We start from the raw sequence: 115,343 nt of genomic DNA on the forward strand, positions 1-115,343 counted from the left end.
TTTGTGGTTTTCAACAAGGTTTGTTTTGGATTGTAAATCCTGATGATTACGAAGCGGTGTTGGATGAGTGGTTGGAACAGACCGACATACCCGACAATGATATTTACCATGTATTTGCCAGAAATGCTTTTGGTGATTTATTTTTATGGGGGGAAGAAACGGGTGAAAGATATAAAATAACTGCAGCTTATGGTTGGATTATTCAATATGAGGGAAATACCAGAGAAGATGGAGATTTTTCAATTAAGTGTTTTTTTGGTGGGTCCAGTGTTAGGTCTCACGATCTAGAGGATGAGCATGGTAAGTTGATGTTTAACCGCTGTATCAAAAAATTTGGTGCGTTAGCGGATAATGAAATGTTCGGTTTTGAACCGAGTTTAATGCTGGGCGGAGAAAGCTTGTTGAGTAATATTAACAAAGTTAACATTCATGTACATTTGTCGATATTAGCACAATTGGGCCAGATTGAAGTTTTAGATGATGATGGATTAGTCGGTAAGGCATTTAGTTAGAGTCATTCAACCAAGAGAATATATACTCATTTTAAAATAGTCAATTAGGCCGCCAGACCATTTTTACCGATGCCAATTATTTCCAGTATGACAAACTGGGGCGGCTACGGAACGCCAACAATGCCCAACGCAAAATCCATGTTGATTATCATGCCAATGGCCAGCTCAGCGAGATTTGGCAAGATAACTGGCGGCTCCATGCTGGTCGGCGTATCGCAACCTGCCTGTCGGGCGACCATCAAGTTCATTATCGCTATAACAGCCAAGGTCTGCTGGTGGCCATTGACTGGGACGGGCAGACGGTTTGTGAACGTGATTTTGACAGTTGTGGGCGAGAAATTCACCGCCGACAGGGCAATGGCATTACTTGCCTACAACAGTTTGATGTACTGGGGCGTTTGCAACAGCAGCAACTGTAATCCCCCCATTTTTAGTAGCACCCTAAATTAGGGCCCTCGTTGTGTCTATTAAAGATACAACGAGGTATAACAGCAGATGGATTATGGTATTAATATACTCTTCTTAATTATTTATATCTTGTTGTGCATCTATGACTTTATTGCAAATATATTCCCCTATTGGAATGGCCGAAGTTGCTGCGGGGGAAGGTGCGTTACATACATGCAAGCTGCGGGGTGTCTCGGCAAACAGGAAGTCATGCACCAGCGTACCATCCTGCATTACCGCTTGTGCCCTTATTCCCGCAGGATAGGGAAGCAGATCTGCGGTTGTTAATTGTGGACAGTATTTATTGACCAAAGATAGGTACCCCGGCTTCCACCAAGCATTTTTAGTTTCTACTAGCCCTGTTTTGAAATGCTCGGCACAAACTTTCCAAAAACCGCTAAAACTGATCATTTCTAATGTGTCTCGAAGGTTGAAGTTGAGTCTTCCGTAGCCTTCGCGTTTCCAGCCTTGAACCGCATTGGGGCCTACAGTGACATAGCCATCGATCATCTTGGTGAGATGGACGCCGAGAAATGGCAAGTCAGGATCGGGAATAGGGTAAATAAGGTGATTGACGATGTGGTTATGCTTAGGCGCAAGGCGATAATACTCGCCGCGATAAGGGATAATTTTGAAGTTGGTGGCTAGCCCTTGCATATTGGCGAGTCGGTCGGCCATTAACCCGCCGCAACAGATAATGAATTGGCTTTGCAAAGAGAAAGTCTGCCCATCGCTTGTACAGCGTATGGTGACGATATCGTCACTTTCTTCAATGGCGGTAACTTCGGTTCGACGGCTTACTTGGCCACCCAGTTCGACAAATAGTTCGGCCATTTTATTGGTGACGCGTTGGTAATTAACAATACCGGTTGCCTTGACGAAAAGAGCACCAAGGCCTGTTATGTTAGGTTCTTGTTCTCGAAGTTGGGCCTGATCAAGTCGTTTGGTATCAATACCATTTTCCGTGCAGCGTTCATACAGAGCGTGCATGCGCTCCAATTCTTTATCTGTAGTTGCTACCAGTAGTTTTCCGCAGAGCTCGACGGGGATTTGGTGAGCTTGGCAAAAGGCTTTAGTGGCTTTCTCACCCTCTTTGCAAAATTTAGCTTTCAGGCTGCCGGGTGCATAGTAGACGCCAGCATGGATGACACCGCTGTTGTGTCCTGTTTGATGAGCTGCCAGCTGTTTTTCTTTCTCTACCACGATAATACTGGCATTGGGGAAGTGCTGTTGAAGTTGCCATGCCGTGGATATCCCAATAATCCCACCGCCTATAATGACATAGTCGTATATTTTCCCTTGCTTTATGCTGGTCATGTTTTTTTTGAAATTAGTCACAATGGATATTCAGCTCGTTAGCTGCCTTTAGTTTGTGAGGAGATAGTTATCCAGATATTAGATGCTACGTCGAATTGGCGATGAATTCTGAGATGTAGCGCATTGATTACACATTGAATCTATGTACAAAGGTGTCAAAAAAGAGAGTGAATATCAAAATACGGTACAGTGCATTATTCAAGCAGTGATTAATCACTATTTTGTTGTTAAATTCAGATTATGAATAGAGGACTCCCATTTTTACGAACAGCTTCTTATAATGATACATAGTAGTCTGGAGGTTGAGTAAGAATGATCGTCTGCTATGGATTTCCAATGTATATTACAGTCATGAGTTCGTTGGTTCGCTACCGCATAATTTCTTGTTTGAAAAAGATTGGAAACCTTTTTCAAAGGTTGATTGCCAACCATAAACGGTAGCCAAATTTAGAGGGAAGCTACCGGATAGATTGCTGAATATTGGCAAGAGTATGTTTTTTGTGGTTTTCAACAAGGTCTATGAAATTTGATTTGAGAGATACAGTTGTTTTTATTTAATAATAGGTAACACAATTGCATTTTTTAGCGTAAGTGTGCGTATGGAAATTTCATGTTAACAATGTTATTTAATGGTTAATATATGTCATTTAGAATTCCTGATGAAAAGTTGATTGAGTTAGCATCATTATTTTTAGAAACTAAAGATGTAAAAGATAATGATTGGACCGAATGTTGTTTTGTTTTTGAATTTGGAGAAGGGCATGTTTCTAATTCAGGCTATCTATATGATGGTGATGAAGTTACACCAGCGATAGCAAGCATAGAGTGTTATCCGGTTCTTTTGGGTTATAAGTTGCTGGAATTAAGAGAGTTGATTTATTCAGAATGTGGTCATAAATTCATTCAACTTTTATTCCAAATGGAAAATAAAACAAAGCGTTTCAAAATAGATTTTGAGTTTGATGATCCAAAACGTTGGGCTATTACACCGTGTAATATGTTTGAAATGCGTGAAAGGTTAAAGCCGGTCTTTGATAAAGAGTGAGTTTACAATATTGCTCAGCAGTGAAGATTATATTGAATTTGAAGTCATTGATAATTATATAATCAATTATATTAATTTTATGCAGTGAGTGAAAGAGCATTCACAAATCACTCCACTTTATTCAATTTGTTGTATTTTGTAATTGTGATCAATGTTCCGTTATTACATTTGGTTACATATTAGCGTATGGGGAGAGTTGTTTTATTTTTGCAGAGAATAATCAGTATCGAGGATGCGCTTATGCTGCTTACCAAAGAAAAGTCAAAAACATTTCAATTCCCAACGGCATTTACTATTTTGTTTATTATTACGTTGTTTGCGATTGGGTTGACTTGGATTGTTCCAGCGGGTTCATATTCAAAGCTCTCATATGATTCAGCGAGTAATATTTTGCTGGTATCCAGCCCTCACGGTGATGTTGTTTCTGTACCGGCAACACAGGATGAACTTAAGAAACTCAATATTAATATTGGGATAGATCAATTTGTTAATGGCACGATACGCAAGCCTATAGCGATTCCTGATACCTATGAAGAGCTTGAGCAATCACCGAAGGGATTGAGTGATATTGCTATTTCGATGGTTGAAGGTACGGTCGAAGGGGCTGATATTATAGTATTTATTTTGATTCTTGGTGGGATGATTGGTGTTATTAATAAGACCGGGGCTTTTAATGCGGGTTTGGTAACTCTTTCTGAGCGGACAAAGGGGCGAGAGTTTCTTTTCGTTGCATTGGTGTGCATTGTTATGGCGCTTGGTGGAACGTCTTGCGGTCTTGAAGAGGAAGCGGTTGCATTTTATCCGATTCTTGTTCCGATATTCCTGACACTCGGATTTGACTCCATTGTGTGTGTTGGTGCGATTTTTTTAGCGGCTTCTATCGGTACTGCATTTTCGACAATTAATCCATTTAGCGTCGTTATAGCTTCAAATGCGGCCGGTATTTCCTTCACGGAAGGCATAGGTGTTCGTACTTTCGGTTTGATTGTTGGTATGGTGACCGTCATCGGTTATTTGTATTGGTATAGCAAAAAGATTAAAGCCGATCCCACCTTTTCTTATACTTATGAAGATCGTGACGAATTTAGAGAGCGTTTTCTTAAAAATCAGGACCTCAATAATAAAGTCCCATTTACCCTTCGTCGAAAAATCATACTGGCATTATTTGCGATCGCATTTCCTATGATGATCTGGGGAGTCTCGACACAGGGATGGTGGTTCGGCCAAATGGCGGCCTCGTTTCTTGCCATCGCTTTCGTAATCATCTTTATTTCAGGCTTAAGAGAGAAGGAAGCTGTTGAAGCCTTTACCCAAGGGGCATCTGAATTAGTTGCGGTATCTTTGATTATCGGTATGGCTCGCGGTGTTAATATTATTCTTGAGCAGGGCATGGTGTCGGATACCATTTTGGCTTGGGCTTCCGAGCTTGTGACTGGTATGCATGGTAGCGTATTTGCTGTTTCTCAGATGTTCATTTTCTTCTTGCTAGGACTTGTGGTGCCGTCGTCATCGGGGCTGGCGGTATTGTCGATGCCGATTATGGCACCATTGGCAGATACTGTAGGTATACCGAGAGATATTGTTGTGTCTGCCTATAACTGGGGTCAGTATGCAATGCTCTTTTTGGCACCAACAGGATTGGTACTTGTAACGTTACAAATGCTTGATATCCCATTTAATAAGTGGGTGAAATTCGTGTTCCCAATAGTTCTCTTCTTGCTCGGTTTTGGCTCTTTATTGCTTGTTGCACAGGTTATGATGTTATAGAGCATTGATCGTAGTTTTTATCGATACTTTCAGAAATCTATTTTAGGTTGATTGTTGTCTTTTGCCTCTGGCTATTAACGGCTGGGGGCTTTTTTATGTGTGGAAAAATTACAATGCTGAATGCCTTTGTGTAATGTTTTTACTCCAGTATTACATGTGCATAGAGCTCGTAACGGTAGTGAATAAGTGTCACAAAGTGTGCGAAATGGTATCTATCGGCCCCTTATCTCATCCTGTTTACCGGTCTAGCACTACAATAGAATAGAAATAGATGTCATCTGGTCTGGGTATTGAAAGGAGTAGCAAAATGCTCAAGAAAGTCAGTGAGGTGGCGTTTTTTAAGTTTTTTATCGCCATAGCTTTTCATATGCTGGTGTTCTATGGTCTGTATTATGCTGTAGTGAATTACGATCGCCACCCGTGGTTGATTTATACGCTTGTAGTGTGTTCGGTCGTTGTGAGTGGCAGGCTTGTTTTCCGTTTATATAAAGCCCGCAAACGCCGATTGTCCACTAGATAGAAGGAGTCGGTTGATAGGCCTTGTCTCTCTGTGCAAACTGTGTGATCGTTCCTTGTTAAGACTTGGTATCACGTATTACGGTGCTGTAGTAGCGTGGTTTTAGATTCAGTGGTTGTGATACCGAAAGTATGTTTGCATTAAGGGTTGATATGAACAAGGTACATCCCAAATCACTTTATGGTAGTAAGTGGACCAAAGTGAACGCGGAGGGGCGTGAGCGGCACTTTATGATTATTGACGTAGAATATGATGATGATCAGAAAGTTACCCGATGTGTTATTCAGGCTGTGATTAATCATCGTATGTATGAGCTGAACTGGCGAGAGTTGAAAGACAGTTCGCAGTGGTCAATGGGATGGAAGTAGAAAAATCCCGCTCGGCTGAGCGGGATTTTTTTATTGAAGGTAGTTGCTAGGCGGATCGAAAACGCTTGGTGATAAAGTTAAAGCCAAAGACGTTGATAAGTGCCCCTGTGACTATCAGCCCGCCGCCAAGGTAGGTTTCCATTGCTGGATACTCTTGGAATACAACGATGCCAAGAATGACCGAGAAGATGATCTGGACGTAGGAATAAGCCGACGCCTTGCTCGCATCCTGGGTTTGCATCGCCTTGGTGAGGCCGAGTTGGCCAATTTGGGTGAATATGCCGACGAGGATCAGCAATCCGGTGAGATACAGGTTTGGTATGACGAAGTCATCACCAATAAGCAGGAGTGACGTCGGCAGGGCGATCAGCGGGAAGTAGAAGATGATCACTGAGCTGTCTTCTGTTGTGCTGAGTTTCTTGACGATGACATAGGCGACAGCACTCGCCATTGCTCCCATGATGGCAATCATCACGCTGAACATCGGGAGATCGGTCGTGTTGTTGACATTGAGGGTAGGTTCAACCATCACAAACAGCCCCAACATACACATGGCAATACAGATGAAAGTTGAGAATTGAATCCGCTCTTTTAAGAACAAAACAGCGAGTAGGGCTGTGAACACCGGATGGACATACTGCAAGATAGTGGCCTCGGCCAAGGGAAGGGTGGTCACGGCATAGTAGACGCACATTAATGCAGAGGTTCCCACCGCGCCGCGCAGGCACAGTAATTTGCGGTTGTTACCCCATACCGATAGCCGCTTGCGCTTTACATCCAAATAGCTAATCACCAAAGAGACAAACGCTCGGGCGGCAACAATTTCGAAAACTGGGATACCGTGGGTGCTGACCAGTTTTACGCAGGCTGTCATCAGTGCAAAGCCCAGTGCCGAAAGCACCATGAAGCGAACACCGATAGGAAAGTGTTGGTCTAAAGTCGTTATCATGACAGCAAAAAATTTATCCAGAAGGGAGGAAGAATGAACGACTGATTATCCTCTAGTTGCGACGGGATTCAAGTAATATACCCAAGCCACTCCGATAAAACTCATCCTTTGAAATTTGCGATATCGGAGTAACCTCGGTATATGTCTATTGGGTATGTTTTTGATGGGATGTCATGATCATCCACATGGTAACAATGCTAACTGCTTGTAAAATATCAGGGTTATTTGTTGATGAAATCGTAACTCACATCAGACGTATTACGCTTCCCGATGTATTTGTCTTCAAACTTAGGAGACCAAATAGCGGAGGCATTTTGGTTTTGGTTCCAATCGAATGCGGTCAGGCGGTAGGTCATTTTCCATTCACCGTTGCGTTTTTCAAAACGGTATTGGTGGCGCCCGCCAAGAATGCCTTCTTTATCGATCCCGTCTTCTTCATGAACGTGGTATGCCCAGACGTAGCTTTCAGCGGTGGCTTGGTCTCCATCAAGCTCAATCAATATGTTGCTGATGCGGTGTTGGGTGATTTTAAGCGCTTTGAAGCCTTCCATTGCTGGCTCAACGAAAGCATGGGCATTATCGTTGTAGAAGAATAAATCAGGGAAAATAGGATCTTGGTGGTCTTCAATGGCATCCTCCCAATAGGTTGACTTCATCAGTGCGCCATCCATCCGGTCTAGGGAGCGGGCATGGCGGTAGATCACCTCGGTAATTGCTTGTTTATCGAGTAAGTTTTGTAGTTGTTGCTGCATATCCATAATCTATACCTCGGTTTCGTGAATTTGTGGGCTCTAGCGGCTGTGGCTATTGGCTTGGTTGGTATTCTATTGCCTAACAAAATCGACTGAAACTGTGTTATCTTGACTAGTATCTATTCGATTTTGGAATGCATAGTTATGGATCAGCTAGGTGCCATGCGGGCGTTTGTCCGTGTAGTACAGACGGGAAGTTTTTCTGCGACCGGTCGCGAGATGAATACGACCCAAACGACAATTAGTAAAAAAGTTGCGGCACTTGAGAGTAAGCTTGGGGTTAAGTTGCTTACACGTACCAGCAGGGAGCTGGCTTTGACCCCGGTCGGGGCCGAGTACTATGAAAAATGCGTCATGATCCTCGGCGAGGTTGACGAGGCTGAGGCACAGGCGAGAACGGAAATAGCCACGCCACGCGGTGTGTTGCGCATTGCGGCTCCCGTTGCGTTGGGGCGCTTGGTTATCGCACCGTTGATGGCGGAATTTTTCTCGTTGTACCCAGAGATCAAAGTGAATTTGTCGCTCAACGACCGCCATGTCGATTTGATTGGCGAGGGAATGGATGTGGCGATTCGGGCCCGCAAACTAGAGGACTCGTCGCTGGTGGCACGTCATTTGATTGACAATCCTATGTATCTCCTAGCTTCGCCAGAGTATCTTGCCAAGTTCGGAGTGCCTCAATGCCCAGACGATTTACATAGCCATAATTGCCTCGTCTATTCGATGCTGAAATCCATCAATATTTGGCATTTCAGCCGTGATGGCCAAGAGTATAGCGTGCCCGTTAGCGGGAACTTCCAAAGTGACAACGGGGATGTTTTGCTCGAAGTGGCGTTGCGAGGGTTGGGGCTGGTGCAATTGCCGCTGTGGATGGTCGCGGATGATGTGTCTGCCGGTAGGCTAAAAATCGTATTGCCGGAGTACAGCGGGCAGACATTGCCGATTAATGCTATTTACCCGCAAAACCGTTATGTGCCGCTTAAAGTGCGTTGTTTTATCGATTTTCTTAAGCACAAGCTATCGACTAATCCTGTATACCAGTGATCGTCAAGTCGTTTGCGTTCAAACATATGGCGGAAGTAACGGGACGATTGTTATAACTCGCAGAGAGAATAAAAACGCTCAAGGTTGAGGCCCTGAGCGTTTTTATTTGGCAGGGCGCAATAGCGGCAAGGTGACTAAAGAATACTGACCGCATAATCTCGCCATCTATTTCAGATAACGCGACACCGGCAACAATTGAAGTATTTACAGGGATCATCTTTATATCCTATGTGATGGAAATATCCATATAGCTTGGTGATAAGTGGGGACCTACCGTTTAGGCTCTGGCAGTACAGCCGGGGTATTGTCCATATAGGTAAGGAAGTTTGCCCAGAGATCATGAGTACGTTGCTGAAGAGTTTCAATTTGGCAGGATATGCCCATTACACCCCTGATTGTTCCATCCCGCCATAGGGTATATACCGATTTACAGTGTGAATCCGCATATTGCTCCCAGTCTTGCTGGGCTTGTTTGATGGCCTCAATCAGCTCGGGATCGTGGGCGTTGTGTGCCAAACTGGCATTAAGATAACGTTCCATTTCCACTCGTGCAGCGTCGCGTTCAATGGCGGCACAACGGTTCATATCGATCGTGGTAAATGCATTCTCACAGTCAAGAGGATCTTCTGTAGCCGATGCCGACAGGGAGATAACGGTTAACATGATAGGAAGCAGCTTTTTCATTATTATCAATGCTTTATTTTTAAGTATTTGTTGTTGGACTATTTGAAAATATGAGATGTTTCTTTTGTTACGCTTGCCGCTAATGGCGGGGCAAGCCTGATTAACAAGCGGTTAATGAATGATGCTGATCCGCCCTGACAAAAACTAGAACTGCCGTCGAGGAGGAGTTCCCCTGCATTTTTGCCGAATTGGAGATCAAAGGTATAGCATTGGCCTGTTCCCCAAAGTTTACCGTGCTGACCGGTGATGTATAACTGGTCTAGTTGGTAGGAGGGCGCCCATTGGATGTTGCTATCCTTGTTGGTTCGGCTTAAGTCTTTGATGTATAAAACCTCTAAACGGGCGATCGAATTCATCCCCTCACTTTGGAATTTTCGTCCGTCACGGTCGTTTGCGACAACATTCTTGCTGTTTTCGACAAAACCCAGACATGCTGTTTCGAAGTAGATCTCATCCTGTTCGCGCCAACTTGTCGGTATGGCGTAAAGGTGTTCAAACCCTGTGATCGGGCAAGCCCTAGCTTTAGTGTAGTTTTCTGCCAGTGCCTGACGGCATTGCGATAGGTTGCTCTGGAGTGCTTTTTCAACTTTCTTGCTGTGTCTTGTGGGATCGCTCACTAACCAGGTGTTATAAACATCGTCACCCAGTGCAAGGCAATCCAACGGATTGCTGTTTTTTTGGCGGTAAAACATCAAGTCACTGATCAGCCATAAGCCGCGTTGGAATACGGGATCGGATTGGTTGGCCATATCGTAAAAGCCACAGTGTGAATAGTACTGGCTCAGTTGTTGCTCCGCCTCTGAGGACCGATTGCTCTGGTAGGCCGACAACGCATTGGAGCGTGCGGCATCAATACCGGAAAGCGAACAATTTGCCCAACTCGGAGAGGCGAGCAGGACACTGCTCATGAGCAAAGAGGTGAGGAGCGGGAGATGTCTCATAGGAAGCGCCAGTGAAGTTGTACAACGTAGGGGTAGCGTAGCGAGCTATTACCCAACAGAAAAAGTGTTTGGTCAGTATCCACGGCCCTGAAAGTAAAAGCAATATATTGATTTAAATTAGAATTTAATACCTTTTGGATTGAGGTGTTAAATTCCGTTCGTATGATTCCCGCCAGACTATTCTCTGCGTATTTTCTATGGCACTTCGGTTACATCTGCACCGAAAGGATTTTATTGGCTTGGTCGAAAATTAACCGGTTGTGGGCTATACCTTTAAATTCAACCGTATATTTACCATTCGATAAAAACAACCGACAGGGGTTTATATGGCAGGGAAATACCGTGTTGTACGGCTGGCAGCAATGGCACTAACCATTGGCTTTGCAACAGTTGGAAATTTTGCCGCAGCAGAGGAAGAAGGTAAGCCTAATATATTAGTTATCTGGGGAGATGATATTGGGCAGTCAAACCTGAGTGCCTACACCTTTGGTTTGATGGGTTACAAGACCCCTAATATAGACAGCATTGCCAAAGAAGGCATGATGTTCACCGATTATTACGGCGAGCAATCTTGTACGGCCGGTCGTTCAACGTTTATCACCGGGCAAAGTGTGTTGCGTACCGGTTTGAGTAAGGTCGGACTGCCGGGAGCCGATTTGGGCCTTCAGCCTGAGGATGTGACGATTGCCGAGTTGCTCAAACCACTGGGTTATGTGACAGGGCAGTTCGGTAAGAACCATTTGGGCGACAAAGATGAACATCTTCCGACCAACCACGGCTTCGATGAGTTCTTCGGCAACCTCTATCACCTTAATGCAGAGGAAGAGCCTGAGAATGTCGATTATCCGAAAGATCCGAAGTTTCGTAAGAAGTTTGGCCCTCGTGGCGTTATCCACTCTTATGCCGACGGCAAGATAGAAGATACCGGGCCGCTGACCCGCAAGCGGATGGAGACTATCGATGACGAAACCGTCGATGCGGCAATGGCCTTCATGGAAAAAGCAGTTAAATCCGACAAGCCTTTCTTTATCTGGTGGAATGCTACCCGAATGCATTTCCGTACCCATGTTAAACCTGAACTGCAAGGCAAGACGGGGATCAGCACCTATGCCGATGGCATGGTTGAGCATGATACCCATGTCGGTTTGCTGTTGAAAAAAGTGGATGATCTGGGGATTAAAGACAACACCATTGTTTTCTATTCTACCGATAACGGTCCACATATGAATACTTGGCCGGATGCGGGGTTGACACCGTTCCGTGGTGAGAAAAACACCAACTGGGAAGGAGCCTACCGTGTGCCAGCGATGGTACGTTGGCCGGGCAAAATCGAACCGGGAACGGTCTCGAATGAGATCATGCACCATATGGATTGGATGCCGACATTTTTGGCTGCAACCGGTGATGACAGCATCAAAGAGGCGCTGAAGAAAGGGACCAAGGTAGGGGATACGGAATACAAGGTTTACTTAGATGGCTATAACTTCTTGCCGTATCTCACCGGCAAAGAGGAGAAAGCACCACGTAAAGAGATCTTCTACTTCACTGATGATGGTGATCTCTCTGCACTTCGTTACAACAAGTGGAAAATCGTATTTTTGGAGCAGCGCGCCAAAGGAACGCTACGTATCTGGGCGGAACCATTTACGCCACTGCGCGTACCAAAAATCTTCAACTTGAGGATGGACCCTTACGAGGTCGCAGATATCACCTCTAATACTTATTACGACTGGATGTTGGATCGAGCCTATATGCTAGTGCCGGCCCAGGCTTATGTGGCGCAGTATTTGGAAACCTTCAAGGAATTTCCGCCTCGCCAAAAAGCTGCCAGCTTCAGTTTGGATCAGGTGATGGAGAAGCTGAAGGAGCCGCAGAATAAGTAAGAGGGATGATGGGAAGCGGAACCCGTATGGGGCCGCTTCTTTTTTATCTGCTGTCGTTACCAGAAAAGCGAATAATAACAAAGGTAGGAAACGTGCCAAGGAATGCGCAAAGTGGAGCAAGAAGGAAAGTAGACAGTAGCTGGCTTTTAGGACTTGATGGCTGGCTGCGATGGCGGTTTATCATGGCGTTTATACTTCTAGGCGTGGGAATAACGGCTAACGCGGAGCCCAATTATGTCGGAAGTCAAACTTGTGCAGGGTGTCATCAGGAGCAGATGGCGGCATGGCAAGGATCGCACCATGATAAGGCGATGCAGCACGCGACCGTAGATAGCGTGTTGGGCAATTTCAATAATCAGGCATTGCGATTTAACGGCAGCGAAAACCGTTTTTTTCGTAAAGGTGAAGAATATTGGGTGCATATTGCCGACAGTGATGGGCACTATCGTGACTATCAAATTAGCTATACCTTTGGTTACTACCCACTTCAACAATACATGGTGGCATTCCCCGATGGTCGTATTCAGCTGATCCCGTTTGCTTGGGATACCCGGCCTGAGTCCGAAGGCGGGCAGCGTTGGTTCAATTTGTATCCGGATCAAACCGTTACCGATCGTTTTTATTGGACCAATACCGGACAGAATTGGAACCACATGTGCGCCGATTGCCATTCAACCAATGTCCAAAAAAATTACGATGCAAAGGGCAATCGCTACGCGACATCCTTTTCGGAAATCAATGTTGGTTGCGAAGCCTGCCACGGACCTGCGAGCTTGCATATAGACTGGGCCAAGCAAGTTGCCGACATGCCTCGCGACACACCCACTATTCAACAATCGGAATCGGGGAAAGGTTTGGCGAATCGTTCGCCCGATGGCGCTTTTCAGAACGAAGGGCTACACGATGGGCGAGATAGAGAGGATGCATATCAAGCCATGCAGATTGGGCTAACTCGAGATCTGAAACAAGCCGTGAGTCAATGGGTGCATCAAGAGGGGAATAAGACACTCCAGCCAAAGGCGATCGGTCAAACTGATCAGATAATGGCGTGTGCCCAGTGCCATAGTCGCCGCACCCAACTGAATGAATCGCCTCATCGCTTACGGCAACCGTTTTCAGACTCATCCAAATCACCCGCAGACATACAGAATGGCGGCTCTTTGGCGGCGAGAGAGCAGGGAGCCAATGCGTTTTTGAACAAGTACCGCATGAGTTTGATTACTGAGGAATTGTATTATCCTGATGGTCAAATTTACGATGAGAACTACGTATATGGCTCTTTTTTGCAGTCGAAGATGGCCAAAAAAGGCGTGACATGTACCAACTGCCATGATCCCCATACAGCCAAGTTAACAATGCCAGAGCCTGCGTTGTGCCAGCAATGCCATAACGCCAGTGCGTACTCACCCCAGAATCATACTTTTCACCCTCCCGGATCTGAAGCGTCGAAATGTACCTCTTGCCATATGACCGAAACGGTATATATGTCCGTTGATCCTAGACGTGATCACAGCTGGCAAATACCGCGGCCTGATCTGAGCCAGCATACGGGTGCGCCCAATGCCTGCACTCAGTGTCATCAGGATCGTGATGATAAGTGGGCGGCACAGCAACTTGCCAAGTGGTTTCCTCATTCAAAATATCAGGATGCTCGGCACTTTTCGGTGGCTTTCTATGCCGAATCGATAGGCCATAGAGATGCTATCGATGCGCTGGCCTACATCGCTCAGGATGCCAGCGAAAGTGAGATTATTCGGGCATCGGCGCTGGAGCGGTTAGCCGGTCATGCCGGAGATCCCCGTTCACTGAGTGCCCGCCAGCAAAATAGGGTGGTGGCACTGGGGCGGGCAGTAAAGCATGACAGCGCGATGATCCGGCTAGGGGCAATTACCGGTTCGCAGGGTTTTGGTCTGGTAGAGCGTTGGCAGATATTGAGCCCGCTGCTGGTTGATCCGGTTCTGTCGGTACGAACAGAAGCCGCTGGTGCGTTGGTGGAGGGATGGTCGACGCTGTCACCGGCGCAGCAGCAACAGCTAATCCCCCCTCTTGCCGAGTATATGGAGATTCAGCAGTACAACGCCGATAGGGGATTTGGCCGCACCAATATGGGGAATGTCTATCGGGCTCAGGGCGAGATAGACAAAGCGATCGCCGCCTATCAGGGAGCTATTGCCATTGAGCCTTATTTTGATAATAGCTACGTAAACCTTGCTGATTTGTACCGAGAGCAGGGTAACGAGCAGTTGGCATTACAGACGCTTATCTCGGGGATGAAGGCCCAGCCGAAATCGGCGGCATTGCCATTTAGTACTGGGTTGGCATTGCTACGTAGAGGAGATAAAACCGGGGCTGTCGAGTATCTCAAGCTGGCGGCTGAACTGGCGGCATCCAATTCTCGTTATTGGTATGTATATGGTTTGGCTCTGGAGCAGCAGGATGTGATAGCGGCCAGCCAATCGCTGGAAAAGGCGTTTGCCTTGAGCGGCAACCCGCAGCACTTGTATGCCCAGTGTGAGGTTCTGGCGAGGAATCCTCAGGACGCTGCGGTTGCGATGGCGCTGAGCCGTTGTCTGAAGCAGTTGAGCCAATATGTTCCGCCCGAAGCGATTAACAGCTTGAAAGCGCAGTCACAGCATAATCGATAGTTATTAATACAAGGGCATGGCATTGAAAAACATGACTGGGGGCATCCATGAATCAAAATCAAACCGAAATTAATGAACTTATTGCGCTGACTGAGCGAAGTGTCATTGGACAAAGCCATGTGGTGCGGGCATTGGTGATCGGTTTGCTGACCAATGGCCATGTGTTGCTGGAGGGCTTGCCGGGCACGGCGAAAACACGGTCGGTGAAATCCTTGGCCAATTTGCTTGATACCCGATTTGGCCGTATTCAGTTTACTCCGGATTTATTGCCGTCTGACGTAACGGGTACCGAGGTCTATCAAGAGGTTAACGGCAAACCCCTGCTGCACTTTCAGCCTGGCCCGATTTTCAACAATATCGTCTTGGCTGATGAGGTAAACCGCGCGCCGGCCAAGGTTCAGGCGGCATTGTTGGAAGCGATGGCGGAGGGGACGATCACCGTGGGTAACGAAACCCATGAGCTGCCACCGTTGTTTATGGTACTTGCTACTCAAAATCCGGTGGAGCAGGAGGGAACCTATCCGTTGCCAGAAGCGCAGATGGATCGCTTCATCATGAAAGTGACGGTGGATTACCCGGATGACAGTGCCGAGCGGGATATCGTGCGGCTTGTTCGCAATGAAGAACGCATTGAAGAGCACCATGACGAATGCAATGGCGAGCGCGAAGAAAAGGCCATACAGAGTGAGGATCAAAGCGCGGGAGAAAGTGATATAGCGCAGCGTGATGAAAGCCGTTATATCGATCCCGAAGTGGTATTTGCTGCCCGCCGTGCGCTGCCGGACATTGCGGTGTCTGATTTGGTCGAAAATTACATTGTGGCCTTGGTGATGGCGACTCGCCATCCGGATCGTTATCCCGAGACTGATTTGTCCCGCTGGATTGAAATAGGCGCAAGCCCTCGTGCCTCGATTGCGCTGGATAAATGTGCCCGTGCCTATGCATGGCTGCAAGGGCGGGACCATGTTCTGCCGGATGATGTGCGTGCTATGGCATCCATGGTGCTCGGTCACCGCATCAGTCTCTCTTATGACGCTTTGGCTGAAGGTATCACCCATCAGATGGTAGTGAATGCGCTGCTTGACCATGTGCAGATAGGCTAGGGGTAGATATGGCCAGACCGACGATTGTTCCGCGCTCTCAAGATCTCGACCCGCGCCTGTATTGTGATTATGCCCAGTTGGTGCGTCTGCAATCACAGGCGATGTCGTTCAGTTTGCTGCCTCATCTTAAAGCTGGCAGCGTCTTGTCTGGGCGCCATCACTCATTGTTTCGCGGTCGTGGTTTGAACTTTGAAGAGTTACGGCACTACCAGCGAGGGGATGATATTCGCAATTTGGACTGGAAAGTGACCCTGCGTACCGGCAAACCCCATGTACGTACCTATACCGAGGAAAAGGATCGTAACGTGATGCTTTGCGTTGATCAGCGTAGCTCCATGTTCTTTTCCTCAACTTCGGTGATGAAATCTGTGGTGGCTGCGGAAATTGCGGCGATGTGTGCCTGGCGGATCCTAAAAGACGGTGATCGAGTGGGCTTTTTGATTGCCGATAGCCAGCATCTTCATATCAGCAAGTCCCAGCGTTCCCAGCATGGGGTGTTACGCCAGCTGCGCCTGCTTAGTCAGGTAAATCAATCGCTGAGCGTGGCATCGCAAGATGGCGATCAAGTGGGGTTTTCCCGTTGGTTGTATCAGCTAGGCCGGATGCGCCTGAAACAGTCGACTCTGGTGATCATCAGTGACTGGCATGATTGCGACGAATCCATGCTGGAGCAGCTCAAACAGTGGCAGCAGCATAACGATGTACTGGCCGTTCAAGTGAGTGATCCGTTCGAGCAAGCTCTGCCCCCTGAACTTGCCGGGGCCAATTGGGTAATAGGTGATGGAACCTATCAGATGAATCTTGATTCGCACGTCAAGATCGAGCAGGCAAGCCGTTATTTGCATGCCCAATCTGGCCGTCAGCGTGATGCTTTGAGGCGTTTGATGGCAATCAAACGGTTGCCACATATCGAACTGGATACAAGGGGCGGGCATCTGGGCTGTTTCCGGCAAGCAGTAGGAGAGCGAGGATGACTGCCACTGAAAAGATGGTATCACAGGGCGTAGCGGAACATGCCCCGCCGAGCAGTTATATGTTGCGTAATCTGCATGATGTTCCGGTGCCGGATGGGGTCAGTTGGTGGCCGCAGACATTGGGATGGACAATTCTCGGTGCGGCTTTGGTGCTGTTACTGATGTACTGGGTTTACCGGCAGGTGTGGGAATGGTGGCAAAACCGCTACCGTACAGAAGCCCTTGCCGCGATCGACAGGATCAACAAGGATCCTGCTATGAGTGCGATCCAGCGCGGGCAGGCGCTATTTCAGGTACTCAAAGTGGTGATGGTGTATTTGGATAGTCGTCATTCCGCGCTATTTGGCCAGCCATTTTTGCAGCAGCTTGATCGCTATTGCTCTGCTGATCTGTCAGGGCTTGCTTCGGAACGTGGTTTCGATAATGCATTGGGTGCGCGCTGGATGCAGTCATTGGTCAATCCTCATATTGGGTTAGCAGTGTCAGATTGGCAGGTATTGCATGCCAATAGTTGTGAATGGCTGAAAACGCATTCGCCCCGGCGTGGTCGGTCTGATTTGCAATCAGCCGAAGGTGCAGGGGAATAAGGATGAACGTTTGGTTGTCGTTGGCGTCGCTTCAGTTCGAGTTTGCTCATCCGTGGTGGTTTGTGATTCTGCCGTTGCCGCTGGTTGTTTATTTTCTTGTGCCGGCTTACCGCACTAGGCAGTTGGCCACCAAAGTACCGTTTTTTCGCCAACTATCAGAAGCGTTGGATGCCAAGCCCACACGGGGGGCCAGCCAGCTCTCTCCTCGCTGGTGGCAGAGGGCGACCTTGGTTTTGTCTTGGATCTTAGTGGTCGTTGCTTTGGCCAAGCCGATGGTGCTGGGAGAGCCGCAGACAAGAGAGCGGATGGGAAGGGATCTGATGGTGGTGGTGGATTTGTCCGGCTCAATGGCTGAGCAGGATTTCAGCTCGGATAACGGAGCCCAGATCTCTCGCTTGGAGGCCGCCAAGCAAGTGCTTTCCGATTTTTCCAAAACGCGAAAAGGAGATCGTTTAGGGCTTATTTTGTTTGGGGATGCCGCGTTTGTCCAAACGCCTTTTACGGCGGATCAGGCGGTTTGGCTGGCATTGCTGCAGCAGACGGACGTCGCGATGGCAGGGCAAAGTACCCATTTGGGTGATGCAATGGGCTTGGCTATCAAGGTGTTTGAACAAAGTGCGCAATCTCGCTTGGCGGCTGGGGAGAGTGGATCCCGAGAGCAAGTGGCCATTGTGCTAACAGACGGTAACGATACCGGCAGTTTTGTTGAGCCGGTTGAAGCAGCCAAGGTTGCTGCCGCCAAATCAGTGCGTATTTATATGATTGCGATGGGAGACCCGCGTACGGTGGGCGAGAGTGCGTTGGATATGGATACCATCAATCAGGTTGCGAGGTTGTCAGGGGGAAAGGCGTTCTCGGCCTTGAACCGTGACGAATTGGAGCAGGCCTATGCACAGGTGGGTAAATTGGAGCCCCAGCTCTATGAGAGCATGACCTATCGGCCCAAGCAGAGTGTGCATCATTATCTGATCGCCTTGGTTATCGTGATGTACTTGGTTGCATTTGGTATTGCGAGTTTTCAGCGTTATGTTGGAAAGCAGGCTCGCGAGAATAAACAAAGGGCCAAGCAGCAAGGAGCCCGGCATGTTCGATAGTCAGGGCATACAGGCTTTTATCAGCCAGTTTCATTTTATTCGACCGTATTGGTTATTGGCGCTGTTGCCGATGTACGCGGTGTTTTATTGGCGTTGGCGCGAAGAAAGTCAGCCGAGTTGGCAGGATGTGTTGCCGGCCCATTTGCGCAGGGCCTTGACCTTGGGAGAGCAAGGTTGGCGTAAGCAATTACCATTGAAAGTGTTGGCGTTGATCATGACATTGGCGATTGTGCTCTGCGCCGGGCCGACATGGCAACGAGAAGCCTCGCCATTTGGAGAGGACAAAGCCGCTATGTTGGTAGTGCTGGATAACAGCGAAAGTATGCTCCAGACCGATTTGGCTCCCAGTCGACTTGAAAGGAGCAAACAGAAAATCCGCGATTTATTGGCGTTGCGTGATGGCGGGAAAGCAGGTCTGGTGGTTTATGCAGGGACGGCCCATATGGCGATGCCTGTAACGCAGGACAGCCGGGTATTTGCTCCGTTTCTGGCCGCGATTACACCGGAGATAATGCCGGTAGAAGGCAAATCGGCAGAGCAGGCATTGCCGCTTGTTGCGGAACAATTGCAGGGGACGCCGGGCTCAACAGTGCTATTGGTGAGTGATGGTGCTAATCAAAGCACAATTGATGCTTATCGAGAATATTTTGCGAATAATCCCTACCAGTTGTTGACTTTGGCAGCGGGCAACCCCGATGTTACCAGTTCAGATCCTATCAATATGAAGGCGCTTGGCGATCTTGCCAGTGCCAGTGATGGCCGATTGGTGACAATGACTGTGGATGGCTCGGATGTCGAGGCGTTGAATCGCTATATTGAGCGAAATATGCAACTTAATGGAGAATCTGCTATGCCGTGGAGGGACATGGGATATAGCCTGTTGATTCCTATTGCGGTGATTTTGCTGTTGTGGTTTCGCAGAGGGTGGCTAGTGCAGTGGAGTTGGGTGGCGATGGTGTCACTGTCGTTGCTGTTGTCTGCCATGTTTAGTGCATCGATCTTGTATGCCCCCGCAGTGAATGCCCAACCGGTAGAGATGAAAGCCAAACAAACCGACCCTGTTGAGACGCTGACAGCGTTAGATAAAGCGACGCAGTGGTGGTGGGACTTATGGCTCACGCCGGATCAGCAAGGACAGTGGTTGTTTAATAAAAGCGAGTATTTGGCGGCAGGGCAGCATTTTGATGATCCGCTTCGTAAAGGTATCGCCTATTATTACGCGGGGGAATTTAAACTGGCACACACCGCTTTTATTCAGGCCGATTCGGATCGAGGCCAATATTACGCCGCCAGTGCTTTGGCTCGTCAGCGTGAATATTTGGCGGCGCGTGATTTGCTCAAATCTATGCTGGATAAACCAGGATTGGCTCCGGAATTAAAAAGAGATGTCGCCCATAACTACCGGGTGCTCAGCGGTATTGTGGATGACATCAATCAATTCAGCGAAAGTCAGGCGGGCTCGAGTGATGGCCCAGAGCAGTCGTTTGAATTGGGAGATGAGCCTCGTACGGCAGATGGCGCTGACGAGAAGACCTCTGCCGAGTTGATGGTGAAAGAGCACTTGAGTGCCAGTGAATTGCTGGGCAGTGATGACTTGGCGGATAAATGGCTCAAACGGGTAGAGGCGGATCCCAAGTATTTCCTTAAAGCGAAATTCCAGTTACAGCTCCGCGATAGACACCAGCAAGACAATCAAAGTACGGATGCAGATCATTCCGACAACGAGGGAGATCTGCAATGACGCAATATCGTGTGGTGCACAATAGGAAGATGAAAAGAAGTGACGCGGTTGCTTGGCGTTGGGTGATGTGGGTGTTTGCGATCGTGTTAATGAGCACAAGTGCTCTGGCTACACCAGATATCGAAAAAGAGACCGAAATAAGAGCCGATAAAACCGGTGTGCGGGTGAAGGCTTGGGTGGGCGACGAAGGAGGAAAACCGGTTTTTAGTGTGAACGAGCAGGTGATCCTCTCCATTGATGTTTCCACATCGCGCTGGTTTACGGGGGGGACTCGAATTGGTCGGGTTGATATTCCCAATGTGATCGCCAAACAACGCAATCAATTAGCCACCAATTACACGACACGAGAGCAAGGCCAGACATGGTCACATCAACGGTGGGAAATTACCCTGTACCCGCAGCAGTCTGGCCGGTTTACCATCCCGCCTATTTCGGTGAATGTGCAGGTATCAGGAGAGGATGGCCAGAATGTGCGAGGCACGGTGCAAACATCCCCCGTGCGTTTTGAAGCCCGGTTACCGTCAGGTTTGCTCACCCAAGAGAGCGTTTGGTTTACCGCTAGTAAGGCGGATGTCCGTCAGGTATGGCAGTCGTCGACGGATACACTCCATGTCGGGGACGCCGTAACCCGTACCATCACGATTACGGCACAAGATAGCTTGTCGGTGTTATTGCCAGATTTGATGGCGACAGAGACCAGTGGCGCGAACGCGGCATCATCTCTGCGTGGTTATCAGGCGTATGCCCAGCCGCACCAACTAAGCGATACCCAGTCGCGGGGGGATTATCAGTCCAGTCGTACCGAGCAGACGGTGTATATCCTGCAAATGGGCGGGGATATTCAGTTTCCGGACTATACCTTTTTCTGGTGGGATACTCAGCGTCAAATTTTGCAGACGGTGACGGTTGCCGGTAAGTCATTCCATATCGCACACACGTGGCGTTCGTGGCTGGCCTATTACTGGCCCATTTTGGCAAGCGTGATCATCAGCCTGTTGGTGCTAATGGGGGGATTGTGGGCGCTTCGCCGATATTTTCAGACTCATCCTAAGCCGGAGCGGTGGCAATTATGGCAATTGCTACGAAAAGGCCAATGGGCGCAGGCACGGGTATTGATTTACCGTCGTTTGCGATTAAACGGGGGGGAGCTGGAGATCTCTCAGGCCAGAGTGGGTCGACATTTCCCTTCTTGGGGCCATGACAGTGTGTCCTTCCAGCAAGAAGAGTCTGCCAGCCTTGCTCTGTATCACCGACTCTGGCGGCAGGTCGCAAAACGTGTTGGTCATCACCGAAGGCTGTGGCTATTGCCGAAAGCGTTGCCCACACTTGAAAATTTACCACAGCCGCTATCAAACAAAGGACGTGCGAAGTAGCGCGTCATAGAGTGCAAGGGCGGCCGGCCCGGTGTTAGCACCTTTGGGCAAGGTAAGGTGGAGGGGAACCTGATAGCAACTCGCATGTTCGACATTGATGATGGCAATGCCTGTGCTTTTCCCGCTATGTATCAAGTGTTCGGGTAATCGGCAATAACCACAGCCTTGCTCGACAGCCTGCATGGCATGGTCAAAATTGTCCACGGTGATCCGCTGCGAGGATTTCAGCCATCCCACATCCTGTGTTTTTCTCCCATCATTGTCAGATTGATTAGCCGTGTTTGCACCTCCCAAGTCTCGTACGACAATCTGGCAGATCGCCGATAGTTCTGTAAGAGAAATGCTGCTGGCTGTCGCGAGCGGATGATGACAGCTAATGACTGGGAGCATTTTTGTCATGCCGAAGGCTTGTGCCGGAAAATTGGTGACGGGCAAATTGATGATGGCAACATCGGCTTTAGCTTGTTTGACCATCTCTTGGGTTTTGCTCAATGACGTTTCGATAACTTGTACCGACGTGGTGCTGTTATCGGCCGCAAAATGTGCTATCGCCTGATAAAGAAGTCGGGGATCGCATAGGTGGTCAACGGCCACGGTAATCTCCGATTCTATTCCACGGCTAAGCTGGTGGCTGATTATTTCCAGTTCGTGTGCTTGCTCTAACATTGCACTAGCGCGGCGTAGCAATAATTGTCCAGTTGCATTTAGAACGCTTTTTCTTCCTTGAATATTCAGCAGTGTGACTCCCAGTTGTTCCTCCAGTTTTTTGACACTGTATATCAAGGTGGTATGGCTTTTGTTCAGCAAAGTAGCAGCGGCCTGAATGCTACCCGCACGGTGGATAGCGTCTAGTGTTTGCCATTGGTCGAGGGTGGTCTTGAGTTTCATTGGTCTAATTTATCTACCATTAGTGGCAATATTATGAACTTTAATGTCAATTTATTATAGATAAAAATGGCGGTATAGATTACGGCACAGTGCTCGTAGCAAGACAACAATAGAGGCAATACCATGAAATTACTGCAGGTGGATTTTCCGTTTAATGGCCCGTTTGGTGAAGAGATGGCGGCAGTATTGACGGGGTTGGCTGAATCAATCAACCAAGAGCCGGGGTTCGTGTGGAAAATTTGGACGGAAAGTGAACAGAACAAACTGGGGGGTGGCATTTATCTGTTTGTTGACCAAGCCAGCGCCGAGCGTTATTTGGCAATGCACACCGCTCGCCTGCAACAGATGGGTATTGATGGTATCCGAGGCCGGATTTTCGATGTTAATCCAACGCTTACTACGGTGAATCATGGCCCCGTGGCGTAATGGCTTAATCGTGTTTAGAGAGCAAGATATGAATAACAAAACTTTCTTTACCCTTCACGGTGTTATTTATAGTGTTTTTGCAGTGGCGTTGTTTGCTTTACCTGCTCAAATGTGGCCAATGTACGGTGTGCAGATTAACGATCAGTATGCGCTGTTTCTTTCTCAGCACACCAGTATTTTCCTTGGTGGTATTGCTGCTATCAGTTTGTTGCTGCGTGATATCGAATCAGGTCGGGTAGCGACCAAGTTGCTGGTGGCGTTGGTGATCACCAATGGCTTGGGTGTGCTGATAACCGGTTATGCTGCCGTTATGGGGATTTTTACCGGTCTTGGCTGGAGTGATCCGCTATTCTTTTTGTTGCTTGTGATATTGGGCCTGTGGCAGGTTAGAAAGCAATAGCAAATAAAACTGTATAAGAACAAAGCCACCTCGAAGGTGGCTTTGTTGCTTATACTTTCTGTACGCTATCAACCTCAATTTTGGATGAAGACCATTCGGAATCAATCTCTCCTCGGATTGTCACTTTATCTTTTGGCGTGACGTCTTGCCCCATCCAGTCTTCAAAATCAATGTCGACTTTTATTTCACCGGTATTGTCTTTGAATAGGTAAATCTCATTGCCTAGAGACTGCACGATATGGCCAGTTAATACGACATGAGTATCATCGGGAGCATTTTTTATTTCCGAAATGGTATTGATAATAGGTTGTATTTGAGAGCCATTAAATGCTGCAAGGACAGAGTTTGATGCCAATAGGAGTAGTGAGGTGGCTACGATCTTTTTCATTGTAATTTTAGTCTGTACTTATAGGAGGTTTAAATTATTCAGAATATGCAAAGAGTATGCATTGATGTAGGTGAAGAGATCGTGAAGAAAAATGCATTCTTCCTAAAAAATGTTCATAACAGAGAGCGTGTCTTGACGGTTTATTGATATGTTATTCAATACTTAACGTTGAGTGTTAATCCTGAAACGGTCTGCACTATCAATGGTTTCTTGCAATTTTGATATGGGCGTGCACATCAGGTTTTGTCGGTATTCAGCCTTTAAAATTTTATTGGCGGTTTTGGTTAACCAGATACTCTGTGGGCTTACACTGACCAGTCGGTGCATATAAGAGACAAAATCACCAATAGGCAGTAAATATTTTTCATGTACAGATTTTGAAATCTTTCGGTTATAGCGATAGTCAATAGGATCATAAATCTGTCGCAATGCATCATATTGTGGTTGGAAGGTTTCATTTTTCCAGAGGGCAAAGTCTTTGTCGCTGGCTGATCCCTGCCATAGCTCAATGGCTTTTGTAAAAAGCGGAGACGTGTCTTTTATCATTTGTTCAGCCAGTTTACAGTCACTCAGTTCACGGTATCTCTGTTCTCCGCCATTGAGGTCTATCTCCAGCCATGATTTCAAGGTGTGGAGTTTTTCTTTGGGAATAATAAGTGCATTGATCCTTAGCGTGACATAATCATCCTTCCCCGTAGGTTGGGCCGCAGGACTGACTAACTTACCATCAATGCTCAGGGTCATTTGCTCAAGGGTGATGTCACGGGTATTGAGTATGATGCGGGTATCGTGATTAGAGAGTCGATATTGTTTCGCGGCTAGTTCCGCCGAAAATTCTATAGCGGGATTGTCATTATTTAGTCGTTTAAGGGGCTGCATATTCATTAAATCTAAAAATGAAGAGCGGTTCAACGTAATAAAATAACACTGTGATGGTGTTTGTTGTGCGCATAGGCTGATCGTTACCGCGATTTCCTGTTGATGAATAAAGCCCCCATAAATCTCAGTAACATGGTAAGTCGGTTCTTCAGGTGAGATGGGTTGTGCGTTAACTAGATGTATTTTCGAGATGAACAGAATAGCCACGATCTTCAGGATGGTTATCATTTTCATTATTCTTTCAATAATCAGTAGTGAAGAGTGTTGATAAGATGGTTATTGGCTATTTTTATATAAAAAATAAAAGCCTTCGTTGAAAACGAAGGCTGGTAGGGATCACCACATTAGGTCATCTGGTACGACAAAGTCGGCGTACGGATCGTCTTCGGCAATGACGTCAGATTCAGGTTCTTTCTGCTCGATAATCACTTGAGCGTCGCGTTGGGCAATTTTATTGGCCACGCTGCTCGGAATGACAACGTAGGAGTCTTCGTAGCGGGCGATAGCCAGAATACCTTTGATAAGCTGATCACGAACAAGGGATTCAACATACAACGATTTCACGATGGTGCCATCGGTAAAGTTGTACTTGATATCGCTATCTTTTAAATTAAGTTTGTTCATTTCGATGAGTTGCTTAATTTGATGTTGAATCTCTTGAGTTAGGCGCTGCTCCTGCTGCTGCTCGCTCAGTGCTTTGTCACGCTCTTGCTGTAGTCGCTTGTTCTCTTCAACGGCCGCTTTAACTTCTCTTGCCTGTACACGGTTCTTTTTTGAGCCTTTCTTTGCTTTTTTAAGCTTCTTTTCATTGACCAAGCCAGCTTTAAGCATTTGCTCTTGAAGTGTTAGTTTCGCCATGTTGTTCTCGGTTAGTTCGTTGTTTGGGATATTTTACTGAGTCCCTAAACGCAAATAAAGGTTAGTTGTTACTGAATGGCAAGGTTACGTTCTTAAATTGAGTCTGGCCGTAATGGGTTTTCAATGAAACATTTTTTTATAGCTATAAAAAACCGCAGTTTGGGCTGCGGTTTGAGGGTGATAATAGCAGTAATTAGCGAAACAGGTAGCTAGGAGAGCAAGTTTTTAACGCTGTCTCGTTCGACCAAGGTGGGTTCTAGTTGAATCACCGTGTGGCCTTCGCGCTGATGGTTGATTTTTTCAAGCAATACATCAACCGCCTGCTGGCCCAAACGGTGCTTGGGTTGGTGAATTGTTGTGAGCGACGGTGTGACATACTTGGCCAGCTTGATGTCATCATAGCCGACGATGGAGAGATCGTCTGGCACCTTAATACCTCGTTTGCTAGCGGTATTAATGACTCCCATCGCCATCATGTCATTACAGATGAAAAAGGCTGTAGGCAGTTTGCCGTGTGCGTATACCTCATTGAATGCGATCTCGCCGCCTTCGCACTCGAAATTGCCAGAGGCGATCCACTGCTTGTTGATGCCAAGCCCTGCTTCTTCCATTGCCTGAATATAGCCCGATAAACGTTGTTGAGCGGTGAGCTTATCCAGTGGTCCGGTCAGGCAACCAATAGCGGTGTGGCCTTGTTCAATCAAGTGGCGGGTCGCTAAATAACCGCCATGATGCGAGTTATCCTGAATTTTGTCACTCGGGAAGTCGATTGGGCCCCAGTCCATCACCACCGTGGGGACGGGTTGGTGACGGGCGAACAGATCGAATGCTTGCCCGTCGACTTCGCTGCACATCAGCAGCAAGCCGTCGACGCGTTTTTGCAATAGGGTGTCGAGGTTGGCTCGCATACGTTCGAGATCCCCTTCGGTATTGCATAGAATGAGGTTATAGCCCTGCTCGTAGCAGCGCCGTTCGACACCTTTGACGACTTCGCCGAAAAAAGGGTTGGTTGAGGTGGTGACCAGCATCCCGAAGGTGCGGGTATGGTTGACTTTGAGGCTGCGTGCGAGTGCAGAAGGAGCGTAGTTGAGCGTTTCGACGGCTGCTATTACACGCACGGAGATGTCTTCACTGACAAAGCGGGTTTTGTTGAGTACGTGGCTGACCGTCGACGTTGATACGCCAGCATGTTTTGCCACATCTTTTATTGTCGCCATGGTTTCTCCCTAAGCCGCGCCCGAATGGGTGGGCGCGGCAAATCATAAAATCAATGTTCCATCAGGAAGCGCTCGACCTCACGTAGGTGCGGGATAGAGGTTTGCGCCCCGATTCGGGTCACTGAAATGGCTGCTGCTGCATGGGCAAAGCGGATGGCCTCTTCCATTGAACGACCGTCCTGAAGCCCGGTGAGCAGCGCACCGTTGAAGGTATCACCAGCTGCAGTGGTGTCTTTGGCGTCTACACGGAAGCCCGGTACCTGTTCACCTTTGCCGTTCTCACTGACCCAAACCCCTTGGCTGCCAAGTGTGATCAGAACCTGTGAAATGCCTTTGGCGTGCAGTACGTCTGCTGCTTGTTGTGCCGTCGCCATATCAACCACTTTCACGCCGGTAAGCAGTTCTGCTTCTGTTTCGTTTGGCGTAATCATATCAATATGTTGCAATAAGTCATCCGATAACGGCTGGGCTGGAGCCGGATTCAGCACCACTTGGGTTCTGGCCTGTTTGGCGATGCGAGCTGCGGCCTCGATGGTGGCCATTGGTGTTTCTAGCTGCATCAGCAGGGTATCGGCACTTTTGATCAGGTTGTGGTGCGGTTCGAGGCGCTCGGGAGTCAGGCAGCCATTGGCTTCGGCCGAAATAGCAATGCTGTTCTCGCCGGTGGCGGCAACTTGAATCATTGCAATACCGGTTGGCATGCCTGCTTCAATCATAACGGCGTCGTTGTTCATGCCGTCTTTGGCAAACTCCTCACGGATCTGGTGACCGAAGGCATCATCGCCGACACAGGCAATGAAAGCGATATCCGCACCCAGGCGGGCGGCGGCAACGGCTTGGTTGGCACCTTTGCCACCTGGGATCACATTGTAGCTATGGCCGTGCAGTGTCTCGCCCGGACGAGGGAAAGAGGCAACTTGAAGGACATGGTCGGCGTTCACACTGCCAAGAACGACTAATTTATTCATATCGGGACCTTTTTGATTCTATCTGGCCAAAATGTATGGGTTAGCAGCAGAAGGAGACACGGCTGCTAAACGATAGGTTTTGGCGACAGGGCCGAGGTTACCCCGGCCCTGTATAATCGAGTGGCAGATTACTCAGAAATGACTTTCAGTGGAACTGGAATATTGGCTTCCACTTTTTCGCCCTTCAGCATCTTGTCGGCGGTTTCGATACCTAGCGCACCGATAAGGTCAGGCTGCTGAGCAATGGTTGCACCTAGCTTGCCGCGCTTAACGGCGGCGATGCCGTCTTCAGTGCCATCGAAACCAACGATAAGCACGTCTTTGCCTGAGGCTTGTACTGCACGCAGGGCACCCAGTGCCATTTCATCGTTCTGGGCAAATACCGCTTGTACATCAGGGTTTGCAGCCAGCATGTTTTCCATAACATTCAGGCCCTTAGTACGGTCAAAGTCTGCTGGCTGGCTAGCCAGAAGCTCCATCTCGCTGCCGTCAACCGCTTGCATGAAGCCTTGGCCGCGCTCTCGGGCTGCCGATGTACCTGCAATGCCTTCTAGCTGGATCACACGCGCTTTCTCGCCCACTTTTTCCATGATGAACTTACCGGCCATTTCACCACCGGCTACGTTGTCCGACGCGATATGGCTGACAACTTCGCCACGGCTTGCGCCACGGTCAAGGGTCAGTACTGGGATCTTGGAGCGGTTGGCCATGCGGATGGCATTGGAGACGGCATCGGAATCGGTTGGGTTGATCAGAATAGCTTTCACACCGCGAACCGTTAGGTCTTCGATGTTCGACAGCTCCTTGCTTGGGTCATTTTGCGAATCAAGAACAATCAGGTTATAGCCCAGCTCTTTGGCTTTGGCTTCTGCGCCATCTTTCATGGTGACGAAGAATGGGTTGTTCAGGGTGGAAACCACCATGGCCAAGGTCTCTTGTGCAGCCGCAGTAGTGCTGAAAGAGGCAGAAATTACAGCGGCCGAGATCAGGGTTGCTAACTTTTTCATTCCGTTTTCCTTTCTACGATATGTCGGGTGTGTGGAGGCGGGCAGGGGGGATAACTGCCCGCACCATCGTTCAGAGGTTGTTGTTACTTGTTTTTGTTATCGACCAGTACTGCCAGCAGAATGACCACTGCTTTGGCAATCATCTGGTAGTACGAGGAGACATCCAGCAGGTTCAGGGCGTTGTTCAGGAAGCCGATGATCAAGGCACCGATTAGGGTTCCCATGATACGGCCCTTGCCGCCTGCCAGGCTGGTGCCGCCCAGTACAACTGCCGCAATCGCATCCAGCTCGTATCCCATACCTGCAGTAGGCTGAGCCGATGAAAGACGAGAGGTTACGATTAAGCCTGCTAGTGCTGCCAATAGGCCGCAGATTGCGTAGACGCCAATCTTGACGCGATCTACGTTGATACCAGACAGGCGTGCTGCAGATTCGTTGCCGCCCATCGCGTAGATGTAACGACCAAAGCGAGTGTGGTTAAGCATGTACCAGACCGCGGCGAACACAATCACCATCAGCCAGATTGGCACAGGGATGCCCATTGCATAGCCTGTACCGAACCAAGCAAAGCTGTCGGCTACGTCGGTAAAGCCGGTAGAAATTGGGCGGCCTTCGGTATAGACCATGGTGACACCGCGCAAGAGGGTCATGGTGACCAGAGTGGCAATGAAGGCCTGCACTTTGCCCTTGGCGATAATCACGCCGCTGATGGCGCCGAGAGCGGCACCGGCTAACAGGGCGGTAGGCACGGCCACCATGACCGGTACTTCCATTGCGATCAGCGAGGCAGCAAAGGCACCGCACAAGGCCAATACCGAACCTACGCTCAGGTCGATACCGGCAGTCAGGATGACCAAAGTCATACCTACGGCGATGATGGCATTAACCGAGGTCTGGCGCAGAATGTTGAGAATATTGTCGACAGTAAAAAAGTTCGGGTTAAGGAACGAGACCACCATAATCAAGAAAATCAGGGCGATCAGCGATTTTTGCTCAATCAGCCACTCTTTGCTAAATAGCTTGTTGCTACCTGCGGTTTGTTGTTTGGTCATAGCGTTGGTGCTCATGCTGCTACCTCGTTGATGTGTTTACCTACTGCGCAGGCAAGTAGTTTTTCTTGGTTGGCTTCGTTGGCCATGAATTCCCCGCTGATTTTGCCTTCGTGCATCACCAGGATACGGTCGCTCATGCCCAGTACTTCCGGCATTTCAGATGACACCAAGATGATGCTCATGCCTTCAGCTTTGAATTGGTTGATAAGCTGGTAGATTTCTTTTTTTGCACCCACATCGACACCGCGGGTTGGTTCGTCGAGGATCAGCACCTTAGGTCGAGTCATCAGCCCTTTGGCGATGGCAACTTTTTGTTGGTTGCCGCCGGAGAGGTTACCGATGATTTGGTCACGACTTGGTGTTTTGATATTGAATAGGCGGATAAAGTCTTCAACGGCGGTGACTTCTTCGTAATGGTTGAGCTGGATGCCTTTGGAAAGCTGCGCCAGTGAGCAGATAGACATATTTTCTTTAACAGAAAGCCCTAGGATCAGGCCGTCACCTTTACGGTCTTCTGAAATATACGCGATACCGTTGGCAAGGCCATCTTGTGGGTTGATTGGGTTGATCACTTTGCCGTCAAGAATGATATCACCGGATTCTCGAGTCTGTGCGCCGTAGATGACTTTCATCAACTCGGTACGCCCCGCGCCCATTAGACCCGAAATACCGAGAATTTCGCCACGGTCAAGGGTAAAGCTGACATTGTTCACCCCGGCTCCGCAGAGGTTTTTGACTTCGAGGCAGGTGGTGCCGTGCTTAACGTCAATACGAGGGTATTGCTCATCAAGGCGACGGCCAACCATCATTTCGATCATGCCGTCTTCATCGATGTCGGCGACCCGGCGCTGGCCGATGAACTTACCGTCGCGTAGAACAGTGATATCGTCGCAGATCTCGAAAATTTCCTTGAGGCGGTGCGAGATATAAACAATCCCGGTACCTTCTTCGCGAAGTTCGTTGATGACCTTGAACAGGGATTCTGTTTCTGTATCTGTCAGTGCGTCTGTCGGCTCATCCATAATAATGACCTGAGATTTGAACGACAGGGCCTTGGCGATTTCGACCATCTGCTGCTCACCCAGACTCAAGGCACCCAGCAGGGTTTTAGAGCTGTGCTTGACGTTCAGGCGTTGGAGTAGGGCATCGGCCTCGCGGTACATCTCGTTCCATTTGATACCGCCAAAAGCATTGGTACGCTCGCGGCCGAGGAAGATGTTTTCGGCAATGGTGAGCTCAGGGATAAGGTTGAGCTCCTGATGGATAATGCTGATGCCGGCTTCTTGGGAGTGGCGAGGGCCGTTGAATTTAACGTTTTGGCCCTGATAGCGTAGTTCTCCGGCATCCATCGTGTAGATTCCGGTCAGTACCTTCATAAGGGTCGATTTGCCGGCGCCGTTTTCTCCCATTAAGGCCATTACCTTGCCTGGGTAGACATTCAGGCTGGCTTTGTCCAGCGCTTTTACACCGGGGAAGGCCTTTTCGATGTCTTTGAGTTCTAGAATTGGCTGAGTCATGTGAAGTCCTTGCAACTGGGTTGCGTTTAAAACACTACGCCGGCTTGGAAAATAACATTGGCATAAGGGGTGCATTCACCGGTACGAATCACCGCTTTGCTGTTTTGGGTATGAACCTTGAATGCCTCGTGCGGTACATAAGCGATATTGAAGGTTTTCCCGCAGGCGGCTTCTTCTTCACGTAATAAACCAATCAGGGCGCTATGGTGTTCAGGGCTGACTTGCTTGAACTCTTCAGCCATGATCACGCCTTCAATTTGCATTTCACCCAGTAGAGCTTTCACCGTTTCGATAAAAGTAGGTACACCGGGGATCAGCGCAAGGTCGATACGCTGGGTTTCGTCGGGAATCGGCAAACCCGCGTCGCACACGGTGACTTCGTCTGTGTGGCCCAGAGTGGCAACCAAGTAGGAGAGTTCAGAGTTGATAAGCGCGCTTTTCTTCATGTTGCACCTTTTTGATTTATACGGATGATGCTTATGTTCTGCGGCAGAGTGTAGAAAGGCTCATGCCGTAAATTTCCATCGAAACGTTTACGCAAACGTTTCGTTGGCGCTAAATGTAGAGCGAAACGTTTCGATATGCACGGCGATATTGGATGAAATGTGATATTGTTCAGATAATTTATACTCAGAGTGAATGTTCTGTGCGCTAGTAGATATTTTTATCAATAGCAAAGTAAGACAGAATGTGAATGTTATGTCAGAGTTTGTAAAAAACGGCTTCTATCTTTGAACTGAGGTATGCTTAGGGCGTATTATGTGAGTGTTTTTTTTATCGGCTTTACGGTAGGGATCTACTTTAAGGTAAAGCGTGGGATAGGATCATTCAGTGTTAGATTTTCAACCGCTCTTTTTAGGTTTGGCTCCGTTGTCTGTGGGAACTTTGCTTTATGCGTTAAATTCCCGGAAAAAATGGCTGGCTAGGGTGGCACTGGTTGGCATGTTAGTGTCAATGCTGATTATCATGGTGTTCCAGTACCTTGATTATAAGCATTTGGAAGACTGTCTGCTGAAAGGTGAAGTGTATACGCCATTATCGCAGCATTGTATAAAGCTTCGAGAGTGATTTTCTTGGCTGTTGTTCTAGTTAATGGTTTTTTTCTGCTCGGTTAAAGTTGCAACGATAACCTGAGAAGAAGGAAAACAGGCATAAGCTGTCATCCCTACATTCAGTTGTTCGTTAGTTGCAATTTCTTCGGTGACGAGTGCATTGAGCTCGTTTCCTTCGCCTATCTCAAGACAAACTTCGACCATTTTGCTGTCGCGCTCGATACGGCGGATTATGCCCCGAATTTGGTTTTCCTCTTTGTTAACTGGATCCAGTAGGGTTCTGATTGTGATGGCGGGTCCTTTGATCAGCGCTACTGCATCTTTATTGGGGGAAAGCCCGAGTCGCAGGGTACTGCCGTGAGTAATTGTGGCGATGATTGTGCACTGCGCTGTGATTTGGAGCGTGATTAAATCATAGAGAGCATGGTTCTCGATATTCTTGATGGTTGCGAATAATTGGTTGCGAGCACTGGTTTGCAGTGACAGTTTGCTCATTACGCCAAGTAAACTGTGCAGCGGAACTGAGTCATCTTTAAGGGCATTGAGTCCCATTTCCTGAATTTGTTCCAATAAATCATACATCTGGACCAACCGTTTACCCTGTTCGGTGAGTGAGGCGCCGCCACCACCTTTGCCGCCTTTTTCACAGCTGACAAGTTGTGTGTCCCCTAATTGGTTCATTTCTTTGATCGCGTCAAAGGCGGTTTTGTAACTGATACCCACCTGTTTGGCTCCCTGGCTGATTGAGCCCGTGGTAGCAATGGATTTGAGCAGAGCGATACGCTTTGGGTTGGCAAGCATTTTGCCATTTTGTGAAAGCGTCAGCAGAGCATCAAATTCCATATTTGGGTTTTCCTTTGGTCAATTCATCAGTTAGAACGAGATTATATCTCAAGATACAGGATTTAGTGTGCTCTCTAAGCATTCAAATTATGAAATATATCTGAATAGAGGTGAAGGGGGGCGAGAAAACAGCTTACATTGCAGTAGTCATCAGCAAAATTGAGACTGATGTGGTTATTTGTGATGAGGGTTTGTGTGCTAAATCGCAAGTTGGTCATGTTTATATTTTAAATATATTTATTAGACGTAAATAATGGTGCTTAATCTATGTAAGAGGCAACACATATTCTTGTGTGGATAAAAATTATTAATATTGCTTGAATAAATATACAAAATAAAAATGTGGCTAGACTATGCAGGATGTAATGTGCCAAGTGAAAAGTGTTTTTTTTCATCATGCTTTAGATTCTATAAAATTTGAAAAATCGTGGGTTGGCATAGCAAGAAAAGCATTAATAAGCGCGAAGTATTATGTTGATGATTGTCAATCCCCCCGTTTGTACCTCATCATTAATAATGATTCAGAAGCTATTGTTTTTGGTGAATGTACTGATAGCAGAGTGATGAAATGTCTTGTTAACTTACTTCAATATCATCAAATCATGATAATCATGGCTGATGAAACTATGACAGAAAAATTATCTGCAGCATCATCTTTTTCCTTACTGAGGCGACATTGTTTTGAATTAGTTAAATATGACCCTGATATGGGATTGAAGTTACCGAATGGATTTACAGTAGAGCCGATTGGGTTGGCGTTAGCACAGCGTATATCAAGTGAGATTGATCCTGATTTTTCGCTCTATTGGCCTATACCAAAGGACTTTGTAGACGCAGACGGTGATGGGTACTGCTTGATGCGGGGTAATACGATTATTAGTTGTGTGTGGTCATGTTACCCATATCATCAATATACAGACATGATGGTTGCAACTAGACGTGATGAAAGAAATAAAGGCTTTGCTACCTATTTGAGTCAGTATTTTATACTATCAATGCTCTTTGAAAAAAGGATTCCATGCTGGAGTTGTTATGATAATAATGACGCTGCAATTTATCTTTCTTATAAACTTGGGTTTAAAAAGACACAAAGTTACTATTTTTTATTTCCAGTGTAGCTGTTAATTTAATATATTCTTCTAAATTTATAAAATATGTAACTACATAATAGTGATTAAAAAGGTATGCACTGATCTTACAGTGTCGACTGTTTGGAGTGTATAATGTTGTAAGTTGTTGTATATGCGGTTTTTTTGTATGTGGATGTACTAACTTTTACAGTTATTGATCATTTTATCAAATACTGTGCTAGTATGAGTTTGTGGTCAGATTATTTTGTTGTGTTATTTTAATGACAAAATATGTGGTTCTTTATTTTTCATGAGGCGTATCTCGCATAATTTATGCGTGCATTTTACATGGCAGAATAATTTACATTTCTCTGTCATTTAACTGTCCATATCGTGATTGAATATCTTAGGTGGTTGTTTTTATTATTGATTAAATCGATGACCAAGGAGAAGGTATGAAGGATCATAAGCATATTCGTGCTATCGTAAAGCAGAATTCAATGCGTTTAATTGCCAAAACAAAGCGTAAGCATCTGAGAAATATGACACCTGTTTCGGTTGTACATCCACAATAATCAGAATGTATTGCAACAGGAAAAGTAAGTTTATTTGGCACAAAATATAAGTATTTTGTTTTGATAAAGAATTCATCTGTCACATTTTTTGTCTGACAAATACCGTAGGATATCTCTCCCTAATTTACCTCAAGCCGTCGGATTCAGAGAGTACGAAAACGAGTACTTTGATAGTGCTTGGGGATACATTTTGCTCGATGGGATAATGCTACCAATGAACAACAACACACAGACACTTTTATTCATTCTTAATGATGCCCCTTATGGCTCTGAGCGCTCCTTTAACGGCTTGCGCCTCGCAATCAATCTCAATGAGCAGGATGAGGCCAAAACAGAAATTAAGATATTCTTAATGTCGGATGCGGTGGGCTGTGCTTTGCAGAAGCAAAATCCCAGTGAGGGGTACCATATTCAGCAGATGCTGGAAATTTTGTTGGCCCAGGGGGCGGAAGTCGTGTTGTGTAAGACCTGCTGCCATGCAAGGGGTTTAAGTGACTTGCCATTAGTGGATGGGGTGCAGATTGGTACGTTGGACGATCTGTCACGATGGACGTTGCAGGCTGATAAGGTTGTGACATTTTAGGCCTGGCCGATAATTTTTGAATTATTCACTGATAAAGAGGAGCACTGGCTCCTTTTTTATTTTTACATTCAGTGATCTGCGATGCTTCTTATGGTTTTTCTGACAGAACGTATTAACATAGAAAAGCATATTTTACATGGCTATTACCTGCGTCATTGAGTAGAAATCACCCGCATATCCGTAATAAAAGCCCCGAGGGGCTTTGGGGTAATATAATTAATAGACACATAGTTCAATTCTGAGGCTTGGAAAAAGGCACTATTTCTTTTGTCAATGCCTCATAGTTATGCTTTGTTTGCCAAATATCATTGGCATTTTGGATGTTAAGCCAAAACTCAGCCGTGTTATTAAATGCAGCTGATAGCTTGGCGGCCAACTCCGGCGTCAGTGCCGTTTTGTTGTTAAGTAGGTTGCTAATAGTGTTGCGGTGAACACCGAGTCTATCAGCCAATTCACCGTTCTTGATTCCCATAGGCTCTAAGAATTCAATTCTGAGGATTTCACCTACAGACTGTGGCTTACGTTTCGTGGTTCTCATGATTCGAACTCTTTAATAGTGATGTACATGTGCAGTTCAACGTCGTGCATCTGATCCAGCAATATCGACCTCGTTGTACAGCATCATTATTGTTATTGTCCTAATAGGAGGAGTGGGGGATATTCCAGCTACCAGCATAAAAACAGAGCCACTTTTTATCAAAGATGGCTCTGTACATATTGCACGATTTACTCTGGCAATAATCCCATAATTTCGTCAGTAATTTCCCGTAATGCCTTATTGCTGACATTGTGCTGTTTCATTATCTGCGGTAATACAAATTGTAGCATGTAACGTGCGGCTTTCTTTGGTAGCTTCTGCCTTCCATCCTGCCATTCATTTACACGGCTGTTAGTGTACTTTGCACCAAGAGTTTCATTCATGGCTCTAATGCCGTCAGCAAGAGAGCCATGGCTTTCAATCTCTACTCGCCATATTTTTACGAGTGATTCACTCATGCTTTTACCTTTATGTTGATGAATGGTCGCCATAATGGAAACTGATATGCGAAACGTACGTTCTCGCCAGGTTTCATGTTCTTAGGAACACCAATGGTAACCTCCACATTGTCGTTAATGCGTATATAGGTGTTACTCATAACAATGATGATACCAACGGCCAATGCTGCCAACTTCAGCCAATCCAATATACTTATTTCCAATTATTATCACCTCAACGGTTCCCTTCCTTTGCGGGAGGGGGGCTGTTAGTTTTAGCTAATTTCTATTTCGAGTTTTTCTCATGGCTGTATCGAACTCTAATTTTAACTTTGAGTGCGAGGAATAAACCGACTAAAACCCAAACGGAATCGACTTTGCCACTACAGTTTAAACCACCAGTAAAAAACAGAGCTACCTATATAGAAGGAGGCTTTGTTTATTAACATGTCGAACCGATAGTCAAAGGAGATCTGCAAGCAAAACACCCGCTCCAACGCTAATGATTACAGCGGCGATATCGACACCTATTGTATGATCTGCAATATACTAGAACATATTCAGCCTGTTTCCTTAGTCAATTAACTGATCAACACTAACATCCAATGCTTTTGCTGCTTTTTTTAGCATTTCACGCTGTGGATTTGAGTCAATATTTTCCATTTGGCTAACGGCTGCTTGTGAAATCCCCATGCGCTGCGCTAACTCTTTCTGACTAATATTGAGGTGTTTACGCCATGCTGTAATGTAGCTGACATCATTAACTAACATAATTTCAGCTACTTCGTGTGGTAGGTACGTTTTGCTATCTGCATCCGCTTCTTGTTTCACCAGCTTTATGTATTCGTGGTATGGGATAACAGCAAAGACAGGCTGCCCGTCTTGGTGAATGATGCGCACGTTTCGCTTGTCTGTTTTCATTCGCTTTCTCTATCTATCAATCAGATGGCACTATCAAGTGGTAAAGCATGCCTAGATAAATTCTTATCACCGCGGATATGGGCAATTTCAATGATACCATCCGGATTAGCTGCTTTTGGCGTAATATTTTTAATGATAAAGCACTTTGTATTCAAGGCCTTTTGTTCCCTCTCTCACAAAGGTGAGAGAATTTTTATCCATCGAAAAAAGAATCCTGCCATCACATTTTTGCGGCTTAGTTAGGCATACAATTGAATCTACCATTAGATAACTTAGGTTGTTAGGCCATAAGTTTAACGCAATATACCCAAATAACTTCAAGCCACTTACCAATATTGAACCCTGCACCTTGAAGTAAGGTGGGCATATAAAAAAGAGAATGATGTAGACCAATAACAAGACTGGAGGAAATGATGACAATAGGGAAATATTTGCGCTGGAAAGATGAACACGGCAATGAATTTCGGCCTGTATCATTAACAGGCACAGAACTGTTAAATGATCGGACCCTCAATAAAAGTACAGCGTTTTCATACGAAGAGCGAAAAGCATTTCTGCTAGATGGACTGCTGCCTCCTCGCGTACAGACGTTCGAAGATCAGTTAAATCGGGTATATGACGGTTTTAAAAGTGCTTCGACAGACATTGAAAAATATCTTTTCCTAAGGGCACTGCAAGATCGTAACGAGACGTTATTTTACGCATTGTTATCACGTCATATCGAAGAAATGACCCCGATTATCTATACCCCGACAGTCGGCAAAGCATGTCAGGAATTCAGCCATCGCTATCAAAAGGCAAGGGGGCTGTATATCACAGCTGACAATGTTAAGAAAATGGGGCAATTGGCGCAGCATTTCACCGGCAAAGATATCAAAATTATTGTGGTGACTGATAGCCAAGGTATTTTGGGTATCGGTGACCAAGGCGTAGGCGGGATGGGGATCCCGATCGGTAAGCTGTCACTTTATACGCTCGGAGCGGGTATTCACCCTGCCCATTGTTTGCCTATTGCGTTAGATGTTGGTACGGATAACCAAGATCTGCTTGATGACCCAATGTATTTGGGTGTACCACGTCGCAGAATGCGCGGCGAGGAATACAAGGCATTTATCGGTAAATTTGTCCGTCAGGTTAAGCGTCATTTCCCTAATGCGGTATTGCAATGGGAAGATTTCAGTAAATCTAATGCCTTCGATAACCTGACAGATTATGAGGACACCTTGCCATCATTCAATGATGACATTCAAGGTACAGGCTCTGTTGTGTTGGCGGGTATTTTGGGTGCTTGTAAGATCAAAGGCGAGTCGTTGGCTGATCAGACTTACGTGGTATACGGCGCTGGCGCCGGTGGGGTGGGTGTCGCCGATCAAATTTATGCTGGCTTGCTCAAAGAAGGGGCTTCGCACGCCGCGGCTCGAGATCGTATATTCATCCTCGACTCACAGGGGTTGGTATTTGATGACCGTCCTGAACTGGACGAATACAAAAAGCGCTATGCTAAGCCTCGTGCGTTGGCCGAAGGCTGGAGTGTTGCGCAGGAAGGTAAGGTGTCGCTGGCTGAGTTAATTGATAATCATCCAGTTACCGTGCTGCTGGGCACTAGTGGGGTCGGTGGGGCGTTCAATGAGAAGCATGTCCAGAAGATGATGGAATATACCTCGCGGCCAATGGTGTTCCCGTTGTCTAATCCGACGGCGAATTGCGAGGCCGTACCGGAAGATATCTATCGCTGGAGTGATGGCATGGCGATTGTTGCAACAGGCAGCCCATTTGCCAATGTTGAATACAATGGTTATGAGTATCGTGTCGGGCAGGGGAATAACGTGTTTATTTTCCCTGGTGTTGGTCTAGCGGCGATTGTGTCGCGGGTGCCGAAAATTAGTTTGGATATGTTTACAACGGCTTCTTATGCGCTGGCGGATATGGTAAGCGAAGAAGATCTGGCTAATGGTTGTATCTATCCGAAAATCAGTGAGCTAAAGACGGTTTCTATTGCTGTTGCGCGGCGTATCTTGGAGATGATTCAAGCAACTGAGCCGCATAGCCACCTTGTCAACAAAGATATCAATAAAGAGTTGGCTGAGCATATTTGGGAGCCTGTTTACCTGCCTTACCGTCGAGTGTGACGGCCTTATAAATTAGCCCGGCATGTCCGGGCTTTTTTCTCTTCAGAATATGCGCTGGATCCTTACTTATTCAGTGTTTGATTGTTAAAGTATTCCTATACCCAACTAACCTTAAGGTGTTGGATACAGAACGATTTCTGTATATTTAACACATGGTGAATTTCTGACGCGATGGCTCTTTTTCAAGGATTATTGGCCACGAAGCGAGGGCGCTAAATCGCTTTGTTGCACAAAACGTTGCAATAAGTATTGGTAGAGGCTTGGGTATCATGGTTATCGGAACATTTTGAACAACTGACAGCCCAAATAGGAGGCCGGTTATGCTGATGTCCACTTTGTTAGCCAAAATAAAGCAACTCTTGGTGTTTTCGCTGTTTGCCATTTGTGGTGTTACGTTATGGCTTGCCATGATGTACCACATCTTCCATCGGGCCGCGTAATTGGGAGAGATAGTGGGGTATGCACTGAACTATTTTGAAAAAGCCTGAGTATAAGTTTCAGTGCTATTACGATTGATAATGGTGAAGTATGCCCCACAGTAAAACTTACCTGCCGCGAAAGGTCTGTGAGGTATGCTCACGTCCTTTTACATGGCGTAAAAAGTGGAAAAATTGCTGGGACGAGGTGAAATACTGCTCCCAGCGTTGCCGACGATCCCGTCGCGGTAGTAGTTGACAGGGATAGATGTCTCTTTATGCTGTCGTGACTCTATCGAAAAGTAAGTACAGCATGTTAGTCATATCCAACAACGTTACTCTCAGTGATTGGGAAATCGAATTGACCCCTATCCGTGCCCAAGGGGCCGGGGGGCAAAATGTCAATAAAGTCTCTTCCGCTATCCATCTCCGGTTTGATATCGGGCGATCTACCTTGCCTGCTTTTTACAAGGAGCGCTTGTTGGTGCTCAAGGACAGCCGGATCACCAAAGACGGGGTAGTGATAATCAAAGCTCAGCAATATCGAACTCAAGAACAAAACAGGGAGGATGCCCTTGAGCGTCTGGCCGAGTTGATTCGATCTGTTGCACAGGTACAAAAAAAGCGAGTGGCAACTAAACCTACTCGTGGTTCGCAGCAGCGAAGAATGGAGAAGAAAAGCCAGCGCGGGCAAACTAAAGCGATGCGTGGAAAGGTGAGTTGGTAGCTAGAGAATGAAGGTTTTGACCGAGTTAACATTCTGCTAAGTCTTCACTGAGTCTTCATCGAAACTGGCGGTAAAGTAAGGGTTTTGGTAAATCTAGTTGGATGAAAAGGATGTCGGACAAAAAAGCCAAGCAACTTCTGCAATTGTATTACCGTGAATCAGAACGGGTGCGTTTGCTCCCGCTTGATGCCTTGCCAGAGCCAGATAAGAATGAGCAGGCTGACTTTGATGTTTGGCTTGGTATGAAGCGTTCTTTCAATCGCGCTGAAGTGACAGCGCAAGTGTGGATCAAATCGTGCAGTGCCGGGCATGTTACGGAGTTATATTTGTATCCTGATGGTAGGTTGGAAGAATACACGTTGTTTAAGCGGATACGAACCATTGGCCGGTGGGCGTTGGTGCAAGGGATGATAGCTTTGGATATCCAGAGTGGGGATGATCGTTACCAAAGTTGGATTGTCGCCAACCGAAATAGCCGTATTCATTCTGCCATAGAGTACAAGAATGGCGAGTTATATGCCTATCTAAAAGTGGCACAAACCCATCCGATATAATTGTTATGCAAAATTTCTGGAAAAATAAGCAGCAAGCTGGTATCTGTTTGGGTATCTACCACAATAGAGTGAGCCCAAGCTGTGATTACAAGGACGAATAAGATCAAGACTGTTGCCATTGTGGGGGGAACCCACGGTAATGAATTTAGTGGAATTTATTTGCTACGCAAGTGGCAGCAGTCATCGGCATCGATTATTAGGGATAGCTTTGCAACAGAAACGGTATTTGCTAATCCTAAAGCCTATCAAGAGAACAAGCGTTACCTTGACAGTGATATGAACCGCCAGTTTAGCCATACCGATTTGACAGACCCGCTACTGACAAATTACGAGCAGAGTAGGGCAAAGGTACTCAACGCCCAACTTGGGCCAAAAGGCGACGCCCGAACCGATTTCATTATCGATCTTCATAATACGACCAGTAATATGGGACCGTCGCTGATCTTGCTGCAATCTGACGCCTTCAACCGAAAACTTGCCGCATATGTTGTTTCAAAAATGCCAGATGCCGTGATTGTGTTGGAAGACCAAATATCGGTTGCCGAGCATTATTTCCTGAGTTCTATTGCCCCGCAGGGGGTAATTGTAGAGGTGGGCCCTCAGCCGCAATCGGTGATCCGCCAAGATATTCTTGAGTGGATGGAAGAAATGACTGGCCATATTCTTGATTATATTGATTTGTATAACCGAGATGAGTTGCCTGTGCTGCCGTCGAGTTTTGAGGCTTATAAATACCACGAAACCTTGAAGTTGCCTGAAAATGAGCAAGGGGAGCGCATCGGTATGGTCCATCGCAATGTGCAGGATGCTGATTTCAAGCCCCTGCATAATGGGGATCCGATTTTTACCCTGTTTGATGGTTCGATAATTTGTTGGGAGGGAGAGTATGAAGCCTACCCGCATTTTATCAATGAAGCGGCGTATTACGATAATAACCTAGCCATGTCGCTGGCGAAAAAGGTGGTCGTTGAGGTTTAGCATAACACTGCCGTGACAAGGTGAATGATAAAACGCACCCGAAGGTGCGTTTTTTTGTGGCAGGCAAGTAAGCCGCTCAAGCGTAATGCATTAAGCGTAAGATGAGCGGTAGAGTGACAATTCGCTACGCATGCCAAGTACAAGGCTGACACACATTGCCAATAAGATGAGAGTAAATGGCAAAGCGGTGGAAATAGTACCCGCCTGAAGAGCCTGTATGGCTTCCGTACCGCCTACCCAGAGAAGAACGGCCGCAATAGCGCCTTCGATAGTCGCCCAGAATACACGTTGCGGGATGGGAGCATCGATTTTCCCGCCTGCTGTAATACTATCGATAACGAGCGATGCAGAGTCGGATGAAGTGATGAAGAACACCATGATCAGCACAATTGAAATGACAGACAAAAATGTGCTCATCGGCAGTGCATCGTACAGATGAAACAGCGACAGTGTGACATCGGTGAGCCCGTTAGTGCCCAATTCCCCCACTTTGTTGATGATCTGATCTATCGCAATGCCACCGAAGGCAGACATCCATACCAGTGTAATGAAGGTCGGTATGAGGATAACGGCACTCACGAATTGGCGTACCGTACGCCCTTTGGAAACACGCGCGATAAACATGCCGACACATGGTGACCATGAGATCCACCATGCCCAGTAGAAGACGGTCCAGCCGTGCATCCATGTTTGATCATCCCGGCCGTACGGGTTACTCAATGGCAAAATATTTTCCACATAGCCGATGATCGTTTTGGGTAGGGTTGCCAAGAATGTGGAAAATCCTACGATGATGACAAAGAGCAACAGTGCACAGGCAACCAGAAGATTGGTATTGCTGAGCACTTTTACTCCGCCGTCGATACCACGTACAACTGAAAAAATGGCCAGTGTCGTGACAAAGCCGATCACGATAAGTTGTAGGCCGATGCCTGTTTCGAACCCCAAAACATGGCTGAGCCCGCTTGCTGCTTGTTGGGCACCTAATCCCAGAGATGTGGCTAAACCAAAAAGGGTTGCGAGCACGGCGAGAACGTCAATTACATGGCCAAACCAACCCCATGTACGATCTCCTAGAAGTGGGTAGAAAACCGAACGGATAGACAGAGGGAGCCCTTTGTTAAAGGCAAAAAATGCCATTGCTAATGCAACAACAGCGTACATCGCCCACGGATGTAATCCCCAATGAAACATGGTTGCCCCCAAGGCAACGGTTAGTGCTTCGTCGCTATTGGCGGTGACACCGAGGGGAGTCTCGTACCATCCGGTAAAGTAGGCTACGGGCTCCGCAACACCCCAGAACATCAGTCCGATCCCCATGCCAGCGGCAAAGAGCATGGCTATCCATGAGAGGTTGGAGTGTTCTGGTTTGGCATCTGCCCCGCCGATGCGTATTTTCCCGAAAGGCGAGAGCACAAGCGCGATACAGAAAACGAGGAATAGATTTCCGGACCACATGAACAGGTTGTCAAATGAGTTGATGATTTGCCATTTGATGCCATCAAGCATTGCTTTGGCGGAGGTTGGGTCGCTGAGTAGAAGGGTGATTAAAAATAGAATGATGAGTGCGGCGCTGGTGCCAAAGACTGGGTTATGAACATCAAATCCCCATTTCTGAATGTTGTCCTGACCGACGGTATAGTCGGTACTTTCTATACTGTACTTATCCTTAGTAGCAGTCATTTTTCCTCTCTAGATGTTTAGAGTTCAAATTAATTGTCGGCCGCAATCCTAGCAAAAATAATTATAAATGCCAAATAACTGGTTAATTTTCCGCTTAATGTCTTTTGGTGGGATTTTAATTCACATTGCCTATGCTATGTGTTCAAACTAAATATTGTGGCTGCTTTTATTTCTCGGTTTGATGGGGATATATTGCTATGGAATAGTGCATCAATGTGGTATACCCAAGCTACTTTAAGGTACTCGTTTCAGCGTTCCGATCTTGGTATCAAATACCAGTGATATCTCTTTTTAGGGGCGATTAGGGGCTGACGCAGTGATTTCACGGGAGCAAGTATCTTTAGGTCATTCGGGTACACAATAAAATACAGAGTAAAAGGGAGTTATGCATGTCGCTCGTGATACCAATGGTGATTTTCATGCAGCAGCGTTTGGCCGATGCAGGAAAGGCTGAAGACGCCAAGGCAATGCAAGCCTATATGAAAACCACGCAGCCGTTTTATGGTGTAAAAGCCCCAGAGCGAAAGGCGATCTTCAAGCAGGCTCGTTTGCACACTAAAATTAACACGTTTATTGAATATAAGCGGTTGGTGCTGTGGCTGTGGTCAGGCGAGAACCGTGAAGAGCAGTATCTTGCGATGGATGTCGCCGAGTATTATCGGCATTTTCGAACTCTAGATGCCTTCCCCGTTTATGAAGAAATGCTTGGTGAAGCGAGCCATTGGGATACCTTGGACAAGATTGCCTCGAATTTGATCGGCCCGTTGGTGGCCGAGCACCGTGAGTTGGAAGAAAAGGTGCGCCAGTGGCGGTTGTCGGAAAATATGTGGCTGCGCCGAGCGTCTTTGCTGGTGCATTTGAAACACAAGCAAGCGACAAATTTACCTTTGCTGGAAGAAACCATTTTGATGCTGGCCGATGAACGTGAATTTTTTATCCGAAAAGCCATTGGCTGGGTACTGCGTGAATATGCCAAGACAGATCGTGACTATGTAGTTTCTTTTGTGGCTACTCATAAAGATTTGCTCTCTGCGCTAACTTGCAAAGAAGCATTGAAAGGCTGTAGGGATTATAATGGCATTCTTCTTGGGAATGCTACCTCGAAAATAGGGGATGATTGCTAAATGTTATTGAAAGAAAAGTCTCTGTTGAGGACATCAGTTTGTCTGTTCTTGGCTCTCTCTTGTGGTTCTGTCGCGGCAAAAGAATATTCGTCATCAGATATGTCCGGGACATCGACCAAAGCTATCTTTAAGCCTAATTTGACATTAGAAGGCCAGTTAGGACCACAGCGCGTGTGTTATTACAATGGGCAGGCATATTCGCTGGGTTCGGTGCTGGCTGTAGAGGGCATTGTATTAGAATGTACGCCCGAGAAGACGTTTGAGACCAATGGTAAGTTGAAATGGTCGAGAATAGAGAAAACGTCGTCTAACTAACGTGTTGGTTAAAAATATAAAATGCAGCCATTGGCTGCATTTTTTACAGGCGAAGAATAGCATGATGCGTTAGCGAACGAGCCTGCCCGAATCAGCACCAAGTTTCCCTGTGCCTCCTTCGTGGTGGTCTCTTTTCGCCCCCATTTCTTGCATCAAGAATTCACGCATAGCTGCAGATTCGCGATCGTTAGACGGCTTCCAATTTGAAATCACGCGCGCTTTGTTGCTTTGCATAGAACGGTTCCTTTTCAGTTCATGGCACATTGTGTGCCTTGTGATTCATATCATGGTATTAGTTTTATACAAAATACGCTTAATTTCTAGTCCAAATTAGAATAATGGAGATGCTTTGTGTGCATTGTCTTGTTGTGTGCAGGAAATCCGTGTGTATGTATGGCGATATAGCCGGACTTCTTATGGGAAGGTATTTGTTTGCGGGTAAAAAAAACCAGCGAATCTTATTCGCTGGTTTCATAGGCAATGGACGAATTGTGGTTAAATGACAATTCGTACCATAGGAAATGAGTTAGCTCATCAGAGAACGTGTTTTCAGTTCGTAGATCAGCTTTTCTGCGCTGCATTCGAACTGGATACGAGCAGTCAACTCTGTGCTTTCTTCTGATAGCGGAGAGATTTCATGTTTGAAGTTTGCATTGACTTCTTTCGCTAGGGCAAGGTATTTATCCAACTCGCTTTCTAGGGCTGCTTTGTTGCCACCGAAGATTTTTACTTCAGCAACATCATCACCTTCTTTGATGATGAAGCCCATCTCTGCAGATACACCACATGCTTCGCAAGTTTGATATTCTTGGGTTTCGTTTGTCATGGCTTTAACTCTTTCTCCATTTATATTCTGCAGATATTCTAAAACGTTGTGACCAAGATCGCTATGGCTAATTGGCATTGGGCTCGTAAAGGGGCGACTTGTAGTGATATCGGTTATGGCATCAGCGACGGATAGAGCTTACAGATACGCTGATGGGTCGATTGGAACGGAATGTGCTCCATCTGGCCGAACCCGCTCATTTGACGGGCTTTGATTTGAACATGGATAGGCATGGCCATGCCGCACAGAAAACGGGTGATTGCTTTGGTACTCGGAGTAACCTGATTCGCAGCGATAAAAGGATCGCACCATGCTTTTAGCATGTTGTCTGATACCTCTACTGGAATTGGCAACTCGGGAAGCGTGGCGGGTTGCCCTTGGCATACAGAGCAGTGGCCGCATTGGACCGGGGCTTTATCATCGGCAAAATACTGCGCTAGCCGATTGCTGAGGCATGTTTGGCTTTCGAAAAATTGCAGCATGTTGCCGAGGCGTTCGATTTCACTCTGCTCTTTGTTTGTGAATAGCGCATGGATATAGCTCGCCCGTTCTTGTAGGTCAAAATGGCTCTGTTTTACCCGGAAGACATCCGTCATTTGTTTGCTTTCAAGGCTGATCCAACCTTTTTCGCTAAAGTAATCGATGGCTGCCACAACACGTTTTCGTTCGGCGCGGCAGGTATGCCACAGTGCATCGAAGTCGACGGTGTGCCATGTGCGGGCTTTGGCTGAACAAGCAAAGATGTTTTGGACAAATGCTTGCCGTTCGCCCTGAAATTGGTTGGTGATATAGTTTTCATCAGCGAGCAGTTTGAAGCGGTAGTCGGCGAAGTAGCTGTACATCGGCTCGATGATGCCGGCAATTTCCAAATAAACCAGCAGGGTTTTGAGCGGCAGCATTCGGATGTTGCTCTCTTTCGAGAGCTTGTTGAGAATGACCTCCCATTGCGGCGAATTGGCTTGGATCTGCTGAAGAACCGCTGTTATGGCCTCGAGATCCGGAGTGTCACCATAAACAAAATTCTCAAGCACCGTGACCCCTGATTTTCCGGCGAGGAAAATGCAATCGGATGCGTGTCCGTCTCTGCCTGCTCGTCCAATTTCTTGGCTGTAGTTTTCAATCGACTTTGGCAAATCAAAGTGGATCACCCTGCGAATATCTGATTTGTCGATGCCCATGCCAAAGGCGATGGTGGCCACAATACAATGTTGCTGCCCGGTCATGAAATCATGTTGGATACGAGTGCGCAGTTCGTTGTCCATTCCCGCATGATAGGCCAGGGCGGGGTACCCCTGATTGGTTAGCCAAGCAGCCAATTGTTCGGCGGATTGCTGCAAAGTGACATAGATAATGGTTGGGGAATTGGCCGATTGGTTAAGAGTATCCAACAGGGCCTGCTGGCGGTCCTTGTCTGGTTGTGGCCGAACCTCAAGGTTGAGGTTCGGACGGTAGAATCCCGTTACAACGATGTTTTCTTCTGGGAGTGCAAACTTAGTGCCCATATCGGCTATAACCGCTGGCGTCGCGGTGGCCGTCAGTAGAAGTACCTGTGGGATATTTAGTAGTTGCTTGTATTGGGGGAGCTTTAAGTAGTCGGGCCGGAAGTTGTGTCCCCATTCAGAAATACAGTGGGCCTCGTCAACCACCAATAATGAAATCGGTACTTGGCTGATAAACTGGCGAAAACGTTCGTTGTTTAGTCGCTCAACGGAAATCATCAGTATTTTGGTCTGCCCCTGTCGGATCCGCTGCATGACGGATTGGCTTTCCTCCCAGCTCTGTGTTGAATCGATGGTTGCAGCATCAATGCCTTTGCTGTGCAAAAAAGCAATCTGATCCTTCATCAGGGCAAGCAAGGGAGAGATGACCAATGTGAGGTTCGGCAACGATAGCGCAGGTAATTGGTAGCAAAGAGATTTGCCCGAGCCTGTCGGGAAAATAGCGGCGGCTGACTCGCCGGCAATAACTTTATCGATGACTTGCGCCTGGCCGGGGCGGAGGCTGTCAAAGCCAAAATATTGTTGAAGGTGTTGTTGGTACATGCTGCTATACGCTGAAGGAAATGATGCAGTAATAGTACGTTGAAATTGAAATGGGGAACAGGCGGGTTTTGTCACATTTGTGCTGAATGCGGATAAAACGCTTTCGCAGCAAATTCACAGCACAAGGAGGAAATCTGCATACCCGTTGCAGGGAATGGCACTCAGGTATGCAGCAAGATGGATGCCGAGTATTTAGCGCTATTTGCTGAAGCGGTCAGCGAGTTGGTAGAAGTCGTTGACGTGGGCTTTGAGCACGGTGCTGCTGTGTTCGACGTTGGCAACCTCGGCAAGGTTAGTCTCTGAAACTTGAGCGATTGCATTGACATGCTGGCTAGTCTGTTGAGATTGCTGTTCTTGTTGGGTTGCAGCATCCGCCATTTGCTTTGTTAGGTGGTTGATTGCCTCCATATGATGCTCGATGGTTGCGATGGCCCGAGCTCCTTCGCCAGCCAGTTCGACGCAAGCCTGGGTATCATCACGGTTGGCCTCGATAAGTTGCTGCCATTGCCCAATTGTTGTCTGTATATGGCCGATACTTAGTTGGATTTGCTCGGTAGCTTTTTGGGTGCGGGTTGAGAGTGCCCTCACTTCATCAGCAACGACGGCAAACCCTCGGCCATGATCGCCTGCTCGGGCGGCTTCGATAGCTGCATTAAGGGCGAGCAGGTTGGTCTGTTCGGCTATGCCACGGATCTCGACCATGACATCATTAACTTTGTCAGCTTCCTGCCCAAGTTGATGAGTGGCTTCGGTGGCTTGTTCTGCTTGCTGTGCCAACTGAATGAGTTGTGACTCTGTTGCGCTTAGTTGCTGGTGGGTGTGGCTGCATTGTGTTTTGGTTTGCACGAGTCGGCCTTGGCTTTCCGCAACGTGGTTAGAGACATCTCGCGCGGCCTGTGACATGGCATCCATAGCGGTCGCTATATGCTGGATGTTTTCATTTTGGTCGATAATGGCTTGGTTGACCCGGCCAGCCGCGTTGTTCAGTTCATCGGCGAGGTGGTATAACGGCGTTGCGGAATCGGTCATTCGTCCCAATACCGTGCGCATTTTTGCCGATGCCATCTGCTGGTGGTAATCGGCAACAGAAAAGCTATCCGAGCCGGAGAATACAACCCTGCTGACACTGTCATACTGTTGTTGCCATTGCTTGATGCGTGCCGGTATGGAAAACAGTTCATCTCGAAAACAAAGAGCGAGTGCCGCAATGGGAGCGAGGCTGGCTAAATATGCCGACATTGGGCTGAAGGCGAAGTAATGGCTGGCTACCGGCATACAACCACTCACAGCTAGCAGGCTGTACTTCAATGAGGGGGGGCAGACCCACTGATAGTTCCGTCCTTTTTGTTCTGCGTTGAGCAGCGAGTGGTATATGTTCGCCGCTTTATTTATCAGTGCTGTTTTGGGTTTAACCCGTACTGATTGGTAACCCGTGATTTGGCCATTTTCGTAAATGGGGGTAACAAACGCATCAACCCAGTAAAATCCGCCACATTTGGCTTTGTTTTTTACAATTCCCCGCCAAGCTTTTCCTTCCTTTAGTCGTGCCCAAAGATCGCCGAACGCCCCTTTGGGCATATCAGGATGGCGGATAATGTTGTGATTTTGGCCAAGTAACTCGTGTTCTTGGTAGCCTGCGACACGGCAAAAAGCCGGATTACAGTACGTAATTACACCGGTGAGATCCGTAGTTGAGACTAATTGTTCGCCGTCAGGGAACACAATTTCATGTGCAGCATCGCTTCCGACAGTGTTGAGCGTTGTTGATGTAATGGCCACGATGACTCTCTAATGATTTGATTATTATTTTGACTGCATAATAAAGCATGAAGTTAACAATTATTTCAATATGTTAGTATTTAATTTCTGCTTTTTTGATAGGGCACGCAGTAAAATTTCACGGGTCTATTTTGATTTGGGTGTGATTGTACATTTTTTTTTTCGTGAAATAGCCATGCATTTTGTTGGGTTATTTGTGACTCAATGGTGTGATGTGCGTGGGTGTAATTTGTTCGTAGTGGCTATTTTTTATCAATACGCATCAAGTTTATTAAAAGGTATTTGTTAATTGTTCGAACTATCAAATAAGTTATGGGGCAACGCTTTTGAGCTTGGCGGTCGGTGGAAAATGTTTTTTGGAAACGAATGATCTTGAGGGTTGTTTTTCTTCTCTAATGGGTATTGTGCAATATCACTGAGATGAATTTAAAATCTTTGGATAATTCTTGAGAGTTATTTTAAGTTGTTGCTTTGGAATAACTTTTAATTTCTTCCCGTCACTGCCAGTTAGACGGTTTGGCTATGCTTTTCGCATTTAGGCAATCGACCTTTGAATTAATAAAAAGTAGAGGATGCTGGATGTTGTGGTTCCATAATTTGAGTTTGAAATGGAAGTTTGTTGCCCCATCATTATTAATTGTCATTATTTTTTCATGCCTTTCAGGTTTAGTGATCAAAGTATTTTCGGAGCAGGCTCGCATAGACAAAGTATTGAACCAGCAGTTAGAGCCAGTTCAGGAAAAAATCGCTGAAGGTTACCGTGATCTTTACCAGATCATTACCGCTGGGCAGGGAGTGTTACTTAGTCAGGATTACAGTGAGCAACAGGCTCAGTATATTGCGTTATATCATGATGATGAATCCAAAGCGTTAGGGAGACTGACATCGGTAAGTGTTTTGCTTGATGATGGGGTGATCGCAAGGCAGCATCAGTCTATTTTGGATGAGATTAGGCAGAGCTATCAGCGTTGGGTTGAGCACTATGCATATATTGTTGCAAATCCTGTCTCTGCCGAAACGTATTTTGTGAATAACAAAACTCGAATTGACCAAGATTTTTCGGCATTGACTAGTGCGCTCGTTGAGATGCGACAAGTGTTGGCGGACAAAGAAATTGCGCTGCAAGAAGAAGTTAATCAGCAGGTATCGGTGGTTACGCTTATTCTCGAGGTGGGTGTTCTGCTTGTGGCTATTACTTCTTTCGTCTTGGCATGGTTGTTGGCTGGGATCATATTACGTCCGCTCAATCAGCTGTCTAACTCGATGGAAGAGCTTTCTAAAGGTGAAGGGGATCTTACCCAGAGAATTGATATCACCGTGAATGATGAGGTGGGGCAATTGGGTAAATCGTTCAATGGTTTTGTTTCAACTATTCATCGAACAATTCTTGAGGTTAGCAATACGTTGGAAAGCGTTGTGGCCGCGACAAAACGCATTGAAGCGGAGTCGGAAGATGTCATAGCGAAAGTGGTTGATCAGCAAGAAGAGAGCGCGTTGGCAGCTACTGCTGTGAATGAAATGAGCGTGACCAGTGATAATGTGAGCAGTCATGCCAATGCGGCTGCCGAAGCAAGTTTGAGTGCAAGTGCTGAATCATCGCAGGCTAAACATCAGCTTAAGGATGCTGTGTCATCAATGAGTCAACTGGCCAAGGATATTGATGCGTCCAGCCGCGTAATTGGTGATTTGGAACGTGATGTCGATAATATTGCGTCCATTTTGGATGTGATTCGCGGTATCGCGGATCAAACTAACCTATTGGCGCTAAATGCTGCGATTGAAGCTGCACGAGCAGGAGAGCAAGGTCGGGGCTTTGCTGTGGTTGCCGATGAGGTGCGTTCGCTCGCCAGTAAGACTCAAGCAAGTACCGGCGAAATTCAGTCGATGATCGAGCGCTTGCAACATGGTTCAAGGGAAGCCGTATTGGCGATGGCGAGCAGCCGCGATAGTGGTGATCACACAATGGTACTGGCAGAAACCGCCAATGGTTCACTGGATGCCATCAGCGATGCAATTTCGGTGATCAATGACATGAACCTACAGATTGCAACGGCGGCGACTCAACAGAGCCAAGTTAGTGATGAAATCAATCAAAATGTCCAGCATATAGCGAGTAATAGCGAGCAAGTTGTCGGGCAGGTATCGCAGATGGGGACGGCATTCAGTACGTTGATGGGTCAATGCCAGCAGCTACAGCGTCAGTTAGGACGGTTTAAAGTTTAGTAACATCCGTTGAGATGATGGATCTCATTTTAGTAAAAGCCAGCCGTGGGAGGCTGGCTTATTTTTTATGGCCTACGATTGATGTGGATATCAACGAAAATAGGAGGCCATTGTGAATAGTTTGTTGAAAGGGCTTGGTGGACTTGTATTGTTGTTATTGGTTGGCTGTGAGCCGGTTTCTCGGGGCAATACGGCTTCATTCACATTACCTCCCGGTGATGCCAAGCGGGGGGAGGCATTGTTTTTAAAGTATCAGTGTCTAAGCTGCCACAGTTTAGAAGGGTTTGAACGTCCGGTGAAGTCGATGAGTCAGGCGTTGATGTCGCCCTCGGAGGGCGGGTACCTAAACTGAAAACGTATCAGGAATTGGTTGTTTCGGTAATTAACCCCTCGCATCGGATAGCTAAAGGTTATGACGAGGAAATGGTGAGGCGGTCGGGTGAATCAATTATGCCCAGTTATAATGATGTTATGACAGTGACTGACCTGATCGATTTGATCACGTTCCTTGAAAGTAAGTATGAATTGGAGCCGTACCAATATACGGAATACAGTATTTATCACTGACGCACGGTGGTCGTACTTGGGTTAGCCATAAAGAAACGGCTGAGATAACCCTCAGCCGTCTGGCGTGGCCGTGGAAGCTATACTTAGAACTTCTGTGGGGCGTAGCCTGTTACTTCAGTTAGACCCATGCTGCGGCCAAGTGCAGTCATAGGGTGAACAACCACCAAACCTTTGACAGACTTCTTCAGTTTGCCCATATCAGCCTGTTCTTGTTTAGTTAGTACACGGTGGAAAGCCATCGACTTTACATCTTTGCTTTCATTGCTAACTTTGGTTGAGCGGCGGTGTTTAACGTTCTGAATCTTTTTATGAAGCTTCTCGATTTCTTCCCTAAACTGCTTGACGATAAGGTCATCATTGCGATTCATGGCGGCGGTCAATTTGCGCTGGCATGTATCCATGCGGTTGTTTAGGTTTTGAAGCTCTTTGTTTAAACTCATTCGATTACCTTTTGCTTGGAATGCTACCTGTTCTATAGAGCCAGATAGAATCTTCATAGTATATCCCAACTTTGAGAGGTATATAACAAGTTGCTGAGTTCTGAGTAAAAGAATCGTACTGAAAAATCTGTGATGAGGTTTTGATTTTTTAGTTGTGATTGGGTAGAAAGGAATACTCATCCGATTTTCTCGGGTTGCACGTGAAGCGATTCGGGAAGATCACATGTTTCAGGGCGTGAAGCGTAAGGTGATGAGAGTAAAGGCGTTTGCCTTTTGGACTTTACTTAGACATGGAAGTAGCTATGCAACCTTATATGCAGTGCCCGGCACACTTATCCCAAGAGTCGGAATTACGCGTTCGTTATAATGATGCCACCCGTGGTGTTTATTTTATCGGCACCACGCCTCCCAAAACCAGTACCGCCCTTGCTGATGTTGCGGGGATAGCCGACAAGCTTGTTGAGCGCATTCAGGATCTTGCTTTTGACGGCCTGATTGTTTACGACATTCAAGACGAAGGTTCGCGTACGAGCAAGCCAAGGCCTTTCCCGTTCAAGACGACACATGATCCGCGCTACTATTCGTCCTTGCTCAATCAGAAAACGGGCAGGCCAGTGATCACTTACAAGAGTGTGGTGCAATCAGATGTTGGTGAGTTTGATCATTGGCTCTGTGAAGCGTGGGAGCAATATAACGTTAGAGATATTGTTTTAGTTGGTAGCCCTTCAACTCAGAACCAGATCTCATTGCCGTTGAATCAAGCCTACCAAGCATTGCTCGACAATACCCATCCGTTTTTTACCGGTGGGATTATGATTGCTGAGCGGCATGCCAAAAAAGGCAATGAGCATGAGCGCCTGATAGATAAGTATCAGAAAGGGTGTAATTTTTTCATTTCCCAAGCTATTTATGACACTCAGGCAACAATTGATATCTTGACCCGTTATGCGCTTGAATGCCAGTCTCAGGGCATTAAGCCCCAGCGGATTATTTTGACTTTTTCACCTTGCGGCAGCGCCAAGACACTGGAGTTTATTGAATGGCTTGGTGTAAGCGTACCTGAGGCAACCAGTTTACGTATTTTGAATGCGGAAAACCCGCTGCATGAGTCTATTCGCATGTGCTGTGCCAGCCTTAATCAGATTTTGGAGGCTGTGATTGAATATGATTTGCCGCTTGGTTTGAATATCGAAAGCCTAACGAACCGCCGAGAGGAAATTGAAGGTTCTATCTTGCTCTATAAGCTGCTGCGTTCGACGATGGATATGTATCTTGCTCAGCATGAGTTTCGTAAGTTGCAGGGCGTCGATAAGGTTTTTTGATAGAAGGCCAGAGCAAGCTAAGGCCTGCTCTGGCTTGATCATCAAGGAAAAGCCAGCGGGTCGCAATCACTAACGAGCGCTTTGATTGTCTCTCGTAGCCAAATGGATTTGGGATTATGCTTATTACGCTTGTGCCACATTAGGGTGAAGGGGATCGCAAGCTGGTTTTGTGCCTCTTCATTTAGGGGAAGCGGAAGAGCGACCAGTTCAGGATAGTGGTGCCGGGTAAAATGGCGACAGTAACTGGGTGCTGTGGTCATGAATATGTGTTCACTTTTTGCTGCCATAAAAAGAGATTGCTCAAATGTTGATACAGTGAGAGCAATACTTCTACTACAACCCATGCTGGCTAGTACTTCATCAAGGGCCCAGCTCTCTCTTTGTTCCCATACGATCCCGATATGCCTATAGGCGAGAAAAGTATCGATATTCCATGTTTGCGTCAATGCCGGATGGCTATGGTGCATAAATACCATAGGTTGATCGGTGAACAGGATTTCATAATCAATGTAGTAAGGAAGCAAATCCAATGTTTCTTGTGAACGAGGATGGCTTTCCCTGCCGCTGAAACCAATATCGGCATTGCCATTTATTATCGCTTCAATGGAGTCATAGTCCCAATTGCGAATACCGACGGTTGCATCTTGGTATTGCTGGTGGATGCGTTGCGACAGCTTTTCGAGTGTGACCATATGCAGTGGGGACTCCATCATCAATTGAAAATGGATTCCTTTGGGTGTATCTGAACTGCGTTTTGCTAAGATCTGCGTTGCAACTTGGAACCATTCCGATAGCTCCTTCTCCATACTTAAAGCAAGTGGAGTGGGTTGCAGTCCCTGCGGAGTTCGCACGAAAAGAGGATCATCAAACCACTCCCTTAGCTTATAAAGTGACTTACTCACGGCCGAAGGCGTAACCGACAGTTTTTTTGCTGTCTTGGTGACGCTGCGTTCATGAAGTAGAAGCTGCAAGGTGAGCAGTAGGTTTAGATCTAGGCGATGCAGGGGTCTGCTCATACTTATTGGTTCTCTAGTGTCACGGGCTGGTGGCAAGTCGCGGCATTGATCTCACCAGCGCTGGGGGCTTTTATGGCGATGATCAGTCCGATATTAATCATTCCAGCCGTTACCAACAAGACAATTTGCATACTGGTGGCACTGAGGCCTAGAAGGCTGCTTAGCCAGATGAAAAGTGCTGAAAAGCTGACTTGGCATACCCCAAGAATAGAGCTGGCAAGGCCTGCCCGCGAAGAGTAAAGACTCAAGCCTTGGCTCATCATTGTACCAAACCCCATTGAAAATCCAGCGCAGATAGCGGCGATTGCAAAAAGATAGCCATGCTGGCCGTATGCATCCAGCTCAGCTCCAATAAATATGACGGCTGCACATAAGAGCAGGCCTTGAGAGAGCAGGGCGACATTGCGCTGCCCCAGTTTTTCAAGCAAGAGAGGCGTTGTGAAGGATGTCGCCATACTGACCCCTGCCATACCTGCCATTGCAGTAGAGTATTGACCGGTTGTGAAGCCAAGCTGCCCCATAATCAATATTGGCGATGTATTGACATAGGTCAGGATAGCGGAAGCACACAGTGAGGTCATGACAACCCGACTGATAAAATAGGGTTGATTAAAGGACTCTTTCGAGAGGTGTGGCGTTGATTGCTGCGTAGTGCTTGTATGTGGTGGTCGGGTTTCTTTTAGGCCAAATAGGCAAAGTAGGGCGATTAGCACGGCAATAATCAACATTGTGTAGAAAAGGCTCGGCCAGGTAAAGCCTAGTAAGATTAGGTACCCGATTCCCGGGGCTAAGACGGGCACAATGCATGTAATACCGTTGATCATTGAAAGTACTTTGGCTCTGCGCTGCTCGCTGAGGATGTCGCGCAAGATCGCAAAGGCCACGACATAGCAAAAGCCGGCCCCAATGCCCTGCAAGAAACGGGCTATAAAAAAGATTGTCGTTGTCATGCTGATTGCTGCTAGCCAGCAGCCGACGATAAAAATGCCACATCCCAATAGCGTGATGGGTTTGCGGCCGATTTTGTCAGCGCTATAGCCGCCTGCAAGCATAGTGGAAGCCATGCCAAACAGATATATTGAAAAAGCAAGGTGCAAGGCCTGCTCGTTGGCGTTAAGGCTCTGGGCTATTTCGGGTAATCCCACAAGGTAAAGATCAATTCCTAAAGGGTAAAACAGAACGAGCGAGAAGCAGCAGATAAGAACGAAGGGCATGTGAAAACCTGTAAGTCATGAGATTGCGTGACTTTACGGTGTGGTAGGGGATTTAACGAGTTTCCATTTGGACAACAGTCATTTCCTAGTAGGAAACTAGGGGGGACTTGTTTATTGTATTGAACGGGTAGGTGATAAATTGACGAAAGTAGATAAATCACAAAGTATATAATGATTATTATTTATAATTGATTTTCTGGTGTTAATCTATTCATTCATAATCTCATTATACTCAATACAATAAAATATCAATAAAATATCAATAAATAGATAAATTTAAGAATGCCTTAGGTTGTCGATGATAATTTTAATGCCATTAAACCAACGAGCGTATTATACGCTCGTTGGCCGGGGGAATTAAGGCATTAACTTAATTTTGGGTTCGCACCAAATCGGTTACTATCCTGAGTGCCGGATAGGAAACCACATTCAATTATTAGCCAAAAAGAGCCAATCAAAGGAATTAACCCTACCAACATCCACCAACCACTTTTGTTACGGTCATGGAAGCGTTTTACATACAAAGCAGTACCTTGCCATATAGCAAGAATGAACATGACTGCTGTAATTGCAAGGCTTGCTGTGGTCGGGGTATAGGTTTCTGTATTAAAAGTTATCGCCATTAGAGCAAAAAGAATCGCGAACTCAACCATCATTGCTAATGTGCCAAGCCAAAATTGTTTTCTGCTGATTCGACCTTTGAATGAAAACAAAACATGTTTCATGAAATATACCTAGCTATCTTATTGTTGATTTTGAAGTTGCGGATTATAGATGATTATTTTGCTATTGGTCTACTTGTTTATTGTTTTAATTATATTTAAGTATCTTATTATGGTTGCATTTTTTGGTTTTTAAGTTTCTAAAAATAACAACTTAATATATTAATCAGTATCTTTGAATAATTATTTGCATCAAGGCGTAATCAGAAAATGGTAAAATATACCTATTAAATATAAATAAAAGGGTGGATCTTGAGGTGTATACACTCAGGGTGGGGTTGCTTTTGTTGTCTATGTGATAGTGGTATTTTTAAATATAAAGGCAGAGTATCCACTTCCACGTAATGCATCGATATAGCAGTTATAACGAGTTTGCCCAAAAGGAAAGGAATGAGGGCTCAGGCCGTCTGATACCGCAAGGTGGTTGATATTGGTGATTGCGGTTTGAACTGGCTTTTCCCACAGTCCATCAGGGCTGGATGCCAAACAACAACGAAATAATATTTCACTACGATGGACATGGATGGAGGCACTAACCAGTGTTAAGACGGTGATATTGTGTCTGCTGACGATGTGGAGGGAGTAGCGGGCATTGTCGATGGTATTAGTCGCTTGATCTTCTTTTATGATTCGTTGTGGATCTATTCCTTGTTCTATCAGCCAAGCCTTCATTTGCATGGCTTCTGTCTTACCGTTTACTGCCATTCCCCCGCTGACAATGAGCATGCTTTGGGGATGATTATTCGCGAGCGATAATGCGGTAGCCAGCCTTTGTTCGAGCATCGGGGAGATATTTCCCGTTGGTAGGAGCTTATGCCCGAGTATGACGATAGCGTGCTGTGAGGGGGGAATAGTATTGGGTACAGAAGGGGTTTGATAGTTAATAGGTGTATGGATAACCCGTTCGATAGTTGTGATTAATTGATGTGTTCTTGAGGCTTGTAGGGGGAAATCACGTTCTAAGGCATTTAAATATGTGGTGGTGGCTAGATTGTCGTTATTGGCGTGATGCCAGACGGCTAAATAGTTTAGGAGCAATGCGCGTTTGGGATGATTGTCGGGCAAGAAGGTGAGTTGTGTTTGGTATTGTGTGAGTGCGCCTTTGATATCACCTGTGAATGTCATCAGGTTGGCCAAGGTGATGTTGATATCAAGTTGTTCCTCTGGGCTTGTATAGCGATGCGCAGCCTTGAGGTAAAACCGAGCCGCTTCGAGATTGCTAACGTATCTGCCTTGCAGCGGATAGTGCGTGCGTTGTGGGCTGTTATAGGCTTTGATGGCTTGGCTGATGAGGGGGGCTGCGGTCGTATCCTTGACCATGAGTTGTCTCCTTATGAGGATGGATATAGCTCAAGGTAACGTATTCATTTGAATATGGGTAGAGTTATAAAAAAACGCCGGTGCAATACCGGCGTTTTGTTTATTTGATACAGCGTAGCATGTAGTCGATGATCGGGTCGTGATTGTCCTTCATCGCCAAGGCTTTTGGCATGTAACCTGGCTTGTTGAGGATTTCGCGGGCGATCAACTCATCAAGTAATGGCTTGAATTCAAAGCCTGTTTTACCGATGAACAGCGAAGTAAGATCTTCGTTGGCATAGGCATGCAGGGCATCTTTCAGTCCTTTCAGGTACAAATAGTCCTTGGTGAAACCACCCCCACGATACGCTCGCGCAGTGATCGTGAAGGCCAGATCATTGTCCAGTCCGTAGTCATGCTTCAGAACATGGAATGTTTCGTTGAAGCTTTCGCCACGAACCATCATGTCTACCGCAATCACACGCAGGGCCAGTGTCTTCAGGCGATGCAGCGGGAAGCTACCTGACAAGTGCTCACACAAGATAGCCAAGCCTTCTTGGGTATGCGTATTGCCTGGCAGGCCAAGCTGAAGCACTTTCAGTGGCTGCATTTCTGCGTTGGCGCTGGTAACTAGGTGGACACCAAGTTCGTGGTGGATCAGAGCATTTAGATCCATCTGGTTGAACTTAGCACCTAGGTTCACCTTGATATTTCGGCCACTGACCATTGCTCGGGCGATAAGCTGCTTCGAACCGGCAATTTTACATTTTACGCCATAGTCTTCAGCCGCTACTTTGAATGCCTGAATAGCCTGCTGCGCAGTGATGGTCTCTTCTTCCGGTGCATCGTATTCACATGCATGCAGAATGAAGTTGGCATTGGCAATATCTTGCTGATCCGGCTGGCCGTAGTAACGCAGAGAGTTATACAGGAACTCATCAGTACCGATGCTGGTTAGCAGGTCGATACGAACAGCTAGCTGATCAATAACCCGGCGGTACATCTGCTGGATATCGGCGTCACGGATTTCCTCTACCGGCAGGCGGTAGAGTTGCTCGCGGAACTTGTACGGGTCCAGATCCAGCTGGCGATACGTGAACGACGGCTGGTAATCATGCGGACGGTGCAAGAAGCGACGCTTTTCCTGCTTGATATTCAGTGGGTTGATATAGCTAAGCGTATTCACACCACGGGCAATCTTGTACAGCTGGCGGTCAAGCTTGAGTACTTCACGAGGAAGCTTGGAACTCAGAATGTCGCTGCTGGTCAGTTTCTTGACCTTGGTTCGGCGCAAAATGGTTTCTGCAGCATGTTCGCTCAATACGGTCTTCATTTCCGCTTTCATCTTTTCGATAACTAGCGGGTAGCTCTCACCACGGAGCTCATCCATGTAGACCTTTTTGATTTCCAGCGGCATGATTAGGGTATTGGCAAAGTTGTTTTTAACAAACGTTGCCTGATAACCCATACCTTGGAAAATATCATTGACCTTGGCTGTCACATCGATGTTTGGTAGCTCGATATTGGACAATTTATCCATCAGGCTATCGATTTCTTTGCGCCAGCGGCGGGTATTCACCTGCTTGGTGCCAAGGTTGAACACTGGTACTTCGCGTTCGTGGCGCTGGTGGTTGTACGAATGCATATCGTACATCAAACACAGACCGAAGCGGCTTTCTAAACTATCGATAAGACAGCCAAGAATGCGGTAGTAGGTGTTGTGTTTTTCCAGCGAAACGGCACGTTCATCTTCGGTAAGGGCTTCTGTCCAAACCGGTTTGCCCCAAGCTTCATCGTAGATACAGTTATCCGGCCCACGGTTGAGATCATACTCATAGCGTGAGTCTTCGCCCTGCAGAACGATAGGCAGAGAAGAAATGAAATCACCGGTAAACGGATCTTCCTCGAAGTAGCGCTCTTCTTCTGTCAGCAGACATTTCGGCATCAGGTCACCGCGTAGGCGGTGACCATGATGGATTGCCGTGGCAATGAACGGCTGAAATTCGCTGATGCGAATTGTCAGGCTGCCGTCATTGAGCTGAGCTTCAAACGGGATCCCTTCGCGGATATTCTCCAGGATCTGCTGTTCAGATAGCTGTAGCATCGGCAATTACCTGACGGAATTCATTTTTACGTGCGATGCTAACTTCTTTTGCTTTAACAACAGTTTCTGCGAAGTCAATCACTTGTGCCTGTAGCTTAGTGCGGTTCAGGCGGTTGATACGGGTAATGCCGCCAGGGCTTAGTACGTTAACTTCAACCAGTTTGCCGTTGATTACGTCTAGACCTACGAAGTACAGACCGTCGCGTACAAGCTTAGGACCAATGTGCTTACATAGACGTAGCTCTTGCTTAGTCAAAGTGTGCTTAACTTCTTTACCGCCAGCGTGGATGTTTGAGCGAACGTCACCCTGTGCTGGTACGCGGCGCATTGCACCGATAGGCTCACCGTTTAGCATCATGATGCGAACGTCACCTTCTTCGGCACCTTCGATGTAGTCCTGAAGGATTACATAGTTCTGGTTGTCGCCGATGTAGAAATCAAGTAGTGACTTAACGCTTGATTTTGCGCTCTTCTCGATCAGGATAACGCCTTTGCCGCCGTAGCCGTTTAGTGGCTTCAGGATCATGCGGTCGTTGGTACTTTCTTCCAGAACGCGCTCTAGGTAATCACGGTTTTTAGAAACGTGAGTCACCGGGATGAATTCGTTATTTGGATCAGGCAGCGATGTTGTGTATAGCTTGTTGTTTGCTACGCGTAGGCCATCGATATCGTTCATGATGAAAGTTTGATCACGAACAGAATCAAGGAAGTTCAGCGCCATAGTGTCTAGCGGCGGGTTGGCACGCATAAAGATCACGTCGAAACCAGCTAGTGGTAGTTGAGCGGTGTTGAACTCTGCCTTGCGGTAGAAGCTAGGGATGTTTTGTGATACTTCGCCTTGTTTCAGTACGTGACAGAATGCGATAGCTGTGCTGTGGCGCATAGTCAGGTTGTTTGGCGTTGTAATTGCAACCGTGTGACCACGACTTGCTGCTTCGTGGATCATGCGTAGGGTTGAGTCGTTCTCTGGCTCAACTTTGTCCCACGGATACATAACAAAACAAATTTTCATATTTACTGTGCCCAATAGCTGTCATTTTGACAGGGTGAAAAGAAGTAAGCCATCACACTCTCGTGGATGGCTTACTGGGTATGGTTTATTTTTTTGGCTGCATCGCAGCACTTTTTTGTTTTTAGATATCCAGATCCGGATCGGAATCTGAATCATCATCTTCGTCATAGCTGCCGCCTGCTTTGCGTTGAGATACGCAAAGGGTGTAGCTACGAACTTTGTTCGAGGTTTTATGGATGTATTTCATCCAACATTTGGCGTAATTGGACTGAAGTTCCGTATCGCCCTTTACTTCGGCAACGAATTCTTGCTCTGCTGGTGTCTCTGGAGACAGAGAACCCTCAGCAAGTCCACGCATTGTGCGGCCATAGTTTTCTAGCAGTTGAGCTTCATTGACGGTGAAGACACCTGAACGGTTGAAGCCTCGCGGGAAATTTTTATCGTCGTAAAATTTGCCTACACTTCTCATTTAATATGCTTCCGTATGAGATTTGCGCTGATATTCTTTCACAGATGCAGAGATGTAAAATGAATTATTTTTCTTTATACGATAAAAATAATTGATTAAGTGATCTTTAATAAGGAATGTATTATCGTTGCTTTACCTCCCCCCAAACTTGTTGAGAGTTAATGTGGATACTGAACTACTCAAAACCTTTCTTGAAGTAACAAAAACTCGCCATTTTGGCCGTGCTGCAGACAACCTTTTTCTGACTCAGTCTGCGGTCAGTTTCCGGATCCGACAGTTAGAGACGCAACTTGGTAATGACCTATTTTCACGACAGCGTGGCAATGTTCATTTGACGCCAGCCGGTGAGCGCCTTCAGCCATACGCTGAAGCCATTTTGCAAACGTGGGGACGAGCAAAACAGGATGTTGCTTTAACTGAGGCTCTGAATCAGCAGGTGACAATAGGTGCATCAGCGCTGATTTGGGAGTTCGATGGGATTGCCGATTGGATCAGTCGTATTTACCAGAGTGTAGATGGGCTGGCCTTGCGTCTTGAATCAATGCCTCGGCAGAGTTTGGTTAAACAGCTGTTTGATAAAACGATTGATGTGGCAATTACGAGTGAGCCGCCGAAGATTGAAAGCCTGCATGTTGCAAAGGTGCGTGATTATCAGCTTCAACTAGTTACTCGTGAACAAGGCTGTGGGTTGGAAGACCTGAAGAATAAGCCGCTTGTGTATCTTGATTGGGGCACGCGTTTCTCAATGGAGCAAAGCCGGATCAGTGAATTGCAAAAAACACCGATCATGCATACGCACTCTAGCAAGATGGCACTTGAATTTTTGATCAACCATGACAGCACAGGCTTTTTGCCAGCACCTGTGGTTGCGCAAAGTGTGGTTGAGGGAGTGCTATACACGGTGGATAATGCCCCTGTGATCGAGCAGTCGCTGTACATGGTTTGGCGAGAAGATAGCGAGAAGTATGAGATGCTAGAATCGCTTTTGGCTGTGCCATTTAATCAGGTTGTGGAAAGCATCTAAAAGTAGAGTAATTTTCATCGTAACAAACAAGATTACTTGATTGACAAGGTGTTCAGGTATTCATATTCTCGGCCTATCCCTAGTGTCAGGGATAGGTTTGAGAAAGGCTTGATACCCATCACAAAGTAGTATTTTACTTAGTTGATTGTAAGAATTTTCTTGCTTTTTTATTGGTGGTTGGTATTACTGCTGTATGCAACTAGTTTGCTAAAATTTCTAATTGGTGATGTTCTGGTCGTTGATGTACAAGATTATCACCGGTGTTCAACCAAATTGTACTTATTACATACTCTGGAATAGTTTCAGGAAACAATCATGGCTAAATTAGATCAAAAATTCGCAAAAGGGTCTAAGTCAAAATTTAAATCTGATTTCGAAGACGATTTGCATGACTTCAATCAGGGTTCAAGGAAGAAAAAACGTCGTGTTGCCCGCCAACGTGATGCATACCCGGAGTATGAAGATAGCTTTTAAGACAAAGTAGAAATTCTGTGAGAGGGTGCCTGATGGCACCCTTTTTTTATTCATCTTAACGTTACATTTATCCTATTTTGTATATTTAGTCGCCTATCGAGTGGCGGTAAGCCAATATCTATCCAAAACGCTCTTAAGTATTGTTTTCTGAATTAAATACTGATGAAAAGTATCAGGTGTTTCTCATGCTCGAAGATACGATGTGCATATTGAGCTCAACATGGTGACGCAATATAAAAATTCACGGTGATCATCAATCGGGCACAGTTGCGGCATCGAGCTTATTCTTTAGGAAGGGGATTGCCATCGTTTAGGTTGGAGACTTAGGAGGCGTTAGATGAATCCACTGTCTATGAAAAACATCCAGAAGCTGATCGGTGAAGAAGTTCAGTTATTTGATAGGGATGGGAGGCGCGGTGCATTTACGGTTGCCTCTGTCGAGGCATTAGAGCGCCATGGTTATGATGATCTAGGTCGGTTTGTGGAGCATTTTTCCATTAAGTTCGATGGCGATGGTTCGACTCATTTCCCTGACGGCCATTATCACTTCAAGCACCCAAAACTGGGTGAAATAGAGCTCTTTGTCTTTCATAAGCATGGTCATGAGTATGAAGTGTTGGTGGATAGTCAACCCGTTGGATAGTTTGATGTTTAACTTGAATGGGAATGATAGGTGGCGACTATCTGCATACTGAAGCGAGCATTTTGAGTTGGCTTGGGTATAATGTCGTTTTGGTTAAATTTGATGAGAACGTTTAATGCTTGATAACCTGACCATTCCTGATGATATTGAAAAAGAACCAGAATTGGCGATTCCTTCATTGGAAGAGCAACAGCGCATTGTTGCAGAGCTGAAGCGCTTGGAAGAGGCTGGTGAGCTGACCCCTGAACTACTAGAGGCATACCTGACTGGTAAGCACTCAAGTGTTGCAACAACCACTGAGTAAGTGTGGCTGCAGATTGAATAGGGCATAAGGCTCCGTATGGTGCCTTATGTCCAATCGATGATAGGTTGCGTGTAATTAGAGCTGGATCACCTTGTATCATAGGTTGTTTGCTTTTTCTTAAAGAATCTTGCTGTTTTGGATCGCAAAATTCGGGTGAAATTTTTACCTAAATATTTATGCGTTATTTTTTCAGTGTTATTGTCATTTCAATCTAATTATCAACCTATGGATAGTTACGATGAAATTGCATCTAAATTTCTCTACACGTAGATATCGCTATAAAATTTCAAAAGAAAACTCCAAATATTATTTATACAAAAGATATTATTTTTGTTTATGGATCAGTGACGGCCGTTATTACGATACAAAGCTCGAAGCCATGAGTACTATCCCTTATACAAACGTTATGAACTGACTTGTTAGACTTTAAGTTATTGTTTATATACAAATTTCATTTGTTATAGCTCGATTGCCCCATCATCTCCTGTCTTATTAGCTATACTCAAGAGTATGGTTATTGAGTCGGGAGTTTGTCGTTTTTAAACGCCGTGTTGGTATATGATGGAGTAATATTAATGGTTGACGAAATTCTATTTTATGAACCTAATAATAAATATGGTTTTTTATCTAACTTCGCGTTATCTCCTATTACTATTGGTGGTTTTAGATGGAAAACCAGTGAGCATTATTATCAGGCGCAAAAATTTACTGATATTGCTATCCAACAATTGATTATGGAAGCAGAGACTCCGGATGAGGCATTTTTACTAAGCAGGCAATATGAGGCTTTTGTCAAACGTGACTGGGAGGACGTTAAAAATGCTGTTATGCGTTACGTCGTGTTTGAAAAATTTAGGCAAAATGTACGCTTTACCCATTTGCTTGTCAGTACGGGTAAGAAAACGCTGAGAGAGCATTCTCATAGAGATGCATATTGGGGCGATGGTGGTGATGGTAGTGGCCGCAATGAGCTCGGTAAAATACTGATGGATGTACGCGATTATTTTTCGGGGCAATCACCATTTAAATGGGTGAAGTTTGTAGACAGTGCTAAGCTGCCGACCCGGTGGGGAATGTTTAAGATGTATGGTTTTACTGAGACGGCAACGGGAAAAGAGCATCTGGCGCTTGTGTATGGTGAACTTGACTCTGCTACTCCTTCCCTGATTCGCCTGCATTCGGAATGTCTGACAGGTGATGCCTTGTTTAGTGATCGTTGTGATTGTGGCTATCAGTTAGCCAGAGCAATGGAAAATATTGTTAAAGAAGGGAGTGGTGTGCTGTTTTATTTGCGCCAAGAAGGACGAGGGATTGGTCTTATTAATAAAATACGTGCTTATCATCTTCAGGATGATGGTGCTGATACCGTTGAGGCAAATGAAGCACTAGGTTTTTCAGCTGATATGCGAGATTACTCATTCTGTATAGGTATGTTGAGTTTTCTTGGTATTTCTCGAGTCAGACTTATGACAAATAACCCTCGTAAAATTGAGTCTTTAAAACAAATTGGAATTAATGTGATTGAACGAGTTCCGCTGCAGGAGGGAAATAGTCCTTATAATTCGAATTATCTTAAGATAAAGGCAAAAAAAATGGGGCATATGTTTGATGAATCATTCATAAAGTGATAAGAGATGAATAAAGCCGCTTTGCGGCTTATTTTTTAAATGGAAATGGTTATTAACGATATTTATCCAGGATTTTATTTATTTGACCGTTGTCTTTGATTTTCGTTAGTTTTTTATTGATGAACATTTGTAGGTCATGATCCATGTTTGGTGAAAAGGCAAGATAGATAGGATAGTTTGGGATCACATTGCTAAATGATTGTATGTTATATTGTGATTTTTTCTGATTGGATTTTTTTAGATTGTAGTTAATACGCGATTCCATTTCGACGAATGCTGTATCTTCTGGAAGTTTTTGGAGTACACGAAATGCGGCATCATAGTCTTTAACGCGAAGTTCTTCGATTTTACCCTGATTAAGATAAGGGGCAAGTTGTGGATAATCGAAGCCATGTAACAAAATGATAATTTTATTCTCTATATCTTCAATATGATTAAATTCGAAGGTTGAGTTTGAATGACTGACTAGAACATGATTGACGGTGTATATTGGTATGTCGGAAAGATTTTCAGCCTGAGGTCCCCCCCATCCAGGGCTCCCATAGGTGATCCAATTTGTATCGTTATCATTTTCTAAAATACTGATCATACGATTGAATGGATAAGTATGGTACTGCAATTTATAGTTCGAGTCTTCGAATATGGCTTGGATGATATCAGTAACAATACCACTATGTAGGTTATCCGTTTCTATCTGAAAGGGGGCTGCTTGTTTTGCGATCACATAATAGTTGACGTTATTGTCATTAGCTGCGAATGCACTTGAAATGAGAAATACTGATGTGGTTAAGTGTGCGATTTTTAACATTTTAAGCCTTCCCTAATATCTTCCCTTATTTAGCTACTATTATGATAGTAGAGATAATCGAAAAAATGAGTTTAGGGATGATAAAATCATTAGATAAACATAGGAATAATAAAAGATTTAGCCTTACTAAGCAGTTGGTACTGGTGATTACAGCTGTAAGTGTTGTGTTTACCTTATTGACGACTGCTATTGGGTTATATTTAGATTATCGGCAAGAGCTATCAATGCTTGACGGGGACTTCCAACAAATAGAAGAGAGTTACTTGTCTAGCCTTACAGCAAGCCTGTGGGTTGAAGATCGTGACCAATTAAAAACACAAGCATTAGGAATAATGAATTTGCCTCACTTGTCCTATTTGTCAATTTCTGACAAAAGTGGGGAGCTTATCAAATTGGGGGCACCACTTGAATCACACAGGATCGAGAAAACATGGCGTTTAGTTTATGAATTATCTGGAAAGCAATTTGAACTTGGACATCTGATTATTCAAGCTGATTTAGATACAGTACACAAAAATATTCAGGATAAATTTATTGTATTGTTAGCAGGTCAATCACTGCAGATATTCATCATTGCAATTGTCATTCTAATTTTTGCGTTTAGATTGATAGTCAAACCATTAACTATTATGGCTGAAAGAGTAACTCAGTTCGATAGTAAAAAAGTCCCTAAACAGATAGTTCTGCCAACAAGAGTATTTGATGATGAAATTACGATATTGGTGAACCAGTATAATGAAACAGTTGACCATATAAGAGCAAATTATTTGTCGCTAGAGCAGGCTCGTAAACAAGCAGAAGAGGCAAGTCTAAAGAAAAGCGAGTTTTTGGCCAATATGAGTCATGAGATTCGAACGCCAATGAATGGCATTATTGGTTTATCTGGATTAATGAGAGATATGGATATGAAGGCAGAGCATAAAGAATATGTAAATATGCTTCATACTTCTTCATTATCACTACTTGATCTGATTAATGATATTCTTGACTTTTCAAAGATTGAAGCAGGCCGGCTTGAGTTGGAAGTTATGCCGCTTAATGTCTTTGAGTTAAGTAAAGAAGTTGAATCGCTATTTATGGTGCGTGCTGCGGAACAAGGGTTGTCATTAAGGTGTACCGTGGATGGGAAAATCAGTCCTATGTTATTGGGGGATGCAACGAAGGTACGTCAGATATTAGTGAATCTTGTTAGTAATGCATTGAAGTTTACTGAACGGGGATATGTCCATTTACATCTACAGTGCATGGAGGACTTGCCTGAATCGGTTGTTGTTGAGTTTGCTGTTACTGATAGTGGTATCGGTGTTGAGTTTGATAAACAAGATGCGATATTTGATAAATTTCAGCAAGCGGATGGCAGTACGACGCGGAAGTATGGCGGTACCGGATTGGGATTGGCTATATGCCGAGAAATGGTTGCATTAATGGGTGGGAAATTAAAGCTCACGAGTCAGATTGGTAAGGGGAGCCGTTTTTATTTTTCTTTGCAGTTGGATAAAGATGTTATGCACATTGCTGCCCGTGAACAATTGTCGTTGCAGGGATTAAATGTTCTGTTGGTTGATGACAGTATGTTGAACATGCGTATTACAAGTTCGCAGTTGAATGCGCTTGGTGCGACGGCAACTCAATGTGACACCCCGTCAGCAGTACTGTCTCAGATAGAGAAAGCAGAATTGATGGGGCAGCCGTTTGATATTGTGATCGTTGATAAAGTCATGCCGGAAATTGATGGATTTCAGCTTGCTAGCCATTTGCAGCAGCTTGGTTCAAGTTGCCCGAAAATTATGATGATATCTGCTGCCCCGGATGTAGGGGATGCGGAAAAAGCACAAGCATTAGGCATTGTTAGCCTGATCACCAGACCCTATAAAGACAGTACCTTGATAAGAGCGATTGCAAAATGTACCACGGCTCAGCAACCCTGTAGGGTATTGAATGAGAGAGGGGCTGAATTTCAGTATGACCCGGTTGGGGAGGAACGACCTATGGTTGTTGGTTCCGAGTGTCGAACCAACCCTGAGCGGGGATCAAACGAAATTGACGCTGCGGTTCACCAAGGTGAACAATATGAAAATTCAATGATGGACAAGCAGGACAAGCAGGACGAGCATGTTCAAGAATCAAAAGCGCTGAATATTTTGGTCGTAGAGGATACGTTGATCAACCAAAAAGTATCGAAAATGATGCTGGAAAAACAAGGTGCGACTGTCATGATTGCTGAAAATGGCCAGATAGCTGTTGATCTATTTAGCCAGTATCATTTTGATATGATTTTTATGGATTGCCAGATGCCTGTTTTGGATGGCTTTGAGGCTACTCGGGCGATAAGGTCGCTTGAAGCGAAAAGCGAAAAAGGGGGGCATATCCCCATTATTGCATTGACGGCAAATGTCGTTAAAGAGGAGAGGGACAAATGCTATGCTGCGGGAATGGATGATTTTGTCTCTAAGCCTGTATCTTTGCAGATTTTACGTGAAAAGGTGCAGAAATACAGGCGTACATTTTCTGATGCCTAGACACTGAAGCGCATGTCAAGTGATGGTTGGCGATATAGGCTCACAATAATTGTTAATGTGTTATTGAGGGTGTTTTCATTCATATCTTGAATAACATAATAATCAGACATCTTGTTCTTGAGCGAACGGTAGACAAGCTGTGATGGGCTGGCATTAATATCACCGGTAATTTCAATTTTTTCGACAAACATATAATTTCCGCATGAAAGCTCTCCCTCAGTTAAATATGATGGAGATGCCTTTGCTTGGCTTACGGATAATAGTGTTAAAGTGAATAGCAGGAAATATAAAGAATGTTTGTTCATGATAGGTGAGTGCGCCAGTTTCCAATAACATTAAGATCTCACGATTATTTGCTTTTAATGTCAGCGAAAGGTAAAAAGCCCCCAGACCAAGTTCAAGGGGCGAATAAAACATCATTTCTTATTAATTTTATCAATGTCTGCTTTGCCGGTTACGGCACATTGGTGAGTTTGCTTCAAATGTTGTGTTTTTGGGATTGGTTTTCCTGCTGCATTTAGGCAAACAGCAACGGTCATGAATGGCGTTGTTGGGATCGGCACGCCTCCAAGTCCATCAGCATGCAGTGTTGAACTAAGTCCTAGCAATACGACGATCAGTATCGTTTTCATCGGTGACCTCACTCTTCGTTCGGATAGCGACTCAGGCTATCTTTAGTTAGATCAATTATTGGTGATGATTGCTAGGTTTTCTAGGTTGCGTGTTGTCGCCGCGAGAGAGCAAGCAGAAGCCTGTGAGCGAGGTAGTTAGTAATCACCCATAAGATCAGTTCCCTGTGTGAGGGACTGATACTATGGGTGGGAGAGGTTAGCGCAAAGAGAGTTTAGGCTGAGGCTTTTAGTGAACGTTTTTTTTCTGCACCGCGAAGCATGGCATGAATAAGCTCATTGGCCTCAAACTTTGTTAGTGCTTCATTCGCACCGACTTGATGAGCTTGAGAGACGCTAATTTCACTCGACAATGATGTGTGAAGAATAATATAGGCATCTCGGAGTTTAATGTTGTTCTGCACTTCGAAGGCTAATTCGTAGCCATCCAGTCCCGGCATTTCGATGTCGCTGACGAGAATATCAAAGGGTGATTTAGCATCGGCGGCATGGGTCAGCATATCGAGGGCATCTTGCCCATTGGTGGCAATAAAGTATGGGATTGAGATGCTATCGAGTGCTTGCGATAACTGTTTGCGCGCAACGGCTGAATCATCAACAAGCAATATCTTCAGTGGTCGCAACGTCTCACGTTGGATATCCGTGAGTATAGGTTGCAGGCTGCTTGGATCGTCAGGGAATACTTTTGAGAGTAGTAATTCTACATCAAGCAGTTGGATCAGTTGGTTCTCGACGGTGGTGACACCGGTGACAAAAATATTTTGGCCCAGAGTGCGAGGTGGTGCCTCAATATTGTGCCAATTACATTCGATGATCTTATCGATTCCCCGAACCAAAAAGCCAACAAGCATACGGCGGCAGTCAGTGACCACAATAAAACATTGTTCCAATTCACTGGCAGTCAATGGTGGGTAACCGACGGCTTTAGCCATATCGATAACCGGGATGGTATTTCCGCGTAAGCTAGTGGCACCCAATACCGTTGGGTGAGAGTGAGGAATAGCGGTGAGCGAGGTATAAGGAACGATCTCTTTAACTTTGAGTGTGCCTATCGCAAACCGTTGCAGAGCTGTGAGCCGAAAAAGCAGCATCCCTTGTGATTGGTTCGTCGCATTTTTTAACATCAAGTCTATCCGTATTGCGAAGTCATAGCGCGTAGTTTATCTATATATGGCGGCGGTGCGAAGCCTTACCCGTAATATTTGGTAATTTATTGATCTTGTGCAGGAAATAATTAGATTCCACATTATCGGCATCGCTATATTTCTCACAGTTTAAGGGATGAATAATTAACGTTTATCCTCTTTGTCGAAAGTTATCAAAAATAAAGGATTGGCTAAAGGAAAAAGGTCATAAATGGGCCATATTTTTTTATGCGTCATTTCGGTTAATCCTTGCTGATGAGGGAGAATTTTGAACCGAGAGCTAATTCCGCTGGATTTTTCACACCGTTGTTACATCCCTTTTTTGCACCGTTTTCAAAAATGGTCACGCTCTCTTCGCGAAACAAAAAAACTTGGCTAACACTAGGTGTGCTCGAGTGAGCTAACAACTAGTAAGCATCATTCTTATCGACATTATTTCAACCATTACGTGGAGTAAAAAATGCATAAGGGATTACATCTTAGCAAGATAGCAGCCGCTATGGCTGTTACGCTGATGGCAGGGATGTCTACACAGACAATTGCTGCACCAACCCATGACAAGCAAGTTATCGGTTACATTACCCAGTGGGAAGCATGGAAAGGCACCGACGCGGGTTTCAGTGTGAAAGGTGAAGCAACTCACCTGAACGTAGATATGGATATTTACTCGATCCTAAACTTCTCGTTCTTCGGCGTTGCAAAAGATGGTTCGTTACACAGTGGCGATTTGCGTAACAAAAATATCTACCAGCCTAACTCTGTTCAGGAGCCTGGTCCGCTTCTTCACCCAGATGTTTACTCTAGCTGGGATCTACACATTCTATGGGGTGAACTAGAGTACGTTCATGAGTACCCAGGAAACGAACCGTGGCAAGCAGACTTGCTGGCAAAAGTTCAGGCACAAGGTTTTGTTAAAGATGGCCGTGGTTGGAAACATGAACCAACAGGCGTAACTGGCCAGATGCCTATTCCGCTTAAGAAAGAAGGCGGTGCACCTGGTTTGATCGACCTTGCTGATCAGAAAGGCGTTAAGGTGATGGCATCTATCGGTGGTTGGAGTATGTCCAAGCACTTCCCAGAAATGGCTGCCGATCCGGTTAAGAAAGAGCGCTTCCTGAAAGATGTAGACCGTTTGATGGCGTTGGGTTTCCACGGTATCGATATTGACTGGGAATACCCAGGTTCAGGCGGTATGAACTTCTCCGGTACTGACGCTGACTATGCAAACTTTGAGCAGTTGATGGATGATATCCGTAAGCGTATTGGTCCAGACAAGCTACTAACGGCTGCATTCAAGGCTGTTCCAGCGGCACTTGAAGGCTTCAACTGGGAGCGTCTGTCTAAGTCGATGGACTACTTCAACATGATGACTTACGACCTGAATGGTGGTTGGTCTAATGTTGCGGGTCACAACTCACCGTTGTACCCATATCCAGAAGAAGAGTTTGAAGGTTTGAACCTTGATACACTGAAGAACTGGATGGTTAATGTTCGTGGTATCCCTGCGCATCAGATCAACTTTGGTGCTGCATTCTACGGCCGTGGTGTTCAGACTACAGAGTCAACTGCTTATCTTGGTGCGCCAACAGACAAGCGTAACGTGAACTTCTCAGTTGATGGTCCGACACTTTCAGCGGTTGACTTGGACAACTGGAAAGCATTCGAAGGCCAGCCTAACTACAACTACCTGAAGAAGCAGACTGGCTGGGAGCACATGTGGGACGCTAACGCAGAAGTTCCTTATGCTGTTAAAGGCAAGTACTTCTTGAGCTATGACGATCCTGCGTCAATCCGCAAGAAAGCTGAGTACATCCGCGACAATAACCTAGGTGGTATTATTGTTTGGCAGGTACACGGTGATATCGAGTGTAAAGGTCAATTCATCAACCACGGCACCAAGCTTAAAGAGTGTACAAACCTAAGCTCGCCATTGGCTGAAGAGATCGACAAGGCATTCAGTGCTAACACTGGCCCTGTAAACCAAGCACCAGTTCTGACTGTTCCTGCTGCACAGACTGTAGAAGCAAGCAAAGTGATCAGCTTTGAGGTTTCAGCAACGGATGCAGAAGGCGATGCTCTGAGCTTCACCGTGTCTAACAATGCAACTATTACCGATAATGGTAATGGCAAGGCGACCGTAACGTTCAAGGCTCCAGCTACTGATGTCGATCTGCAAGAAACAATTACTGTAACTGTTTCTGATGGCAAGAAGAAAGCGACGAAGACAGTTGTTGTGAATGTTAAAGCTGTTGCAGGCCCAGGGCCAAACCCTGGTGATAACACTGCGCCAGTCCTGACTGCACCAGCAACTGCAACTGTTGATAGCGGTAAGACTGTTGTTATTTCTGTATCTGCTAAAGATGCAGAAGGTGACAAGCTAACTTATTCTGCTTCTGCAGGTACGGTAGCCGCTACAGCAAACGGCGCTGAAATCACATTTACAGCACCGACTGTAACTGCTGATGAAGTGGTTAACGTTGTTGTGACAGTAACTGATGGCAAGCTAACTGACGAAGCAACTGTTGCTGTAACAGTGAAAGCTTCGGAAGTGGGTGGCAATACATGGGATCCAAACAAGGTTTACCATGCTGGTGATACCGTTGTATTTGATGGCGTAACTTATACGGCTAAGTGGTGGACTAAGGGCGAACAGCCTGGAACCAGCGCTGTATGGGAAGCTAAAGATGGCGGCACTGGCCCAGGTACTGGTCCTGGCGAAGGTGGCGGTACAGGTAGTGACTGGTCAGCAGATAGCGTTTACAACAGCGGCGACGAAGTTGTATTTAACGGTGAAAAGTACCGTGCTAAATGGTGGAACCAAGGTGAACAACCTGGACAGCAGTGGGGTGCTTGGGAAAAGATCTAATCCCAAGTTCTGACTGATATCCTTCGAAGCCCGGTGATATTCACCGGGCTTTTTTCATCTTTGTGAGATGGCGCTATAGTTATATAGACGCTAAGTCAGTAACTGGGTAGGTAGACGGATATGGAACTACGTAATAAAACAGGTGAAGTTGCTAAATTAGCTGACAACCTGACATTGAAAGAGGTCGTTGATATGGGGTTCTCAATCGATATCTGCGATGAAGCTTACGATCCAAAAGAACACTGGCAGGTGAGTGGGAAAGGAGCGAAGCAAAAAGCTGGAGAGTATCCTGAAAATTAAAGCGAGCTATTACTAACCCCAAGCAATGTCAATCCGTTCGCTATCTGAATTTTGTACATTGAGGTTGCTTGGGTATCCGAGCCTTTGAATGATTCCTGCCTTTCTTCTTAATTGTAAATCTCCCTTTTCGGAACAAATTCCACCAAAATAATTGTTAATATTTTGCTCTGGTTTTGATCGTTAATTGTAGGTTTGGTGTATACGTTATTATGCGCCCGTGTGCCTATAATTAATGAAAAAGGGAGGAAGAGTGATGAGAAAGTGGATACTGATCTTGACGCTGTTACTTTCTGGCTGTGCTAACAGTCTGTTCTTTTCTCCGGCAATTATCACGGAACCGCCACCCTCATTCTCTATGCTTTCTTCTCGCTCTGGCAACAACATAGCCTACCAGTGGTTGCCTAGCCAAACCCGTGACGTAAAAGGTGCTGTTATTCATTTTCATGGCAACAGTGGCCATATGGGGAAAACCCAGGAAAAAGTTGATTGGCTTACCGAGCATGGTTTCCATGTGATGGTATTTGATTATTCTGGGTTTGGTGCGTCTTCAGGGGGGGCGACGGATCAAGCCGTTTATTACGATGCCATAACGGTGTTGGAGTATGCTCGAACAGTAAAAATGACAAACGATATTCCGATTTATGTTGTGGCAACATCAACTGGCGGGAACATATTTTTACGTGCATTGGTCGATGCTCCTGATTCCGTTGACGGCATTGTGATCGATTCTTCATTTACGAGTTATATTGACACGGCTGAGTATGTGGTCGAGCAGGGGGTACTTGGTCGGTGGTACAGTTGGATAGCCGGTGTTGTGATGCGAGATACCTACTCGTCTAATCAGGTTATCGAAGAGCTTGTCGTCGAGGTACCTACGTTAGTGATGCATTGTGAGCAAGATGCCGTCGTTCCCATTACTGCTGGGAGAGAGCTATTTTCGCAGCTCCAGGCAAAAGACAAGGTTTTCTGGCAACTTAAGGATTGTGCGCATGCCAGAGGGATGACGAAAGCGTACCCTGAAAATCAGCGTAATATCCTTACTTGGTTGGGAGAGGGAGCCACCTCGATAGGTGAGGTGGCAGCCAATATGCGGTTTTGAGGAGGCGTGATTACGCTGCACGTAGCTCTAGTAAGGTATGACCAAGACCAATGTCATCAGTGCGGGTCGCGACTTCGAAGCCTGCTGCTGCAACAATTTCAAGGAAGTCTTCACTGCGGTAAAAACGGCTGTTGCCATTTGCTAGGCAAGTAAAGTAGAGAGATGTTGCATTTAAGCTGAATGCTGCTGCGTCATAGCGTTGGGCATCCCAAAATAGTTCCAGTACGTACACTCGAGCATCATCACTCATGGCGGCGCGAACGCGTTTGAGGATGCTGAGAATTTCCATTGGCGAGAAACAATCTAGGAACTGGCTCATCCACCAGATGTCAGCTCCTTGTGGTAATGGCTGGTTTTGGTCAAGCATATTGGCAGGGTAGCCGTTGATGCGGTCCGCAAAACCATTGGCTTGTGCATTTGCCATCGCCATTTCAATTTGCTGTGGCAAATCGATGATTGTCATTTCAACATCATTGTCGTACTGACAGCATTGAAGCGACCATTTACCCGTGTTGCCGCCGATATCAAAGATTTTTTTAGGTTTAGACTGGAAGATACGCTCAAGCAGAATAGGGAAGGAGCGATCTGAGTAGAAATGGTCGAATTCAAACCAGCTCTGCTTGGCTTTTTCCGGCAATTGGGATAGGCCTTCATAGATAGTTGGCCATGGACCAAGCTCTTTCAGACCAGCAGGCGTACCTTCCTTGATGGCTTCTGTCAGGTGCATCATCGCTGCGTAACAGACATCAGCAGTGAAATCGAGATTGGCGCGTGTCATGCCATCATTGTTCAAGAAATACCCCAAGTTGGCCAACACATAATTAGGGTTGTGCCAAATGACGATATGTGCGCTTAAGGCCATATCAAGCAGGACTTTGACGCCGTATTCCGATACGCCGGTTTTTTCTGCAATTTCACTCGCTGCCAAACCGATTTTTCCTGCGTCATCAAGTACCGACAGTATTCCTAAATCACGTAAAGTACGTGCTGTATGGAAGACGATTGGGGCAAATGCGATTTTTTGCGCTTCGGTTTTTGCTTCTAGAGCATTGAATGGATCGGTTTGATATGATGTCACAAGAAATTCCAACTTTTGAGTGGATAGATCATTAGAAATGATCCTCGTTTGTTTGGAGCCTATTCTGTATAAAACCCTAAGGTGTTTCAAGTAAAGAAGGGATTTGTTTAGTCTTTCATGTGGCTAGAAGAGGGATAATCTAAAAATAGATGTAAAACTTCTTTATAAGCAGTAACTTTGCTAAATAATAGAATATGGAAATATATAAAACATTAGGCGAGATTTATATTTCTCAGGTATATATTGTATCAAGTAAAGGTATACGACTGTTTGTATATTTCATGTCTTCATCAAATATGTTATTGGTGAATTATATAAGTAACAACTCAGCGATCAATCTGTACACTGTTCTGTTTGTGTTTTGGCAGGGAGTTGAAAATAATATATTTTCTGAATTGATATTAGCACCAAAGTCGAAACTTACCCGCTGTGCCCTTTGATATCAATGCGTTATGTGGTTGGCTTATTTGATGGAAATCAGGGTAAGGTTGATGCTAAGTATTTGTTGTTTGGAAAGTAAACGCCAAAATGTGAAGTTTGTTGAAAAATTAGTCTAATTGAACTCGAGTTTTAATATTTGATACCAAAAGTCTAAAATTAATATTATCCTAGCCCGATTGGATAGAAGCGAGATGCTGGGAATATGTCAGGTAGTCATCAGTTAACGACTAAACGAATGAATAAAATAAGATTCAATATTGACTGCTGGCAAGCATTATCGCCAGGTCTGTTGACGAAAAGTGACTGGCAGGTATGGGCAGCAAATAATCACGTTTGGCCCCAGCAACTTGATGGCACACCTGCAAATCATATTCCACCGATGCAGCGAAGAAGAATGAGCTCGCTAAGCAAGTTAGCGATTCAGACTGCGATTGAGTTGGTTAACGGTAGCCAAATAGATTTCATTATTTTCTCTAGTCGCCATGGAGAGTTGCAACGCACGGTTAGCTTGTTGAGCGATATTCTTAGTGGCGAAGACGCATCGCCAACGGCTTTTTCGCAATCAGTGCATAATACGGCTGCGGGGCTCTATACCATAGTGACCAAGCAGGCAGTACCGGTGACATCCTTGGGGAGCGGCGATCAAACATTGCATTCAGCATTGATTGAAGCTGCCGCTTATCTATCTGAAAACCCTGAACATCGTATATTAGTTGTGGATTTTGACGAGCCGCTTCCTGCGCCTTATTGCCAATTTGAAACCGGGCTGTATCAGCCTTATGCGTTGGGACTGGTGCTTTCAAGCGGAGACAATTGTCAGATTTCGTGGAGTAAGTCAGAAACTGACGTTGTGGTAGATATGCCGCACGCCTTTGAGGTCGTGAGTAATTTTGTGAGCAAACAGTCTGCCTGGACAGTGGTCGGGAAGCGAACCCAGTGGCAGTGGGAATGTGAGTGAATGGAACAGCGAGCTGTGAGCCGAATGAGTCTGTGGCGGCAAGGAGTTCGCCAATTAGATAAATGCTGGCGCGTTTTCGCAACGGGTTTGTGTTTTAGTATTTTTGGGGCTGGTGCGCTGGGATTGACCTTCGTGGCTATTCCGCTTATCGGCTTGCAATCGAAACAAGAAAGAGAAAGGGAAAAGGCTGTACAACACGCAATACAACGCGCTTTTAATTGGTTTTGTCAGATGATGCGCTTTTCCGGCGCGATTGACTATAAAATCGTTGGTGCGGAAACCCTCCGTTCAGATCGTGCCTGCCTGATAGTCGCCAATCACCCAAGCCTTATTGATTATGTATTGATTGGGTCGTGTCTGCCGCATTGTGACTGTCTGGTGAAAGCGGCTATTTGGCATAATCCATTTATGAAAGGGGTTGTCAAAGCTGCGGGGTATATCCCTAATACCGATCCTGAAAGCCTGCTTGAAAATTGTAGTCACCGGTTAAATGATGGCAATGTATTGCTGGTTTTCCCTGAAGGGACACGCACAACGCCGGGGGTGGAGCCTACGTTACAGCGTGGTGCTGCGCAAATCGCGGTACGTACCGGGATGGATGTGCGTGTAGTACATATCACGGTAAGCCCTGATTTCTTGACCAAACAGAAAAAATGGTATCAGGTTCCGGATACAAAGCCTTTTTTCCTTGTCGAGGTTAAAGATAAAATCGACATTAACGGTTTTATTGCGAATTCTGATTCACTATCGGCTGCAGCAAGGCAGCTTAATCAACATTTGGCAGACGTGATATTTCCGGCCAAAGAACATTAAAATTTAATCCAAATAAGAAGGTTACCGTGAAATCATTACAAGACGAAATCAAAACACTGATCATCGATGCGCTGAACCTAGAAGATATCACCATTGATGATATCGAAACGGATGCGCCATTATTTGGCGACGGGTTGGGTCTGGACTCCATTGACGCACTGGAGTTGGGTTTGGCAGTCAAAAAACAATACAATGTCGTCATTGACGCTGATGATGCCAAGGCTCGAGAGCATTTTGCTTCAGTAGCTAGCCTTGCGGCATTTATCTCTAGTAACAAAGCATAACACTGGATAATTGAATAATGAGTGACGTAAAACGCAGTGACGTTTTTGAGCAGGTAAAGTCTGTTTTGGTTGAGTTGTTTGAGTTGAACCCTGACGATGTCACCGCTGATGCTAATCTGTACCAAGACCTTGATTTGGATAGTATTGATGCGGTTGATCTAGTTGTTCACCTTCAAAACGAAACGGGACAAAAAATCAAGCCAGAAGAGTTCAAAGCCGTACGCACTGTTGATGATGTGGTAGATGCGGTAGTCACTCTATTGCAACAAGCATAAATGAATCGGTTTCTCGCCGTTCTTTCCGCGACTGCGCTGCTTGCATACCCATTTGCGGTGTATTTTGGTTTACACCGCTGGGGGATCGGCTCAGTCGCCATTTTTTTGGCAGTATTATTCGCACTTCGGGTATTTGTAAGCCGGCAGACTCAGTTGCGAGAACTGCGTAATGTCGCCCTGATCACCGGGGGGGCTGGTATCTTTTTGGCCGTGCTAGGCAGTGTTTTTAAAGAGCACGGTTGGTTGACGTTTTATCCGGTAATTGTGAACGCGACAATGCTGGTGGTTTTTGCTTCGAGTCTGACGCAAGAACAAACCTTGGTAGAACGCTTGGCCAGGCTACAGGATCCTGATTTGCCGCCCAGTGGCGTACGCTATACGCGTAAGGTCACGATTGTCTGGTGTGTCTTTTTTATTGTCAACGGCTTGATAGCTCTTGGAACCTGCTTCGCGCCACTGACTGTGTGGACATGGTACAACGGCATGATTAGCTATTTGCTGGCTGGTTCGTTGTTTGCCGTAGAATGGTTAGTTCGGCAGAGGGTACAGAGAAAACAAATCAACCAATAAGCGGAGTGCAGTGTTGAATCCAAAACCATACAGTCTGGAATATTCACAACGGTTACCGGAACCTACGCTTGATAATGACGAGTTTGTGTCTCTGTCGAGCTTGCTTTTGGCGAACCGTAGCGGGCAGGCTATTGTAGCTGGTCTGGATAATGATAGTGTTTCTTGGTCCTGCTTCCAGCGTGATGTTCTGGGTCTTGCGGCAACGTTAAAAACGTCTTCTTACATGAAGTGGGCGTTGTGTTTTGACGATAGCTACTATTTCGCCGTTGCTCTTTTCGCTGCCGCCCATGCCGGTAAAGAGATTGTTTTACCCGGTAATCATCAGCCATCGGCACTGGATGAACTGCAAGCGCATTTCGATGCTCTGCTGCATGACAGGCAAGAGCTACTTGGTTTTACCTGCCCCCAGTTGGCGTTGCCACATGACGCGCAACAGCACGCCCCATCATTTCAGTTGGCCCCGTTACAGCCCGGCATGGTTAAGATAACCTTGTTTACGTCTGGCTCGAGTGGCAAGGCCAAAGCCATTGCAAAAACCTTGGTCCAATTGGAAGCAGAGATCGCCCAGCTTGAAGCTAACTGGGGGAGCCAGCTTAAGGCCAGCCAGGTAGTTAGCACGGTTTCCCATCAGCATATTTATGGTTTGTTGTTTCGAGTGTTGTGGCCGCTGTGCAGCGGGAGGGTCTTTGCTCGACGTGATTTGATTTATCCTGAGCAGGTTACAGCAAAAGCCGCTTTGGATATCGCATTGATTACCAGTCCGGCGCTTTTGAAGCGATTGGCGGGGGAGGAGACGGGGGATAGCTATCGTGCGGTCTTCTCTTCTGGTGGACCGTTGTCTGAATCGGCAGCCCACGATGCTTTGAAGATACTCGGGCACTTGCCTATCGAGGTGTTTGGTAGCACGGAAACAGGCGGGATAGCATTTCGCCAGCAAGTTGCCGCGACCACGCCGTGGGCATTGTTTGACGTTATTGATGCATCGCTTAACGCTGAAGGGTGTCTAAAAGTTCGTTCGCCGTTTGTTGATCAGGAAAATGACTATCAAACCACTGATCAATGCCAGTTTGTCGGGGAGCGCGACTTTATACTGCTGGGACGCACCGATCGCGTAGTTAAAATTGAAGAAAAACGTATATCGCTAACTGAAATTGAACGGCGATTGTGCCAGCTTACATGGATTGAAGAAGCCGCAGTATTGACCCTTGAGCAGGGGGGGCGGATCGTCATATCGGCGGTTGTGACCTTGACTGATGATGGCGATCGACATTTACAAATCTGCGGAAAAGGCAAGTTCTGGATTGAGCTAAGGCAGCAGCTCCGCCGCTGGATTGAACCAGTGGGTATTCCTAGGCGCTTTCGGTTTGTCGATGAGATACCGTTAAATAGCCAGGGGAAACGGCTGGTTAGGGAGCTGGAAGCTCTTTTCGCACAAGATTGAACAGTAATACACAAGCAGAAAAGAACATGATAACAACTAAACGCAAGCCGACAATATTACGTCAGGAAGTTGATGAAAACCATGCTGTTCTCAGCCTGATGGTCGACGCTGATATCGTTGATTTTAAAGGGCACTTTACGTCTTATCCTTTGCTTCCCGGGGTAACGCAAATTCATTGGGCTGTAGAGTTCGGTATCGCACTGCTTGATATCCCTGCGCAATTTGGTGGGATGGAAGTGATCAAGTTTCAGGCTCCGATTCTGCCGGGCGTTGAGATTGAGCTGGAACTTGAATGGAACGTCGAGAAAGAAAAGCTACATTTTTGCTACCGCTCAGTAGATAGCGACGGGGAACAAACAGCGGTACATTCTTTGGGTCGTATCAAGTTGGATATGGCTCAATGAGCACCTTCTTTCCCTGTTTCTTGATCCCTTGCTACAACCACGGCAGTACGATAAGTGCGGTATTGGATTCTCTGCAACCTTATCCCTACCCTGTGATTATCGTTGACGATGGCAGTGATGCGAATACCAAAGCGATATTGGCAGAGCAAAGTCGCCGCAATAATGTCACCTTGGTTACGCTTGATAAGAACCAGGGGAAGGGTGGGGCGATGATCGTTGGGATGCAAGAGGCATTTCGCCAAAGCTATACCCACGCCATCCAGATTGATGCCGATGGCCAGCATGACATCAAAGCCTTGCCTAAATTGATCGCGACATCGGCCGAGCATTTGACATCTTTGGTGTCGGGGCAGCCGGTGTATGATGAATCCGTGCCAAAGTCGCGTCTATACGGCCGCTATGCCACCCATATCTGGGTCTGGATCGAAACGTTGTCGTTTGCTATCAAGGACAGCATGTGTGGTTTCCGTGCTTATCCGGTTGCCCGCGTTATTAAAGTACTGGATCGCAATCCGAGGATCGGCCGTCGGATGGACTTTGATACTGAAATCATGGTTCGGATGTATTGGGACGGCTGTGATGTCCGTTTTGTCGATACTCGCGTGATTTATCCTGAAGGTGGTATCTCCCATTTCGATGCACTGTGGGACAACGTAAAAATCAGTGCCATGCATACCAAATTATTTTTGGGTATGTTACCGCGTATACCTGCGCTGCTAAAACGTAAGAACCCTGAGGCTGCGCATTGGTCCTCGCACCGTGAGCGCGGCACGATCCTGGGTATTAAGTGCCTTCTTGCCGTTTACTCTTTGCTTGGTGCGAAGGCGTTTCGTGCTTTACTGAAGTTGGTGATGGCTTACTACCACCGTACCGGCACTACGGCTCGCGATGCTTCAGAGCTGTATTTGACCCAACTTAAGCATTATGCCGACAGCAATAATATAACGCTGCCCGTTGAGGCGTCCTCCCTGACCAGCTACCAACACATGTATTCATTCGGTCTTACGATGCTCGACAAGCTGGCGGCTTGGCGTGGTGATTTTAGTTTTAAAGACTTGACGATTCATGGCCAGGAGCACGTCGATGCGGTATTGGCCAAGCAACGTGGGATCGTTATTCTAGGTTCGCATCTGGGTAATCTGGAGCTGTGCCGAGCCCTGAGCAGTCATTATAAAAATGTGAAAATCAATGCTCTGGTTTTTACCGAACATGCCGAGCGCTTCAATAATGTGATGAAGGCGGTGAACCCCGATTCTGCGCTTAATCTTATTCAGGTTGCTGATATCGGGCCTGAAACGGCAATTCTCCTCGAGCAAAAGCTTGAACAAGGTGAATGGGTGGTGATTGTCGGTGATCGTACTTCCGTGACCAAGCAAGAACGTGCAGTTTGGGCGGATTTTCTCGGCAAATCAGCGCCGTTCCCCCAAGGCCCGTTTATGTTGGGGGCGATATTGAAAGCGCCCGTCTACCTATTGTTTGGCCTGCGTGATGAGAGTCAGCAAAAGGTGCGGTTTAACGTATATTTCGAACCATTCTCCGAACAAATCAAACTGCCGAGAGGGCAACGACAAGAGGCACTCAATGCAGTTGTTGCCCGCTATGCCCAGCGTTTGGAAGCCTACACGCTAAAGGCTCCTCTGCAATGGTACAACTTCTTCAATTTCTGGCGATTGAGTGAAAAAAGTGATGCAAAATAACCAAGAACAAACTGTATTATTCGGTGCAGGGCGACTGACTATCGAAGATGTTGTCGCTATCGCAAACGGTGCTTCGGCTGAAATTAATAGCAGCCCAGAGTATCAGGCAAAAATCGATCGTGGGGTTGCGTTTCTAGAACGCCTACTTAAAGAAGAAGGCGTGATCTATGGGGTTACAACGGGTTATGGTGATTCGTGCACCGTTGCAATTCCGACAAACTTGGTTGACGAGTTGCCGCTCCACCTGACGCGTTTCCACGGTTGCGGCTTGGGTGAAAACCTTGATCACCAGCAGTCCCGTGCCGTTCTCGCAACCCGCTTGTGTTCATTGGCTCAAGGTGTCTCAGGTGTTTCACATGATTTGCTTAACCAGATCATTGCCTTGATCAATCATGATATTTCACCGCGAATCCCGCAAGAAGGGTCAGTAGGGGCAAGTGGCGATTTGACACCGCTATCCTACTTGGCTGCCGCATTGATTGGTGAGCGTGAGGTACTTTACAAAGGGGAGTTACGCCCAACCCTAGAGGTGTTTGCCGAGTGCAATATCACCCCAATCAAGCTCAAGCCCAAAGAAGGTTTGGCGCTGATGAATGGTACTGCGGTCATGACAGCGTTGGCTTGTCTGGCCTATAAGCGAGCAGAGTATCTGGCGCAGCTTTCCACGCGGATCACCGCGATGGTATCTGTTGCGATGAAGGGCAATGATTTCCACTTTGACGAGGCGTTGTTTGCGGTGAAGCCGCATCCAGGTCAACAGCAGATTGCTGGTTGGTTGCGCGCTGATCTGCAAGCTGATCAGCCGCCAAGCAATAGCGACCGCCTTCAGGACCGCTATTCGCTACGTTGTGCCCCGCATGTGATTGGGGTGCTGCAAGACAGCCTGCCTTGGCTGCGTCAGCTGATTGAGAACGAGCTCAACAGCGCCAACGACAACCCGATTATTGACGGTGATAACGAGCGCGTACTGCATGGCGGTCACTTCTATGGCGGCCATATCGCGATGGCGATGGATACCCTGAAGACGGCCGTTGCCAATATCGCGGATTTGTTGGATCGCCAAATGGCACAGTTGATGGACTATAAGTTCAACAACGGGCTGCCTTTCAACCTGACTGGGGCTCAGGGCGAGCGGATGCAGATTAACCACGGTTTCAAAGCGGTACAGATCGGTATCTCCGCATGGACGGCTGAAGCTCTTAAACATACCATGCCTGCGAGTGTTTTCTCTCGCTCGACCGAATGTCATAACCAAGACAAAGTCAGTATGGGGACGATTGCTTCGCGCGATTGCCTACGGGTGCTGGAGTTAACCGAACAGGTTACGGCTGCATCACTGTTGGCTGCGACACAGGCGATAGAGCTTCGCCGCCGTCAGGAAGAGCTTGATGACAGGCAGATGAGCTTTGCATTGAAGACGATGAACGAAATGGTACTGAGCGAGTTCCGCTTTGTTGAGGAAGATCGTCCACTAGAGCCGGATCTACGTCATTTTGTATCACGGATCCAGCAGCAGTACTGGACACTGTATTAAGTTGTAAAAGGCACACCATGTTAGATAACAAGACATTATTGAGCGCCGAGGTGACCATGGTCACCGCATTTCAGGATGCGGACCCGATGGGGGTGGTTTACCACGGGAACTATTTCCGATTTTTCGAGGAAGCCCGGCGGGTGATGATGGACAAAATTGGCTACGGTTACCGCGAAATGCAAGCATCGGGGTATGTGTGGCCGATTATTGACACCCGGGTTAAGTACGTTAAACCGATCCCGTTTAACCATGAAATCAGAGTGGTTGCTACCTTGACGGAGTGGGAAAACCGGTTGCGGGTGGATTATGTTATCTATGATGCAGAAACGGGAGGGCGAATGACTAAAGCTCATACCATGCAGGTGGCTGTGACTATCGATGGCGGTGAGATGTGTTTTGTCTCACCGACTGCTTTTACCCGTAAACTAGAGGCATGGTATGACAGCCAAGCGTAATCGCTGGCGCGTTATAGCACGCGCCTATATGAACCAGCTAGGCTGTGCTGCAGCTTTGCTGGTTGGTTCATGCATGATGCCTGCTCATGCCGTAACACTTGATGATATCCAACAGCAGTTAGCTGAGCATCCGGTGGTGAGAGGGGATTTCGAGCAAGAGCGTAAGATGGAGATGTTCAGTGCCCCCTTGGTGTCATCGGGGCATTTTGTTTTGGCCAAAGAGTACGGTTTACACTGGCAGCAGACCCAGCCGTTTCCCGTATCTCTGGTACTGACCCAAGACAAGCTCAGTCAATCCTTTGGTGGCGCTGCGCCAGAGGTCATGGCTGCCGAGCAAAATCCGATGGTGTTTTATTTTAGTCATCTGTTCCTCGATCTTTTCCGTGGGGAAACCGCTCAGTTGAGCGAGCAGTTTGAACTGACATTCAAAGGTTCTGCTGAGAGCGCCGTGACAGAGAGCGTTGGCAAACAGCAGTGGCATTTGGTCTTGACGCCCAAAACTGCACCGTTAAATGCGGTATTTACCTCGATTGAGCTCGAAGGGCATGATTTCATTGATCGTTTGGTCCTAACCGAAAAGCGCGGTGATATTACCGTATTGAGTTTTACCAACCAGTCTGCCCTGCCGAATACATTGACCAAAGACGAACAACGTGCTTTTGATTTCTAAACGTGCGGTCTGCTGGCTGATCATCATGCTGGCGACCTTACTGCTTTTGGGTAAGCAGTTCCTCTCTGATCGGCCGCTGCCGATTGAAACTAATATCCTTGCGCTGCTGCCTGCCAATCAGCAGCAACCCTTAGCTGATGCGGCGTTTAAGCAAATTGCCGGTAGCTTGAGCGACAAGGTTATATTTGTAGTTGGCAGTAACGACAAGTCACACTTGTTTGAGGCTGGTCGTGAATTTTCACAGCAAATCGCTTCCATTGGCTTGTTTAAGCAAGTGACCTCGACGGTCAGTGAATCTCAACAGCAGGCTTGGGGGAAACTGTACTTCCCGCATCGTGCGCAGTTGTTGACGACAGAGCAGAGAAACCAGCTGGAAAATACGCCCGAACAGCGTGTGCAGGCAGTCTTGCAGGCGCTTTACAATCCGTTCTCCGGGGTGACGGGGCAGGAGCTGGCCTCCGATCCGTTTTTGCTGTTTCGCGGTTATCTTGGTGAGTTGGGCAAGCGAAGTGGCAATGTGCGGATAGAACAGGGATTTCTGACGACAGATTACCAAGGTAAGCATTATCTGTTGATCACGGCAGATCTATCAGGATCCGCCTATAGCCCAGAGTTGCAGGCCAAGCTTCCGGAATTGGCTGCCATCGAGCATTCCATTGAAAGCCAGTTCGAGGTGAGCCTGCTGCATACCGGCGTTATCTACTATGCCGCCCATGGCACTAACAGCGCCAAGTCAGAAATCAGTACTATCGGGGTGGGCTCGCTCATCGGAGTGGTACTGTTGCTGGTGGTTGTCTTTCGCAGCCCGTTGCCATTGGTCTTGTCTTTGTTATCGATAGGCTGTGGCTTGTTGGTCGCCTTGGCGACGACGGTTGCCATCTTTGGTAAGATCCATTTGTTCAGTTTGGTGTTCGGTGCCAGTCTGATCGGGGTTTCGATCGACTATTCGCTGCATTTTCTTACCGAGCGACTGGCTGCTGGCAAACAGTGGCAGGCGAATAAGGGATTGTCCCAAATTTTTGTCGCCATCACGCTGGGTATGCTGATGAGCCTTGTCGGCTATTTGTGCATGATGGCAGCGCCATTTCCCGGCTTGCAGCAGCTATCCCTCTTTTCTGCGGTGGGTTTGGTCGCAGCTTATGCAACGGTAGTTTGTTGGTATCCTATCCTTGCCGCCAAGTCTGGTGGTGACAGGTTGCTGCCACTTCGTGGGGCGATGGCGGCATGGCTGGCTATCTGGCAACGACCAAGCGTGCGTATCGCACTGCCTGTTTTTTGTGTAGCGATATCAGTGCTAGGGACATTTCGGGCCGGTTATGATGATGATATCCGCCAGTTGCAGGCGCTGCCTGCCGATCTGAAGCAGCAGGAGCAATCGGTCAAGGCCATCACTGGCATGGATGGCGGCCAGCAGATGTTGTTGGTGACAGGCAATAAGCCAGAGCAACTTTTGCAGGCGCTTGAGCGGGTAGGCCAATCGCTTGATGGTATGGTGCGGGATAAGCATCCAGCATTAGCGGGTTATCAGAGCCTTGCCCAGTATGTGCCGTCGGCAAAATGGCAGGAAGAAAATTATCAGTTGGTCAGCAACCTCTACCAGCAGTATGGATCTCAGCTTGCCAACAGTCTGGGACTGCAGAAAACCGTGGAGTTCAAAGCAGATTTTAAACCGCTTACGATGGATGATTTTTTACGTTCACCGGCTTCGGCTCCCCTGCGTTTTTTGTGGCTGGGTAAGCAGGGTGATCTGTTTGCCTCGGTGATTTTGCTCAAGGGCGTTACTCAGCCAGACGTGATTATCAGTTATGCGGCTTCCCAACCGAATGTCCTATATCTGGATAAAGCGCGAGAGGTGTCGTCGCTATTTGGGATCTACCGGCAACATGTCACAGAGCTATTTGCTTTGGCGGCGTTGGGGATCCTGCTGATCCTTTTTTGGCGTTATGGTGTCGTCAAGGGGATCCGTGTGATTTCAGCGCCGGCAATTGCATGTGTTGTTGGGGTGGGAATTGCGGGATTTACCGGTGTGCCGCTTAATCTATTCAACTTGCTGGGGCTGTTTTTGATCCTAGGGATTGGCATTGACTATTCGCTGTTCTTTGCCGAGCGCTCGCAGGGGCAGACAACCTTGCTGGCGATTACCTTGTCTGCGGTAACGACAATATTGTCTTTTGGGTTGTTGTCTCTCAGCGCAACGCAGGCGATACACAGTTTTGGGGTGACGGTGCTGACAGGGATACTAACCGCATGGTTATTGGCACCACTCGCCCGGGATCGCGTGGTCGGCGAAGATACGGCGGGAGCAACAGCCGTGATGGAGAAAGTATGAACAAGCACAGCGTGTTGAAGGCAATCATTATTGGTTTGCCACTGTGGCTATCAGGGTGCGGTTTGTTATCATCAGAAACGGTGTCGGAGCTGGAAACCGATACGGCCGTGGTCGCCAATAAGGTGGAAGTGGTTGCGGGCAAGTCCGTTGTTTTGCCGCAGCCCTTTCAGTATGGTGCCAATTTGACGGCCAGCCAATTGATCACGGCGACTTGGCAGGAAGAAACGCATCAGCTGCCAGTACAGCTGGAAGTGACACCTGAAAAAATCGTCTTGGCTGGGTTTTCATCTTGGGGAACGAGGCTGTTTAGCCTGGCCTACCAAGATCATCGGTTTGACAGTTATATAATGCCGGGACTCGCGGCAAGCCTGCCGCAACCCGAACAGGTGCTATTTAATATCATGCTGACACTGTGGCCGGTAGAAGCGTGGCAGCCGTTACTGGCTGTACAGGGGATGTCCTTGGTTGATACGCAGGGACGTCGCCAGTTGCTTGATAGCAACCAGCAGGTTGTGATTGATATCCAATATCGGGCAGTACCGCACCTTGACGGTGAAATTATTTTTAAGAACATGCAGTTGGGATATGTTATTTCTATAAAAACATTAACTTACAGTCAGAATAACGTAGAACAAGGTAATGACTGAGACTATGAATACTAAATATCCATCACCTGTGTACATACATGGATGCGGGTTTAACTCGGCGCTAGGTATCGATGTGCATACCATTCATCACCGCCTTGGCCTAGGTTGTTCACCTGATATGCACCTTGTCTCAAATCGTCTGAATAATGGGGGAGAGACGGTGATTGGCGAGGTGACATCGTCGCTGCCATCAATGCCGGAGAGGCTGAAACAATATGACACTCGCAATAATCGCTTGGCGATGAGTGCGTTGGCGCAAATCGAAGAGAATGTCACCCGTGCGGTCGCCAAGTATGGCGCAGATCGTGTAGCGGTCGTGGTCGGTACCAGCACATCGGGTATTGCCGATGGTGAATTGGCATTGTCGGAGCAGCTCAAGAGCGGCGAGTTTCCCAATCATTACCATTATCAGGTTCAGGAAGTGGGGAATCTCGGTGAGTTTATTGCTGACTATTTTGGCTTAGAGGGGCCGGCGTATACGGTTTCAACCGCCTGCTCGTCGAGCGGTCGGGTTTTTCTCTCTGCGCGTCGTTTGCTGAAAGCCGGGCTGGCTGACGCGGTGATTGTGGGTGGTGCAGACTCGATTTGCCAGCTGACTCTAAATGGTTTTAATGGTCTGGAAGCGCTTTCTTCTTCGTTGTGTAACCCTTTTAGCGCAAACCGCAATGGCATCAATATCGGCGAGGCGGCGGCATTTATGTTGCTTTCTTTGGCGGCAGAAGACTCTGAAGAGCAAGGCCCACGAATCGCCTTGTTAGGTGCCGGAGACAGCTCCGATGCTCACCATATTTCAGCGCCCCATCCTGAAGGTAAGGGGGCGGTGGAAGCGATGCAAAAAGCCCTTGCCGATGCTGGCATGACAGCAGATGACATTGGTTATATCAATGCCCACGGTACAGCCACCCCCTTAAATGATGCAATGGAATCCAAGGCGATCTGCCAAGTATTTGCTGATAGGGTGCCGGTAAGCTCAACCAAACCGATGACCGGGCATACTCTTGGGGCTGCCAGCGCCGTTGAGGCGGCAATTTGCTGGCATATCCTGCGCTATGGGCTGCTGTTACCGGTTCAGACCAATGATGGCGAGGTTGATCCTGAATTGGCACCTATCCAGCTAGTGGCAGAAGGTACGGTGTTAGCGAAAAATGCCATCCTCAGTAATTCATTCGCGTTCGGCGGTAATAATATCAGTTTAATTTTTGGGTACGCCAATGACTAACATTCCACACCTTCACCAGTTAATCCCCCATGAGCAACCGATGATTTTGGTTGACGAGCTCGTGGCTGTGGATGAGCTGACAGTTCATTGTCGAGTGACGCCAAGCCGTACCGACTTGTTTTTCGACGAGGCAAAAAATGGCGTTCCCGGTTATGTTGGGATCGAATATATGGCTCAGACAATCGGGGGCTGGTCTGGCTATCATGCGTGGCTCAAAGGCGAGGTGTCACCGATAGGCTTTTTATTGGGTAGCCGACGTTATCAAGCCCATTGCCACCAGTTTGACTGTGATGTAATGCTTGATGTTTATGGCGAGAAAGTAATGGAAAACAATGGGATGGCGGTATTTAGTTGTCGAATTGAGCAAAATGGTACGCTTTTGGCAACCAGTCAGTTGAACGTTTTTGTACCCTCCCAAGACAAATTAGACGAAATGCTTAAGTAGGAACAGCGATGATGCGACAGGTACTAGTGACAGGGGCAAGCAAAGGCATTGGCCGTGCGATTGCCAAACAACTTGCTGCAGATGGGTTTACTATCGCGGTCCACTACATGAGTGATGCGGCAGGGGCGCAGGCAACCCTGAATGACATTGAAAGCATTGGCGGCCAAGGCCGCTTGATTCAATTTGATATTAGCGATCGGGCGCAGTGCCGCGAGGTGCTAGAAGCTGATATTGCCGAGCATGGCGCTTATTACGGTGTCGTGAGCAATGCTGGCATCACCCGTGACACGGCATTTCCTGCTATGACCGAGGAAGAGTGGGATGGCGTGATCCATACCAATCTCGATAGTTTTTACAACGTGTTGCACCCATGCGTCATGCCGATGGTAAAACTGCGCAAAGGGGGACGCATTGTGACCCTTGCATCGGTATCCGGCATGATGGGGAACCGAGGCCAGACTAATTACAGTGCAGCAAAGGCCGGGGTTATTGGTGCCACCAAGGCACTGGCTCTTGAGTTGGCCAAGCGTAAAATTACCGTTAACTGTGTTGCACCGGGCTTGATTGATACCGGAATGGTTGATGAGCATGTCAAAGAGCATGCGTTGCCGCAGGTGCCGCTTCGCCGTATGGGTGAGCCGGAAGAGGTAGCGGGTTTGGTAAGCTACTTGATGTCGGATATTGCAGGTTATGTTACCCGTCAGGTTATTTCTGTTAATGGAGGTTTGATATGAGTCGTCGTGTTGTTGTTACTGGAATGTCAGGTGTGACAGCGTTCGGTAATGATTGGCAAACGGTCGAACCGAAGTTGCGTGCGTGTGAAAACGCGATCCAGTATATGCAGAGCTATGAAGAATTCAATGGCCTCAATACTAAGCTGGCATCCCCGATAGAGAACTTCGAGCTGCCTTCGCACTATACCCGCAAGCAGGTTCGGGGCATGGGGCGTGTCTCCCGGCTGTCGACAGTGGCTACGGAAAATGCGTTGGCCCAAAGTGGCTTATTGGGTAGTGAAGTGCTGAACGATGGTTCAACGGGTATTGCATACGGCTCATCAACGGGAAGTACCCCGGCAATTGGTGCATTTGGCGTGATGCTCAATGAAAAAGATACTAGAGCCATTACTGCGACGACTTATGTTCAGATGATGCCGCATACAACGGCGGTTAACGTTGGCCTGTTCTTTGGCTTGCGTGGGCGGGTGATTCCAACCAGCAGTGCATGTACATCAGGCAGTCAGGCAATTGGTTATGCGTATGAGGCGATCAAGCACGGCTATCAGGCGGTGATGGTTGCTGGTGGCGCAGAAGAGCTTTGCCCGACAGAATCGGCGGTGTTCGATACCCTTTTTGCAACCAGTTTGAAAAATGACACCCCGAAGGCCACGCCGCGTCCGTTCGATAGTGATCGTGATGGCTTGGTGATCGGTGAAGGGGCGGCAACCTTGGTGCTTGAGGATTACGAGCATGCGGTTGCACGAGGTGCTAAAATCTACGCGGAAATTGTTGGCTTTGCCAGCAACTGCGATGCTAGCCATGTTACCCAGCCGACAATGGAAACCATGCAGCGGTGTATGGAAATGGCGCTTAGGGATGCCAATTTGCCAGCGCAAGCCATTGACTATATTTCTGCCCACGGTACAGCGACAGAAAAAGGGGATATCGCCGAAACTAACGCTACTGCCAATATCTTCGGTGATAATGCGCCAATTAGCTCGCTGAAGAGCTATTTCGGCCATACTTTGGGCGCGTGTGGTGCTATCGAAGCATGGCTGGGCCTAGAGATGATGCATGCTGGTTGGTTTAACCCGACATTGAATCTGGACGAGATCGATGATCGTTGCGGTAACTTGGACTATATCCGGGGTGAAGGCCGTGAGATTGATTGCCAGTATATGATGAGCAACAATTTCGCATTCGGTGGGATTAATACCTCGATTATTTTCAAACGCTGGCAAGAATAAGCGTTATTATTGAAACAGTAAAAAAGCCCCTAATGGGGCTTTTTTTCGCGGTATTACCAGTTATAAATAACCGTTCCTATAATATTTTGTTGCGGAACAAATCCCCAGTAACGGCTATCTGCACTGTTGTCTCGGTTATCTCCCATCACAAAGAAGTGGCCATCAGGTACTGTCCATCCTTCATGTTGTGGGGTGTTTGGTGCAAAGTAGCGATTAGTCAGATCTCTTCGGGAGCTATTTAATAGGATCTGGTACTGCTCCGAACCGTTATTTTCAATATACAGCGAGTTTATATCATCGATTTGTTGTGATTTCTCTTTGGGTAATAGTTCGAAATCAGAACACTCTGCTGAGTTGTTATGACACGCCTTTTTTAAGTAAATGTTTTTATCTCTATAGACGATGGTATCGCCTGGCAGGCCGATGATACGTTTTAGGTAAGTGATTTCAGGTTTTGGCGGATATGAGAATACGATGATCTCTCCTCTTTTGAGAGTTGCTGCCGTGTTCTCTGGGGAGAGTTTGTATCCCCACTTGTTAACCATAACATGGTTGCCAGGGTTTAGAGTGGGAAACATTGAACTGGCTGGTATTTGGAAAAAATCAAAGAAAAAAGTTCTGAAAGATAGAATTAATGCAGAGGTGAAGACGGCACATAATAATGTTCTCCACCCATTGGCATACCACATTCTTTTTTTGTTGGTATTATATTTTCGTGCTAACCAAAATGCATGCGCCGGACAAACGAACACTAAAATGAGAAGAAGCGGTGCATGAGTAATCGCTATCCCGACAAAGAGGAAAAAGTAAATAGTAAAAAATAAAATATTGTTTACATATAAAAACGCAAATGGCTGCAAAAATAGCCCAAAGAGAATAGCAATCCACCCTTTAGGTTTCCAAGTATTGTTCAAGAGAGCTCCTTAATGATATTTTATCATTAAGTATTATAAATAAATTTGTAATTTATGAATATGATTAATTTGGCCGTTATACCCCAGTTACTTTTTTGTTCTGAACACCAATAAGCTGTAACTGGGGAAATGACGATTAGATGTCGAGTTTATCCCTCATAACATCGGCATCGGTATAGCCGCCAAAGTAGTCATTGATGATTTCTCCACGAACGTTGGTTACCGCGAAATAGGGCACCCCTTTTAGTTTCGCTTTGCGGTAAAAGCGCCCATCATGATCTGTGAGTACATCGAAAGGGTATTTTTTCGCATAAGACTCTACTTCATTGATGCTATCTTTGCCGACGACAACATTTACGCTGATCCCTTCGGATTCCAATTGGTTTACCAAAGAGATGATCATTGGATTGAGCGCATGGCAAGTTGAACACCAAGGGGCGACATATACCGTTAGGCATTTTTCCCCCAAGCAAGGGCCGCCGACGATCTTTTTCCCGTCATTGAACGGTTGTTCGCTATAGACATTCAAGTATTCCGTCGGCATTTTATCTGGCCGGTTTGCCAAAAAGACAACGACCACTAAAGCGACTAATAATAAAAGTTTACCCATAATATCCCCAAGCTACCCTAAGTTAATTCGTTCTGTGTGAGTGATTCTTCACTCTCGTTGATTGGCTCAATTTCTGCTGATTCACTTTCTTGCAGCGTAGTTAAAGGTGCATCCAGATCTTTCAGGGCGATGAGTGCATGGGCTTGTAGCGGGTTATCAAACCAAGCGGCAAGGCGATCGCCATCGGTATGGATGGCTTTGCCAGTCAGAAGGCGACCGCTGATAGTGGCGTTGGTATCTTCAAGCCTGTCGCTGCCCAGTATTTTCTTGTCGGTTAGTTCAAAACCGCTTTTTTGCCGGGTTAGGTGGCTGTATTGCCCCTCATAGGCCGAAATGAAATGCTGCTCGTAATTGTTAGCTTTAGCTAACCACTCGCGCATTAACTGGCCAAGGAGATAAAGCTCGCTGTTACATACCCGAAGGTGCTTATTGAAATCAGCCGTTTGCGATTCGTAGCTACGGTTGAGCTGTGCCTCTGCATCAGCCACATCAGAGCTGCGGATTTTCTCGATGTCGGGCAACAGGGCAGAGAGCATGGATTTCCACTTAGCTTGCACGATATTGCCTTTGGCATCTTCCAAAGAGTGTTCCAATGATTTGTTGATGGTTTTGATATGAGTGGCAATTTTGTGGAGCTTTTGTGCAGTGGATTGGCGTTTGCGCCGTAGTTTTTCACGAAGACCAAGTGCCAATAGCACACCGAATACACCAGCCGTTCCGAGCTCTGTCGAATAGCCAAAACCAATTCCCATCGCAACGATTGATGCAATGCTTACCACGTTGCCCTGTGTGAGGCGGCGGCAGGCAAGATTACCTTGTGTCTTGGCATGGCTGAATTCTTGGAATTGCTCTTTGCGTACCTTCAGGCAGGCGAGCGCTTCGCTCAATGTTGCCGTCTGCAGGTTGTAGTCTTTGTCATGGCGTTCTTTGTCGGCATTAACCTCGGCCTGCCGCTTGCTATATTGGTGAAAGCGGGTTTCTAGCTGGGATGATGCCATCCGCAGTGTGCGATAGTTTTGCCAAATGTAGTGCGATGCGACATAGCTTCGCTGCAATAGCGTGACGTCATGGGATAACGGCGGTAAGGCGGGTAAAGCTAGCCCAAGGTGCTGCTTTGACCAAGATTGATTATCCGCGAGTACCATATAGGCGCGGTGATGAAAGCTATCTATTTTGAGCGTTATTTCATGGTTTACCTGACTAAAGGCTTTGGGATATTTATCAATGAAGCGTTCGGCGGTAAGTACGTAATGGGATAGCCTGAGTTGTAACAGTGAGGTTAGGGTGTCGACCGCTTTTTCTCGCCACTCATTATTATGGCCACTCTCGCCTTGCATCAAATAGGCTTCGGCAAGGTATTCGAGTGATTCGTATGTTTGATATGTTGCTATTGCCTGGTGAAAACACGCCTCGGCATTGCCATAGTCCTGCTGGAAACTGTATGCACGGCCGAGATGGGTTAAGTTCAACGACAAAAGAAGAGAGGCTTCTTCGGGAAGTCTCTTTTTCAACAACTCGGCATGCTGTTGGCTGCTTTGCCAGTGCTCTGTCCGTGTCCCGTAAAGGGCAAAGAGCCGGCTAAGCCAAAAGCAACTGAATAAATCAGAGCCAAACTCGTTGTTTGCCTTTTGAAGGTTTTTGATTGCCTGATCTTGGTGGCCATAGGCAAGGCTTTGGTATGCCCACCGTTTGCGTTGGGCAAGGTTTGCTGCATCTGGACTATGAGCAGTACGGGGATCCCCAGGTTGGTAGATAAGGGTAAGTTGTTTACGGATCTCCGTTGGCAGCAGTTTGAGTTGATGGCGTGGAAAACCCGGTATATGGAGCAGATCCAAGGTATGGGAGAGTTGACCTTTTTCTCCCAGAGTCTGCCATATATCATCCTCAATCTTATGGGCAATATGCTGGGCGATGGCATCATGATCCACGGAGGTGACAGTTTCAAAACTTATACAGTTGGGGTGATACTTATAGAGCTGTTCAAGTTCAGCAGGCAAAGGCGAGTCATCATCGCTCTGTGAGCCAATGATGAACACAAAGATATCCGCGCCGGCTTCAAGAGCCGATTCAATCTTATGAATCATGCGGAGATCGTTTTTGTTGGCCTTGCTATTTATCTCTTGCCCGAACAGGCACACCAGATAACGGCAATACTCTGCATCGTGTTCGCGTTTTTCTGTTTTTGGGGATGCAAAAGCAACGTGTCGTGCCGTGAGCCCGCATTGCTGAAGCGTTGCTGATTGATTCAAGCATTGGGTGATATGTTCGGCAAGTGGGGCGAATTCAGAGAAGGAAAAGCAAAGAGAGATGTTATCCATAACGAGTAGAGATTCCCTTGCGGCAAGGTTATGGTTTGTCTTTCTTTTTCTGGGCAACCTTGCTGATGAATTATCGGAATATATCAGCAACCTTTTCCAACCAAGTCAACGCAATGCCGACCGTCTTCGCTACGGATAGCGTGTTTCGCGAGTGTGTTGTCACTCTGGTATGAAGTAAATGCGAGTTGTTGCCGAACTATTGAACCTGTACGGTAGCTTGGGGTGGGGCGGCAGCTTGGGTATAAGGTGCTTTCTAAGGTATCGTTGACGGATATTCGATATCGCCTCACTCGGCGAATAAAAAGCAAGAACATCAAGATAGAGACAATGGCACTGATAGATGAAAGAACCCCGTTCAATGTCGATATGCTAGCCGCAGACGTAATCGGTATTGCGGCGCGGGTTGGTCGGCATGATTCAGGGATGCACCAGCATCAAAAGGCGCAGCTGCTTTATGCTCCCCAAGGGTGCATGACTATTACGCTAGATGGCATGCGGTGCGTATTGCCCCCGACGCGGGCGGCATGGATCCCCGCCGCCGTGGAACACTGTGCTGAGATGCGACAGGTTGTTGAATATCGCTCTCTCTATTTTGCACCTCACCTGACTGCGCATCTCGAGAACCGGGTAAAAATCATCGAGGTAACGCCTTTGCTTCAGGCGCTGATTGAGCGGATGTCATTTTGGTGCTGGGATAAACCGAATGCAGAAATGCAAAATACCCATGCGCTATTTTTCGAAGAGCTGGCCTTGGCCCGCGAAAAGCGGCTTGTTCTTTCTATGCCGACAGACCGGCGCTTGACCACTTGGTTGGCGTCATTGGTAGAGGGAGAGGGGATAGCACCGCTTCTCAACGTATTGAGTGAGCAGGTTGGGGCCAGCAGCAAAACCATCAGCCGTATTTTTATTAAAGAGACGGGCATGTCATATCAAGATTGGCGTCAGCAATGGCGTTTGCAACAAGCGATCTTACGCCTTGCTGGTGGCTCGCAGGTTAACGACGTGGCATATCAACTGGGTTTTTCGAGCGATAGTGCCTTTATTGCGTTTTTCAAACAGCAGACAGGCAAGACGCCCCGGCAATATTGCCATGCTGGTGGGTGAACCCTGACGAGGGTTCACCCTATCGGATTGTTACAGAATTCAGATATAAAAAAGCCGACAGTTAAGTCGGCTTTCTTGAATGTGGCAGAGCTGGGGTCGCACACGACTAGGGATTTACTGTTCGCAGGCTCGCGCCCTTCGGGCTATTGCCTTTTCGCGCCTTCGGCACGGGCAATGTGCTTTTGCTTCGCCTAAATGACATTACAGAGGTTGAACCCTGTCTAGGGTTCTGCACCCTATCTGATTGTCACAAAATTCAGATATAAAAAAGCCGACAGTTAAGTCGGCTTTCTTGAATGTGGCGGAGAGATAGGGATTTGAACCCTAGATACGCTATAAACGTATGCCGGTTTTCAAGACCGGTGCTTTCAACCACTCAGCCATCTCTCCATGCGGCGTATAGTATGGTTTCAGCTCTGAACTGTAAAGGGAAAATCTGAAACACAAGCATCAGTTGCACAATATAAGAACAAGATGGGTTGTACGATATCGCTTTGGTTGTGCTTTGATCTTTGTGGCGGTTGATTTCTGCGCGCTCTGTTGGTTGTTATGTGTGGGGGATTCGGTAAGTCGCGAGATTGAGCTAAGGCGTCTTTGCCCCTTTTTCGTGTTGGAAAAAGCTAATGTCATCAGACTCTCGCCAAGAGTTTTCGATAGATAATCTAATGCCCATCGGTGAGGTGTGTAGAAATACTTTAAGCGAGCAATTTCACTGATAAATCGGCACTTTAGTCATAATCTACACACCAAAAAAGCAAACTACCAAAGTGTCGACATAATTTTGCCTCGGCGTTAAGCAGTTTGGTGACTGGAAATGACTACTTGATAGTTATTAGTAATTTACACGTCTTTTAGTGGTACTAAATGCATATGAACTGTACAATACACGGCTCATATGTCTAGATGTTGAGATAAAAATGGAAATCTTTGCTACCCCACTTTTCGTAGCTATCGCTTGGATCTGTACTGTTGTTAGCTGTGTTTATGCTTTTGTTCAAAAAAGCAACGTGACTAAAATTACGCAGAAATTCGATAATCTAAGCATTCATCACAAAGAACTAAAGGTCGAAAACAGTACGCTACAACAAAAGTTCGAATCGTTGGAAGTTTCATACAATGCATTACAAGTTCAAAACACTACTCTAGAACAGAAGATCGTCGAACTCGAAAAGAACGATATCCACGATAACTATCAAGAAGTGCATCAGAACGGCCAGACCAACTTTAACCAAGGTGTAATCAAAGGCGACTTTGTTTACAACAAATAAGAGTTCTAGGCTTGTCTATGTGTGAAACAAGATTTGATATTCAAAACATTGAAGGGGACTTCTACAACGTAGAGTCTCCAGAAAATAACGTTGACTCTATTATTAACATTATCATTGGTGATATTGCATCTGCCAACGTGAGAATCGATCGAACTGATCGGTCGTTTCCCGCAAATGTTATTACGAAGATAAACCACAACATGCTCAAGACTAAGCGTCGTATTGTCTTGCAGTACAAATCGTATTCATCCCATATTGAAAAAGCCTACACTCTTGCAGAACAAAACATAATCAATGGAAAACAAACAGCAATGGAATTGCTTAATGAAATGTACTGTAATTCATTAGATAAGTATGACATTGACTCTTTTGAACCCGACATAGAGCAAGTACGGCAGCACGCAGACGACATCATAAGCGATGTTATCAAGCAACTCAGAAAGTTTGTGTATAGCTCAGCTAATGTAACTCAATACAAAGAACAAGTAGAAATTGGGCTAAACGTAGTTGTTGCACATGGTTTTGTTGAATGCTGCGTACTGGAGAATCCTAACAATGCTACCAACTAAAGGCTCTCACCCAGAGATGAATGTGCTCTACATAGGTGGCTTTATCTTGAAAAAGCTTCATGAGCGCAAAAGAAAGCGTATGACGATCACACAGCTAATGAAAGTCGGCACTAAAGAGCTTTCTGTGTCCGTAGACCACATAATTCTAGCGTTGGATTGGCTGTATATCATTTCTGCTATTGGCTACGATAGCAAAGAGGTTTTTATCAATGAAGCTACTTAGATTTCTCTTAGAGATCGACGGTGTAGAAACACGAGAGATACCGTTTTTAGACAACTTAAACATCATCACGAGTAAAAAGAACTCTGACGCACCTGGTAACAGCGTTGGTAAGTCGACTTTAGGTCGAATTCTCGACTACTTGTTTGATAGCTCAATTAGTCCAATCTACATTGATGATGAGTTTCAAACACCAAAGCAAGAGATTGAACAGCTTTTCACAAACAGTGAAGTATACGTATCGCTTGAGTACCTTGGTCTAAACAATCAGTACAGTGTTATTAAGCGCAGACTATCTACTGATACTGCACTGCAAAACTACATTTTGAATGGACAAGAAGTAACAAGCAAAGAATACATCGCGCATATTATGGGCAGTATTTTCAACGTCTACTCAGCTAAACCAACAATCAGAAAGCTTGCTCCGAAGTTCTTCAGAACAACACAACACCGTATGACAAAGACTGTTAACTTTGACAACGGTAGGAACGTTAGTAAATCCGATATCAATACGGTTTTTCTGTATCTGTTTAACTTTGATGACACTGAGATACTCAGTAAAGTCCACAGACTAAAGACCACCATCAAGGGTTATAATAAAAACCTAAAGGCCTTTAATAGTGTCATTTCACAAGACAAGATCGTCGGCTCGGTCTCTAAAATAAAAAAAGAAATAGCTAAATTAGAAAAGTCTTTATCATCGTCAGAAAAAGGCATTGATAAGCTAGAAATCGTATCAAAAATCAACACGATAGATGACAAGCAGAACTTAATTTCTGACCAGATTCTTTCTTTAGATTTAAAAATCAAGAACATTATTAAGACCAATGAAATACTAAAGACTAGTGAGCAGCATCATTTGCTCGATGAACTACGTACTATCTACGAGTATGCTTCTGTAAAGATTGAATCTACTCTTGAAGATTATCAGCAAGCACTCGATTTTCATGACCATCTGTTGAGCACGAAACGAGAGTTTGTGTCGCATGGACTAGATAAATTGCAAGAGCAACATGAAAAAGCTACTATCAAATTCGGCCAATTAAAAATTCAGAAGCAGAGCCTATTCGATGAACTAAAATCGAAAAAGAAAATGGAAGAGATATCTGACACGATGAAGGAAATTGGTAAGCTTGATAAAGAGTTAGCCAAACTAATAGCCATAATCGACAAAAAGGATGATATCGACTCAAAGCTAATACTTGAGAGACAAAGCTTAACTGAATTAGCTGGTGAGCTTGAAACTGAGCTAAACAACGTAACCTCTTTTGAAGAAAAGTATATTGAAAACTTCAAAGACTACACTCGCGATTTCTACGGAGTTGAGTACAACTTCAGTCTTCATTTAGACCAAGAAAAGGGAGAATGCTCGCCACATGTCGACGACGTAGAATCAAACAACGAGGGTGGATTAAAAAGACTGGAAGTTGTTACATTTGATTTAGCATACATCAAGACTGTTTGTGACCAACAAGCATTAAGACCTAACTTTGTCTTACATGATTCGATTGATGAAATCGACATACAGCATGTTCGTAAAATGTTTGATGTGTCAATTCAACTATCAGGACAACACATTGTTTCTATGTTATCTGATAAGCTTGTTGAGCAAGATTACACAAAATACAAGGATTTCATCATCCTTGAACTGTCTCAGGACAACAAATTCTTCAAGATATAAACACAAAATCTACTTATGCTTAGAGGGATAAAGTAGGTTCTTAACCCTCTAAGCTTTAGTGAAAAATTTAAAGCCATATGTTGGTGCTAGCAATCACAGTTGGATGATTTAATTTCTAGATTTATATTTTGTTTAGTACATCTAGTAGCTTTCTTGAAGCTTCGTTTAAATATGTGATATTTTTATATGGATAAATGTTTGTGTGTGGGTATAGGTAAGTAAAATAATGGGTTGGATGCCAGGAAACACTAAGCAGGGGACGTTTACCATAGTAATTTTTATCCTGCTACTTGTATGTATCCAAGTTGGGTTCTATATTAATATTCCTTTCGATTATTTCTCGGGAAACCTCCTTCCAGAGCTAACAGGAATGTTGATTGAACTATGTATTATATTATTCATTGTTGACCGTTGGCAGGAGCAAAACCGAATACAGCTTTTAATTGTCAAAGAAAAGCGTTTACGCGAGTACCTAATATTCTTTTTACGACACGGGTTTAAAAATTTGCCACGTAAGTATCGTGTGGGTAATTTTTATGGTGAAGAGCATCATGATAATATTGAGTATTTAGATAATTTGTTCGACTTTATCAAAGAAAATGGCTTAGCTACTCAAGAGATTGACGCAATCCGTTCTCAATGCGACATTGATTTAAACACTTTTGGTAACTTGCTACCAGTAGCATCTGAATTAACGGATGGTCACTTCAAAGCATGGTCTCGGATCGTGTACTTTATGGTTCGGATATCCAAAGGTTTAGGTGACGACGAAGAAAGTATAAAGTACATAATAACAAACATTAAACGTTACGAATGCGCATCCCATGCCAGTGGTATATATGTAGGTTCAAAAAACGTATAACAGATATGTCCTATTTGGGGTTAATAGACCATAGTATTCTTTTTGGCTGCATCAGCAGCCAATACTCTCGAACAACAAAGCCGTCTACTTCATTTTCCCCAAACTAAAGTTATCCGATGCAGGCGACTGCGGGCACGGGTGACAACTCATTTCTGTCCAGTTATGAGTTATGCTGCCAGCAGACCGACTGTACGATCTAGTCGTGACTTACCAGTGAATATGTAAGATCGTGTATGAGCCACTACAAATGATGAACGACCACACCGTGCGTTAAATGATCTGACTCCATGGGAATACCTGGCTAAGTCAGAACACTTGGAAAACTCTAATTTAGGGTGCCACTAAAAATGGGGTGATTACATTGGGTCTTTCATGCGGTTGATGAGGTTTTTCACATTTATATTCATGTACTTAACCATTACATGGCGATTGTTGTATAGAGTGGTTTCGGCGTATAAATGAAAGTATCACCGTTAAAAAATAAGCAATGCAATGGCACCGGCAATCATGGTTAGCCACCATAGCAGCAGATTTTCTATTCTTTCAAGTAATGTGAAATACACAAAAGCGATAACCGATGAAATGGTTAACGGCAAGAATAATGCAGCGGTGAATGAATACTGCATGCTACTCAGTGCCAGTAGGGCCAAGAACCAAAAAACAGTACAGCGCAGAGCATTTTGGCTTTGGGTGTGGTAGTAAAGAAGCATAATGAGCAATGGGATTTTAAATAACAACGTCTAGTCCTTTTTATTGCAGCCTTTGATATCTCGATGACGAGTATGCCGAGGTCGGTGATCGAAAGCAATTAGGGGGCTGAAAGAAATGTGATAAGTGCTTCTAACGATGGCGAGATAAGGTATTAATATCGTCAAGTAGGCTGATATATTCCCTATAAATTCGTATTTTTGACGTAATGAAAGAGATAAAACGGAGCACAAGAGGTACTCCGTTTTCAGTCATCACTACAACGTGATTTTTTTCACCATTCCGGCTTCCGCATGGCCGGGAATATTGCAGGCAAATTCAACATTCTTGTCACCGTGAAAGTGCCAAAGCAGCTGTTTGGCCTTGCCCGGTTTTACCGTTACCGTGCTGCCACTGTCATGGTTATGGTGATCTTTCATGGTTCGCATCATCTCGCGGTGTTCGAGTTGCTCCGTTGCCGATCCGATTGAAAATTCATGATCGATGTTGCCCGTGTTCATTATTACGAACTGAACGATATCGTTGGGTTTTATATCAACATGTTTTTTGAAACGGATTTTCATGTCGTCACTTAAAAGCACATGAACCACCTTGTCTGGTTTGGCACCGGGGGCTGGCATGCCTACCGCTGACATGTTCATCATGTTGCTGTGATCCATTTTCGAATGATCCATTTGGCTGTGATCCATGCTTTTGTGGTTCATCGCGCTGTGGTCCATGTGCGAGTGATCCATATTGCCGTCAGCCATAGCAAGCGACGATGATAGCGTGAAGGTTAGGGCGATTAGGGATTTTTTCATTCTACAGTCCTTATTATCTTATCTGTTTATGTTCAGTGCCGCCCCTCAGTGAGGATGAGGGACGGTCTGGCTGGTGTCGGTTAGATATGGGTGAATGCTTTGATTTCTTTGCGCTTCCATAACTTGAAGATGGCCGGAAGCACGAGCAGCGTTAGCAGCAGGGCAGAGGCCATACCGCCAATCATTGGTGCAGCGATGCGCTGCATGACCTCAGAGCCCGTTCCCTCGCCATACATAATGGGGATCAGGCCGATAATCACGGTGAGTACGGTCATCATGACCGGGCGTACGCGAAGTCCGGCCCCTTCGTGAATAGCGTCGGTGAGCTCATCGTTGCCGAGCGATAATGTGCCCGCGATGGCTTGGCGTTTTTTCTCGTCCCATGCTTGGTTGAGGTAGACCAGCATAATGACCCCGATCTCTACCGCGACCCCGGCAAGGGCGATGAAGCCAACCCCGACGGCGATGGAGAAGTTGTAGCCAAGGCCATGCATCAGCCACAGCCCGCCGACCATCGCAAGAGGCAGGGTGCCCATAATAATCAGCACTTCACCGATCCGGCGGAAGCTGAGATAGAGCAGCAGCATGATGATCGACAGGGTGATAGGGACAACCACATTCAGCCGAGCCTTGGCCCGTTCCATGTATTCATATTGGCCTGACCATGCCAGTGAATAGCCAGCCGGGAGCTGGAGCTGTTTTGCAACGACTTGTTTTGCGTCGACAACGTACGAGCCCAGATCGCGGCCATCGATATCAACGAAGACCCAGCCGTTAGGACGGGCATTTTCGGTTTTGATCATCGGCGGGCCGTCTTCGTAGCGGATATCGGCGACATCACCAAGAGCGATTCTGGCGCCATTGGGGGTGACCAGTGGCAGGCCCTGCAATTTTTCCACCGAGTCGCGGTATGCTTGCGGGTAGCGGACATTGATCGGATAGCGCTCCAAGCCTTCGATGGTTTCACCGACGTTCATCCCGCCGACGGCGGTGGAGATCACCTGCTGGATATCCTTGATGTTGAGGCCATAGCGGGCAGCGGCACGGCGTTTTATATCAATGGTGACATAGCGGCCGCCGGCAACCCGCTCGGCATAGACCGATGTTGTGCCGTGAACCGTATTGAGGATAGGTTCGAGCTGGGCGCCGATATTTTCAATAACCTTGAGATCAGGCCCTGCGATCTTGATCCCGATTGGGGTTTTAATCCCCGTGGCCAGCATGTCAATGCGGGTTTTGATTGGCATTACCCAGGCATTGGTCAATCCCGGAAACTGGATCAGCGCGTCAAATTCCTTGCGCAGCGATTCGGTTGTTACGCCTTTTCGCCATTGCTCGCGAGGCTTGAGCTGGATAACCGTTTCAATCATGGTCAGCGGTGCCGGATCGGTGGCAGTTTCCGCTCGACCGATCTTGCCCCAAACGGTTTCGACTTCCGGTACGGTTTTGATCAGCTTGTCGGTCTGCTGCAATAGCTCGCGCGCCTTGCCGATGGAGATCCCCGGATAGGTGGTTGGCATGTACATCAGATCCCCCTCATCCAAAGGTGGAATGAACTCGCTGCCCAGCTTGCTGGTAGGGTAGTAGGCCGATACCATGAGCACGATAGCCAGCCCGATCATGGTTTTGGGAAATTTGAGGCTTAATCCCAGCAATGGGCGGTAGAGTGCGACCAAGCCACGGTTGATTGGGTTTTTATGTTCGGGCATGACGTTGCCACGGATGAAATACCCCATCAGTACCGGAACGAGTGTGATAGCTAATCCGGCGGCGGCAGCCATGGCATAGGTCTTGGTGAAAGCCAGCGGCGAGAACATCTTGCCTTCCTGTCCTTCCAGCGCAAAAACCGGCACGAAGCTCAAGGTAATGATCAGCAGCGAGAAGAACAGCGGAGCCCCGACTTCCTCGGCGGCTTTGCCGATTACCTGCCAGCGGTTTTCGTCCGTGAGCGGGGTGCGTTCGATATGCTTGTGGACGTTTTCTATCATCACGATAGCCCCGTCGACCATCGCGCCAATGGCGATGGCGATACCGCCCAGCGACATGATATTGGCATTGATCCCCTGCCAGTGCATGACAATGAACGCGCTCAGGATGCCAATCGGCAAGCTGATTGCGATCACCAGCGACGAGCGGATGTGGAACAGGAACAGGGCGCAAACAAGGGCAACCACAATGAACTCTTCGGCGAGTTTGTGCCAAAGGTTATCAACCGCATTGTCGATCAAGGTTGAGCGGTCGTAGGTGGCGACGATGTCGACGCCGTCAGGCAGGCCGCGCTGTAATTCGGCCAGTTTGGTTTTGACGCGCTCTATCACCGCGCTGGCATTCTCGCCATAGCGCATGACGATGACCCCGCCGACCGCTTCCCCTTCGCCATTGAATTCGGAGATCCCACGGCGCATCTGCGGGCCGATATTGATATCGGCAATATCCCCCAGCAGTAAAGGAGTACCCTTGTCAGTGACTTTGAGAGGCAGTGACTGGATGTCTTCGATACTGGTGAGGTAGCCCGTTGTGCGCACCATGTGCTCGGCCTCAGCAACCTCAATCACCGACGCGCCGGTTTCCTGATTGCCGTTTTGGATTGCCATATTGACCTGTTGTAGTGTCAGATCGTAGGCACGCAGTTTGGCCGGGTCGATTTGCACCTGATACTGCTTGACCATACCGCCGACGGTCGCGACTTCGGAGACCCCAGCCACGGTTTGCAGTTCATATTTCAAAAACCAGTCTTGCAAACTGCGCAGTTCGGCCAAGTCATGCTTGCCGGTTTTGTCTTGCAGAACGTAGCTGTATACCCAGCCCACGCCCGTTGCATCGGGGCCGAGGGTCGGTTTGGCACTCGGTGGCAGCTTTGGAGCAACTTGACTGAGGTATTCCAGCACCCGTGAACGAGCCCAGTACATGTCGGTATCATCGTTGAAAATGATATAGACGTATGAGTCCCCGAAGAACGAGTAGCCCCGCACCGTTTCGGCTCCCGGTACGGCAAGCATCGCGGTGGTCAATGGGTAGGTCACCTGATCTTCTACCACTTGCGGGGCTTGTCCCGGATAACTGGTTTTGATAATAACCTGAACGTCCGAGAGATCCGGGATGGCATCAACCGGTGTGTTCTTTACGCTGTAGAGGCCGCCAAGGGTTAGCACCAAGGTGGCAACCAGTACCAAAAAGCGGTTGCTGATAGACCAGCGGATAATCGCCCCGATCATTGTTGGCCTCCAGTCTGTGCGTTGGTTGCTCTTGGGGTATTGGCAGCTTTGGGTATATCGACGGCTTGGATCTGTCTGAGGACATAATCGCTACCGTTTTTGCTAATCAGCACCCGTACTGCTTGCCCTTCGGCAAAGGGGGCGAGGTCAACACCGTCTGCGGCGGAGAAATTCATCTCGCCGGCCTGCCACTGCCAGTCACCAACGGCCTGATGGCTGATAGTCACCATGCCGAAATCGGCCATCAGCAGCGTGATCTTTCCGTCTATCCAGATCTCTGGCGCTTCGCTGCTGTTGGGGGTTTTAGAACCCAAGCGGTAATCGATGATTTCGTATTGGCCGCTTGCGCCTTTTTGCATTTCAAATTCAATCGGCTGGCCTTTTTTCAGCGTCGCCCAGTCGGTGTCTGTCAGTTGAAGATCCTTGCTCAGGGTAAAATTCATGACCATGCCCGGCCAGTTCCATGCAGGAACAGGTTGGTGGTTGATGGTCAGCATTCGATGTCCTTGCATGACATCGGTAATTTCACCGCTGGCCCATTGGATATCAGGCTGGATTAGGGGTTCAATACCGTTGATCCGCGAGAGGTCGGCACTCTGGCTTGATTCTGAGTCAATCATGAATTGGGCCGAGGTCACGATACGATCCGTCTCGCTGAGCCCTTGGAGGACTTCGATACGTTCACCGGCTTCACGGCCGACTTCAATACGTGCTGAACGGTATTTCCCGTTGCCTTCGGCCAGCACAACGCGGGTCATCCCGCCGGAGCGGATCACCGATGAGCGCGGAACAGTGAGTACCGTATGGTCCGTGGTGGGCTGAAGGGCAATATTGGCGAACATGTTTGGTTTGAGGTCACCGTTGGGGTTGGCGAATTTCAGCCGTACCCGCAATGTGCGGGTTTTGGGATCAAGGATCGGGTAGACATAGTCAATCTGCCCCTGCCAGGTTTTGTTCGGAATAGCATCTAGGGTCATGCTGGCCGGGCTGCCGGCTTTCATCCATTGGCCTTGGCGCTCGAAAACTTCGGCATCGACCCAGACATGATCCAGCGGACTTGCGCTGATCACTGCCTGTGCCGGTGACAAATAGCCGCCTTCGCGGATGTTGAGGCTGGCAATGACACCATCGGAGATAGCTTTGATAGCGATTGACTGAGAAGCCCGGCCGCGTTTGAGGATCTGCTTGATTTGATGGCGGTCAACGCCCAGTGTGACCAGTCTTTCGGTTGCCCCTTTGGTCAGCCCGGTGCGTCCGGTCCGGTAGGCATTGAGCAGTTCTTCCTGCGCCTTGATAAGCTCCGGTGAGTAGAGGGTAAACAGTACATCGCCTTTTTTGACACTCTCGCCGACGGCATTGATGAAGAGTTTTTCAACCCAGCCCGCTACCCGGACGTTGGTTTGCCATAGCTGGCTTTCGTCAAAGGCGACATAGCCTACGGTGTCGATGCGCGGGGAAAGCGTTTGCCGTTTTACGGTCTCGGTTTTAACGCCGAGATTATTTTCGACGGCCGGATCGATAGTGACAGTGCCCGGTTTGTCGCTATTTCCCGCGGAGTCCTCGGCGTAGACCGGGATCAGATCCATCCCCATTGGTGATTTCCCCGGTTTGTCCCGCTTGTAGTTAGGAACCATCGGAGCAACCCAGTACAAAGGCTCATGGGTATTCGATGCCTGTGAGTTGTTGGCTGTGGTCAGATCGGCATCTTGGCGGCTGGTGAGATAGTAATGGGAGCCAAACCCGATGGCGGCGCCAACGAACAGGGCTACTGCTGTTATCTGTACGTTTTTCATAGTGTTTCTGCCTTGTTCATTAGTGTTGGGTATGGGGTTGGGTATCAGGGCGCAAAGTCGGTGCTGCGGCTTGGTAGCCAAAGCGGTTTAGCAAAGCAGCAAGGTTGCTCTTTACAATGCTGAGATCGGTCACTAGCCGTTGCTGTTCTAGAATCAGGTTTAGCTCGTCACTGGTGGCGGAAATCACGTCATTGAATTGGGCGGTATTGTTCTGGTAGCCCCGCTCGACAGCTTGGGTCCTCGCCTTGGCTTGGCTGAGCAAGGTGTCCTGATAGCGGGCGAGTCGAAGTTCGAGGTTTTGTTTGTCCACCAGCAAGGCGTTGACCTTGGCGTTCATTTGCGCCAGCAGCAGGTCTTTTTGTGATTTTGCCGCACCGACCTGATATTGGGCGGCCGCCTTGTTTTTGTCTTGGCGGTTGTCGGTGAACAGCGGGATGTCCATGGTCAGGTAGGCACTGACCAAATCAGAGGCTGGCTCACCACGCATATTGTTTGCCTGACGGTAGCCATACATCACCTCCACGCCGAATTGTGGCAGGTAGGCTTGCTCGGCTAGCTCTACTTGGGTTTGGCCAACGGCAATGCTGGTGTCGGCCATTTTCACCATTGGGTGCTGGGCGAGCAGTGTATAGTGTTGGTTGCCACTGGACTTGGATTGACTGGCGAGAGCGGCATTCAAACGTGGCCAAAGCAGTCGGTTGCTGGTGGTCAGGGATTGATGGGTGTTCAGCCAGTCAGAGCCGAGCCATTCGGAGAGCTGCGACAGCAGTCGACGTTGGATTTGGGTGTTGGCCTGCAGTTTCTCATCGAGTTTGCTGACTTGCAGCTGGGCATTGAGCAGATCCTGAGCTTCGCTTTTGCCGAGGCTGTAGTTGGTGGCAATGAAGCGTTCCATCTCTATCATCAGGCGCTGGTTTTCCCGCAGAATGCCAGCAGCAACCTGCTGGTAGCCAAGCTCCAACCATATTTTGGTTATCCGGTTGGCAACATCCAGTTCGCGGGCGGCAATTTGCAGCGCGCTGCCGTCTGCCTGCAAGTTGTTTTTCTTTTGTTGCAGGCTAAGGGTGTCACCCCGCTCAAATTGTTGCATGAGGCCAATCGAGATGTTGGTCATGGGATCATCATCGAACTTGAAGCTGTCAACGGGCAGGCCGCCGATACCGACTTTGAGCTTGGGATCCATAAGGGTAGCGCTGGCAATGGCGGTTTCTCGCATGGCCTGCGACTGGGCAAAGTATTGCTGGCGGTTGGCATCGGTTGCCAGTGCTTGTTCAATCAGGGCATTGAGCTGCTGTGAGGCGGCGGCAAGCTGCGGTTGATCGACCCCATAATGTTGGGGTGCCGACATAGCAGGCATGGCTACCAGCGTGGCTGCACTGATATTCAGTGCCCACAGGCGAGTGTTGTTCATATCAAACTAAATCCATTCTGTGCGCCTGTTTGGCGCGTCATTCAATCACCCAGCGTCACAAACGTCGGGTGTCATCAGGCAGAGTAGGATTTAGGCAATGGGAGGCCGGTAGAGGGACTGCGGGTGAGCCGGTACCATCGCGATCACATCAGGCGTAAAAGGCACTAATTGGGCTTGGCGCACGATAGATTGTTTTAGGCGTGGCAGAAAAGCAAACACGCTAATGCAGGCTGCGCTGCAGCAGTTGTGAGGCATGTCTTGGCTGTCGTTACAGTTGGCCATGGCATGCTGGGCGTTGCTTGCGGTGTTACTTGAGCTGGCTGCTGGATGGGCTGGGACTGACGGCGACTCAGCGTGGTGTGTTGCCATCATGGCTGCGCTGCAAGGCGCTTCATGGTGGTGATCGGTTGAGCGGTGATTAGGCTCGCGGTCGTCTTGGCCTGTAACAGCTTCGAGTGTTGGGATCGCACCATCACTGAGCATTTGGAATGTCATGAGCGGTGCACTCGAGACAATACTGGACATCAGCATCGTAAAGATACTGAAAAGGGCAATCCAGAATATTCGGTGAGATGTAAAACGCATCATAGACATTGTTAGGGAAAATCCGTGTAACTGTAAAGCCTCCCCTTAGGGGAAGGTCAAGAATTTACTAGTTTAGTGGTTATTTTTTCTTTGTCGTGTCTTAAAAAAGAGCCTAGATGAAACTTAAAAAAGTGACAGCACGGTTACCCACAAGGGTGGGTGTTTGGCGGGAATCAATGATGTATTCAAAAAACGAATAGATGGTATGCAGAAACACAGTCTTATCATTTTTTATGGAATGGATATGATGCAAACCACAAATACATAAGGACTCGCCCATGTACCCTGTTTTTAAGATCTTGCTCTCGGCTTTTTTCCTGTTTGCCAGCTCTATCAAGCTATTGGGATGGCAGAAATATATTTTTCAAACTCAGTTGGCGTTTTTCCACAAATACGGCTTGAATCGCCGTCATATGTTCGCTGTAGGGGTCATTGAATGTGCATCAGCCGTGGCCTTGTGGTTGCCTATCAAGTATGTCCCGTTCTTGGGGGCTGGAGCATTGGCGTTAACCTCGATTGGGGCGATGTTTTTCCATTTTCGTTTTGACCGTTTTCAGGATGCCATTCCTTCAATTGTCACCTTGGTGATTTCAATATTAGTGGGACAGCACTTGTTTGATGTTACTTGGCTGTCTTAGAAATGGGCCGTCCAGCCTAAGAGAAAGCCCTGTGATGCCGTGTTGTAGGCAAAATTGTCTTGGTTATCGTAATCCACCCAGGTCGATTTATAGGCAATATTGATGTCTGACCAATGGTTTATTCGATAACGGACACCGGTCTGGATGGCGCTGGTGAAGTCGGTATCACTACCTAGCCCGGCATCTACACTGACATGGAACAGCCAGTGCTTATTGATAGCGTTGATCCAGCGAACACCGACAACGTAGTCGACCCAATTTTCGTCCAAGCTGAATTTGTCGAAAATACGTTGGTTGTCGCGGCGGAAAAACTCGGCACTGATATCATTGTCCCACCAGCGAAGCCCTATCATGTAGTCCAGCGTACCGAATGGATAGTGGTAGCGTTTGAACCCCTTGGCTTCCAATACCCCCTGGCGAATATCAATGTCGCTTTTTAGAACCAGATTTTCGGTACTGCTCAGTAAATTGTCGGTCTCGCCGCTGAGTTCCATGAAGCTGTAGTCAAGATAGAATCCCCATTGCTGGTGGTAGATTGATTCCCAGCGAGCCATTGCCCCGATGTCGAGATTATCCATGATGAACTTGGGGTCGACATCAAGATCCAAGGTGCGATTGCGTATGGTGGAGTCCCCTCGGATATTCAGTCCCATAAAATACAGCTCTAGGCTGTGTTGCCAATGGGGTGTGGCAGTTTGTGGACTGGCAGCGGCTGGCATGGTAAGCAAAATGCTCGCCAATCCTAAGGGGCAGAGGGCAACGATACGTTTTGTCATGGGGTGAATTAACCTTGTCTGCTGCAAAAATGTGCCACTTATTAAGCTAGGAGAGCTTGTCTATTTTTGCCAGTGCCAGTGCCAGTGCCAGTGCCAGTGCCAGTGCCAGTGCCAGAGGGGAAGTTGCCGTCAGCCGTATTACGAGCGCAATTTCCGGCGGTACTGCCTCGTGCTGTTCTATGGTTAAGGAGATAAGTGGGCAAGCTGAAAGGTGAAAGGAGTGGAAAAATCAGGTTATCAGATCCGTGTAATGAGCAAGGAGGATTTGTCCCTTGCCGTGGAATGGGCGGCAGAAGAAGGCTGGAATCCCGGCCTGCATGATGCGGCGTCATTTTTTGCGGCTGACCCAAACGGCTTTCTGATGGGGTATTTGAATGGTGAGCCGATCTCCTCGATTTCGGTGGTGAAATACAGCAATGGCTTTGGTTTTCTCGGGTTTTATATTGTGAAACCCGAATACCGAGGCAAGGGGTACGGGCTGGCGATCTGGCAGGCTGGGCTTGAATACCTTGCGGGTTGCAATATCGGCTTGGACGGTGTGGTTGATCAGCAAGCCAATTACCGCCGTTCGGGGTTCAGTCTCGCCTATGGCAATATTCGTTTTGAAGGCTTGGGGGGCGGAGTCGCACCGGAACAGGCTGACATTATCCCTATTGATGAGGCCCATTTTAACGAGGTTCTGTGTTACGACAGTGCGTTTTTTCCGGCAAGCCGAGATGTGTTTTTGCGTCATTGGCTGAACCAGCGAGAGTCGGTGGCTCTGGCGATCCGCCGTGGTGGCAAATTGGCCGGTTATGGCGTGATTCGGCCATGCCGAGAGGGGTATAAAATCGGCCCGCTGTTCGCTGATGATGTCGCACTGGCAGAAGACTTATTCTTGGCCTTGCGAGCCAAGGCCAGTGCTTATGATCCTGTATATTTGGATGTGCCCGAGTCGAACCATGCTGGTGTTGCATTGGCGGGTAAATATGAAATGGAGCCTGTTTTCACAACCGCTCGGATGTATACCGGTGAGTTTCCAGATATTTCGGTAGAAAGGACATTTGGCGTCACGACGTTTGAGCTTGGTTAGCCCCTCTCGTTCTCCCCCTTAAAAAAGGGGAAGAACGAAGAGTTTAAAGTTTAATGACATTATTTCATGGGAGTGGCTAGCAACAGTTGTTTTTTGGCGGTATCGACATAAACCACATACGGCACATTGCCGACTCGGAACCCATATGGCACTAATGCGGCATCTATCGGAATAACACGCTCAACACGGCGGCTGAGCAAATCGACTCGCCAAATGCATGCCTTGGCAGATGTGTTGTCGTAATACATTTCATCAGTGTCACCACCCCAAGAAAGATTAGAGATAATCCATTGATTGTCCCAGAAGTTATTAATCACCGTGCTCTTGTAGTAGGGGCTTTCGATGCTCAAATCACCGTCATTGGTATTAATTTCACTTTGCCTGTCCATTGATACAAGCGGTTCGTTCCATATATCGCCTTTTTTATGTGGCGGTGGCGCATAAGAAACAGCCTGAGGTGACGGCCTATCCATTGCTAGATCAAGCTCGAAGGTGTCACCTTGCTCATTGGTGATGTATAGCAATCTTTCTTGAATACTGAATACATGAACGGCTTCAGTCGCGGTGTAAACGATTTTTTTCTCACCGGTCAATAAGTTCAGTTTCTTAATCTCATTGCCCAAATTGTAAATAAGCTCGAGGCGATCGTTATATTGAGCGACCAGAAAATCTTTCTGATCCGTCATTTCGGTAGTGTTGAGCAATGGTTTATGGCCCCACCAATCAGACGGGTCAACGGTAAAACTAGCCGCTACGGCTTGGCCGAATGCAGCCCGTTGTTCAGCCGTGTACTCATTGTCGGTCACACTTTGCACCATGCCCTTATTGAGCTTTGCAATTTGTTGCTGCGTTAATTCATTGTTCTGATACGGGCGTAATGAATAATATTCGGTACGTTCGTTGGCGGCTGGCGGTAGCAGTGTGCCTTTGGTGTTGAACACTTTGGCCACCATCATCGGGCGTTCATTGCCAAGGAAGAGAATACGGTTTTTATCATCATTGGGAATGATGTTTTTTAGGGGAATACGGCTTGTCTGATTGTCTGTGCCTTTTTTGATAACGGTTAATGTGGTATCCGGCGTTAATGTTTTTGGGCCGATACACAGAACGTCTTCATGGTTGGCGACCTTGTTCTGCCATGAGTCTGGTAATGCGAGGAAATGGTTATCAAGCGCACAGGTTGCTCTATTTAAGGGGGTATCAAGTTGTGATTCAGTTTGTTTTAGTGAGCACAGACTAAGATTTGTTTGTATTGCTTGGGAAATACGAGGATGCTGCTGCAAGACACTTGCATCAATAAGGGATGAGATACTTTCGCAAGCGTTTATATTATTGGTTCGTGATGCAGCAAGAGAATAGTCACTCAATAGCCATAGTGTTTCAGATGATGGGGTCTGTGTTGAAAATAAGCCGGGACAGCTGTCAGCATAAAGATAAGTTGCATAATAGGCAGCGGTATAATCTTTCTTTTTATAATGTTTTAAAAATAGATTACGCGCATGTGCTGTGGCATTATCGCTACAAGTTTCAATTGGTTGAGCTTGAATGGTGTTTGAAAGGGTAACTGCACCAATTATTGCGAATGCTAGAATGTTCTTTTTCATTGACCGTTAGTAATAATATTATTGGTGAGCATAGAGTATCATACTTTCTTTAGTTAAATACTTAAGTTTATCATTACTAATTCAGTTGAAAATCATCAGGAATATTGTATTAGCACTGTTTTGTGGGGATAAGTAACGATATACATATGGCTAATAGCCTCCAAATAAACCCTGTGACCGTTATGTTGGTGTTTTCTTTTTTGGGGCAGT

112 protein-coding genes, 1 tRNA gene and 2 pseudogenes are annotated in these 115,343 nt (G+C 46.7%); 66 read left to right on the forward strand and 49 right to left on the reverse strand.

Translation table 11 applies throughout. The annotated features are described in order from the left end of the window. Positions 1-512 (forward strand): GAD-like domain-containing protein (locus ABT56_RS15325; RefSeq protein WP_047879774.1); only part of this gene is annotated, 512 nt, incomplete at its 5' end. A 95-nt stretch (positions 513-607) separates the two neighbouring features. Then, positions 608-931: a hypothetical protein gene (locus ABT56_RS24700; RefSeq protein ID WP_476742275.1), complete on the forward strand. Its 324-nt coding sequence runs from the start codon at positions 608-610 to the stop codon at positions 929-931. Positions 932-1,034: 103 nt separating this feature from the next. Here ABT56_RS24700 and lhgO read toward each other — a convergent pair whose 3' ends face one another. Next, the gene (gene lhgO, locus ABT56_RS15330) at positions 1,035-2,276 is read right to left on the reverse strand and encodes an L-2-hydroxyglutarate oxidase (protein ID WP_047880005.1); all 1,242 of its coding nucleotides are present in this window, start codon (positions 2,274-2,276) and stop codon (positions 1,035-1,037) included. 640 nt (positions 2,277-2,916) lie between these two features. Here lhgO and ABT56_RS15335 point away from each other — a divergent pair. The 4 genes from ABT56_RS15335 to ABT56_RS15350 all read left to right on the forward strand — a co-directional run bounded on the left by ABT56_RS15335 (position 2,917) and on the right by ABT56_RS15350 (position 5,973). Beyond that, positions 2,917-3,321, forward strand: coding sequence for a hypothetical protein (locus tag ABT56_RS15335; RefSeq protein WP_047879775.1), 405 nt, complete (start codon positions 2,917-2,919; stop codon positions 3,319-3,321). Between the two features lie 240 nt (positions 3,322-3,561). Further along, positions 3,562-5,088, forward strand: a complete 1,527-nt coding sequence (locus ABT56_RS15340; protein ID WP_047879776.1) for a YfcC family protein — start codon at positions 3,562-3,564, stop codon at positions 5,086-5,088. Positions 5,089-5,395: 307 nt separating this feature from the next. Continuing rightward, positions 5,396-5,608, forward strand: a complete 213-nt coding sequence (locus ABT56_RS15345) for a hypothetical protein (RefSeq protein ID WP_047879777.1) — start codon at positions 5,396-5,398, stop codon at positions 5,606-5,608. Positions 5,609-5,757: 149 nt separating this feature from the next. Further along, positions 5,758-5,973, forward strand: coding sequence for a TIGR02450 family Trp-rich protein (locus ABT56_RS15350; RefSeq protein ID WP_047879778.1), 216 nt, complete (start codon positions 5,758-5,760; stop codon positions 5,971-5,973). A gap of 46 nt (positions 5,974-6,019) precedes the next feature. Here ABT56_RS15350 and ABT56_RS15355 read toward each other — a convergent pair whose 3' ends face one another. Then, complete coding sequence (locus ABT56_RS15355) at positions 6,020-6,922, reverse strand: DMT family transporter (protein ID WP_047879779.1); 903 nt, start codon at positions 6,920-6,922, stop codon at positions 6,020-6,022. A 221-nt stretch (positions 6,923-7,143) separates the two neighbouring features. Beyond that, positions 7,144-7,680: a nuclear transport factor 2 family protein gene (locus tag ABT56_RS15360; RefSeq protein WP_047879780.1), complete on the reverse strand. Its 537-nt coding sequence runs from the start codon at positions 7,678-7,680 to the stop codon at positions 7,144-7,146. Positions 7,681-7,818: 138 nt separating this feature from the next. On the opposite strand from ABT56_RS15360, the gene ABT56_RS15365 reads away from it, so the two are divergent. Then, the gene (locus ABT56_RS15365; RefSeq protein ID WP_047879781.1) at positions 7,819-8,718 is read left to right on the forward strand and encodes a LysR family transcriptional regulator; all 900 of its coding nucleotides are present in this window, start codon (positions 7,819-7,821) and stop codon (positions 8,716-8,718) included. Between the two features lie 270 nt (positions 8,719-8,988). On the opposite strand, the gene ABT56_RS15370 is transcribed toward ABT56_RS15365, so the two are convergent. Both ABT56_RS15370 and ABT56_RS15375 read right to left on the reverse strand, forming a co-directional pair. Beyond that, the gene (locus ABT56_RS15370) at positions 8,989-9,402 is read right to left on the reverse strand and encodes a lysozyme inhibitor LprI family protein (protein ID WP_047879782.1); all 414 of its coding nucleotides are present in this window, start codon (positions 9,400-9,402) and stop codon (positions 8,989-8,991) included. A 38-nt stretch (positions 9,403-9,440) separates the two neighbouring features. Next, a complete protein-coding gene (locus ABT56_RS15375; RefSeq protein WP_157037870.1) occupies positions 9,441-10,343 on the reverse strand; it encodes a hypothetical protein in 903 nt (300 codons plus the stop codon). A gap of 326 nt (positions 10,344-10,669) precedes the next feature. Here ABT56_RS15375 and ABT56_RS15380 point away from each other — a divergent pair, with 326 nt between their 5' ends. From ABT56_RS15380 to ABT56_RS15415, 9 genes and pseudogenes are all read left to right on the forward strand, one after another. Continuing rightward, positions 10,670-12,226, forward strand: a complete 1,557-nt coding sequence (locus ABT56_RS15380; RefSeq protein ID WP_047879783.1) for an arylsulfatase — start codon at positions 10,670-10,672, stop codon at positions 12,224-12,226. A gap of 182 nt (positions 12,227-12,408) precedes the next feature. After that, complete coding sequence (locus ABT56_RS15385) at positions 12,409-14,871, forward strand: multiheme c-type cytochrome (protein ID WP_157037871.1); 2,463 nt, start codon at positions 12,409-12,411, stop codon at positions 14,869-14,871. 47 nt (positions 14,872-14,918) lie between these two features. Further along, positions 14,919-15,497 (forward strand): annotated as a pseudogene (locus ABT56_RS24660) (AAA family ATPase); the annotation flags it as partial. A gap of 114 nt (positions 15,498-15,611) precedes the next feature. Next, a pseudogene (locus ABT56_RS24665) lies at positions 15,612-15,974 on the forward strand (AAA family ATPase); the annotation flags it as partial. 8 nt (positions 15,975-15,982) lie between these two features. Beyond that, entirely contained in the window at positions 15,983-16,948 is a 966-nt protein-coding gene (locus ABT56_RS15395; RefSeq protein ID WP_047879785.1) for a DUF58 domain-containing protein, read from the forward strand. Beyond that, positions 16,945-17,535, forward strand: coding sequence for a DUF4381 domain-containing protein (locus ABT56_RS15400; protein ID WP_053062514.1), 591 nt, complete (start codon positions 16,945-16,947; stop codon positions 17,533-17,535). Before ABT56_RS15395 ends, ABT56_RS15400 begins: the two co-directional genes overlap by 4 nt. Before the next feature lie 2 nt (positions 17,536-17,537). Beyond that, entirely contained in the window at positions 17,538-18,629 is a 1,092-nt protein-coding gene (locus ABT56_RS15405; RefSeq protein ID WP_047879786.1) for a vWA domain-containing protein, read from the forward strand. After that, a complete protein-coding gene (locus ABT56_RS15410) occupies positions 18,619-20,370 on the forward strand; it encodes a vWA domain-containing protein (RefSeq protein ID WP_047879787.1) in 1,752 nt (583 codons plus the stop codon). Before ABT56_RS15405 ends, ABT56_RS15410 begins: the two co-directional genes overlap by 11 nt. Continuing rightward, positions 20,367-21,743 (forward strand): BatD family protein, encoded by a 1,377-nt coding sequence (locus ABT56_RS15415; RefSeq protein WP_053062515.1) that lies wholly within the window; start codon positions 20,367-20,369, stop codon positions 21,741-21,743. Before ABT56_RS15410 ends, ABT56_RS15415 begins: the two co-directional genes overlap by 4 nt. Here ABT56_RS15415 and ABT56_RS15420 read toward each other — a convergent pair. After that, on the reverse strand, positions 21,720-22,631 hold the full coding sequence (locus tag ABT56_RS15420; protein ID WP_047879788.1) for a LysR family transcriptional regulator: 912 nt from the start codon (positions 22,629-22,631) through the stop codon (positions 21,720-21,722). The two genes, ABT56_RS15415 and ABT56_RS15420, sit on opposite strands and share 24 nt — an antisense overlap. A 123-nt stretch (positions 22,632-22,754) precedes the next feature. On the opposite strand from ABT56_RS15420, the gene ABT56_RS15425 reads away from it, so the two are divergent. Together ABT56_RS15425 and ABT56_RS15430 are read left to right on the forward strand one after the other, a co-directional pair. Beyond that, entirely contained in the window at positions 22,755-23,057 is a 303-nt protein-coding gene (locus tag ABT56_RS15425) for a monooxygenase (protein WP_047879789.1), read from the forward strand. A gap of 28 nt (positions 23,058-23,085) precedes the next feature. Further along, a complete protein-coding gene (locus ABT56_RS15430; RefSeq protein WP_047879790.1) occupies positions 23,086-23,457 on the forward strand; it encodes a hypothetical protein in 372 nt (123 codons plus the stop codon). A gap of 49 nt (positions 23,458-23,506) precedes the next feature. Here the strand turns inward: ABT56_RS15430 and ABT56_RS15435 are convergent, their stop codons facing one another. From ABT56_RS15435 to rbsD, 9 genes are all read right to left on the reverse strand, one after another. Continuing rightward, positions 23,507-23,845, reverse strand: coding sequence for a NirD/YgiW/YdeI family stress tolerance protein (locus tag ABT56_RS15435; protein ID WP_047879791.1), 339 nt, complete (start codon positions 23,843-23,845; stop codon positions 23,507-23,509). Between the two features lie 162 nt (positions 23,846-24,007). Further along, the gene (locus tag ABT56_RS15440; RefSeq protein ID WP_047879792.1) at positions 24,008-24,958 is read right to left on the reverse strand and encodes a hypothetical protein; all 951 of its coding nucleotides are present in this window, start codon (positions 24,956-24,958) and stop codon (positions 24,008-24,010) included. 102 nt (positions 24,959-25,060) lie between these two features. Further along, positions 25,061-25,582 (reverse strand): DUF2058 domain-containing protein, encoded by a 522-nt coding sequence (locus ABT56_RS15445; RefSeq protein WP_047879793.1) that lies wholly within the window; start codon positions 25,580-25,582, stop codon positions 25,061-25,063. 209 nt (positions 25,583-25,791) lie between these two features. Next, the gene (locus ABT56_RS15450) at positions 25,792-26,799 is read right to left on the reverse strand and encodes a substrate-binding domain-containing protein (RefSeq protein WP_047879794.1); all 1,008 of its coding nucleotides are present in this window, start codon (positions 26,797-26,799) and stop codon (positions 25,792-25,794) included. 50 nt (positions 26,800-26,849) lie between these two features. Then, positions 26,850-27,767, reverse strand: a complete 918-nt coding sequence (gene rbsK / locus ABT56_RS15455; protein ID WP_047879795.1) for a ribokinase — start codon at positions 27,765-27,767, stop codon at positions 26,850-26,852. 128 nt (positions 27,768-27,895) lie between these two features. After that, complete coding sequence (gene rbsB / locus ABT56_RS15460) at positions 27,896-28,774, reverse strand: ribose ABC transporter substrate-binding protein RbsB (protein WP_047879796.1); 879 nt, start codon at positions 28,772-28,774, stop codon at positions 27,896-27,898. Positions 28,775-28,857: 83 nt separating this feature from the next. Then, complete coding sequence (rbsC, locus tag ABT56_RS15465) at positions 28,858-29,841, reverse strand: ribose ABC transporter permease (protein ID WP_047879797.1); 984 nt, start codon at positions 29,839-29,841, stop codon at positions 28,858-28,860. Continuing rightward, positions 29,838-31,343 carry a ribose ABC transporter ATP-binding protein RbsA gene (rbsA, locus tag ABT56_RS15470; protein ID WP_047879798.1) on the reverse strand — a complete coding sequence of 502 codons (1,506 nt, stop codon included), beginning with the start codon at positions 31,341-31,343 and terminating at the stop codon, positions 29,838-29,840. The genes rbsC and rbsA overlap by 4 nt, the downstream gene beginning before the upstream one ends. A gap of 26 nt (positions 31,344-31,369) precedes the next feature. Further along, positions 31,370-31,789, reverse strand: coding sequence for a D-ribose pyranase (gene rbsD, locus ABT56_RS15475; RefSeq protein ID WP_047879799.1), 420 nt, complete (start codon positions 31,787-31,789; stop codon positions 31,370-31,372). 385 nt (positions 31,790-32,174) lie between these two features. Between rbsD and ABT56_RS15480 the strand changes: the two genes are divergently transcribed. Next, positions 32,175-32,411 carry a hypothetical protein gene (locus tag ABT56_RS15480; protein ID WP_047879800.1) on the forward strand — a complete coding sequence of 79 codons (237 nt, stop codon included), beginning with the start codon at positions 32,175-32,177 and terminating at the stop codon, positions 32,409-32,411. A 17-nt stretch (positions 32,412-32,428) separates the two neighbouring features. On the opposite strand, the gene ABT56_RS15485 is transcribed toward ABT56_RS15480, so the two are convergent. Further along, positions 32,429-33,238: a TOBE domain-containing protein gene (locus ABT56_RS15485; RefSeq protein ID WP_047879801.1), complete on the reverse strand. Its 810-nt coding sequence runs from the start codon at positions 33,236-33,238 to the stop codon at positions 32,429-32,431. Positions 33,239-33,591: 353 nt separating this feature from the next. On the opposite strand from ABT56_RS15485, the gene ABT56_RS15490 reads away from it, so the two are divergent. Continuing rightward, positions 33,592-34,356, forward strand: coding sequence for a GNAT family N-acetyltransferase (locus tag ABT56_RS15490; protein ID WP_047879802.1), 765 nt, complete (start codon positions 33,592-33,594; stop codon positions 34,354-34,356). 741 nt (positions 34,357-35,097) lie between these two features. Then, a complete protein-coding gene (locus ABT56_RS15495; protein ID WP_047880010.1) occupies positions 35,098-35,466 on the forward strand; it encodes a DsrE/DsrF/TusD sulfur relay family protein in 369 nt (122 codons plus the stop codon). Positions 35,467-35,698: 232 nt separating this feature from the next. Here the strand turns inward: ABT56_RS15495 and ABT56_RS15500 are convergent, their stop codons facing one another. The 3 genes from ABT56_RS15500 to ABT56_RS15515 all read right to left on the reverse strand — a co-directional run bounded on the left by ABT56_RS15500 (position 35,699) and on the right by ABT56_RS15515 (position 37,362). After that, on the reverse strand, positions 35,699-36,004 hold the full coding sequence (locus ABT56_RS15500) for a HigA family addiction module antitoxin (RefSeq protein ID WP_047879803.1): 306 nt from the start codon (positions 36,002-36,004) through the stop codon (positions 35,699-35,701). Between the two features lie 188 nt (positions 36,005-36,192). Beyond that, positions 36,193-36,462 carry a hypothetical protein gene (locus tag ABT56_RS15505; RefSeq protein ID WP_047879804.1) on the reverse strand — a complete coding sequence of 90 codons (270 nt, stop codon included), beginning with the start codon at positions 36,460-36,462 and terminating at the stop codon, positions 36,193-36,195. A 552-nt stretch (positions 36,463-37,014) separates the two neighbouring features. Further along, complete coding sequence (locus ABT56_RS15515; RefSeq protein ID WP_047879806.1) at positions 37,015-37,362, reverse strand: helix-turn-helix domain-containing protein; 348 nt, start codon at positions 37,360-37,362, stop codon at positions 37,015-37,017. A 413-nt stretch (positions 37,363-37,775) separates the two neighbouring features. Between ABT56_RS15515 and ABT56_RS15520 the strand changes: the two genes are divergently transcribed. The 5 genes from ABT56_RS15520 (at position 37,776) to ABT56_RS15540 (ending at position 42,166) form a co-directional block, all read left to right on the forward strand. Further along, on the forward strand, positions 37,776-39,491 hold the full coding sequence (locus ABT56_RS15520; RefSeq protein ID WP_047879807.1) for an NAD-dependent malic enzyme: 1,716 nt from the start codon (positions 37,776-37,778) through the stop codon (positions 39,489-39,491). A gap of 528 nt (positions 39,492-40,019) precedes the next feature. Beyond that, on the forward strand, positions 40,020-40,166 hold the full coding sequence (locus ABT56_RS23655) for a DUF2256 domain-containing protein (protein ID WP_084722321.1): 147 nt from the start codon (positions 40,020-40,022) through the stop codon (positions 40,164-40,166). Between the two features lie 54 nt (positions 40,167-40,220). Continuing rightward, a complete protein-coding gene (gene arfB / locus ABT56_RS15530) occupies positions 40,221-40,634 on the forward strand; it encodes an alternative ribosome rescue aminoacyl-tRNA hydrolase ArfB (protein WP_047880011.1) in 414 nt (137 codons plus the stop codon). 110 nt (positions 40,635-40,744) lie between these two features. Then, positions 40,745-41,188, forward strand: coding sequence for a hypothetical protein (locus ABT56_RS15535; RefSeq protein ID WP_047879809.1), 444 nt, complete (start codon positions 40,745-40,747; stop codon positions 41,186-41,188). An 81-nt stretch (positions 41,189-41,269) separates the two neighbouring features. Further along, on the forward strand, positions 41,270-42,166 hold the full coding sequence (locus tag ABT56_RS15540; RefSeq protein WP_084722323.1) for an aspartoacylase: 897 nt from the start codon (positions 41,270-41,272) through the stop codon (positions 42,164-42,166). Positions 42,167-42,256: 90 nt separating this feature from the next. Here the strand turns inward: ABT56_RS15540 and ABT56_RS15545 are convergent, their stop codons facing one another. Continuing rightward, positions 42,257-43,849: a BCCT family transporter gene (locus ABT56_RS15545; protein ID WP_047879810.1), complete on the reverse strand. Its 1,593-nt coding sequence runs from the start codon at positions 43,847-43,849 to the stop codon at positions 42,257-42,259. 389 nt (positions 43,850-44,238) lie between these two features. Here ABT56_RS15545 and ABT56_RS15550 point away from each other — a divergent pair, with 389 nt between their 5' ends. Next, positions 44,239-44,973, forward strand: a complete 735-nt coding sequence (locus tag ABT56_RS15550; protein ID WP_047879811.1) for a DNA alkylation repair protein — start codon at positions 44,239-44,241, stop codon at positions 44,971-44,973. A gap of 24 nt (positions 44,974-44,997) precedes the next feature. Beyond that, the gene (locus ABT56_RS15555) at positions 44,998-45,288 is read left to right on the forward strand and encodes a DUF1496 domain-containing protein (RefSeq protein WP_240478328.1); all 291 of its coding nucleotides are present in this window, start codon (positions 44,998-45,000) and stop codon (positions 45,286-45,288) included. Between the two features lie 69 nt (positions 45,289-45,357). Here the strand turns inward: ABT56_RS15555 and ABT56_RS24225 are convergent, their stop codons facing one another. From ABT56_RS24225 to ABT56_RS15570, 4 genes are all read right to left on the reverse strand, one after another. Further along, complete coding sequence (locus ABT56_RS24225) at positions 45,358-45,522, reverse strand: hypothetical protein (RefSeq protein ID WP_169753934.1); 165 nt, start codon at positions 45,520-45,522, stop codon at positions 45,358-45,360. Between the two features lie 292 nt (positions 45,523-45,814). After that, positions 45,815-46,114 (reverse strand): YfcZ/YiiS family protein, encoded by a 300-nt coding sequence (locus ABT56_RS15560; protein ID WP_047879813.1) that lies wholly within the window; start codon positions 46,112-46,114, stop codon positions 45,815-45,817. A gap of 113 nt (positions 46,115-46,227) precedes the next feature. Continuing rightward, a complete protein-coding gene (locus ABT56_RS15565; RefSeq protein WP_047879814.1) occupies positions 46,228-48,156 on the reverse strand; it encodes a RecQ family ATP-dependent DNA helicase in 1,929 nt (642 codons plus the stop codon). 198 nt (positions 48,157-48,354) lie between these two features. After that, entirely contained in the window at positions 48,355-49,935 is a 1,581-nt protein-coding gene (locus tag ABT56_RS15570; RefSeq protein WP_420835129.1) for a methyl-accepting chemotaxis protein, read from the reverse strand. A 579-nt stretch (positions 49,936-50,514) separates the two neighbouring features. On the opposite strand from ABT56_RS15570, the gene ABT56_RS15575 reads away from it, so the two are divergent. Continuing rightward, positions 50,515-52,158, forward strand: a complete 1,644-nt coding sequence (locus ABT56_RS15575; protein ID WP_047879815.1) for a methyl-accepting chemotaxis protein — start codon at positions 50,515-50,517, stop codon at positions 52,156-52,158. A gap of 112 nt (positions 52,159-52,270) precedes the next feature. Next, positions 52,271-52,510 (forward strand): hypothetical protein, encoded by a 240-nt coding sequence (locus ABT56_RS24440; protein ID WP_205626095.1) that lies wholly within the window; start codon positions 52,271-52,273, stop codon positions 52,508-52,510. A 298-nt stretch (positions 52,511-52,808) separates the two neighbouring features. On the opposite strand, the gene ABT56_RS15580 is transcribed toward ABT56_RS24440, so the two are convergent. Further along, entirely contained in the window at positions 52,809-53,165 is a 357-nt protein-coding gene (locus ABT56_RS15580) for a YibL family ribosome-associated protein (protein ID WP_047880014.1), read from the reverse strand. 302 nt (positions 53,166-53,467) lie between these two features. Between ABT56_RS15580 and ABT56_RS15585 the strand changes: the two genes are divergently transcribed. Further along, positions 53,468-54,487, forward strand: coding sequence for a methylenetetrahydrofolate reductase (locus tag ABT56_RS15585; protein WP_047879816.1), 1,020 nt, complete (start codon positions 53,468-53,470; stop codon positions 54,485-54,487). A 41-nt stretch (positions 54,488-54,528) separates the two neighbouring features. Here the strand turns inward: ABT56_RS15585 and yidZ are convergent, their stop codons facing one another. The 7 genes from yidZ to ABT56_RS15620 form a co-directional block, all read right to left on the reverse strand. Beyond that, on the reverse strand, positions 54,529-55,503 hold the full coding sequence (yidZ, locus tag ABT56_RS15590) for an HTH-type transcriptional regulator YidZ (RefSeq protein WP_047879817.1): 975 nt from the start codon (positions 55,501-55,503) through the stop codon (positions 54,529-54,531). Positions 55,504-55,505: 2 nt separating this feature from the next. Then, a complete protein-coding gene (locus ABT56_RS15595) occupies positions 55,506-56,717 on the reverse strand; it encodes an MFS transporter (RefSeq protein WP_047879818.1) in 1,212 nt (403 codons plus the stop codon). A gap of 365 nt (positions 56,718-57,082) precedes the next feature. After that, a complete protein-coding gene (locus tag ABT56_RS15600) occupies positions 57,083-57,442 on the reverse strand; it encodes a DUF805 domain-containing protein (RefSeq protein WP_047879819.1) in 360 nt (119 codons plus the stop codon). Between the two features lie 288 nt (positions 57,443-57,730). Continuing rightward, a complete protein-coding gene (locus ABT56_RS15605) occupies positions 57,731-58,759 on the reverse strand; it encodes a YdcF family protein (RefSeq protein ID WP_053062516.1) in 1,029 nt (342 codons plus the stop codon). Between the two features lie 100 nt (positions 58,760-58,859). After that, on the reverse strand, positions 58,860-60,842 hold the full coding sequence (locus ABT56_RS15610) for a flavohemoglobin expression-modulating QEGLA motif protein (RefSeq protein ID WP_047879821.1): 1,983 nt from the start codon (positions 60,840-60,842) through the stop codon (positions 58,860-58,862). After that, positions 60,826-61,854 (reverse strand): glutathione synthase, encoded by a 1,029-nt coding sequence (gshB, locus tag ABT56_RS15615; RefSeq protein WP_047879822.1) that lies wholly within the window; start codon positions 61,852-61,854, stop codon positions 60,826-60,828. Before gshB ends, ABT56_RS15610 begins: the two co-directional genes overlap by 17 nt. 121 nt (positions 61,855-61,975) lie before the next feature. Beyond that, complete coding sequence (locus ABT56_RS15620) at positions 61,976-62,323, reverse strand: MaoP family protein (RefSeq protein WP_047879823.1); 348 nt, start codon at positions 62,321-62,323, stop codon at positions 61,976-61,978. 163 nt (positions 62,324-62,486) lie between these two features. Between ABT56_RS15620 and hdfR the strand changes: the two genes are divergently transcribed. From hdfR to ribA, 5 genes are all read left to right on the forward strand, one after another. Next, complete coding sequence (gene hdfR / locus ABT56_RS15625; RefSeq protein WP_047879824.1) at positions 62,487-63,347, forward strand: HTH-type transcriptional regulator HdfR; 861 nt, start codon at positions 62,487-62,489, stop codon at positions 63,345-63,347. A gap of 315 nt (positions 63,348-63,662) precedes the next feature. After that, positions 63,663-63,821 (forward strand): hypothetical protein, encoded by a 159-nt coding sequence (locus ABT56_RS24230; RefSeq protein ID WP_169753936.1) that lies wholly within the window; start codon positions 63,663-63,665, stop codon positions 63,819-63,821. Between the two features lie 337 nt (positions 63,822-64,158). Next, positions 64,159-64,464, forward strand: coding sequence for a DUF6916 family protein (locus tag ABT56_RS15630; protein ID WP_047879825.1), 306 nt, complete (start codon positions 64,159-64,161; stop codon positions 64,462-64,464). A gap of 115 nt (positions 64,465-64,579) precedes the next feature. Further along, positions 64,580-64,768 (forward strand): restriction endonuclease subunit S domain-containing protein, encoded by a 189-nt coding sequence (locus ABT56_RS15635; RefSeq protein WP_047879826.1) that lies wholly within the window; start codon positions 64,580-64,582, stop codon positions 64,766-64,768. A 575-nt stretch (positions 64,769-65,343) separates the two neighbouring features. After that, the gene (ribA, locus tag ABT56_RS23665) at positions 65,344-66,396 is read left to right on the forward strand and encodes a GTP cyclohydrolase II (protein WP_084722325.1); all 1,053 of its coding nucleotides are present in this window, start codon (positions 65,344-65,346) and stop codon (positions 66,394-66,396) included. Positions 66,397-66,448: 52 nt separating this feature from the next. Here the strand turns inward: ribA and ABT56_RS15645 are convergent, their stop codons facing one another. Then, on the reverse strand, positions 66,449-67,204 hold the full coding sequence (locus tag ABT56_RS15645; RefSeq protein ID WP_047879827.1) for a substrate-binding periplasmic protein: 756 nt from the start codon (positions 67,202-67,204) through the stop codon (positions 66,449-66,451). 77 nt (positions 67,205-67,281) lie between these two features. Here ABT56_RS15645 and ABT56_RS15650 point away from each other — a divergent pair, with 77 nt between their 5' ends. Next, positions 67,282-69,723 carry a response regulator gene (locus ABT56_RS15650; RefSeq protein WP_047879828.1) on the forward strand — a complete coding sequence of 814 codons (2,442 nt, stop codon included), beginning with the start codon at positions 67,282-67,284 and terminating at the stop codon, positions 69,721-69,723. Here the strand turns inward: ABT56_RS15650 and ABT56_RS15655 are convergent. From ABT56_RS15655 to ABT56_RS15665, 3 genes are all read right to left on the reverse strand, one after another. Beyond that, complete coding sequence (locus tag ABT56_RS15655; protein ID WP_053062517.1) at positions 69,720-69,914, reverse strand: hypothetical protein; 195 nt, start codon at positions 69,912-69,914, stop codon at positions 69,720-69,722. The genes ABT56_RS15650 and ABT56_RS15655 overlap by 4 nt on opposite strands. Positions 69,915-70,139: 225 nt before the next feature. Next, positions 70,140-70,355 (reverse strand): hypothetical protein, encoded by a 216-nt coding sequence (locus tag ABT56_RS15660; protein ID WP_047879829.1) that lies wholly within the window; start codon positions 70,353-70,355, stop codon positions 70,140-70,142. A 212-nt stretch (positions 70,356-70,567) separates the two neighbouring features. After that, a complete protein-coding gene (locus ABT56_RS15665; protein ID WP_047879830.1) occupies positions 70,568-71,476 on the reverse strand; it encodes a chemotaxis protein in 909 nt (302 codons plus the stop codon). A gap of 481 nt (positions 71,477-71,957) precedes the next feature. On the opposite strand from ABT56_RS15665, the gene ABT56_RS15670 reads away from it, so the two are divergent. The 3 genes from ABT56_RS15670 to ABT56_RS15680 all read left to right on the forward strand — a co-directional run bounded on the left by ABT56_RS15670 (position 71,958) and on the right by ABT56_RS15680 (position 75,762). Next, positions 71,958-74,363, forward strand: coding sequence for a glycosyl hydrolase family 18 protein (locus tag ABT56_RS15670; protein ID WP_047879831.1), 2,406 nt, complete (start codon positions 71,958-71,960; stop codon positions 74,361-74,363). A 120-nt stretch (positions 74,364-74,483) separates the two neighbouring features. Next, positions 74,484-74,663, forward strand: a complete 180-nt coding sequence (locus ABT56_RS15675; RefSeq protein WP_047879832.1) for a hypothetical protein — start codon at positions 74,484-74,486, stop codon at positions 74,661-74,663. A gap of 253 nt (positions 74,664-74,916) precedes the next feature. Continuing rightward, positions 74,917-75,762 carry an alpha/beta hydrolase gene (locus ABT56_RS15680; RefSeq protein ID WP_047879833.1) on the forward strand — a complete coding sequence of 282 codons (846 nt, stop codon included), beginning with the start codon at positions 74,917-74,919 and terminating at the stop codon, positions 75,760-75,762. A 10-nt stretch (positions 75,763-75,772) separates the two neighbouring features. On the opposite strand, the gene ABT56_RS15685 is transcribed toward ABT56_RS15680, so the two are convergent. Further along, positions 75,773-76,840, reverse strand: coding sequence for a methyltransferase (locus ABT56_RS15685; protein WP_047879834.1), 1,068 nt, complete (start codon positions 76,838-76,840; stop codon positions 75,773-75,775). Between the two features lie 676 nt (positions 76,841-77,516). Here ABT56_RS15685 and ABT56_RS15690 point away from each other — a divergent pair. From ABT56_RS15690 to ABT56_RS15770, 17 genes are read left to right on the forward strand one after another with little or no spacing between them, the layout of a single operon-like run. Further along, positions 77,517-78,239: a beta-ketoacyl synthase chain length factor gene (locus ABT56_RS15690; RefSeq protein ID WP_047879835.1), complete on the forward strand. Its 723-nt coding sequence runs from the start codon at positions 77,517-77,519 to the stop codon at positions 78,237-78,239. A gap of 24 nt (positions 78,240-78,263) precedes the next feature. Beyond that, entirely contained in the window at positions 78,264-79,052 is a 789-nt protein-coding gene (locus ABT56_RS15695) for a lysophospholipid acyltransferase family protein (protein WP_157037880.1), read from the forward strand. 26 nt (positions 79,053-79,078) lie between these two features. After that, positions 79,079-79,336, forward strand: coding sequence for a phosphopantetheine-binding protein (locus ABT56_RS15700; RefSeq protein ID WP_047879837.1), 258 nt, complete (start codon positions 79,079-79,081; stop codon positions 79,334-79,336). A 17-nt stretch (positions 79,337-79,353) separates the two neighbouring features. Then, positions 79,354-79,611 (forward strand): acyl carrier protein, encoded by a 258-nt coding sequence (locus ABT56_RS15705; protein WP_047879838.1) that lies wholly within the window; start codon positions 79,354-79,356, stop codon positions 79,609-79,611. Further along, a complete protein-coding gene (locus tag ABT56_RS15710; protein ID WP_047879839.1) occupies positions 79,612-80,181 on the forward strand; it encodes a COG4648 family protein in 570 nt (189 codons plus the stop codon). Positions 80,182-80,215: 34 nt separating this feature from the next. Continuing rightward, positions 80,216-81,622: an AMP-binding protein gene (locus ABT56_RS15715; RefSeq protein ID WP_047880017.1), complete on the forward strand. Its 1,407-nt coding sequence runs from the start codon at positions 80,216-80,218 to the stop codon at positions 81,620-81,622. 26 nt (positions 81,623-81,648) lie between these two features. Next, positions 81,649-82,026 (forward strand): ApeI family dehydratase, encoded by a 378-nt coding sequence (locus tag ABT56_RS15720; protein ID WP_157037872.1) that lies wholly within the window; start codon positions 81,649-81,651, stop codon positions 82,024-82,026. Then, positions 82,023-83,723 carry a glycosyltransferase family 2 protein gene (locus ABT56_RS15725; RefSeq protein ID WP_047879840.1) on the forward strand — a complete coding sequence of 567 codons (1,701 nt, stop codon included), beginning with the start codon at positions 82,023-82,025 and terminating at the stop codon, positions 83,721-83,723. Before ABT56_RS15720 ends, ABT56_RS15725 begins: the two co-directional genes overlap by 4 nt. Continuing rightward, complete coding sequence (locus ABT56_RS15730; protein WP_047879841.1) at positions 83,713-85,257, forward strand: HAL/PAL/TAL family ammonia-lyase; 1,545 nt, start codon at positions 83,713-83,715, stop codon at positions 85,255-85,257. The genes ABT56_RS15725 and ABT56_RS15730 overlap by 11 nt, the downstream gene beginning before the upstream one ends. Positions 85,258-85,274: 17 nt before the next feature. Then, on the forward strand, positions 85,275-85,712 hold the full coding sequence (locus ABT56_RS15735) for an acyl-CoA thioesterase (protein WP_047879842.1): 438 nt from the start codon (positions 85,275-85,277) through the stop codon (positions 85,710-85,712). A gap of 28 nt (positions 85,713-85,740) precedes the next feature. Then, positions 85,741-86,382 (forward strand): outer membrane lipoprotein carrier protein LolA, encoded by a 642-nt coding sequence (locus ABT56_RS15740; protein ID WP_047880019.1) that lies wholly within the window; start codon positions 85,741-85,743, stop codon positions 86,380-86,382. Continuing rightward, on the forward strand, positions 86,366-88,711 hold the full coding sequence (locus ABT56_RS15745) for an MMPL family transporter (RefSeq protein WP_240478330.1): 2,346 nt from the start codon (positions 86,366-86,368) through the stop codon (positions 88,709-88,711). Before ABT56_RS15740 ends, ABT56_RS15745 begins: the two co-directional genes overlap by 17 nt. Further along, complete coding sequence (locus ABT56_RS15750) at positions 88,708-89,358, forward strand: DUF3261 domain-containing protein (protein ID WP_047879844.1); 651 nt, start codon at positions 88,708-88,710, stop codon at positions 89,356-89,358. The genes ABT56_RS15745 and ABT56_RS15750 overlap by 4 nt, the downstream gene beginning before the upstream one ends. A gap of 4 nt (positions 89,359-89,362) precedes the next feature. Further along, entirely contained in the window at positions 89,363-90,577 is a 1,215-nt protein-coding gene (locus ABT56_RS15755; RefSeq protein WP_205626096.1) for a beta-ketoacyl-[acyl-carrier-protein] synthase family protein, read from the forward strand. Beyond that, positions 90,570-91,022 carry a hotdog family protein gene (locus ABT56_RS15760; protein ID WP_047879846.1) on the forward strand — a complete coding sequence of 151 codons (453 nt, stop codon included), beginning with the start codon at positions 90,570-90,572 and terminating at the stop codon, positions 91,020-91,022. Before ABT56_RS15755 ends, ABT56_RS15760 begins: the two co-directional genes overlap by 8 nt. 8 nt (positions 91,023-91,030) lie before the next feature. Further along, complete coding sequence (locus ABT56_RS15765; RefSeq protein ID WP_047879847.1) at positions 91,031-91,756, forward strand: 3-ketoacyl-ACP reductase FabG2; 726 nt, start codon at positions 91,031-91,033, stop codon at positions 91,754-91,756. Then, positions 91,753-92,985, forward strand: a complete 1,233-nt coding sequence (locus ABT56_RS15770; RefSeq protein ID WP_047879848.1) for a beta-ketoacyl-ACP synthase — start codon at positions 91,753-91,755, stop codon at positions 92,983-92,985. The genes ABT56_RS15765 and ABT56_RS15770 overlap by 4 nt, the downstream gene beginning before the upstream one ends. Positions 92,986-93,038: 53 nt before the next feature. On the opposite strand, the gene lepB is transcribed toward ABT56_RS15770, so the two are convergent. From lepB to ABT56_RS15785, 3 genes are all read right to left on the reverse strand, one after another. Next, the gene (gene lepB / locus ABT56_RS15775) at positions 93,039-93,899 is read right to left on the reverse strand and encodes a signal peptidase I (protein WP_047879849.1); all 861 of its coding nucleotides are present in this window, start codon (positions 93,897-93,899) and stop codon (positions 93,039-93,041) included. 136 nt (positions 93,900-94,035) lie between these two features. After that, the gene (locus tag ABT56_RS15780; RefSeq protein ID WP_047879850.1) at positions 94,036-94,509 is read right to left on the reverse strand and encodes a TlpA family protein disulfide reductase; all 474 of its coding nucleotides are present in this window, start codon (positions 94,507-94,509) and stop codon (positions 94,036-94,038) included. Between the two features lie 17 nt (positions 94,510-94,526). Then, positions 94,527-96,827 carry a tetratricopeptide repeat protein gene (locus tag ABT56_RS15785; protein ID WP_047879851.1) on the reverse strand — a complete coding sequence of 767 codons (2,301 nt, stop codon included), beginning with the start codon at positions 96,825-96,827 and terminating at the stop codon, positions 94,527-94,529. Positions 96,828-97,154: 327 nt separating this feature from the next. Here ABT56_RS15785 and ABT56_RS15790 point away from each other — a divergent pair, with 327 nt between their 5' ends. Further along, positions 97,155-97,931, forward strand: coding sequence for an AraC family transcriptional regulator (locus tag ABT56_RS15790; protein WP_047879852.1), 777 nt, complete (start codon positions 97,155-97,157; stop codon positions 97,929-97,931). A gap of 299 nt (positions 97,932-98,230) precedes the next feature. Here the strand turns inward: ABT56_RS15790 and ABT56_RS15795 are convergent. Further along, positions 98,231-98,321 (reverse strand) — tRNA-Ser (locus ABT56_RS15795). 617 nt (positions 98,322-98,938) lie between these two features. Between ABT56_RS15795 and ABT56_RS15800 the strand changes: the two genes are divergently transcribed. The 5 genes from ABT56_RS15800 (at position 98,939) to ABT56_RS15820 (ending at position 102,531) form a co-directional block, all read left to right on the forward strand. Further along, a complete protein-coding gene (locus ABT56_RS15800; RefSeq protein ID WP_240478331.1) occupies positions 98,939-99,199 on the forward strand; it encodes a hypothetical protein in 261 nt (86 codons plus the stop codon). Positions 99,200-99,216: 17 nt separating this feature from the next. Continuing rightward, positions 99,217-99,768, forward strand: coding sequence for a hypothetical protein (locus tag ABT56_RS15805; RefSeq protein ID WP_047879854.1), 552 nt, complete (start codon positions 99,217-99,219; stop codon positions 99,766-99,768). After that, positions 99,755-99,991, forward strand: a complete 237-nt coding sequence (locus ABT56_RS15810) for an ABC-three component system middle component 6 (RefSeq protein ID WP_019282689.1) — start codon at positions 99,755-99,757, stop codon at positions 99,989-99,991. Before ABT56_RS15805 ends, ABT56_RS15810 begins: the two co-directional genes overlap by 14 nt. Further along, the gene (locus tag ABT56_RS15815; RefSeq protein ID WP_047879855.1) at positions 99,978-101,669 is read left to right on the forward strand and encodes a hypothetical protein; all 1,692 of its coding nucleotides are present in this window, start codon (positions 99,978-99,980) and stop codon (positions 101,667-101,669) included. Before ABT56_RS15810 ends, ABT56_RS15815 begins: the two co-directional genes overlap by 14 nt. Before the next feature lie 226 nt (positions 101,670-101,895). Further along, positions 101,896-102,531, forward strand: a complete 636-nt coding sequence (locus ABT56_RS15820) for a hypothetical protein (RefSeq protein ID WP_053062520.1) — start codon at positions 101,896-101,898, stop codon at positions 102,529-102,531. Positions 102,532-103,004: 473 nt separating this feature from the next. Here the strand turns inward: ABT56_RS15820 and ABT56_RS15825 are convergent, their stop codons facing one another. From ABT56_RS15825 to ABT56_RS15850, 6 genes are all read right to left on the reverse strand, one after another. Next, positions 103,005-103,268 (reverse strand): hypothetical protein, encoded by a 264-nt coding sequence (locus ABT56_RS15825; protein ID WP_157037873.1) that lies wholly within the window; start codon positions 103,266-103,268, stop codon positions 103,005-103,007. Positions 103,269-103,496: 228 nt separating this feature from the next. Further along, on the reverse strand, positions 103,497-104,039 hold the full coding sequence (gene copI / locus ABT56_RS15830) for a copper-resistant cuproprotein CopI (protein WP_047879857.1): 543 nt from the start codon (positions 104,037-104,039) through the stop codon (positions 103,497-103,499). An 80-nt stretch (positions 104,040-104,119) separates the two neighbouring features. Then, positions 104,120-107,254 (reverse strand): efflux RND transporter permease subunit, encoded by a 3,135-nt coding sequence (locus ABT56_RS15835; RefSeq protein WP_047879858.1) that lies wholly within the window; start codon positions 107,252-107,254, stop codon positions 104,120-104,122. Then, positions 107,251-109,047 (reverse strand): efflux RND transporter periplasmic adaptor subunit, encoded by a 1,797-nt coding sequence (locus ABT56_RS15840; protein WP_047879859.1) that lies wholly within the window; start codon positions 109,045-109,047, stop codon positions 107,251-107,253. The genes ABT56_RS15835 and ABT56_RS15840 overlap by 4 nt, the downstream gene beginning before the upstream one ends. Positions 109,048-109,066: 19 nt before the next feature. Then, a complete protein-coding gene (locus tag ABT56_RS15845) occupies positions 109,067-110,458 on the reverse strand; it encodes a TolC family protein (RefSeq protein WP_047879860.1) in 1,392 nt (463 codons plus the stop codon). 90 nt (positions 110,459-110,548) lie between these two features. Further along, complete coding sequence (locus tag ABT56_RS15850) at positions 110,549-111,052, reverse strand: hypothetical protein (RefSeq protein ID WP_053062521.1); 504 nt, start codon at positions 111,050-111,052, stop codon at positions 110,549-110,551. Positions 111,053-111,321: 269 nt separating this feature from the next. On the opposite strand from ABT56_RS15850, the gene ABT56_RS15855 reads away from it, so the two are divergent. Then, entirely contained in the window at positions 111,322-111,681 is a 360-nt protein-coding gene (locus tag ABT56_RS15855) for a DoxX family protein (RefSeq protein WP_047879861.1), read from the forward strand. Here the strand turns inward: ABT56_RS15855 and ABT56_RS15860 are convergent. Continuing rightward, positions 111,678-112,400: a hypothetical protein gene (locus ABT56_RS15860; RefSeq protein WP_047879862.1), complete on the reverse strand. Its 723-nt coding sequence runs from the start codon at positions 112,398-112,400 to the stop codon at positions 111,678-111,680. The two genes, ABT56_RS15855 and ABT56_RS15860, sit on opposite strands and share 4 nt — an antisense overlap. A gap of 113 nt (positions 112,401-112,513) precedes the next feature. On the opposite strand from ABT56_RS15860, the gene ABT56_RS24005 reads away from it, so the two are divergent. Both ABT56_RS24005 and ABT56_RS15865 read left to right on the forward strand, forming a co-directional pair. Continuing rightward, positions 112,514-112,672 carry a hypothetical protein gene (locus tag ABT56_RS24005; protein WP_157037874.1) on the forward strand — a complete coding sequence of 53 codons (159 nt, stop codon included), beginning with the start codon at positions 112,514-112,516 and terminating at the stop codon, positions 112,670-112,672. Between the two features lie 5 nt (positions 112,673-112,677). Continuing rightward, positions 112,678-113,529 (forward strand): GNAT family N-acetyltransferase, encoded by an 852-nt coding sequence (locus tag ABT56_RS15865; RefSeq protein ID WP_047879863.1) that lies wholly within the window; start codon positions 112,678-112,680, stop codon positions 113,527-113,529. Positions 113,530-113,588: 59 nt separating this feature from the next. Here ABT56_RS15865 and ABT56_RS15870 read toward each other — a convergent pair whose 3' ends face one another. Further along, on the reverse strand, positions 113,589-115,133 hold the full coding sequence (locus ABT56_RS15870) for a hypothetical protein (protein ID WP_047879864.1): 1,545 nt from the start codon (positions 115,131-115,133) through the stop codon (positions 113,589-113,591). Positions 115,134-115,343 lie beyond the last annotated feature (210 nt).

Source organism: Photobacterium aquae (genome assembly GCF_001029445.1).
In the GTDB taxonomy this organism is placed as follows: domain Bacteria; phylum Pseudomonadota; class Gammaproteobacteria; order Enterobacterales; family Vibrionaceae; genus Photobacterium; species Photobacterium aquae.

Bases quoted from the DNA above. Each gene is read 5' to 3' on its own strand.
- lhgO (WP_047880005.1), bottom strand. From the start codon at position 2,276: ATGACCAGCATAAAGCAAGGGAAAATATACGACTATGTCATTATAGGC.
- ABT56_RS15335 (WP_047879775.1), top strand. From the start codon at position 2,917: ATGTCATTTAGAATTCCTGATGAAAAGTTGATTGAGTTAGCATCATTA.
- ABT56_RS15340 (WP_047879776.1), top strand. From the start codon at position 3,562: ATGCTGCTTACCAAAGAAAAGTCAAAAACATTTCAATTCCCAACGGCA.
- ABT56_RS15345 (WP_047879777.1), top strand. From the start codon at position 5,396: ATGCTCAAGAAAGTCAGTGAGGTGGCGTTTTTTAAGTTTTTTATCGCC.
- ABT56_RS15350 (WP_047879778.1), top strand. From the start codon at position 5,758: ATGAACAAGGTACATCCCAAATCACTTTATGGTAGTAAGTGGACCAAA.
- ABT56_RS15355 (WP_047879779.1), bottom strand. From the start codon at position 6,922: ATGATAACGACTTTAGACCAACACTTTCCTATCGGTGTTCGCTTCATG.
- ABT56_RS15360 (WP_047879780.1), bottom strand. From the start codon at position 7,680: ATGGATATGCAGCAACAACTACAAAACTTACTCGATAAACAAGCAATT.
- ABT56_RS15365 (WP_047879781.1), top strand. From the start codon at position 7,819: ATGGATCAGCTAGGTGCCATGCGGGCGTTTGTCCGTGTAGTACAGACG.
- ABT56_RS15370 (WP_047879782.1), bottom strand. From the start codon at position 9,402: ATGAAAAAGCTGCTTCCTATCATGTTAACCGTTATCTCCCTGTCGGCA.
- ABT56_RS15375 (WP_157037870.1), bottom strand. From the start codon at position 10,343: ATGAGACATCTCCCGCTCCTCACCTCTTTGCTCATGAGCAGTGTCCTG.
- ABT56_RS15380 (WP_047879783.1), top strand. From the start codon at position 10,670: ATGGCAGGGAAATACCGTGTTGTACGGCTGGCAGCAATGGCACTAACC.
- ABT56_RS15385 (WP_157037871.1), top strand. From the start codon at position 12,409: ATGGCGTTTATACTTCTAGGCGTGGGAATAACGGCTAACGCGGAGCCC.
- ABT56_RS15395 (WP_047879785.1), top strand. From the start codon at position 15,983: ATGGCCAGACCGACGATTGTTCCGCGCTCTCAAGATCTCGACCCGCGC.
- ABT56_RS15400 (WP_053062514.1), top strand. From the start codon at position 16,945: ATGACTGCCACTGAAAAGATGGTATCACAGGGCGTAGCGGAACATGCC.
- ABT56_RS15405 (WP_047879786.1), top strand. From the start codon at position 17,538: ATGAACGTTTGGTTGTCGTTGGCGTCGCTTCAGTTCGAGTTTGCTCAT.
- ABT56_RS15410 (WP_047879787.1), top strand. From the start codon at position 18,619: ATGTTCGATAGTCAGGGCATACAGGCTTTTATCAGCCAGTTTCATTTT.
- ABT56_RS15415 (WP_053062515.1), top strand. From the start codon at position 20,367: ATGACGCAATATCGTGTGGTGCACAATAGGAAGATGAAAAGAAGTGAC.
- ABT56_RS15420 (WP_047879788.1), bottom strand. From the start codon at position 22,631: ATGAAACTCAAGACCACCCTCGACCAATGGCAAACACTAGACGCTATC.
- ABT56_RS15425 (WP_047879789.1), top strand. From the start codon at position 22,755: ATGAAATTACTGCAGGTGGATTTTCCGTTTAATGGCCCGTTTGGTGAA.
- ABT56_RS15430 (WP_047879790.1), top strand. From the start codon at position 23,086: ATGAATAACAAAACTTTCTTTACCCTTCACGGTGTTATTTATAGTGTT.
- ABT56_RS15435 (WP_047879791.1), bottom strand. From the start codon at position 23,845: ATGAAAAAGATCGTAGCCACCTCACTACTCCTATTGGCATCAAACTCT.
- ABT56_RS15440 (WP_047879792.1), bottom strand. From the start codon at position 24,958: ATGAAAATGATAACCATCCTGAAGATCGTGGCTATTCTGTTCATCTCG.
- ABT56_RS15445 (WP_047879793.1), bottom strand. From the start codon at position 25,582: ATGGCGAAACTAACACTTCAAGAGCAAATGCTTAAAGCTGGCTTGGTC.
- ABT56_RS15450 (WP_047879794.1), bottom strand. From the start codon at position 26,799: ATGGCGACAATAAAAGATGTGGCAAAACATGCTGGCGTATCAACGTCG.
- rbsK (WP_047879795.1), bottom strand. From the start codon at position 27,767: ATGAATAAATTAGTCGTTCTTGGCAGTGTGAACGCCGACCATGTCCTT.
- rbsB (WP_047879796.1), bottom strand. From the start codon at position 28,774: ATGAAAAAGTTAGCAACCCTGATCTCGGCCGCTGTAATTTCTGCCTCT.
- rbsC (WP_047879797.1), bottom strand. From the start codon at position 29,841: ATGAGCACCAACGCTATGACCAAACAACAAACCGCAGGTAGCAACAAG.
- rbsA (WP_047879798.1), bottom strand. From the start codon at position 31,343: ATGACTCAGCCAATTCTAGAACTCAAAGACATCGAAAAGGCCTTCCCC.
- rbsD (WP_047879799.1), bottom strand. From the start codon at position 31,789: ATGAAGAAAAGCGCGCTTATCAACTCTGAACTCTCCTACTTGGTTGCC.
- ABT56_RS15485 (WP_047879801.1), bottom strand. From the start codon at position 33,238: ATGGAATTTGATGCTCTGCTGACGCTTTCACAAAATGGCAAAATGCTT.
- ABT56_RS15490 (WP_047879802.1), top strand. From the start codon at position 33,592: ATGCAGGATGTAATGTGCCAAGTGAAAAGTGTTTTTTTTCATCATGCT.
- ABT56_RS15495 (WP_047880010.1), top strand. From the start codon at position 35,098: ATGAACAACAACACACAGACACTTTTATTCATTCTTAATGATGCCCCT.
- ABT56_RS15500 (WP_047879803.1), bottom strand. From the start codon at position 36,004: ATGAGAACCACGAAACGTAAGCCACAGTCTGTAGGTGAAATCCTCAGA.
- ABT56_RS15505 (WP_047879804.1), bottom strand. From the start codon at position 36,462: ATGAGTGAATCACTCGTAAAAATATGGCGAGTAGAGATTGAAAGCCAT.
- ABT56_RS15515 (WP_047879806.1), bottom strand. From the start codon at position 37,362: ATGAAAACAGACAAGCGAAACGTGCGCATCATTCACCAAGACGGGCAG.
- ABT56_RS15520 (WP_047879807.1), top strand. From the start codon at position 37,776: ATGACAATAGGGAAATATTTGCGCTGGAAAGATGAACACGGCAATGAA.
- ABT56_RS23655 (WP_084722321.1), top strand. From the start codon at position 40,020: ATGCCCCACAGTAAAACTTACCTGCCGCGAAAGGTCTGTGAGGTATGC.
- arfB (WP_047880011.1), top strand. From the start codon at position 40,221: ATGTTAGTCATATCCAACAACGTTACTCTCAGTGATTGGGAAATCGAA.
- ABT56_RS15535 (WP_047879809.1), top strand. From the start codon at position 40,745: ATGTCGGACAAAAAAGCCAAGCAACTTCTGCAATTGTATTACCGTGAA.
- ABT56_RS15545 (WP_047879810.1), bottom strand. From the start codon at position 43,849: ATGACTGCTACTAAGGATAAGTACAGTATAGAAAGTACCGACTATACC.
- ABT56_RS15550 (WP_047879811.1), top strand. From the start codon at position 44,239: ATGTCGCTCGTGATACCAATGGTGATTTTCATGCAGCAGCGTTTGGCC.
- ABT56_RS24225 (WP_169753934.1), bottom strand. From the start codon at position 45,522: ATGCAAAGCAACAAAGCGCGCGTGATTTCAAATTGGAAGCCGTCTAAC.
- ABT56_RS15560 (WP_047879813.1), bottom strand. From the start codon at position 46,114: ATGACAAACGAAACCCAAGAATATCAAACTTGCGAAGCATGTGGTGTA.
- ABT56_RS15565 (WP_047879814.1), bottom strand. From the start codon at position 48,156: ATGTACCAACAACACCTTCAACAATATTTTGGCTTTGACAGCCTCCGC.
- ABT56_RS15575 (WP_047879815.1), top strand. From the start codon at position 50,515: ATGTTGTGGTTCCATAATTTGAGTTTGAAATGGAAGTTTGTTGCCCCA.
- ABT56_RS15580 (WP_047880014.1), bottom strand. From the start codon at position 53,165: ATGAGTTTAAACAAAGAGCTTCAAAACCTAAACAACCGCATGGATACA.
- ABT56_RS15585 (WP_047879816.1), top strand. From the start codon at position 53,468: ATGCAACCTTATATGCAGTGCCCGGCACACTTATCCCAAGAGTCGGAA.
- yidZ (WP_047879817.1), bottom strand. From the start codon at position 55,503: ATGAGCAGACCCCTGCATCGCCTAGATCTAAACCTACTGCTCACCTTG.
- ABT56_RS15595 (WP_047879818.1), bottom strand. From the start codon at position 56,717: ATGCCCTTCGTTCTTATCTGCTGCTTCTCGCTCGTTCTGTTTTACCCT.
- ABT56_RS15600 (WP_047879819.1), bottom strand. From the start codon at position 57,442: ATGAAACATGTTTTGTTTTCATTCAAAGGTCGAATCAGCAGAAAACAA.
- ABT56_RS15605 (WP_053062516.1), bottom strand. From the start codon at position 58,759: ATGGTCAAGGATACGACCGCAGCCCCCCTCATCAGCCAAGCCATCAAA.
- ABT56_RS15610 (WP_047879821.1), bottom strand. From the start codon at position 60,842: ATGCTACAGCTATCTGAACAGCAGATCCTGGAGAATATCCGCGAAGGG.
- gshB (WP_047879822.1), bottom strand. From the start codon at position 61,854: ATGAAAATTTGTTTTGTTATGTATCCGTGGGACAAAGTTGAGCCAGAG.
- ABT56_RS15620 (WP_047879823.1), bottom strand. From the start codon at position 62,323: ATGAGAAGTGTAGGCAAATTTTACGACGATAAAAATTTCCCGCGAGGC.
- ABT56_RS24230 (WP_169753936.1), top strand. From the start codon at position 63,663: ATGGCTAAATTAGATCAAAAATTCGCAAAAGGGTCTAAGTCAAAATTT.
- ABT56_RS15630 (WP_047879825.1), top strand. From the start codon at position 64,159: ATGAATCCACTGTCTATGAAAAACATCCAGAAGCTGATCGGTGAAGAA.
- ABT56_RS15635 (WP_047879826.1), top strand. From the start codon at position 64,580: ATGCTTGATAACCTGACCATTCCTGATGATATTGAAAAAGAACCAGAA.
- ribA (WP_084722325.1), top strand. From the start codon at position 65,344: ATGGTTGACGAAATTCTATTTTATGAACCTAATAATAAATATGGTTTT.
- ABT56_RS15645 (WP_047879827.1), bottom strand. From the start codon at position 67,204: ATGTTAAAAATCGCACACTTAACCACATCAGTATTTCTCATTTCAAGT.
- ABT56_RS15650 (WP_047879828.1), top strand. From the start codon at position 67,282: ATGATAAAATCATTAGATAAACATAGGAATAATAAAAGATTTAGCCTT.
- ABT56_RS15655 (WP_053062517.1), bottom strand. From the start codon at position 69,914: ATGTTTGTCGAAAAAATTGAAATTACCGGTGATATTAATGCCAGCCCA.
- ABT56_RS15660 (WP_047879829.1), bottom strand. From the start codon at position 70,355: ATGAAAACGATACTGATCGTCGTATTGCTAGGACTTAGTTCAACACTG.
- ABT56_RS15665 (WP_047879830.1), bottom strand. From the start codon at position 71,476: ATGTTAAAAAATGCGACGAACCAATCACAAGGGATGCTGCTTTTTCGG.
- ABT56_RS15670 (WP_047879831.1), top strand. From the start codon at position 71,958: ATGCATAAGGGATTACATCTTAGCAAGATAGCAGCCGCTATGGCTGTT.
- ABT56_RS15675 (WP_047879832.1), top strand. From the start codon at position 74,484: ATGGAACTACGTAATAAAACAGGTGAAGTTGCTAAATTAGCTGACAAC.
- ABT56_RS15680 (WP_047879833.1), top strand. From the start codon at position 74,917: ATGAGAAAGTGGATACTGATCTTGACGCTGTTACTTTCTGGCTGTGCT.
- ABT56_RS15690 (WP_047879835.1), top strand. From the start codon at position 77,517: ATGAATAAAATAAGATTCAATATTGACTGCTGGCAAGCATTATCGCCA.
- ABT56_RS15695 (WP_157037880.1), top strand. From the start codon at position 78,264: ATGAGTCTGTGGCGGCAAGGAGTTCGCCAATTAGATAAATGCTGGCGC.
- ABT56_RS15705 (WP_047879838.1), top strand. From the start codon at position 79,354: ATGAGTGACGTAAAACGCAGTGACGTTTTTGAGCAGGTAAAGTCTGTT.
- ABT56_RS15710 (WP_047879839.1), top strand. From the start codon at position 79,612: ATGAATCGGTTTCTCGCCGTTCTTTCCGCGACTGCGCTGCTTGCATAC.
- ABT56_RS15720 (WP_157037872.1), top strand. From the start codon at position 81,649: ATGATAACAACTAAACGCAAGCCGACAATATTACGTCAGGAAGTTGAT.
- ABT56_RS15725 (WP_047879840.1), top strand. From the start codon at position 82,023: ATGAGCACCTTCTTTCCCTGTTTCTTGATCCCTTGCTACAACCACGGC.
- ABT56_RS15730 (WP_047879841.1), top strand. From the start codon at position 83,713: ATGCAAAATAACCAAGAACAAACTGTATTATTCGGTGCAGGGCGACTG.
- ABT56_RS15735 (WP_047879842.1), top strand. From the start codon at position 85,275: ATGTTAGATAACAAGACATTATTGAGCGCCGAGGTGACCATGGTCACC.
- ABT56_RS15740 (WP_047880019.1), top strand. From the start codon at position 85,741: ATGAACCAGCTAGGCTGTGCTGCAGCTTTGCTGGTTGGTTCATGCATG.
- ABT56_RS15750 (WP_047879844.1), top strand. From the start codon at position 88,708: ATGAACAAGCACAGCGTGTTGAAGGCAATCATTATTGGTTTGCCACTG.
- ABT56_RS15755 (WP_205626096.1), top strand. From the start codon at position 89,363: ATGAATACTAAATATCCATCACCTGTGTACATACATGGATGCGGGTTT.
- ABT56_RS15760 (WP_047879846.1), top strand. From the start codon at position 90,570: ATGACTAACATTCCACACCTTCACCAGTTAATCCCCCATGAGCAACCG.
- ABT56_RS15765 (WP_047879847.1), top strand. From the start codon at position 91,031: ATGATGCGACAGGTACTAGTGACAGGGGCAAGCAAAGGCATTGGCCGT.
- ABT56_RS15770 (WP_047879848.1), top strand. From the start codon at position 91,753: ATGAGTCGTCGTGTTGTTGTTACTGGAATGTCAGGTGTGACAGCGTTC.
- ABT56_RS15780 (WP_047879850.1), bottom strand. From the start codon at position 94,509: ATGGGTAAACTTTTATTATTAGTCGCTTTAGTGGTCGTTGTCTTTTTG.
- ABT56_RS15785 (WP_047879851.1), bottom strand. From the start codon at position 96,827: ATGGATAACATCTCTCTTTGCTTTTCCTTCTCTGAATTCGCCCCACTT.
- ABT56_RS15790 (WP_047879852.1), top strand. From the start codon at position 97,155: ATGGCACTGATAGATGAAAGAACCCCGTTCAATGTCGATATGCTAGCC.
- ABT56_RS15805 (WP_047879854.1), top strand. From the start codon at position 99,217: ATGTGTGAAACAAGATTTGATATTCAAAACATTGAAGGGGACTTCTAC.
- ABT56_RS15810 (WP_019282689.1), top strand. From the start codon at position 99,755: ATGCTACCAACTAAAGGCTCTCACCCAGAGATGAATGTGCTCTACATA.
- ABT56_RS15815 (WP_047879855.1), top strand. From the start codon at position 99,978: ATGAAGCTACTTAGATTTCTCTTAGAGATCGACGGTGTAGAAACACGA.
- ABT56_RS15820 (WP_053062520.1), top strand. From the start codon at position 101,896: ATGGGTTGGATGCCAGGAAACACTAAGCAGGGGACGTTTACCATAGTA.
- copI (WP_047879857.1), bottom strand. From the start codon at position 104,039: ATGAAAAAATCCCTAATCGCCCTAACCTTCACGCTATCATCGTCGCTT.
- ABT56_RS15835 (WP_047879858.1), bottom strand. From the start codon at position 107,254: ATGATCGGGGCGATTATCCGCTGGTCTATCAGCAACCGCTTTTTGGTA.
- ABT56_RS15840 (WP_047879859.1), bottom strand. From the start codon at position 109,047: ATGAAAAACGTACAGATAACAGCAGTAGCCCTGTTCGTTGGCGCCGCC.
- ABT56_RS15845 (WP_047879860.1), bottom strand. From the start codon at position 110,458: ATGAACAACACTCGCCTGTGGGCACTGAATATCAGTGCAGCCACGCTG.
- ABT56_RS15850 (WP_053062521.1), bottom strand. From the start codon at position 111,052: ATGTCTATGATGCGTTTTACATCTCACCGAATATTCTGGATTGCCCTT.
- ABT56_RS15855 (WP_047879861.1), top strand. From the start codon at position 111,322: ATGTACCCTGTTTTTAAGATCTTGCTCTCGGCTTTTTTCCTGTTTGCC.
- ABT56_RS15860 (WP_047879862.1), bottom strand. From the start codon at position 112,400: ATGCCAGCCGCTGCCAGTCCACAAACTGCCACACCCCATTGGCAACAC.
- ABT56_RS15870 (WP_047879864.1), bottom strand. From the start codon at position 115,133: ATGAAAAAGAACATTCTAGCATTCGCAATAATTGGTGCAGTTACCCTT.